The 115,343-nt window shown below is 62.0% G+C and carries 101 protein-coding genes, 1 tRNA gene, 1 pseudogene and 1 riboswitch (2 of these 104 running past the window's edge); of the genes and pseudogenes, 50 read left to right on the top strand and 53 right to left on the bottom strand.

Annotated elements, in window-relative coordinates; all coding sequences use genetic code 11:
* The 3 genes in view from GA829_RS32225 to GA829_RS32215 are tightly spaced (at most 20 nt apart) and all read left to right on the top strand, a layout consistent with a single transcriptional unit that may run on beyond the window.
* Window positions 1–156, top strand: the 3' end of a protein-coding gene (locus tag GA829_RS32225) for a CpaF family protein (protein ID WP_195176548.1). Its footprint begins 1,347 nt before the window's first position; only the last 156 of its 1,503 coding nucleotides appear in the window; its start codon lies beyond the left edge, outside the window; its stop codon occupies window positions 154–156.
* 20 nt (window positions 157–176) lie between these two features.
* Window positions 177–1,190, top strand: a complete 1,014-nt coding sequence (locus tag GA829_RS32220; protein ID WP_195176547.1) for a type II secretion system F family protein — start codon at window positions 177–179, stop codon at window positions 1,188–1,190.
* A 9-nt stretch (window positions 1,191–1,199) separates the two neighbouring features.
* Window positions 1,200–2,219 carry a type II secretion system F family protein gene (locus tag GA829_RS32215; protein WP_195176546.1) on the top strand — a complete coding sequence of 340 codons (1,020 nt, stop codon included), beginning with the start codon at window positions 1,200–1,202 and terminating at the stop codon, window positions 2,217–2,219.
* A 124-nt stretch (window positions 2,220–2,343) separates the two neighbouring features.
* Here the strand turns inward: GA829_RS32215 and GA829_RS32210 are convergent, their stop codons facing one another.
* The gene (locus GA829_RS32210; RefSeq protein ID WP_195179899.1) at window positions 2,344–3,165 is read right to left on the bottom strand and encodes a tetratricopeptide repeat protein; all 822 of its coding nucleotides are present in this window, start codon (window positions 3,163–3,165) and stop codon (window positions 2,344–2,346) included.
* A 129-nt stretch (window positions 3,166–3,294) separates the two neighbouring features.
* Here GA829_RS32210 and GA829_RS32205 point away from each other — a divergent pair, with 129 nt between their 5' ends.
* The 5 genes from GA829_RS32205 to pdeM all read left to right on the top strand — a co-directional run bounded on the left by GA829_RS32205 (window position 3,295) and on the right by pdeM (window position 9,291).
* The gene (locus GA829_RS32205; protein ID WP_195176545.1) at window positions 3,295–4,659 is read left to right on the top strand and encodes a leucyl aminopeptidase family protein; all 1,365 of its coding nucleotides are present in this window, start codon (window positions 3,295–3,297) and stop codon (window positions 4,657–4,659) included.
* Window positions 4,660–4,732: 73 nt separating this feature from the next.
* A complete protein-coding gene (locus tag GA829_RS32200) occupies window positions 4,733–5,083 on the top strand; it encodes a MarR family winged helix-turn-helix transcriptional regulator (protein WP_195176544.1) in 351 nt (116 codons plus the stop codon).
* Between the two features lie 31 nt (window positions 5,084–5,114).
* On the top strand, window positions 5,115–5,975 hold the full coding sequence (locus tag GA829_RS32195; RefSeq protein WP_195176543.1) for a C40 family peptidase: 861 nt from the start codon (window positions 5,115–5,117) through the stop codon (window positions 5,973–5,975).
* Between the two features lie 66 nt (window positions 5,976–6,041).
* Complete coding sequence (locus tag GA829_RS32190; RefSeq protein ID WP_195176542.1) at window positions 6,042–8,561, top strand: ligase-associated DNA damage response DEXH box helicase; 2,520 nt, start codon at window positions 6,042–6,044, stop codon at window positions 8,559–8,561.
* Window positions 8,562–8,574: 13 nt separating this feature from the next.
* The gene (gene pdeM / locus GA829_RS32185) at window positions 8,575–9,291 is read left to right on the top strand and encodes a ligase-associated DNA damage response endonuclease PdeM (protein ID WP_195176541.1); all 717 of its coding nucleotides are present in this window, start codon (window positions 8,575–8,577) and stop codon (window positions 9,289–9,291) included.
* A 2-nt stretch (window positions 9,292–9,293) separates the two neighbouring features.
* Here pdeM and GA829_RS32180 read toward each other — a convergent pair whose 3' ends face one another.
* Genes GA829_RS32180 through GA829_RS32170 form a run of 3 tightly spaced genes read right to left on the bottom strand, consistent with a single transcriptional unit; the run spans window position 9,294 to window position 13,897 of the window.
* Window positions 9,294–10,229 (bottom strand): dimethyl sulfoxide reductase anchor subunit family protein, encoded by a 936-nt coding sequence (locus tag GA829_RS32180; RefSeq protein ID WP_195176540.1) that lies wholly within the window; start codon window positions 10,227–10,229, stop codon window positions 9,294–9,296.
* Between the two features lie 6 nt (window positions 10,230–10,235).
* Window positions 10,236–10,970 carry a 4Fe-4S dicluster domain-containing protein gene (locus GA829_RS32175; RefSeq protein WP_195176539.1) on the bottom strand — a complete coding sequence of 245 codons (735 nt, stop codon included), beginning with the start codon at window positions 10,968–10,970 and terminating at the stop codon, window positions 10,236–10,238.
* Complete coding sequence (locus GA829_RS32170) at window positions 10,967–13,897, bottom strand: molybdopterin oxidoreductase family protein (RefSeq protein WP_195176538.1); 2,931 nt, start codon at window positions 13,895–13,897, stop codon at window positions 10,967–10,969. Before GA829_RS32170 ends, GA829_RS32175 begins: the two co-directional genes overlap by 4 nt.
* Before the next feature lie 278 nt (window positions 13,898–14,175).
* Here GA829_RS32170 and GA829_RS32165 point away from each other — a divergent pair, with 278 nt between their 5' ends.
* Entirely contained in the window at window positions 14,176–15,084 is a 909-nt protein-coding gene (locus GA829_RS32165) for a LysR family transcriptional regulator (RefSeq protein ID WP_195176537.1), read from the top strand.
* 18 nt (window positions 15,085–15,102) lie between these two features.
* Here the strand turns inward: GA829_RS32165 and GA829_RS32160 are convergent, their stop codons facing one another.
* The 4 genes from GA829_RS32160 to GA829_RS32145 all read right to left on the bottom strand — a co-directional run bounded on the left by GA829_RS32160 (window position 15,103) and on the right by GA829_RS32145 (window position 22,471).
* Window positions 15,103–16,359, bottom strand: a complete 1,257-nt coding sequence (locus GA829_RS32160) for an Hsp70 family protein (protein ID WP_195176536.1) — start codon at window positions 16,357–16,359, stop codon at window positions 15,103–15,105.
* Window positions 16,360–16,524: 165 nt separating this feature from the next.
* Complete coding sequence (locus GA829_RS32155) at window positions 16,525–17,316, bottom strand: TIGR02186 family protein (RefSeq protein ID WP_195176535.1); 792 nt, start codon at window positions 17,314–17,316, stop codon at window positions 16,525–16,527.
* Window positions 17,316–18,239, bottom strand: a complete 924-nt coding sequence (locus tag GA829_RS32150; RefSeq protein ID WP_195176534.1) for a sulfite exporter TauE/SafE family protein — start codon at window positions 18,237–18,239, stop codon at window positions 17,316–17,318. Before GA829_RS32150 ends, GA829_RS32155 begins: the two co-directional genes overlap by 1 nt.
* Window positions 18,240–18,430: 191 nt before the next feature.
* Window positions 18,431–22,471 (bottom strand): peptidoglycan-binding protein, encoded by a 4,041-nt coding sequence (locus tag GA829_RS32145; protein ID WP_195176533.1) that lies wholly within the window; start codon window positions 22,469–22,471, stop codon window positions 18,431–18,433.
* A gap of 457 nt (window positions 22,472–22,928) precedes the next feature.
* On the opposite strand from GA829_RS32145, the gene GA829_RS32140 reads away from it, so the two are divergent.
* The 9 genes from GA829_RS32140 to GA829_RS32100 all read left to right on the top strand — a co-directional run bounded on the left by GA829_RS32140 (window position 22,929) and on the right by GA829_RS32100 (window position 32,934).
* Window positions 22,929–23,390, top strand: coding sequence for a MerR family transcriptional regulator (locus GA829_RS32140; protein ID WP_195176532.1), 462 nt, complete (start codon window positions 22,929–22,931; stop codon window positions 23,388–23,390).
* Between the two features lie 234 nt (window positions 23,391–23,624).
* Window positions 23,625–25,415, top strand: a complete 1,791-nt coding sequence (locus tag GA829_RS32135; RefSeq protein ID WP_195176531.1) for an acyl-CoA dehydrogenase — start codon at window positions 23,625–23,627, stop codon at window positions 25,413–25,415.
* A gap of 111 nt (window positions 25,416–25,526) precedes the next feature.
* Entirely contained in the window at window positions 25,527–26,696 is a 1,170-nt protein-coding gene (locus GA829_RS32130) for an acyl-CoA dehydrogenase family protein (protein WP_195176530.1), read from the top strand.
* A 31-nt stretch (window positions 26,697–26,727) separates the two neighbouring features.
* Entirely contained in the window at window positions 26,728–27,936 is a 1,209-nt protein-coding gene (locus tag GA829_RS32125; protein ID WP_195176529.1) for an acetyl-CoA C-acetyltransferase, read from the top strand.
* A 4-nt stretch (window positions 27,937–27,940) separates the two neighbouring features.
* Entirely contained in the window at window positions 27,941–28,516 is a 576-nt protein-coding gene (locus GA829_RS32120; RefSeq protein ID WP_308462313.1) for a cysteine hydrolase family protein, read from the top strand.
* Between the two features lie 10 nt (window positions 28,517–28,526).
* Entirely contained in the window at window positions 28,527–30,746 is a 2,220-nt protein-coding gene (locus tag GA829_RS32115; protein WP_195176528.1) for a 3-hydroxyacyl-CoA dehydrogenase NAD-binding domain-containing protein, read from the top strand.
* A gap of 64 nt (window positions 30,747–30,810) precedes the next feature.
* Complete coding sequence (locus GA829_RS32110; protein ID WP_195176527.1) at window positions 30,811–31,356, top strand: thioesterase family protein; 546 nt, start codon at window positions 30,811–30,813, stop codon at window positions 31,354–31,356.
* Between the two features lie 89 nt (window positions 31,357–31,445).
* Window positions 31,446–32,096: a S24 family peptidase gene (locus tag GA829_RS32105; protein WP_195176526.1), complete on the top strand. Its 651-nt coding sequence runs from the start codon at window positions 31,446–31,448 to the stop codon at window positions 32,094–32,096.
* Window positions 32,097–32,106: 10 nt separating this feature from the next.
* The gene (locus tag GA829_RS32100) at window positions 32,107–32,934 is read left to right on the top strand and encodes a thermonuclease family protein (RefSeq protein WP_195176525.1); all 828 of its coding nucleotides are present in this window, start codon (window positions 32,107–32,109) and stop codon (window positions 32,932–32,934) included.
* Here GA829_RS32100 and GA829_RS32095 read toward each other — a convergent pair.
* Complete coding sequence (locus GA829_RS32095) at window positions 32,900–34,546, bottom strand: lysine--tRNA ligase (RefSeq protein ID WP_195176524.1); 1,647 nt, start codon at window positions 34,544–34,546, stop codon at window positions 32,900–32,902. The two genes, GA829_RS32100 and GA829_RS32095, sit on opposite strands and share 35 nt — an antisense overlap.
* 173 nt (window positions 34,547–34,719) lie before the next feature.
* Here GA829_RS32095 and GA829_RS32090 point away from each other — a divergent pair, with 173 nt between their 5' ends.
* A complete protein-coding gene (locus tag GA829_RS32090) occupies window positions 34,720–35,133 on the top strand; it encodes a tellurite resistance TerB family protein (protein WP_195176523.1) in 414 nt (137 codons plus the stop codon).
* 38 nt (window positions 35,134–35,171) lie between these two features.
* On the opposite strand, the gene GA829_RS32085 is transcribed toward GA829_RS32090, so the two are convergent.
* Window positions 35,172–36,014: a transporter substrate-binding domain-containing protein gene (locus tag GA829_RS32085; RefSeq protein WP_195179897.1), complete on the bottom strand. Its 843-nt coding sequence runs from the start codon at window positions 36,012–36,014 to the stop codon at window positions 35,172–35,174.
* Window positions 36,015–36,283: 269 nt separating this feature from the next.
* Here GA829_RS32085 and GA829_RS32080 point away from each other — a divergent pair, with 269 nt between their 5' ends.
* The 3 genes from GA829_RS32080 to GA829_RS32070 all read left to right on the top strand — a co-directional run bounded on the left by GA829_RS32080 (window position 36,284) and on the right by GA829_RS32070 (window position 38,515).
* On the top strand, window positions 36,284–37,015 hold the full coding sequence (locus GA829_RS32080; RefSeq protein WP_195176522.1) for a helix-turn-helix transcriptional regulator: 732 nt from the start codon (window positions 36,284–36,286) through the stop codon (window positions 37,013–37,015).
* A 97-nt stretch (window positions 37,016–37,112) separates the two neighbouring features.
* Window positions 37,113–37,751 (top strand): acyl-homoserine-lactone synthase, encoded by a 639-nt coding sequence (locus tag GA829_RS32075; RefSeq protein WP_195176521.1) that lies wholly within the window; start codon window positions 37,113–37,115, stop codon window positions 37,749–37,751.
* Window positions 37,752–37,765: 14 nt separating this feature from the next.
* Window positions 37,766–38,515: an enoyl-CoA hydratase-related protein gene (locus GA829_RS32070; protein ID WP_195176520.1), complete on the top strand. Its 750-nt coding sequence runs from the start codon at window positions 37,766–37,768 to the stop codon at window positions 38,513–38,515.
* 52 nt (window positions 38,516–38,567) lie between these two features.
* Here GA829_RS32070 and ppk2 read toward each other — a convergent pair whose 3' ends face one another.
* Window positions 38,568–39,476, bottom strand: coding sequence for a polyphosphate kinase 2 (gene ppk2 / locus GA829_RS32065; RefSeq protein WP_195176519.1), 909 nt, complete (start codon window positions 39,474–39,476; stop codon window positions 38,568–38,570).
* Between the two features lie 101 nt (window positions 39,477–39,577).
* On the opposite strand from ppk2, the gene GA829_RS32060 reads away from it, so the two are divergent.
* The 3 genes from GA829_RS32060 to GA829_RS32050 all read left to right on the top strand — a co-directional run bounded on the left by GA829_RS32060 (window position 39,578) and on the right by GA829_RS32050 (window position 42,778).
* Window positions 39,578–40,843, top strand: a complete 1,266-nt coding sequence (locus GA829_RS32060) for an ATP-binding protein (protein ID WP_195176518.1) — start codon at window positions 39,578–39,580, stop codon at window positions 40,841–40,843.
* A gap of 109 nt (window positions 40,844–40,952) precedes the next feature.
* Window positions 40,953–41,678: a phosphate signaling complex protein PhoU gene (gene phoU, locus GA829_RS32055; protein ID WP_195176517.1), complete on the top strand. Its 726-nt coding sequence runs from the start codon at window positions 40,953–40,955 to the stop codon at window positions 41,676–41,678.
* A gap of 89 nt (window positions 41,679–41,767) precedes the next feature.
* Window positions 41,768–42,778, top strand: a complete 1,011-nt coding sequence (locus tag GA829_RS32050; RefSeq protein ID WP_195176516.1) for a magnesium and cobalt transport protein CorA — start codon at window positions 41,768–41,770, stop codon at window positions 42,776–42,778.
* Between the two features lie 176 nt (window positions 42,779–42,954).
* Here GA829_RS32050 and GA829_RS32045 read toward each other — a convergent pair whose 3' ends face one another.
* Window positions 42,955–43,473, bottom strand: coding sequence for a GcrA family cell cycle regulator (locus tag GA829_RS32045; RefSeq protein WP_195176515.1), 519 nt, complete (start codon window positions 43,471–43,473; stop codon window positions 42,955–42,957).
* A gap of 357 nt (window positions 43,474–43,830) precedes the next feature.
* Between GA829_RS32045 and GA829_RS32040 the strand changes: the two genes are divergently transcribed.
* The 3 genes from GA829_RS32040 to GA829_RS32030 all read left to right on the top strand — a co-directional run bounded on the left by GA829_RS32040 (window position 43,831) and on the right by GA829_RS32030 (window position 47,103).
* A complete protein-coding gene (locus GA829_RS32040; protein ID WP_195176514.1) occupies window positions 43,831–45,030 on the top strand; it encodes an aspartate aminotransferase family protein in 1,200 nt (399 codons plus the stop codon).
* Window positions 45,031–45,045: 15 nt separating this feature from the next.
* Window positions 45,046–45,957, top strand: a complete 912-nt coding sequence (gene argF, locus GA829_RS32035; RefSeq protein WP_195176513.1) for an ornithine carbamoyltransferase — start codon at window positions 45,046–45,048, stop codon at window positions 45,955–45,957.
* 111 nt (window positions 45,958–46,068) lie between these two features.
* Entirely contained in the window at window positions 46,069–47,103 is a 1,035-nt protein-coding gene (locus tag GA829_RS32030; protein ID WP_195176512.1) for an Hsp33 family molecular chaperone, read from the top strand.
* A gap of 61 nt (window positions 47,104–47,164) precedes the next feature.
* Here the strand turns inward: GA829_RS32030 and apaG are convergent, their stop codons facing one another.
* Complete coding sequence (apaG, locus tag GA829_RS32025) at window positions 47,165–47,557, bottom strand: Co2+/Mg2+ efflux protein ApaG (RefSeq protein WP_195176511.1); 393 nt, start codon at window positions 47,555–47,557, stop codon at window positions 47,165–47,167.
* A gap of 219 nt (window positions 47,558–47,776) precedes the next feature.
* On the opposite strand from apaG, the gene GA829_RS32020 reads away from it, so the two are divergent.
* A complete protein-coding gene (locus GA829_RS32020; RefSeq protein WP_195176510.1) occupies window positions 47,777–48,928 on the top strand; it encodes a ceramide glucosyltransferase in 1,152 nt (383 codons plus the stop codon).
* A 5-nt stretch (window positions 48,929–48,933) separates the two neighbouring features.
* Here GA829_RS32020 and GA829_RS32015 read toward each other — a convergent pair whose 3' ends face one another.
* On the bottom strand, window positions 48,934–50,121 hold the full coding sequence (locus GA829_RS32015) for an O-succinylhomoserine sulfhydrylase (protein WP_195176509.1): 1,188 nt from the start codon (window positions 50,119–50,121) through the stop codon (window positions 48,934–48,936).
* A gap of 57 nt (window positions 50,122–50,178) precedes the next feature.
* Window positions 50,179–50,256: riboswitch (SAM riboswitch) on the bottom strand.
* A gap of 118 nt (window positions 50,257–50,374) precedes the next feature.
* On the opposite strand from GA829_RS32015, the gene GA829_RS32010 reads away from it, so the two are divergent.
* Window positions 50,375–51,469 (top strand): 2'-deoxycytidine 5'-triphosphate deaminase, encoded by a 1,095-nt coding sequence (locus tag GA829_RS32010; protein WP_195176508.1) that lies wholly within the window; start codon window positions 50,375–50,377, stop codon window positions 51,467–51,469.
* Between the two features lie 103 nt (window positions 51,470–51,572).
* The gene (locus tag GA829_RS32005) at window positions 51,573–52,340 is read left to right on the top strand and encodes an ABC transporter substrate-binding protein (RefSeq protein ID WP_195176507.1); all 768 of its coding nucleotides are present in this window, start codon (window positions 51,573–51,575) and stop codon (window positions 52,338–52,340) included.
* Window positions 52,341–52,359: 19 nt separating this feature from the next.
* Here the strand turns inward: GA829_RS32005 and GA829_RS32000 are convergent, their stop codons facing one another.
* The 5 genes from GA829_RS32000 to chvE all read right to left on the bottom strand — a co-directional run bounded on the left by GA829_RS32000 (window position 52,360) and on the right by chvE (window position 58,013).
* Complete coding sequence (locus GA829_RS32000) at window positions 52,360–52,812, bottom strand: hypothetical protein (RefSeq protein ID WP_195176506.1); 453 nt, start codon at window positions 52,810–52,812, stop codon at window positions 52,360–52,362.
* 29 nt (window positions 52,813–52,841) lie between these two features.
* The gene (gene araD1 / locus GA829_RS31995) at window positions 52,842–53,834 is read right to left on the bottom strand and encodes an AraD1 family protein (RefSeq protein WP_195176505.1); all 993 of its coding nucleotides are present in this window, start codon (window positions 53,832–53,834) and stop codon (window positions 52,842–52,844) included.
* A gap of 201 nt (window positions 53,835–54,035) precedes the next feature.
* Window positions 54,036–55,322 carry a multiple monosaccharide ABC transporter permease gene (gene mmsB, locus GA829_RS31990; protein WP_195176504.1) on the bottom strand — a complete coding sequence of 429 codons (1,287 nt, stop codon included), beginning with the start codon at window positions 55,320–55,322 and terminating at the stop codon, window positions 54,036–54,038.
* Window positions 55,319–56,851 carry a multiple monosaccharide ABC transporter ATP-binding protein gene (gene mmsA / locus GA829_RS31985; RefSeq protein WP_195179896.1) on the bottom strand — a complete coding sequence of 511 codons (1,533 nt, stop codon included), beginning with the start codon at window positions 56,849–56,851 and terminating at the stop codon, window positions 55,319–55,321. Before mmsA ends, mmsB begins: the two co-directional genes overlap by 4 nt.
* A 91-nt stretch (window positions 56,852–56,942) precedes the next feature.
* Entirely contained in the window at window positions 56,943–58,013 is a 1,071-nt protein-coding gene (gene chvE / locus GA829_RS31980; protein WP_195176503.1) for a multiple monosaccharide ABC transporter substrate-binding protein, read from the bottom strand.
* 310 nt (window positions 58,014–58,323) lie between these two features.
* On the opposite strand from chvE, the gene GA829_RS31975 reads away from it, so the two are divergent.
* A complete protein-coding gene (locus GA829_RS31975; RefSeq protein ID WP_195176502.1) occupies window positions 58,324–59,313 on the top strand; it encodes a LysR family transcriptional regulator in 990 nt (329 codons plus the stop codon).
* An 88-nt stretch (window positions 59,314–59,401) separates the two neighbouring features.
* Here GA829_RS31975 and GA829_RS31970 read toward each other — a convergent pair.
* A tRNA-Gly gene (locus GA829_RS31970) sits at window positions 59,402–59,475 on the bottom strand.
* Window positions 59,476–59,783: 308 nt separating this feature from the next.
* On the opposite strand from GA829_RS31970, the gene GA829_RS31965 reads away from it, so the two are divergent.
* From GA829_RS31965 to GA829_RS31950, 4 genes are read left to right on the top strand one after another with little or no spacing between them, the layout of a single operon-like run.
* A complete protein-coding gene (locus GA829_RS31965; protein WP_195176501.1) occupies window positions 59,784–60,764 on the top strand; it encodes a dipeptidase in 981 nt (326 codons plus the stop codon).
* Window positions 60,765–60,795: 31 nt separating this feature from the next.
* The gene (locus GA829_RS31960; protein WP_195176500.1) at window positions 60,796–61,767 is read left to right on the top strand and encodes an ABC transporter substrate-binding protein; all 972 of its coding nucleotides are present in this window, start codon (window positions 60,796–60,798) and stop codon (window positions 61,765–61,767) included.
* On the top strand, window positions 61,764–62,588 hold the full coding sequence (locus tag GA829_RS31955) for an ABC transporter ATP-binding protein (protein ID WP_374940374.1): 825 nt from the start codon (window positions 61,764–61,766) through the stop codon (window positions 62,586–62,588). Before GA829_RS31960 ends, GA829_RS31955 begins: the two co-directional genes overlap by 4 nt.
* A gap of 3 nt (window positions 62,589–62,591) precedes the next feature.
* The gene (locus GA829_RS31950; protein WP_195176499.1) at window positions 62,592–63,494 is read left to right on the top strand and encodes an ABC transporter permease; all 903 of its coding nucleotides are present in this window, start codon (window positions 62,592–62,594) and stop codon (window positions 63,492–63,494) included.
* A 105-nt stretch (window positions 63,495–63,599) separates the two neighbouring features.
* On the opposite strand, the gene GA829_RS31945 is transcribed toward GA829_RS31950, so the two are convergent.
* The 7 genes from GA829_RS31945 to GA829_RS31915 all read right to left on the bottom strand — a co-directional run bounded on the left by GA829_RS31945 (window position 63,600) and on the right by GA829_RS31915 (window position 70,117).
* Entirely contained in the window at window positions 63,600–65,081 is a 1,482-nt protein-coding gene (locus tag GA829_RS31945; protein ID WP_195176498.1) for a hypothetical protein, read from the bottom strand.
* 29 nt (window positions 65,082–65,110) lie between these two features.
* Window positions 65,111–65,614 (bottom strand): GtrA family protein, encoded by a 504-nt coding sequence (locus tag GA829_RS31940; protein ID WP_258052055.1) that lies wholly within the window; start codon window positions 65,612–65,614, stop codon window positions 65,111–65,113.
* 7 nt (window positions 65,615–65,621) lie between these two features.
* The gene (locus GA829_RS31935) at window positions 65,622–66,647 is read right to left on the bottom strand and encodes a glycosyltransferase family 2 protein (RefSeq protein ID WP_210337725.1); all 1,026 of its coding nucleotides are present in this window, start codon (window positions 66,645–66,647) and stop codon (window positions 65,622–65,624) included.
* A 73-nt stretch (window positions 66,648–66,720) separates the two neighbouring features.
* Window positions 66,721–68,151 carry a sensor histidine kinase gene (locus GA829_RS31930; RefSeq protein WP_195176497.1) on the bottom strand — a complete coding sequence of 477 codons (1,431 nt, stop codon included), beginning with the start codon at window positions 68,149–68,151 and terminating at the stop codon, window positions 66,721–66,723.
* Complete coding sequence (locus GA829_RS31925) at window positions 68,148–68,822, bottom strand: response regulator (protein WP_195176496.1); 675 nt, start codon at window positions 68,820–68,822, stop codon at window positions 68,148–68,150. Before GA829_RS31925 ends, GA829_RS31930 begins: the two co-directional genes overlap by 4 nt.
* A 67-nt stretch (window positions 68,823–68,889) precedes the next feature.
* The gene (locus GA829_RS31920) at window positions 68,890–69,276 is read right to left on the bottom strand and encodes a hypothetical protein (protein ID WP_195176495.1); all 387 of its coding nucleotides are present in this window, start codon (window positions 69,274–69,276) and stop codon (window positions 68,890–68,892) included.
* A 232-nt stretch (window positions 69,277–69,508) separates the two neighbouring features.
* Entirely contained in the window at window positions 69,509–70,117 is a 609-nt protein-coding gene (locus tag GA829_RS31915; protein WP_195179892.1) for an outer membrane protein, read from the bottom strand.
* 442 nt (window positions 70,118–70,559) lie between these two features.
* On the opposite strand from GA829_RS31915, the gene GA829_RS31910 reads away from it, so the two are divergent.
* A complete protein-coding gene (locus GA829_RS31910) occupies window positions 70,560–70,823 on the top strand; it encodes a DUF6460 domain-containing protein (protein WP_195176494.1) in 264 nt (87 codons plus the stop codon).
* Window positions 70,824–70,826: 3 nt separating this feature from the next.
* Here the strand turns inward: GA829_RS31910 and GA829_RS31905 are convergent, their stop codons facing one another.
* Window positions 70,827–71,729: a histone deacetylase family protein gene (locus tag GA829_RS31905; RefSeq protein WP_195176493.1), complete on the bottom strand. Its 903-nt coding sequence runs from the start codon at window positions 71,727–71,729 to the stop codon at window positions 70,827–70,829.
* 121 nt (window positions 71,730–71,850) lie between these two features.
* On the opposite strand from GA829_RS31905, the gene GA829_RS31900 reads away from it, so the two are divergent.
* Window positions 71,851–73,188, top strand: coding sequence for an MATE family efflux transporter (locus GA829_RS31900; protein ID WP_195176492.1), 1,338 nt, complete (start codon window positions 71,851–71,853; stop codon window positions 73,186–73,188).
* Here GA829_RS31900 and GA829_RS31895 read toward each other — a convergent pair.
* Together GA829_RS31895 and GA829_RS31890 are read right to left on the bottom strand one after the other, a co-directional pair.
* Window positions 73,185–74,261, bottom strand: a complete 1,077-nt coding sequence (locus GA829_RS31895; protein WP_195176491.1) for a quinone-dependent dihydroorotate dehydrogenase — start codon at window positions 74,259–74,261, stop codon at window positions 73,185–73,187. The genes GA829_RS31900 and GA829_RS31895 overlap by 4 nt on opposite strands.
* A complete protein-coding gene (locus GA829_RS31890; RefSeq protein ID WP_195176490.1) occupies window positions 74,258–74,608 on the bottom strand; it encodes a DUF952 domain-containing protein in 351 nt (116 codons plus the stop codon). Before GA829_RS31890 ends, GA829_RS31895 begins: the two co-directional genes overlap by 4 nt.
* Window positions 74,609–74,718: 110 nt before the next feature.
* On the opposite strand from GA829_RS31890, the gene GA829_RS31885 reads away from it, so the two are divergent.
* Both GA829_RS31885 and GA829_RS31880 read left to right on the top strand, forming a co-directional pair.
* A complete protein-coding gene (locus tag GA829_RS31885; RefSeq protein WP_195176489.1) occupies window positions 74,719–75,153 on the top strand; it encodes a hypothetical protein in 435 nt (144 codons plus the stop codon).
* A 217-nt stretch (window positions 75,154–75,370) separates the two neighbouring features.
* A complete protein-coding gene (locus tag GA829_RS31880; protein WP_195176488.1) occupies window positions 75,371–76,030 on the top strand; it encodes a response regulator transcription factor in 660 nt (219 codons plus the stop codon).
* A 38-nt stretch (window positions 76,031–76,068) separates the two neighbouring features.
* On the opposite strand, the gene GA829_RS31875 is transcribed toward GA829_RS31880, so the two are convergent.
* Window positions 76,069–77,376: an MFS transporter gene (locus GA829_RS31875; protein WP_195176487.1), complete on the bottom strand. Its 1,308-nt coding sequence runs from the start codon at window positions 77,374–77,376 to the stop codon at window positions 76,069–76,071.
* 112 nt (window positions 77,377–77,488) lie between these two features.
* Entirely contained in the window at window positions 77,489–78,145 is a 657-nt protein-coding gene (locus GA829_RS31870; RefSeq protein ID WP_195176486.1) for an O-methyltransferase, read from the bottom strand.
* A gap of 95 nt (window positions 78,146–78,240) precedes the next feature.
* Between GA829_RS31870 and GA829_RS31865 the strand changes: the two genes are divergently transcribed.
* Window positions 78,241–78,876, top strand: a complete 636-nt coding sequence (locus GA829_RS31865) for a TetR/AcrR family transcriptional regulator (protein ID WP_195176485.1) — start codon at window positions 78,241–78,243, stop codon at window positions 78,874–78,876.
* Between the two features lie 29 nt (window positions 78,877–78,905).
* Here GA829_RS31865 and GA829_RS31860 read toward each other — a convergent pair whose 3' ends face one another.
* Window positions 78,906–82,409 (bottom strand): PAS domain-containing hybrid sensor histidine kinase/response regulator, encoded by a 3,504-nt coding sequence (locus tag GA829_RS31860; protein WP_195176484.1) that lies wholly within the window; start codon window positions 82,407–82,409, stop codon window positions 78,906–78,908.
* A 248-nt stretch (window positions 82,410–82,657) separates the two neighbouring features.
* Between GA829_RS31860 and mscL the strand changes: the two genes are divergently transcribed.
* On the top strand, window positions 82,658–83,080 hold the full coding sequence (mscL, locus tag GA829_RS31855; protein ID WP_195176483.1) for a large conductance mechanosensitive channel protein MscL: 423 nt from the start codon (window positions 82,658–82,660) through the stop codon (window positions 83,078–83,080).
* A 106-nt stretch (window positions 83,081–83,186) separates the two neighbouring features.
* Entirely contained in the window at window positions 83,187–84,353 is a 1,167-nt protein-coding gene (locus GA829_RS31850; protein ID WP_195176482.1) for a pyridoxal phosphate-dependent aminotransferase, read from the top strand.
* A 244-nt stretch (window positions 84,354–84,597) separates the two neighbouring features.
* On the opposite strand, the gene hemA is transcribed toward GA829_RS31850, so the two are convergent.
* Window positions 84,598–85,875 (bottom strand): 5-aminolevulinate synthase, encoded by a 1,278-nt coding sequence (gene hemA, locus GA829_RS31845; protein WP_195176481.1) that lies wholly within the window; start codon window positions 85,873–85,875, stop codon window positions 84,598–84,600.
* A 267-nt stretch (window positions 85,876–86,142) separates the two neighbouring features.
* Between hemA and galE the strand changes: the two genes are divergently transcribed.
* The 3 genes from galE to GA829_RS31830 all read left to right on the top strand — a co-directional run bounded on the left by galE (window position 86,143) and on the right by GA829_RS31830 (window position 90,326).
* On the top strand, window positions 86,143–87,138 hold the full coding sequence (gene galE / locus GA829_RS31840; RefSeq protein WP_195176480.1) for a UDP-glucose 4-epimerase GalE: 996 nt from the start codon (window positions 86,143–86,145) through the stop codon (window positions 87,136–87,138).
* A gap of 108 nt (window positions 87,139–87,246) precedes the next feature.
* On the top strand, window positions 87,247–88,497 hold the full coding sequence (locus GA829_RS31835) for a D-amino acid dehydrogenase (RefSeq protein WP_195176479.1): 1,251 nt from the start codon (window positions 87,247–87,249) through the stop codon (window positions 88,495–88,497).
* 2 nt (window positions 88,498–88,499) lie between these two features.
* The gene (locus GA829_RS31830) at window positions 88,500–90,326 is read left to right on the top strand and encodes an alanine racemase (protein ID WP_195176478.1); all 1,827 of its coding nucleotides are present in this window, start codon (window positions 88,500–88,502) and stop codon (window positions 90,324–90,326) included.
* Here the strand turns inward: GA829_RS31830 and GA829_RS31825 are convergent, their stop codons facing one another.
* The 7 genes from GA829_RS31825 to GA829_RS31795 form a co-directional block, all read right to left on the bottom strand.
* Window positions 90,327–91,703 carry an FGGY-family carbohydrate kinase gene (locus tag GA829_RS31825; RefSeq protein ID WP_195176477.1) on the bottom strand — a complete coding sequence of 459 codons (1,377 nt, stop codon included), beginning with the start codon at window positions 91,701–91,703 and terminating at the stop codon, window positions 90,327–90,329.
* The gene (gene rhaM, locus GA829_RS31820; RefSeq protein ID WP_195176476.1) at window positions 91,700–92,017 is read right to left on the bottom strand and encodes an L-rhamnose mutarotase; all 318 of its coding nucleotides are present in this window, start codon (window positions 92,015–92,017) and stop codon (window positions 91,700–91,702) included. Before rhaM ends, GA829_RS31825 begins: the two co-directional genes overlap by 4 nt.
* Window positions 92,017–93,012, bottom strand: a complete 996-nt coding sequence (locus tag GA829_RS31815) for an ABC transporter permease (protein WP_195176475.1) — start codon at window positions 93,010–93,012, stop codon at window positions 92,017–92,019. The genes rhaM and GA829_RS31815 overlap by 1 nt, the downstream gene beginning before the upstream one ends.
* A complete protein-coding gene (locus GA829_RS31810) occupies window positions 93,009–93,986 on the bottom strand; it encodes an ABC transporter permease (protein ID WP_195176474.1) in 978 nt (325 codons plus the stop codon). Before GA829_RS31810 ends, GA829_RS31815 begins: the two co-directional genes overlap by 4 nt.
* Window positions 93,983–95,518 (bottom strand): sugar ABC transporter ATP-binding protein, encoded by a 1,536-nt coding sequence (locus tag GA829_RS31805; RefSeq protein ID WP_195176473.1) that lies wholly within the window; start codon window positions 95,516–95,518, stop codon window positions 93,983–93,985. Before GA829_RS31805 ends, GA829_RS31810 begins: the two co-directional genes overlap by 4 nt.
* An 83-nt stretch (window positions 95,519–95,601) precedes the next feature.
* Window positions 95,602–96,597, bottom strand: coding sequence for a rhamnose ABC transporter substrate-binding protein (gene rhaS, locus GA829_RS31800; protein WP_195176472.1), 996 nt, complete (start codon window positions 96,595–96,597; stop codon window positions 95,602–95,604).
* 56 nt (window positions 96,598–96,653) lie between these two features.
* The gene (locus GA829_RS31795; RefSeq protein WP_195176471.1) at window positions 96,654–97,457 is read right to left on the bottom strand and encodes a DeoR/GlpR family DNA-binding transcription regulator; all 804 of its coding nucleotides are present in this window, start codon (window positions 97,455–97,457) and stop codon (window positions 96,654–96,656) included.
* 187 nt (window positions 97,458–97,644) lie between these two features.
* Between GA829_RS31795 and GA829_RS31790 the strand changes: the two genes are divergently transcribed.
* From GA829_RS31790 to ggt, 3 genes are all read left to right on the top strand, one after another.
* Window positions 97,645–99,747: a bifunctional rhamnulose-1-phosphate aldolase/short-chain dehydrogenase gene (locus tag GA829_RS31790; RefSeq protein WP_195176470.1), complete on the top strand. Its 2,103-nt coding sequence runs from the start codon at window positions 97,645–97,647 to the stop codon at window positions 99,745–99,747.
* A 93-nt stretch (window positions 99,748–99,840) separates the two neighbouring features.
* The gene (rhaI, locus tag GA829_RS31785) at window positions 99,841–101,133 is read left to right on the top strand and encodes an L-rhamnose catabolism isomerase (protein WP_195176469.1); all 1,293 of its coding nucleotides are present in this window, start codon (window positions 99,841–99,843) and stop codon (window positions 101,131–101,133) included.
* Window positions 101,134–101,506: 373 nt separating this feature from the next.
* The gene (gene ggt / locus GA829_RS31780; protein WP_195176468.1) at window positions 101,507–103,246 is read left to right on the top strand and encodes a gamma-glutamyltransferase; all 1,740 of its coding nucleotides are present in this window, start codon (window positions 101,507–101,509) and stop codon (window positions 103,244–103,246) included.
* 86 nt (window positions 103,247–103,332) lie between these two features.
* Here ggt and GA829_RS31775 read toward each other — a convergent pair whose 3' ends face one another.
* The 9 genes from GA829_RS31775 to GA829_RS31740 form a co-directional block, all read right to left on the bottom strand.
* On the bottom strand, window positions 103,333–103,680 hold the full coding sequence (locus GA829_RS31775) for a hypothetical protein (protein ID WP_258052054.1): 348 nt from the start codon (window positions 103,678–103,680) through the stop codon (window positions 103,333–103,335).
* Window positions 103,681–104,081: 401 nt separating this feature from the next.
* Window positions 104,082–104,297 (bottom strand): helix-turn-helix transcriptional regulator, encoded by a 216-nt coding sequence (locus GA829_RS31770; RefSeq protein ID WP_195176467.1) that lies wholly within the window; start codon window positions 104,295–104,297, stop codon window positions 104,082–104,084.
* 131 nt (window positions 104,298–104,428) lie between these two features.
* The gene (locus tag GA829_RS37805) at window positions 104,429–104,584 is read right to left on the bottom strand and encodes a hypothetical protein (protein ID WP_463671732.1); all 156 of its coding nucleotides are present in this window, start codon (window positions 104,582–104,584) and stop codon (window positions 104,429–104,431) included.
* A 180-nt stretch (window positions 104,585–104,764) separates the two neighbouring features.
* Window positions 104,765–105,058: a hypothetical protein gene (locus tag GA829_RS37800; protein ID WP_463671731.1), complete on the bottom strand. Its 294-nt coding sequence runs from the start codon at window positions 105,056–105,058 to the stop codon at window positions 104,765–104,767.
* Window positions 105,059–105,100: 42 nt separating this feature from the next.
* Window positions 105,101–105,673, bottom strand: a complete 573-nt coding sequence (locus tag GA829_RS31760) for an NADPH-dependent FMN reductase (protein WP_195176466.1) — start codon at window positions 105,671–105,673, stop codon at window positions 105,101–105,103.
* Between the two features lie 295 nt (window positions 105,674–105,968).
* Entirely contained in the window at window positions 105,969–107,225 is a 1,257-nt protein-coding gene (locus tag GA829_RS31755; RefSeq protein ID WP_258052053.1) for a c-type cytochrome, read from the bottom strand.
* Between the two features lie 143 nt (window positions 107,226–107,368).
* Window positions 107,369–109,003, bottom strand: a complete 1,635-nt coding sequence (locus GA829_RS31750; protein WP_195176465.1) for a GMC family oxidoreductase — start codon at window positions 109,001–109,003, stop codon at window positions 107,369–107,371.
* 9 nt (window positions 109,004–109,012) lie between these two features.
* Window positions 109,013–109,522: a sugar dehydrogenase complex small subunit gene (locus GA829_RS31745; RefSeq protein ID WP_210337724.1), complete on the bottom strand. Its 510-nt coding sequence runs from the start codon at window positions 109,520–109,522 to the stop codon at window positions 109,013–109,015.
* Between the two features lie 59 nt (window positions 109,523–109,581).
* Entirely contained in the window at window positions 109,582–109,995 is a 414-nt protein-coding gene (locus GA829_RS31740) for a DoxX family protein (RefSeq protein ID WP_195176464.1), read from the bottom strand.
* A gap of 517 nt (window positions 109,996–110,512) precedes the next feature.
* On the opposite strand from GA829_RS31740, the gene GA829_RS31735 reads away from it, so the two are divergent.
* Window positions 110,513–112,390: an FUSC family protein gene (locus GA829_RS31735; RefSeq protein WP_195176463.1), complete on the top strand. Its 1,878-nt coding sequence runs from the start codon at window positions 110,513–110,515 to the stop codon at window positions 112,388–112,390.
* 745 nt (window positions 112,391–113,135) lie between these two features.
* Here GA829_RS31735 and GA829_RS31730 read toward each other — a convergent pair.
* From GA829_RS31730 to GA829_RS31720, 3 genes and pseudogenes are all read right to left on the bottom strand, one after another.
* Window positions 113,136–113,398 (bottom strand): annotated as a pseudogene (locus GA829_RS31730) (Ros/MucR family transcriptional regulator); the annotation flags it as partial.
* Between the two features lie 123 nt (window positions 113,399–113,521).
* On the bottom strand, window positions 113,522–113,923 hold the full coding sequence (locus GA829_RS31725) for a nuclear transport factor 2 family protein (RefSeq protein ID WP_374940373.1): 402 nt from the start codon (window positions 113,921–113,923) through the stop codon (window positions 113,522–113,524).
* A gap of 454 nt (window positions 113,924–114,377) precedes the next feature.
* Window positions 114,378–115,343 (bottom strand): IS3 family transposase gene (locus GA829_RS31720; RefSeq protein ID WP_195176347.1) (it continues 386 nt past the right edge of the window). Within the gene, window positions 114,378–115,343 belong to an annotated coding region that runs on past the window's edge; the region does not span the whole gene.

Here is a 115,343-nt window from a genome sequence, read left to right as displayed (position 1 = left end):
TACAACATCAAGGGTGAGGACGCGAATGGCAGGCTGTTGGGCGAGCATGTGTCGACCGGCATTGGCCGCCCGCATTTCTGGGAGCGGGCTCGCTACTATGGTGAGGAACAGCGCCTCGCCACGGCGCTTGAGTCGATGGAGAAACGCGCTGACTGACGCATCTGGGGTCCTGGTCAATGTTTGGAATTGACGGAACGGTATTGGCGTTTGTCGTACTCGCCGGCTTCAGTGCCGGCGCGGTCGCCTATGCATTCCTGGTCAAACAAATCAGCAACGAGAAGCAGGTCGGGAAGCGGCTCGAGACGATCAAGTCGGCCGAAACCGATCGTACCGTCGTCAAGGCCTCGCGGGACCGCGTTGCGGAAGCCGCCAAGCGACGCAAGTCGGTTCAGGATTCGTTGAACGATCTCGAATCAAAGCAGAAGTCCAAGGACAGTCTTATCAAAAAGCCCCCGCTGAAGCATCAGCTCAAGCAGGCTGGCATGAAGGCTTCCCCGGAAACCTTCTATGTCTATTCCGCCGTTTGCGGTGTTGTACTCACAATCATCGCCTATTTCGCCGGCGCACCGCTGATTGTCTTGCCAGGTGTGCTTCTGGCAGCGGGCCTCGGGCTGCCGCGTTGGTTCGTCTCATTCCGCCGCACCCGTCGGGTCAAGGCATTTCTCAACGAATTTCCAAACGCGCTCGATATCATCGTGCGGGCGGTCAAATCCGGCCTGCCACTGAACGATGCGGTGCGTCTGATCGCCAATGAATCTCCGGAGCCCGTCAAGGCTGAATTCCGCCGTATCGTCGATTCACAACAAATGGGTCTGTCGATACCCGACGCGGCTTTGCGCATGTCCGAAACCATGCCTTGCACGGAGGCCAGCTTCTTCGGCATCGTCATCCAGATTCAATCCCAGGCCGGCGGCAATCTTTCCGAGGCACTAGGCAATCTTTCGCGCGTGCTTCGCGACCGCAAGAAAATGAAAGCCAAGGTCCAGGCCTTGTCGATGGAGGCCAAGGCATCCGCCGCCATTATCGGCGCGCTGCCTTTCATTGTTTCTTTCCTCGTTTACCTTTCAAGCCCGGGCTACCTGTTGCCGCTGTTCAACACCAGCGTCGGGAACCTCATCCTTGGCTGCGCCGCCGTCTGGATGTCTATCGGCATCCTGGTCATGCGCAAAATGATGAACTTCGATGTCTAGGATCCTCGCATGACCAACCAAGTCATCAAATCCCTTACGGATCCGGCCTTCCTGATCGCGCTGCTGGTCGCGGTGGCGGTGTTTGCGACTGTCTTTACGTTGTTGCCCGCGTTCGGCGGAAACCAGCTCAAGACACGCATGAAATCCGTCGCGTTGGAACGCGACGAGTTGCGCGCGAAGCAACGCGCGCGGCTGGCCGCGGACGCCGATCGCCGCCGCAAAGGCCTGCGCGAAGAACAGTCTGTCGGCATGCGCAGCATTGTCGATCGACTGGATCTGAAGCGTGCGCTCGCTGATGAGGGTACATTGCAGAAGCTCAAGGTGGCCGGCTTTCGCGGGCAGAATCCGCTGACACGGTTTCTCTTTTTCCGCCTGGTTCTGCCCTTCGTTGGTTTCGCACTGGCAATTGTCTATCTGTTCGTGCTCGGCGGGTTGGCCGAAAAGCCGCTTGTCGTAAAGTTGTTCGTCTGCATCCTCGTTGCCTACGGCGGTTTCTATATGCCGGTTCTCTATGTCAACAACCGCGCCACCAAGCGAAAGCAGTCCATCCAGGCAGCGTGGCCCGATGCACTCGACCTGATGCTGATCTGCGTCGAATCCGGCATGTCGGTGGAGGCGGCCCTTCGCAAGGTCGCGGATGAGATCGGTGCGCAATCGGTGGCGCTGGCGGAAGAGTTTATCCTGACCAATGCGGAGCTTTCCTATCTGCAGGAGCGCAAGCAGGCCTACGAGAACCTTGCCAGCCGTACTGGCCTGGAATCGGTCCGGTCAGTGTCGCAAGCGCTCGTCCAGGCTGAACGTTACGGCACGCCGGTGGCGCATGCCCTGCGCGTGCTGGCCAGCGAAAGCCGTGACATGCGCATGAACGCCGCCGAGAAGAAGGCGGCAGCCTTGCCGCCGAAACTCACCGTGCCGATGATCCTGTTCTTCCTGCCGGTGCTTTTCGCGATCATTCTCGGGCCTGCCGGTATCCAGGTCAGCCAGCGCGGTGGTATATTCGGCGATCACCCGTCGGCTGCCAGCAAGTAGGCCGGTAGCAGCGCACCAAGATACCCATGCAAGAAAGGCCGCGCTGATCGTAGCGCGGCCTTTCTCATTCTTGCAACTATATCAAGCGGTGACGGATCGATCCGTCACCGCGGACGGCACGGCGTCAATTGGTCGCCGGCTTTGTCTTGTCCTGATCCTTGAGCTGGCTCCAGGCATTCTGCTGGGCAAGCATCTGGCGCAGATAGGTAACATTGGCCTGCGCCTGTTCGGGCGAGAGTTCCTGCGAAGCGATCTTCTCGGCCTCGTCGAAACGGCCCTGCAGGCCGACAACAAGTGCCAGGTTCTGGCGCACGCGGCTGTCGGCATTCGGCTGTTGCGCGGCCGAGCGCATATAGGTTTCGGCCGTGCGCAGGTCGCCTTCCAGCACATAGGACATGCCGAGATTGGAAAGCACCGAGGGCTCGTTCGGCTTGAGTTCAAGCGCCTTGCGATAGTCCTGGCGGGCTTCATCCTTCTGGCCGAGCTGGTCGAGAATGGCGGCTTCCGCCGACACCAGCTTCCAATCCGGATATTCCGGTGTCTGCGCGCGGCGCACGGCATCGAGCGCGGCTTCGAATTGGCCGTTGGCGGCCAGCGCCTTGCCATAGGCGGCGAGCACGTCGCGGTCTTTCGGCAAAGCGATCGCCAGTTTGCGCATCACCGCCAGCGACTGGTCGGCGTCGCCATCCATCTGCAATGCCGCCGCGAAATTCGTGGCGATGCGCTTGTCGTTCGGGTTCCTGGCATAGGACTGGCCGAGTGCGGCCGTCGCATTGTGCAGCTCTCCCGCCGACATGGTCTCAAGCGGCTTGCCGCTGGTACGCCCGATCGAGCCGGTGGTGAATTTGCTGGTTCCGCAGCCGGCGACACCCGCCGCGAGCGCCAGCACGAACGCCGTTGTCAGCAGCCGTTTTCCCTTGGCGTCTATCCTGCGGTCGGTCGGCATCGGCACCAAAGCCTCCATTCATGCGCGTGGTCATTGCGTGACCATCTTCCCTCCCGCAGAAATATTCTGTTAACCCTAACGGAGGGTTAAGAAACACCGACTCAAGGATCGTCGGCTGGAGAACATCGTATGCCTGTCGAACTCGTCGAAACAGAATTGAAGAGCGCGTTGCCGATCTATCTGGTCACCAGGGACGGCCTGGACGCGGCAGGCCTGACGCCATCCGCCGCAGCCTGGGCCAAGGCCAATGGTTTTTCAGGCGAAGCCGGCAGGACGCTGATCGTACCGGGCGAAAACGGGGCGCTTGCCGGCGCCTTGTTCGGCGCTGGCGACGGCGAGAGCGCACTTGCCGTCGGCGCGCTGGCGCGAGCCCTGCCGGAAGGCGACTGGCATTTCGCCAACGCACCGGCAAATCCGGAACTCGCGGCGACCGCGCTGCTGCTCGGCGGCTATGTCTTCACCCGCTATGGCAAGAAGTCAGGCAAAACGCTGCGTTTCGCATTGCCGTCAGGGGTCGACGCCGCTCGTGTTCGCCGGGTGGCCGACAGCGTGTTCCTGACCCGCGATCTGGTCAACACGCCAACCAGCGACATGGGCCCCGGAGATCTGGAAAAGGCGGTGCGGACCCTTGCGATGGCCCACAAGGCCGAGGTGTCGGTGATCAAGGGCGATGACCTTCTCAAGCAGAATTTCCCGATGATCCACGCTGTCGGCCGTGCTTCGGTCGATGCACCGCGGCTGATCGACATGACATGGGGGGCACCGAGCGCACCGAAGGTGACGCTGGTCGGCAAGGGTGTCTGTTTCGACACCGGCGGCCTCGACATCAAGCCGTCATCGGGCATGCTGTTGATGAAGAAGGATATGGGTGGCGCCGCCAATGTCCTGGGCCTCGCTTCGATGATCATGGCCGCAGGGCTGAAAGTGCGGCTGCGCGTGCTGATCCCCGCGGTCGAAAACTCTATTGCCGGCAATGCCTTCCGCCCCGGCGACGTGCTGGCCAGCCGCATGGGCATATCGGTCGAGATCGGCAACACCGATGCCGAAGGCCGCCTTGTGCTGGCCGATGCCTTGACGCTGGCCGACGATGATCAACCGCAATTGCTGATCGACATGGCAACGCTGACCGGGGCGGCCCGCGTCGCGCTTGGCCCAGACCTGCCGCCGTTCTACACCGACGATGACACACTGGCGTCCGAACTGGCTGCCGCGTCGGTGACAGCGGAGGATCCGCTGTGGCGCATGCCGTTGTGGCGGCCCTATGATGCCAAACTGTCGTCGAAGATCGCCGACATCAACAACGTCACCACGGACGGTTTTGCCGGCTCCATCACAGCGGCACTGTTCCTGAAGCGTTTCGTCGAAAAGACCTCCGCCTGGGCGCATTTCGATATCTTCGCCTGGAACCCGTCGGACCGGCCGCATGGTCCCGCCGGTGGCGAGGCGCAAGGCATCCGGGCCTTGGAACAGGTGATCTCGAAACGCTACGGCTGACCATTTCCGATCTCGGCCAGGAAGAGCCTGGGACTGAAACGGAACCGAAACAATTTGCGGTCATGCTGGCCGGATGTCTATTTCCATGCGTCCAAGCCAGGCGATGCGTTTGTGGCAGCAGGTGATGCTGGCGCAGGTGCGCGACGACGCGCCCGATCTCACCATGCGCCAGACGGCGATCCTGTTCACCATCTACCTCGACCCGCCGCCGCATACGGTGCGCGGGCTTGCAGCCCGGCTCAACGTCACCAAACCGGTCATCACCCGCGCGCTCGACACGATGGGGTCGCTGAAGCTGGTGTCGCGCCATCGCGATGAACTCGACAAGCGCAATGTACTGGTCAAGCGCACGGTCGAAGGGGCGCTCTTTGTCGAGCGCTTCGGCGATGGTATCATTGCCAAAGCCCATGAATTGCCTATCTGAAACCAACCACTGACTTGACCGGATTGCCGCTTTGACCACTCGTGACGCCCGTCTGCATGCCTTTCGCTCCGACCTTGCCGATGCGAGATTGAGTGGCGACGTTTCCGCCGACCGTTTTGTCGCTGGACGTCCGGCACGGGTCACGGCCCCGGTGGCCGATGTGCGCAAGGCGCCACGTCCGGATGCTGGAATCAACACCCAGTTTCTGCTTGGTGATGATGTCCTCGTCTTCGAGGATGTCGAGGGCTGGGCCTGGGCCCAGGCCGAGCGTGACGGCTATGTCGGCTATGTCGCCGACACGATGCTGGCCACCAGGGAACAACCGCCCACCCACATTGTCACGGTCCAGCGCACCTTCCTCTACCCGGGGCCGGATCTCCGGTTTCCGCGCAGCGGCCTGCTGTCGATGGGATCGACGGTGACAGTAACCGCTACAGCTGAAACGCGCGGCACGCAATATGCCGTTCTGCCCTCCGGCGAGGCGATCATTGCAGGCCATTTGCGGCCTGTCGGCGAAGTCTCCGCCGACTATGTCGCGGTCGCCGAGATGTTCATCGGTACGCCCTATCTGTGGGGTGGCGCCTCCGGTTTCGGCATTGACTGTTCCGGTCTCGTGCAACTGGCAATGCGTATGAACGGCAAGGACGTGCTGCGCGATTCCGACATGCAGGCGGCAACCATCGGCGAACCATTCGAACCAGGGCCCGACTTTTCCGGCCTGCGGCGTGGCGACCTCGTGTTCTGGAAAGGCCATGTCGCCGTCATGACCGACGCGAATGACATGATCCATGCCAACGGCCACACCATGCTGGTGTCGCGCGAGGGGCTGAAAGACGCCATCACCCGCATCGGCTATCTCTATGGCGGCCCGACCGGGTTTCGGCGCCCCTAGTCTTTCTGATCCCTTTTTGTTCCGAATCTTCTTGGCGATCGCGCGCTGTCGCGCTACCTCTGGCGGGTGACAGAGCAGCCGCGCCTTGCCGACCGAAATGCCGCCATAGCCCTGCCTGAACCATTCATACGATGGTTCGGCGAAAAGGGCTGGTCGCCGCGCGCCCATCAGATCGAACTTCTGGCCAAGGCTCAGGCCGGCCAATCGGTGCTGCTGATCGCGCCGACTGGCGCAGGCAAGACACTGGCCGGCTTCCTGCCGTCGTTGACAGAACTGGCCGGCAGGGCGAAGCGAAAACCCGGCCAGGCGCATCGCGGCATCCATACGCTCTACATCTCACCGCTCAAGGCGCTGGCTGTCGACATCGAGCGCAATCTCGGCAAGCCCGTCGAAGAGATCGGCCTCCCGATCAGCATCGAGACGCGCACCGGCGACACACCATCGCACAAGCGCCAGCGGCAGAAACTGGTTCCGCCGGACATCCTCCTGACCACGCCCGAGCAGTTGGCGCTGCTGATCGCCGCCCCCGACGCCCGGCGATTCTTCGAGGATTTGCGCTATGTCGTGCTGGACGAATTGCATTCGCTGGTGACATCGAAGCGCGGCCATCTTCTGGCGCTCGGGCTGGCGCGGCTGCGCAACTATGTGCCCCAATTGCAGACGATCGGCCTGTCGGCGACCGTGGCGGAACCCGACGAATTGCGGCGCTGGCTCGTCGGCCAGAATCCGCCCGGCGAGATGGCTGGGCTGATCACCGTGGCGGGTGGCGCCAAGCCCGATATTTCCATCCTCGATTCGCGAGAACGTGTGCCCTGGTCCGGCCATTCGGCCCGCTACGCCATTCCTGAAATCTACGAGGCAATCAAGCACCACAAAACGACGCTGCTGTTCGTCAACACCCGCAGCCAGGCGGAGCTTTTGTTCCAGGAGCTCTGGCGGGCGAACGAGGACACGCTGCCGATCGCCTTACACCATGGTTCGCTCGATGTTGGCCAGCGCCGCCGGGTCGAGAAGGCAATGGGTGAGAACGCCCTGCGCGCCATTGTCGCCACGTCGACGCTCGATCTCGGCATCGATTGGGGCGATGTCGACCTGGTGGTGCATGTCGGCGCGCCGAAGGGCGCCAGCCGTCTGGCGCAGCGCATCGGCCGCGCCAATCACCGCATGGATGAACCGTCGAAGGCAATCCTCATCCCGGCCAACCGTTTCGAGGTGCTGGAATGCCGGGCCGCGCTCGACGCCAATTATCTCGGTGCGCAGGACACGCCGCCGCTGGTCAGCGGTGCGCTCGACGTGCTGTCGCAGCATGTGCTGGGCGTTGCCTGCGGCGCGCCCTTCGATGCCGACCAGCTGTTCGAGGAGGTGCGCGGTGCGTCGCCCTATGCCGGGCTGGAACGCGAGACCTTTGACCGAGTGGTGGATTTCGTCGCCACTGGCGGTTATGCGCTGAAAAACTACGAGCGCTACGCCCGCATCCGCAAAACCAAGGATGGGCTGTGGCGCGTCTCGCATCCGCGCATAGCTCAGCAATACCGCCTGAATGTCGGCACCATCGTCGAGATGCCGGAGCTCAATGTCCGCTATGTCAGGCAGGGCCGGGGCATGGTCGGGCGCGGGGGCTCGGTGCTGGGCAAGATCGAGGAGTATTTCGCCGAGACACTGAGGCCGGGCGACACTTTCCTGTTTGCCGGCAAGGTGCTGCGCTTCGAGGGCATCCGCGAGAATGAATGCGTCGTCTCCAATGGCGCCGGCGCCAACATCATCGTGCCATCCTATGCCGGCGGTAAGTTTCCTCTGTCGACCTATCTCGCTGACCAGGTGCGCGGCATGCTGGCTGACAGCGATCGCTGGCAGGCCTTGCCGGAGCAGGTCGCCGACTGGCTGCGCTTGCAGAAGGAAAAGTCGGTGCTGCCGAAGCGCGGCGACCTCCTGGTCGAGACCTTTCCGCGTGGCAACCGTCACTACATGGTCGCTTATCCGTTCGAGGGCAGGCTGGCGCATCAGACGCTCGGCATGCTGTTGACGCGGCGGCTGGAGCGGGCCAACGCCCGGCCACTCGGCTTCGTCGCCACCGACTATTCTCTCGCCGTCTGGGCGCTGGACGACATGGCCGCGCTGTTCAAGGCCAAGAAGCCGTCCCTGGCCGCTCTCTTCGACGAAGACATGCTGGGCGACGATCTCGAGGCCTGGCTGAACGACAGCTGGATGCTGAAGCGCACCTTCCGCACTTGCGCGGTCATCGCCGGGCTGATCGAGAAGCGCTTTCCCGGTCAGGAGAAGAGCGGCCGCCAGGTGACAGTCTCAGCCGATCTGATCTACGACGTGCTGCGCAGCCACGAGCCGGACCATATCCTGCTGCAAGCGACGCGCACCGATGCATCGGCCGGCTTGCTTGATGTCAGCAGACTTGCCGAGATGCTCTCGCGCGTACGTGGTCGAATCATGCATAAGCATCTCGACCAGATTTCGCCGCTGGCGGTGCCGATCATGCTGGAAATCGGCAAGGAATCGGTCAATGGCGGCGCCAATGAGTCACTGCTCATGGAAGCCGCCGATCTGGTCGAGGAGGCGATGGGTCAAAGATGAGCATGTTTCCGGGATGAATTTTTCGCTGGCGCGCACATCGCTGATTGCCGAGGCTGACCTTGTCGGCATCGCCGGCGAACGCGCCGTCTGCGACCCGCGCGGCGTGCTCTACTTTCCTGAACTCAAGCTTCTTGCGGTGTCGGACCTGCACCTGGAAAAAGGCTCGTCGCTGGCACGGCGCGGCACGCTGATCCCGCCCTACGACACCGGGGCGACCTTGCTCAGGCTGCAGGCGGTGATATCAGACTACCAACCGTCGATCGTCATCAGCCTGGGCGACAGTTTTCATGACGGCGGCGGTGCCGAGCGCATGCATGCGAGTTTTCGCGAACGGCTGGAAGCGCTGATGGCTGGCCGCCAGTGGTTCTGGGTCGCCGGCAACCATGACCCGGAAGCACCCGCCGACCTGCCCGGCGAAACCGTTCTTGAGCTGGCGATAGGCTCGCTGCTGTTCCGGCACGAGCCGTCGAAGGTGCGCGTCGAGGGCGAAATATCGGGCCACCTGCATCCCTGCGCGCGCATCGTCCAGCGCGGACGTTCCGTCCGCCGCCGCTGCTTTGCTGGTGACGGCGGCCGCATGATCATGCCGGCCTTTGGCGCCTATACAGGCTCGCTCAATGTACTAGATCGGGCCTATGCCGGGTTGTTCCGCCTGGAAACGCTGATGGCCTATATGCTCGGCACCGAGCGCATTTTCGCCATCTCACGCTCGATGCTGCGGCCGGGCTAACCCTACCGTCCATAGTAGAGCGTGACGGTGTGCTTCGCTTCGGCGAAGAACAGCCAGCGCTCGACCAGCATTCCGGCAAACTGCGCAACAGCGGCAAGCGCCGACAGCAAGGCCGCGAAAGGCCATGGCAAAGCGAAGGCGGCAATCAGCAACACGACCGGCGCGGCGAAGGCGAGAACCTGTGTGATCAAGCGCAGCTTGGCGCTGTGCTTGCGCGCGATGCGAAAGCCCATTTCCTTGAGCAGATAGTTCTCCTCGGTGTGCGGCCATTCCAGCGACCGCACCGTGCCGCCGGCAAGACCCGTCGCGGTGTTGGCATTGGTCGGGATTTCCAGCCGGTCGTTGTAGCGCCAGGTCGCCAGTTTCCAACCCCAGCCAAGCAAGGTCAGCAGCACAGTGCATGCCAGAAGGGTCTTCGTGCCGATGGCAAAGCCTTGCAGCAACCCGTTCACAAGCAGGCTGCCGCTCATCGCCGAGAAGATGAGATAGCCGGGCAAGGTGTAGGGACTGTGCCACTGTGCGATTGGTTTCAACGAGGCATAGATCATGCCGGTCATGCAGACGGTGACGATGGCGCCGATGGCCGCCAGAAATCCCGCGAAGGCAACCCAGCTATTGGTGTGGCCGAAGAAGACCCAGCCGATGCCGAACAGTCCAGCCGGGATGAACGTAGCGACAGAGGCGACACCTTCGCGCGACAGCCATGAGCTGCGCCACTGCGAGAAGGCACGCCAGGCGCGTTCCGGCCGCCCGAGGTGCCCGGTTGAGGACAGCAGGCCGGCGGAAATTAGGCCGAGCGCCAGGCCGAGGCCGATGAGGCCGAGCCAGAAATCGGCGGGGATGAAGTCGAGGCCGCCGAGGACACCGAGTAGCGCCAGCAAGCCGTAACCCGCGCCGGTGGCGGTGGTGAAAAAGACGACGGAAAAGGCTGGATGCATGAGCGGTCAGTTCGAAAGCATGCGGTCGACCCAGCCGAGGAAACCGCCTTCGGCCCGCACCGCTTCGAGTGCCGGCGCGGCCACCGATGCAGCGCGCTTGCTGTGGGCGCGCGGCGGCAGGTATTTGTTGGTCGGGTTATAGCCGAGTTCCGGCATCAGGTCGACGCCGCCACGCTCCGCCACCAGCAGCGACACCGCCGAGGCCGGGTCGCCGAGATCGCCAAAATGCCGTGCACTGGTCGGGCAAGCGGCGACACAGGCCGGCACGCGGTCCTCCTCGGCCAGATTGTCGTTGTAGATGCGGTCGACGCACAGCGTGCACTTCTTCATCACACCGACTTCGGTGTCGAATTCGCGCGCGCCATAAGGACAGGCCCAACTGCACAATTTGCAGCCGATGCACTTGTCTTCGTCGATCAGCACGATGCCGTCCGAGGCGCGCTTGTAGGAGGCGCCGGTCGGGCAAACAGTGACGCAGGCCGGCGTTTCGCAATGCAGGCAGGAGCGCGGGAAATTGACCGTGCGGCCGCCCATCTCGGTGGTGTGTTCGTAGCTGTGCACGCGGTTGAACCAGACGCCGTCGACATGACCGCCATAGGGATCGATGTCGGTCAGCGGCGCCATATGGCCGCCGGTGTTCCACTCCTTGCAGGCGGTGACGCAGGCCTGGCAGCCGACGCAGGTGTCGAGGTCGATGACGAGGCCGAGCTTCTTGTCGGTATGGGCGGGCAGACAGGTCATTTCGTGGCCTCTCGTTTCCGGCGGAACTCGGCACCGAAGCTCAGCGTGTCGGGCGCGGGCTCGAAATGCGGCGGCTGCTGGAAGCGCTCGAACTGAGGTTCGGTAAAGCCCGCTTCATCAGCCGCGCATTTGACAATGCGCACGCGCAGGTCGAACCATGCCGCCTGGCCGGTGACCGGATCGGAATTCGAATAGCGCTTGCCGTTCCTGTCGGCCGATGTCTGGTCGCCAATGACATGGTTGAGCAGGAAGCCGCGGTTGGATTCAGCCGCGTCGTCCTTCAGCCCCCAACTGCCGCGCCGCTTGCCAATGGCATTCCAGGTCCAGACCGTGTCGGCATTGACGCCGTCGATCAGCTTGATCTGCCCCTTCACCTTGCCGTTGATGCTCTCGATCCAGACCCAGTCATCATCGGCAAGACCGAGGCTGGTCGCGGTCTTATGATGTACGAACAGCCTGTTCTGGCTGGTGATCTGCCTGAGCCACGCATTTTGCGATCCCCAGGAATGGTACATGTGCATCGGCCGCTGTGTCAGCGCGTGCAGCGGATATGTCTTGAGATCGACGGCGGCTTCCTCGAAGGGCGTGTACCAGAACGGCAGCGGGTCCATGTAGGTCTCGATGCGGCTGCGCTCTGTCTCGGGCGGCTGCACCTTGCCATGACCGCGCGCGGCAAGGCGAAAGCGTTGCATAGGCTCGGAATAGAGCTGGAAGACGATCGGCTCGGCCTTGGGGATGAAACCCATCTGCACCGCGAAGTCGAGATAGGAGCGGTTGGCCATCTTGTAGTAGCGCTGGTCGTCCGCGAAATCTTGATGCCAGAAGCCGCCATTGTCGATGTAGCGCTGCAACTGGTCGGGGTTGACCTCGCCCTTGCCGATGGCGGTACCATCCTTGCCGCGCCAGCCGGCAAGCGGGCCGATGCCCGGCGTGCGCTCATGGTTGACGATGTAGTCGGCATAGTCGCGGTATTTGGCCGAGCCATCGTCATTGACGAAGCCGGGCAGGCCGAGCCGCGCACCAAGCTCGATCAGCACCGACTGGAATGGCCTGACGTCGCGGTCGGGCTCGACCACCGGATGGCGGATGGCGTCGCCCGGTCCATCGGCGTGGCTGATCGGCCGGTCGAGCAGGCTGATACAGTCGTGCCTTTCGAGGTAGGTGGTGTCCGGCAGCACGAGATCGGCGTACGGCACCGTCTCGGAATAGTAGGCATCGGAATAGATGATGAAGGGGATCTTGTAGCGGCCTTCTTCGTCGCTGTCGGTCAGCATGGCGATGGTCTCGACGGTGTTCATCGAGGAATTCCAGGCCATGTTCGACATGTACATCATCAGGGTGTCGATCTTGTAGGGATCGCCCGCCCAGGCGTTGCGGATGACGGTGTGCATCAGGCCGTGCGCGGCGAGCGGCGCGTCCCAGGAATAGGCCTTGTCGATGCGCAGCGGCACGCCGGCATCGTCGACCAGAAGGTCGTCAGGCCCGCAGACGAAGCCAAGCGGCATGCCGTCCAGCGGCGTCATCGGCTTCACGTGCTTGCCGCAAGGCTTCGGCCCCGGTGGCGCCGACCTCGGGTAGGGTGGCTTGAAGCGGAAACCGCCGGGAACATCGATGGTGCCCAGCAACACCTGCAGCAGATGGATGGCGCGGCAGGTGTGAAAACCGTTGGAGTGGGCCGAGATGCCGCGCATCGCGTGCATGGCGACGGGCCGTCCCTTGATGGTCTCATGCCGTCGCCCGGCCCAGTCGGTCCATGCCACCGGCAGTTCGATCTCCTGCTCGAAAGCTACATGGGCAAGTTCGGCGGCAATCCTTCGGATCGTATCGGCCGGAATGCCGCAGCGTTCCGCGACAGCGTCGGGTGCAAAACTCTCATCGAGATAGCGTTCCGCAATGAGCTGGAACACCGGCACGCATCGGCGGCCCTCGACTGTCAAGCTGCCAGTCAGCGCCGGCTTGGCATTCGCATCGGCGGCGCAGACCGGTGTCTTCGCCACCCTGTCCCAGGCCAGCAGATTGCCTTCGGCGTCACGGACAAACAGCCCATCATCAGCCGCACCCGGCTCCTGGATGACGAGCGTATGGGCATTGGTGTAGCGCAGCAGATAGTCGAGATCGACGCGGCCGGCCTTCAGCAATTCGTGGATCAGCGCGAAGACGAACAGCCCATCGGTGCCGGGACGGATGCCGATCCAGTCATCGGCAATGGCGTTGTAGCCGGTACGGCAAGGATTGATCGAAACCACCTTGGCGCCGCGCGCCTTGAGTTTGCCGAGGCCGATCTTGATCGGGTTGGAATCATGGTCCTCGGCGACGCCGAACAGCATGAAGTATTTCGTGTTGTCCCAGTCGGGCTCACCGAACTCCCAGAACGATCCGCCGATCGTATAGAGGCCGCCTGCCGCCATGTTGACCGAGCAGAAGCCGCCATGAGCGGCGAAATTGGGCGTGCCGAAACGGCTCGCCCACCAGCCGGTCAAGGATTGCGACTGGTCGCGCCCGGTGAAGAAGGCGAGTTTTTTCGGGTCGGTCCGACGGATGGTGGAAAGCCGCCCGGCCGCGATCGAAAAAGCCTCTTCCCACTCGATCTCGCGGAATTCGCCCGAGCCGCGCGGGCCGGTGCGCAACAGCGGTTTCTTCAGCCGCGCCGGGCTGTAGTGCTGCATGATGCCGGAACTGCCCTTGCCGCAGATCACGCCGCGATTGACCGGATGGTCCTTGTTGCCGTTGATGTAGCGGACCTTGCCGTCCTTGATGTGTACGTCGATGCCGCAGCGACAGGCGCACATGTAGCAGGTCGTCTTGGCGATGCTGTCGGAGATGCTGGGCGAGGTGTCTACCCCGTCGCCCTCATCGGGCGCGCGGCTGTCAGCCAGCGGCCTTTGCGACGGAGCCGAATTCGCGCCGCGCGGTGAGCCCTGGGTCATCGCTTGAGGGTGCTTGCGCTGCCGGAAGACTTGGCTTTCGTCTTCGGCCCGGGCCCGCGCATATAGTGCTCTTCCGGATGATAGCGGTCGCCAGCCAGTTGCCGCCGCAGACTGCGGGTCCAATGCGCAAACAACGATTTGAACCGCCCGATCATGTCGTCCCTTGCGATCCGATGGCGAATTTTTTCTAACTTCAATCAAAAACTTAGAATAAAGCTATCGATGCGTCTAATCAGTTGTTCTTGTAAATTCAATCGATATTGGTTCTTAATACGCTTATGACTCTCGACCAATTGCGAATTTTCGTCGCTGTCGCCGAGCGCGGCCACATGACCAAGGCGGCGGAGCTGCTGGGCATTTCGCAGTCGGCCGCATCGGCCGCCATTCGTTCGCTCGAACAGCAGCATGGCGTGCATCTGTTCAACCGGGTTGGCCGCAACATCGAGCTTGCCCAGACCGGGCACCGGTTCCTGCCCGAGGCCAAGGCCGTGCTTGAGCGGGCAGCTGCCGCCCGCAATGTGCTGGAGCATGTCTCGCAGACGGTCACCGGCAGTCTCTCGATCGCCGCCAGCCAGACCATCGCCAGCTATTGGCTGCCGCGCCGGCTGGCCTCCTTCCACGAAGCCTATCCAGCCGTCAGGCTGAGTGTCACCATCGGCAACACCAGGCAGGTCGAGGCCAATGTTCTTGATGGCGCGGCGGATCTCGGCCTGGTCGAGGGGCGCACCGAATCCGATATTCTGCGCCGTGCCAAGGTTGATTTGGACCGCCTGATGCTGGTCGTGGCCAGTTCGCATCCGGAGATCGCCGAACCGTCACCCGGCCGTCCCGACATCAAGGGGTTGCGCTGGATCATCCGCGAAGGCGGTTCCGGCACGCGCGAAGTGCTGGAGGACTTGGCGCGCGGCGAGGGGATTTCACTCGCCGATCTACAGATTTTCCTGGTGCTGCCAAGCAATGAAGCGGTTCGCCAGGCAGTCGAGGCGGGCGCTGGCGCCACCATCATCTCGGAACTTGTCGTGGCGCGCGCCGTCGCCGAGGGCAGCTTGCGGTCGGTGCCGATCGACCTGCCCAAACGCGACTTCGCCATGATCACCCATCGTGACCGCCAGGCGAGCCTGGCTCAGATGGCACTCAAGGCCCATCTCGGCGCCAGCATGGATGAAACGGTGGCCGCTCTTGTTTGAGCCAGCCACGAAGCGATATCAACCGAACTTCCGCTGCGCGTCGAGTGCCAGGCCAAGCCCGACCGAGCCGAACATGTCGCCCTCGATGACGGATGCCTGCGGCACCAGCGACAGGATCTGCTGCCGTGCCAAGGGGATCGCGGTGGAGCCGCCGGTCAGGAACACCGCCGTGATGTCGGATGGTTTCAACTGAGCATCGCGGATGGTCTGCCCGACTGTCGCCGTGACCTTCTCGATGTCCCTGGCGATCGTGGCATCGAGCCCGCCGCGTGATATCTCGGCCGCGAACCGGGCCTCCGGCAACGCCACCGCGACTTGCGCCGACAAGGCGTCCGTCAGTTCGATCTTGGCCTTTTCGACAAGCGCGGCCAGCGCATGTCCGTAGCGGTGCTCGACGATATGGATGAACCGGTCGACGAGGTCCGCGCGCACAGCCTCGTAGCGGATCTGGCGCAGGTGCGTCATCGCCTTGGCGGTGTAAACCAGATTGATGCGCTGCCATGTCGCGAGATCGATGAAATAGCTGGCCGGCAGGTTGCGTTTGCCGTCCTTGGTCGGGGTCAGGTAGCCGAGCAGCGGCATCACATGGGCAATGCTCAGCAACCGGTCGAAGTCGGTGCCGCCGATATGGATGCCGCGGCTGGCCAGGATATCATCCTTGCGGTCGAGCGACTGGGCGCGCTGCGGCGAAACGCGGACGATCGAGAAGTCAGAAGTACCGCCGCCCATATCGATGATCAGCGCCAGTTCTTCGCGCGTCACCCTCTGCTCATAGTCGAGCGCGGCGGCAATCGGCTCGAACTGGAAGGCGATATGCTTGAACCCTTGCGCACGCGCCGCCTTCTCAAGCTCGCCCTGGGCATTCGCGTCGGCCTCCGCATCGTCATCGACGAACTGCACCGGGCGGCCGAGCACCACGGTCTCGACGGTGTCGCCGGCATCTTCCTCCAGCTTTTTCTTGAGATGGCCAAGGAACAGGCCGACGATCTCCATGAAGCCGATCGAGCGCGCCTTGATGCGCGTCTTCTCGTGGGCGAGCGAACTGCCGAGCACGCTTTTCAGCGAGCGCATCAGCCGGCCTTCGACGCTGTCCGTATAGTTGGCGATGGCGCGGCGCCCGAAATACGTATGGTTGTCCTCGAAATTGAAGAACACCGCGCTTGGCAGCGTGACATGGTTCTCTTCCAGCGCGACAAGGTGCGGCTTGCCATTCCTGACCACGCCAACGGTGGAGTTCGAAGTGCCGAAGTCGATGCCGGCGAAGGCTGGTCGCATGACTGAATCCTGTAGATGTCTTGGCGGCCGGGCTGGCGCCGCGCGGCGGCGTATCGCTATCCGGCGGACCGGATCGCTCTGCCGAACGAAGTGTTTGTTCTGCTGACTGGGGAGCGCGGTCTACCGCATGCTCCCGCAAAGGGAAACCACTTTTCGGGAAAAGTTCTAATCCCTGCGGAAGATCAGCCTTCCGAGCCAGCCGGTCACCATGGCCAGCGATATGGCAAAGACGCCGTAGAGGAAGGAATAGTCGTGGGCGACACGGAAGATCGATTGCTCGAAACCGGACTTGCGGATTTCCAGCTGGGCCGAGCTCTCTTTGATGAACAGACCGCTCTTGAACAGGAAGGCGCGTGCCTTGTGGGTGCCGACCGGGACATTCGGCGCCAGCCTGACCGTGGCGCGAAACAGGTTCTGCGACAGGAACTGCACGCCGCCGACGTTCTCGCTGTAGAGGCCGGTCCCGGCCTTGCGCTCACGCAATGCCGCCGTGAATTCCTCGATCGTCGCCGGGCTGTCGCCGGCATCGGCGGGCTGCATATAGAGGTTGGAGGCGCCAAGCGACAGTTGCTTGTAGCTGTTTGGTTCGGTGATGTCCTGTAGCGGCCGCGTTGTCGCCACCGAATAGGAGACCGGCACGTTCTCGAAGGTCTCCGATTCCAGATTGACCCAGACGCCAAGTACCCTGTCCTTGCGGCGCACCACCACCGGCTTCGGCGGACCCTCGAGCACGACGATGACATCGTAGCGCCCCTGGCGTGCGACAAGCGGGTCGGGGTTTTCCAGTGAGCCGAAGATGGTGAGATCGGCGCCGGAAAAACCGGCTGTGATCGAGACATTGTCGGTGGAAAGGCCGATCTGGATGCCTTCCGTTGGCGGCGTCTGTGCCTTTGCCGGTGCGGCGGCCACAATCAGCGAAAGGAGTATTGCGGCCTTGAGCGCGCTCAAGCCAGACATCAGTTCAGGCCCGCGCCGGACAGCGAATATAGATTGGGCGGCGTGACGAACAGGTCGATGGCAAGCCTGATCGCCACAGCCAGCACCAGCAGCGCCAGCAGCGCCCGAAGCTGCTCGCCGCGCAGTTTCTGGCCGGCCTTGGCGCCATATTGCGCGCCGGCGACGCCACCGGCCATCAGCAGGAAGGCCAGCATGACGTCGACCGTCTGGTTGGTGGTTGCGTGGACCAGCGTCGTATAGGCCGAGGTGAAGATGATCTGGAACAGCGATGTGCCGATGACGACGTTGGTCGGCACTTTCAGCAGGTAGATCAGCGCCGGCACCATGATGAAGCCGCCGCCGACGCCCATGATCGACGACAGGAAGCCGATCGCCGCGCCCAGGCCAAGCACCGGGATGACGCTGACGAACAGTTTCGAGGCGCGGAACCGCATCTTCAGCGGCAAGCGGTGGATCCAGTTGTGCTGGCCGGATTTCTTCAGCACCGGTGCGGCGCCGCTGCGGGTGGCGCGCAAGGCGTTGACGCTTTCAACCAGCATCAGCCCGCCGACGGTGCCGAGCAGCACGACGTAGAGCAGCGAGATGAACAGATCGAGCTGGCCGAGCCGCCTCAGGAAGCCGAACACGAATATGCCGCCCGTGGAGCCGACAATGCCGCCAGCCAGAAGCACCCCGCCGAGCTTGAAGTCGAGTGTACCGCGCTTCATGTGCGACAGCGCACCGGAGAAGGACGAGGCGATGACCTGGTTGGCGCCGGTGGCGACGGCGATTGCCGGCGGTATGTTGTAGAAGATCAGCAGCGGTGTGATGAGGAAGCCGCCGCCGACGCCGAACATGCCCGACAGGAAGCCCACCGCCGCGCCCATGGCCAGCAGCACGAAGACGTTGACGGAAATTTCCGCAATCGGGAGATAGATGCCCACCCGTCAGTCTCGACCAGTTTGCCCCTCGACGAATGCAACCGTTGCGGCCATTTCACGCCGAAAAGCTATCACGTTCTTGCGCCGGCGGAACGGCGAAGTCAAACCGCGCCGCGCCGCCGAAACAAAAAACATCTCAATCAGTTAACAGGCAAATGTGTGGCAAGGGCGTCGTGGAAACGACGCATCCGCCGTTATTTGCGCGCCAGCAGTGCCTTGATCAGTTTTTCGTCGACCGTACCGGTCGCCGGCAGCTTGTTGTCGGTCTGAAATGCCATGATCGCCGTCTTGGTTTTCTGGCCCATCATGCCGTCGGCGCCACCAGCGTCGTAACCGTTCTTGTTGAGAATGCGCTGGATGTTCTGGACGGCCTTTTTCATGTCGACGCTGGCGGTCGTCTGCGGTTGGCCTTCCTGCCAGGATTCGGGAATATCGGCGGAGTTGGAGGCGGCATCGAGTGGCTTGGCCTTCCACAGCTCGGTGGCGGCACGGGCGCGCTCAAGCTGTTCGGGGCGCAGCGCATTGGCGATCTCGTCGCGCTTGGCCGCCGCATCCTTGTCGCCGGTCTTGGCGACGAGCGCGAACCATTTGTAGGATTCCTCGAGATTCTGCTTCATGCCGACACCCTTGGCAGCCAGGATGCCGAGATTGAACTGGCTGTCCTTGACGCCGAGATCCGCGGCGGCCTGGAACCAGTGCGCGGCCGATTCATTGTCGGTCACGCCGTCGGCGGCCATCGCGAACAGCACGGCCAGATTGTGCATGGCGCTGGCATTGCCCTGCTCGGCGGCGAGCTGGTACCAGGTCTTCGCCTTCTTGACGTCGCGGGCGACGCCAATGCCCTTCTCGTAGAAATTGCCGATGCGGTATTCGGCTGGCGCGAAGCCGAGCTCGGCTGCCTTCTCATACCATTTGGCCGCCGCCGCCAAGTCTTCCTTGACCCCGCGCGACTCTGCGTAGCGGGAACCGACCTCGAACAGCGCCTTGGCGTCGCCGCCCGCGGCTGCGTCGCGCAAGGCGACCGGGCCGGCATCGGCCGGGATATCGATCTTGGCCGTGGCGCCCGCCGTCGAGGCAGCAGCCGGCGGGACAGCCCCGGTGGTGTCCTTGGACATGGCTGGAATTGGCTGCGAGTCAGCATTGGTATCCGCCGCCTCCGCCGCGATTGGAGCAGCAGGAGCCGGTACAATCGAAGCCTGGGACGTGGATGCCGGAGGCTCCGAGATGGTTGCTACAGGCGTTGCGGCAAGCGGGTCGACCGGCACGGCCGATACCAGCGGAGCCGGCGCGGGCCCGGCATCCATTGAAGCTTCGGTGTCGGTTGGCATGGCCGGTTGCGCCGCCATGTCGTCCTTGACTGGTTCGGAAGACGCGGCCTGCCTGACGGAGCGGGCGGGCGCTTCTTCCGTTGCCACGGGCTGGGCGTCCATCTTCGGCTGGCTGGGGGCGGCGTCGACAGAGGTGGTCTTGACTGGCTGCGCGGCGACGATAGGTGCCGCGTCATTGCTTGCCACTTCGACGGGATCGACGAAAAACGCCTTGCCCAGCTGCATGCCGACCAGCGCCAGAATGATTGCCGTCGACGCCATCAGGATCGGCTTGCGCCGCGCCTTCAGCAGGTCGCCGATCCGCAGCGCCTTGACCGGGCCGCTCATCGTCGACTGGCGCTTGAGCGCGTCGGCCTCGGCGGCGGCAGCCTGCGCCGCACGCCTGGCAGCAGCGATGAAGTCCGATTTCGCGGCATCGGTGTCGCTGGCTGGGGCAGGCTGGCCACGCTCGTCACGCACCCGCTTCATGATGGCGTTGAGGTCGGGCGCGCCGGAGCCGGGCTCAAGCGGCCGGTTGGCCATCTTCGGGTCCAGCGGCTCATCGAGATCGACGCTTGGCATGTCGACGCTCGGCGTCGAGCCGGCTAGCGGCGGCATTGCTTCTTTCTTGCTGCCCCTGAAGGCGCGTGCCAGGCCGCCGAACATTGATTTCCGGCCGCCTGCCTGTTCGCCTTTCTCGGCGATCGTGTCCGAACCAAGGGCTGCCATGGCGGCGGCGGCAGCGGCTTCCGCAGGCGTACGCGTCACCGGGTCAATACGCGTACGCAGGTCGCCGCGCATGGCCGGTTCGTTGCGCATGATTGCGGCGGCGCGGCCGTCAAGGTCGGCCATGTCGCCTGTCAGCGGCGTTGGCTCGTCGATATCCAGGGACGGTGCGTCCTGGACCGCGATCTTTGCGGACCGCAAACGCTGTTTGCTCCTCGGCTCGTCTGTTCGCGTGTCCACCAATTCGCTCACCGCCTCCACGGGCTCGCTGGTTTCCAGCGAACCCAGGCGGTCGACGATCTTGAGCAATGTGTCGTGGATGGCCTCGAAGGTTCTCGAATTGCGCTCGTCCGAGCGGCGTGTCAGCGTCTCGAGCGTCTTCAGGTCCTGGGCAAGGCCCGAAACGGCGGCCGTGTTGGCGGTGGAGCCGGCCATCGAGCGCACGGCGTTCTCTGCCGCTTCGCGCGCCGCGCCGACGATCGAATCGCGGGTACCGGCCAGCGACTTTTCGATTTCGTTGAGGCGTGGGCTGATATCCTCGAATTCCGGCAACGGTGCGCCAGGCTTGGACAGATGGTCGGACAGGCCGGCGACCTGTGCCTCCAGGCTGCGGATCAGCGCCGGGTCGATGCCGGCAACCTGCGCCGCCGACGTATCCAGGCGGTTTGAAATGTCTTCGAGCCGGCTTTCGAGGCCACGGATCGCCGCCTCACCGGCGGGGTCGGGAACGCGCGTTTCCATGCGCTTGGCGAGTGCCGTGAAGCGGGCGTCGATGGCTTCCATGATGCCTGCGCTGTCGACCTGCGGCGTGCTGCGCTGGTCGAGCCTGTCGGCCACTTCGTCCAGCCGGCGCTCCAGATCACGAAACAGCATGTTGCCCTGTTCCATGGCATCGCCCTGGCGGCGTTCCATCATGCCGGACAGCACGTCGAAGCGCTGCTCCAGCCCCTGGAAGATGTATTCGGGGTCGGGCATGGCAGGCGACTGATCGATCTTGTCGGCAATCAACGCGATCTGCCTGGCCAGGCGTTCCATCGCCTGCTCGGGCAGATTGGCGCGGCCGGCGAGTTCGTCGACGCGGCTCGACATGATGTTCAACCGGTCGATGACCTCGTTGCTCGGGCGATCATGCGCCACTTCCTCGATCTGCTGGGCAAGCGAATCGATACGCTTCTCGATTCGCTCGAAGGCTTCGTGGTCAAACGAATTGGCTTGCGCCGCGACAGTCGAGGCGACGATGGCGCGCGAAATCTCGTCCAGCCGCTCATCGATCATACCGAGTGTGTCGCTGCCGCGATTGTCCTGCTGGCTGGCGAAATGATCGACAGCGCCGGCAAGCGTACGCACCTTTTCCTCAAGCGAGCGCAGCGACAACGATTCCGGCAGGTTGTTGACGGCATTGCTGATCTGCTCCAGCCGGTCGGTCAGCATTGCCAGGCCGGGGTCGTCCGAGCGCTTGCGGTGGTCGGCATCGACGCGATCCTCGAAAGCCGTCCAGCGGCGGTCGAAATCATCCCAGCGGCGATCGACCTTCTGCACGCTCTCCTCGCGCGCCAATGTGTCGAGCGCGGCTTTGACCTGCTCGAGTTCAAGCCGCAGCATGTTGACGCTTCTGTCGTCGCTCTTTTCGGACAGCGTCTGGATGGCGCCGGAAAGCCGCTCGAATTCAAGGCCGAGTTCAGCGCTGCCCTTACCCGAAGCCTGGCCGCCCGATCTGGCGCTCGACTGGAAGGCGCGGTCGATATCGACGCGCAGTGCATCGAATTCGCGCTGCAGGCCGGCGGTCATCTGCTGGCGCAGTTCCTCGCGCATGCCGCGCAATTCAACGGCGATCTTGCCGACCATGGCGACGCCGTCTTCCTGGCCGCGTACGCGGTCGATGTCGCGGGCGATGGCCTGGTAATTCTGGTCGAACGCGGCCGGGGCCGGCGTCGGGCTTTTCGGGCGCTGCGCGGACTGCGGATCCTCATACCAGCGCTGCTGGTTCTGGGGCTGGGCGCCGGGATAACGCGGTTCCGCGCCGGGATAGCGTGGTTCAGCACCATATTGGCGCGGCTCAGGGCGCGCCGCCATATCCTCGCGTGTCCGTCCCAGCCGCTGCTCCAGCGTCTCCAGGGAGCGGTTGAGCTGCTCAAGCGTGGTTTGCGGCTTGCGCTGCCTGCCGGCATTGAGTGTGTCGAGGTAGGACCGCTTGCTGTTCATCGGTGCGTCCGTTTTTCACAATGACTGGCTTGCGGCCAGTTCCCCAAGTCCCTGCCGGAACGAAGGCGACCGGTGGCTTTTGCCGCGGTGGAAGGCGTGCTTCCCAGGCTCTCGCCCGCGCTCCGAAAAACCGTGAAAAATTCGATACAGGATAAACACGGGTAACCGACATGCGCACATTTCGCCCAACGTGGTAAACAACGCGTTAACCAAACTTAAGAAGTTGCGACGATCTTTAGAAACCGCTTAACGATGCGGCAAAAAGGTCCGCCCGCAGAACGCCCTTGCGTCATGATGCGGCTATCGGTATAGAATTGACGTAAACGTAAAAGGCGTGCCGGGCATGCCGTTTGCGATTTGTTTGTTGAAACCACGACTGGAAGCAAGCCCCCCGCTTCCACTCAGGCGACGCAAGGTCCGAGACCGCGATGCCACCAGACGGGGAAAGTCAGTGACCATGAAGCTTATTTCGGCCGGCGAGACCGCGGCCAACACCAACAATGTACCTGTCGAAACCGGCGAAGACCTCGTCCGCATCGGCGAGATGGCGAAGAAATATGGAGTGACGCTGCGCACGCTGCGTTTCTATGAGGACAAGGGCCTGCTCAACCCGCAGCGCGACGGCTCCACCCGTCTTTACACGCGCCGCGACAAGGCCCGGCTGAAGCTGATCCTGCTTGGCCGCAAGGTCGGGTTCTCGCTGCGCGACGTCAAGCAGATGATGGATCTCTATGATCCGACCGGCTCCAACACCAAGCAGCTCAAGCTCGCTCTGGACAAGTCGGAGAAGCAGCTGGCCCGCCTCCAGAAGCAGCGGGCGCTGATCGACGACGCCATCAACGAGTTGAGCGGCTCGATGTCGGCGGTGCGTCAGATGCTGACCGAACGCGCCGCGCCGCAAGCCAGCGTCGCCGGCTAAGACAACTTCCACTCCTGGGTTGATTTGAGAGCCGCGTGGCCTTTGCCACGCGGCTCTTTGTCGTTTGCGGATGTCGTGCAACGATGCCCGCCACGGCCTTTCTGGTAAAAATTCGCCGCGCCAAAAGAATTGACGTTTACGCAAACGTCAATATTTGCTATTCCAGCTTCAACATTGGCCCGCCTGCCTCCCACGGCTTGGTTCGGGGCCAAATCCGCATGGTGGAGGAAAAGCATGCCGATCTACAGGGCTCCGGTCCAGGACACGCTGTTCGTGCTCAATGAAGTGCTGGGCTATCAGCGCTATTCGAACCTTCCCGGATTTTCCGACGCCACGCCCGATGTGCTGGAGGCGATCCTCGCTGAAGGTGCCAAGCTCGCCGAAAACGTCATGCATCCGTTGAATCGCGTCGGCGACATGGAAGGCTGCGTCCGTCATGACGACGGCTCGGTGACGACACCGAAAGGCTTCAAGGAGGCTTTCGACCAGTACCGTGAAGGCGGCTGGATGGGACTGGCCGCGCCGGTCGAATTTGGCGGCCAGGGCCTGCCTTATGCAGTCCACACCGCGGTCGCCGAATACATGGTCTCGGCCAACATGTCGTTGATGATGTATCCCGGCCTGACGCAAGGCGCGATCGCGGCGATCATCACCCACGGCACCGACGAGCAGAAGGCGACCTGGTTGCCCAGGATGATCGAAGGCGCCTGGACCGGCACCATGAACCTGACCGAGCCGCATTGCGGCACCGATCTCGGCCTGCTGCGCAGCAAGGCTGTCCCCAACGGCGACGGTACCTACAAGATATCGGGCCAGAAGATTTTCATCTCGGCCGGCGAGCACGACATGTCGGACAATATCGTCCATCTCGTGCTGGCCCGCATCGAGGGTGCGCCGGAAGGCGTCAAGGGCATCTCGCTGTTCATCGTGCCGAAGCTGAAGCTCGATGCTTCGGGCAACCCCGGCGACAGGAACCCCGTCTCCTGCGGCTCGATCGAGGAGAAGATGGGCATCCACGGCAACTCGACCTGCGTCATGAACTATGACGAGGCCGAGGGCACGCTGCTCGGTGAAGCCAATGGCGGCCTGAAAGCTATGTTCACGATGATGAACGAAGCGCGCCTCGGCGTCGGCCTGCAGGGTCTGTCGCTGTCCGAGATCGCCTACCAGAACGCGGTTGCCTACGCCAAGGACCGCCTGCAGGGCCGCTCGCTGTCGGGCGCCAAGGCACCGGACAAGAAGGCCGATCCGATCATCGTCCATCCAGACATCCGCCGAGGCCTGATGACCATGCGGGCCTTCAACGAAGCCGGCCGCGCGCTGGCGCTGTGGACGGCGATCAAGTCGGACATCGCCCACCGCTCCGAGGATGAGAAGGACCGTCAGGTCGCCGACGACTACACTGGCCTGATGACGCCGGTGGTCAAGGGCGTGCTCACCGACAAGGGTTTCGATCACGCCGTCATGGCGCAGCAGGTGTTCGGCGGCCACGGCTATATCGAAGAACATGGCATGAGCCAGTTCGTGCGCGATGCCCGCATCGCCATGATCTATGAAGGCGCCAATGGCATCCAGGCGCTTGACCTTGTCGGCCGCAAGCTCGGCTTGAATGGCGGCCGCGCCATACAGGCCTTCTTCAAGGAAGTCGGAGAGTTCTGCGAGGAGAACCGCTCGGATGAGAAGATGGCGCCGTTCACCAAGGCACTGAAGAAGGGCCTCAACGACCTGCAGGCGGCGACCATGTGGCTGCTGCAGAACGGCATGGCCAAGCCGGACAATGCCGGCGCTGCCTCGACCGATTTCATGCATCTCTTCGGTCTCGTTGCGCTGGGTTACATGTGGGCGCAGATGGCCAAGGCGGCACATGGCAAGGTCGGCGCCAACGGCGCCTCGTCGTTCTATGACAACAAGCTGGTCACGGGCCGCTTCTTCATGGAGCGGATCATGCCGGAAACCTCGGCTCATCTCGCCCGCATTTCCAGCGGCGCCGACACGATGATGGCACTGCCGGCGGAAGCGTTCTAAATATGGCTTAGCCCTCCCCCTCGAGGGGAGGGTGGCCCGATGGGCCGCGAGGAGGCACGCGTGAGCGCCAGCCCCCGATTCCGCTGATGTGCCTGGGAGGACGATCATCGCATGACCAACCCTGCCGAAATCCTTGGTCTCCCCAAGCCTGCCTGGGCGGCGGACGAGGTCGGCATGCTCTACGACATGGCGACCCGCTTCATGTCGGAGGAGATCGCGCCGCGCTACGACGAGTTCGAGAAGAACGAAATGGTCGACCGCGAAAGCTGGCTGAAGGCAGGTGCCGCCGGTCTGCTCTGCGCGTCGATGCCGGAGGAATATGGCGGCTCGGGCGGTACTTTCGCGCATGAGAGCGCCATCATCGAGGCGATCGGCCATGTCGGCGTCGATGGCTTCGGTATTGGCCTGCACAATTCGATCGTCGCTCCTTACATCCTCCACTACGGCTCGGAAGAGCAAAAGAAGAAGTGGCTGCCCAGGCTTGCCACCGGCGAACTGATCGGTGCCATCGCCATGACCGAGCCTGGCGCCGGCTCCGACCTGCAAGGCGTCAAGACGCGGGCCGAAAAGGATGGCAACCAGTACAAGATCAACGGGTCGAAGACCTTCATCACCAATGGCCAGCTGGCGAATTTCGTCATCGTCGTCACCAAGACCGATCCGGAGAAGGGCGCCAAAGGCACCTCGCTGATCGTCGTCGAGACCGACGAGGTCGAAGGCTTCCAGCGTGGCCGCAACCTCGACAAGATCGGCCTGAAGGCCAACGACACCTCGGAGCTGTTCTTCAACGACATGCGCGTGCCGACTTCCAACCTGCTCGGCCACGAGGAGGGACAGGGCTTCGTCCAGTTGATGCAGCAACTGCCGCAGGAGCGGCTGCAGATCGGCACGGGCGCGATCGCCATGATCGAGCGGGCGCTGGCGCTGACCATCGACTACGTCAAGGAACGCAAGGCCTTCGGCAAGGCGATCATCGATTTCCAGAACACCCAGTTCAAGCTGGCCGAACTGAAGACCGAGGCCACAATCGGCCGCGTGTTCTACAATGACTGTGTCACGCGCCACATCAATGGTGGGCTCGACCCGGTGACCGCGTCGATGGCCAAATACTGGCTCAGCGACCTGCAGGGAAAAGTGGTCGACGAGTGCCTTCAATTGCATGGCGGCTATGGCTACATGAATGAATATCCGATCGCCCGCATGTTCCGCGACGCTCGCGTCCAGCGCATCTACGGCGGCACCAACGAGATCATGAAATTGCTGATCGGACGCTCGCTCTGAGCTGCGTTCGATAAAACCAAGGAGCAAGAAAATGACGGAAGCCTATGTCTATGACGCCGTGCGCACGCCGCGCGGCAAGGGCAAGAAGGATGGCTCGCTGCACGAAGTGCCCGCCGTGCGGCTCGCCGCCAAGACGCTTGAGGCACTGCGCGACCGCAACGGGCTGGACACCGGCACCGTCGACGACATCATCTTCGGTTGCGTCGATCCGGTAGGTGAAGCCGGCTCCGTCATTCCGCGCGCTGCCGCCTTCGAGGCCGGCTACGACACCAAGGCGCCCGGCATGCAGATTTCGCGCTTCTGCGCATCGGGCCTTGACGCCATCAATTTTGGCGCCGCCAAGATCGCGCAAGGCGCGGACGAGATCGTTATCGCTGGCGGTGTCGAGTCGATGTCGCGTGTCGGCATGGGCGCTTCCGGCGGCGCCTGGTTCATGGACCCTTCGGTCGGTCTGCCCGGCTGGTTCGTGCCGCAAGGCATCTCCGCCGATCTGATCGCCACCAAGTATGGCTTCTCGCGCGACGACGTCGACGCCTATGCGGTCGAGAGCCAGAAGCGTGCCGCCAAGTCCTGGGCCGATGGCCGCTTCAAGAATTCCGTCATTCCGATCAAAGACCAGAACGGCCTGACCATCCTCGACCATGACGAGCATATGCGCCCGTCGACCGACATGCAGTCGCTGGCTTCGCTCAATCCTGCCTTCATCATGCCAGGCGAGATGGGCGGCTTCGACGCCGTCGCGGTGCAGAAGCACCCCGAGATCGAAGAGGTCAACCATGTCCACCACGCCGGCAATTCGTCCGGCATTGTCGATGGCGCCGCCGCCGTTTTGCTCGGCTCGAAGAAGGCCGGCAAGGCGATGGGCCTGAAGCCGCGCGCCCGCATCCGCACCTTCGCCAACATCGGCTCGGAGCCGGTGTTGATGCTGACCGGCCCGGTTGATGTGACCGAAAAGCTGCTGAAGCGCGCCAAGATGAAACTCTCGGACATCGATCTGTTCGAGCTCAACGAAGCCTTCGCCTCGGTGGTGCTGCGCTACATGCAGGCGTTCGACATTTCGCACGACAAGATCAACGTCAATGGCGGCGCGATCGCCATGGGTCACCCGCTCGGTGCCACCGGCGCGATGATCTTCGGCACGGTGCTGGACGAGCTTGAGCGGCGCGACCTCAACACCGCGCTGGTGACGCTCTGCATCGGCGCCGGCATGGGCACCGCCACGATCATCGAGCGGGTGTAGCGCCGTGCAAACCAAACCCGCCCTGATCCTGATCGACGTGCAGATGGCTTTCGTCGAATTTGAACGCGCCGGCCTGCGGCGAAACAATCCCGAGGCGGTCGAAAACATCGCCCGTCTGCTGCAGGCATTTCGCCGTGAAGGTCTAGCGATATTCCATATCCGCCACGCTTCGGTCGAGAAGGACTCAGCCCTGCGGCCCGAACGCAGCGGATATCAGCCGATCTCGCAGGCGCGTGAACAGGCTGGCGAGCCGGTGATCGTCAAACATGTCAACTCCGCTTTCATAGGCACCGACCTGGAAAAGCGTTTGCGTGATGCCGGCCACCAGACATTGGTGATTGCAGGCATCACCACCAACCACTGTGTCGAGACGACCACGCGCATGGCCGGAAACATGGGCTTCGAGGCGCAATTGGTTCAGGACGCCTGCTACACGTTCGACCGTGTTGGTTTTGACGGCCGATCGGAAAGCGCCGAGGCCATCCACCAGATGACCTTGTCCAATCTCAATGGCGAATTTGCTTCCATTGTAACAACCGACGCCGTGGTCGCGGCTGTCGCTGAAAATATCGCGGCCTAAGGAGGTTTAGATGACCTACACAAATTTCACGCTCGACATCGACGCCGACGGCATTGCGCTGGTCACCTGGGACATGCCGGGCCGCTCGATGAATGTTTTCACCGAAGAGGCGATGCGTGAGCTCGACGCCATCGTCGACAAGGTGGCGGCGGACGCCGCCATCAAGGGCGCGGTCATCACCTCCGGCAAGGACACGTTCTCCGGCGGCGCCGACATCACCATGCTGCAGAAGATGTTGAAGACCTTCGCATCTGAAAAGGGCAAGGACGCCGTCAAGGCAACCAAGGCCCTGTTCGACAATGCCGGCGCCATGACTGGCCTGTTCCGTAAGCTGGAAACCTGCGGCAAGCCATGGGTGTCCGCCATCAACGGCACCTGCATGGGTGGGGCCTTCGAAATGTCGCTAGCGTGTCATGGCCGGGTCGCGGCCGATTCCGACAAGGTCAAGATGGCGCTTCCCGAAGTGAAGATCGGCATCTTTCCAGGCGCCGGCGGCACGCAGCGCGTGCCGCGCCTGACCGACCAGCAGCAGGCGCTGCAGATGCTGACGTCGGGCCAGACGCTGTCGCCGCAAAAGGCCAAGGCGATGGGCCTCATTCATGAGATATCGGAACCAGCCAAGCTGGTCGAGACCGCCAAGGCGATGATCAGGAACGGCCTGAAGCCGGTGGCGCCCTGGGACGAGAAGGGTTTCAAGCTGCCCGGCGGCCAGATCTATTCGCCCGCCGGCTTCAATCTTTGGCCACCGGGGATCGCCATCCTGCGCCGTGAAACCTATGGCAATTATCCCGCGGCGGCCGCGATCCTGAAATGCGTCTATGAAGGCCTGCTGGTGCCGTTCGACACCGCGCTCAGGATCGAGCAGCGGTATTTCACCGAGATCATGCAGACCAGGGAAGCAGCGGCGATGATCCGCTCGCTGTTCGTTTCCCTGCAGGAACTGAACAAGGGCGCGCGCCGCCCTGCCGGCGTACCGGAAACCAAATTCAAGAAGATCGGCATCCTCGGCGCCGGCTTCATGGGCGCCGGCATCGCCTATGTCACGGCCAAGGCCGGCATTCCGGTGGTGCTGCTCGACCGCGACGTGGAATCGGCCGCCAAGGGCAAGGCGCATTCGGAAAGCCTGATCGCGGATCTGGTCAAGAAAGGCCGCGCCAAGCCCGAGGAGAAGGACAAGCTGCTGTCGCTGATCACACCGACGGCGGACTATGCTGACCTCGCCGGCTGCGACCTTGTGGTCGAGGCCGTGTTCGAGGATTCGGCGGTCAAGAAAAGCGCCACCGAGCAGGCGGAAGCGGCGTTGAAGCCGTCGGCGATCTTCGCGTCGAACACCTCGACCATTCCGATCTCGGCGCTGGCCAAGAATTCGGCGCGGCCGAAGAATTTTATCGGCATCCACTTCTTCTCGCCGGTCGACAAGATGCTGCTGGTTGAGATCATTCTGGGCAAGAAGACCGGCGACAAGGCGCTGGCCACCGCGATCGATTTCGTCCGCGCCATCAAGAAGACGCCGATCGTCGTCAACGACACGCGTGGCTTCTACGTCAACCGTTGCGTGCTGCGCTACATGTCGGAAGCCTACAAGATGCTGATCGAGGGTGTGCCTGCGCCAATGATCGAGAATGCGGCGAAGGCCGCCGGCATGCCGGTCGGCCCGCTGGCTCTCACGGATGAGACGGCGATCGACCTCGCCCAGAAGATCATGAAGCAGACCATCAAGGATCTCGGCGACAAGGCGGTTGACCCCAAGCAGATGGCGTTGATCAACACCATGGCCGACACCCACGGCCGCTTTGGCCGCAAGAACGGCAAGGGCTTCTATGATTATCCAGCCAAGCCGGCCAAGAAGAAGCTCTGGCCTGGCCTGAAAGACCTCTATCCGCAACTTCCGGCGGAGAAGGTCGACTATGAAGAGCTGCAACAGCGGCTGCTGGTCACCATCGCGCTGGAAGCGGCGCGGGTCATGGAAGAAGGCATTGTCACCGATCCACGCGAGGCCGATGTCGGTTCGATCCTCGCCTTCGGCTTCGCGCCTTATACCGGCGGCGCGCTGTCCTATATCGATGGCATTGGAGTGAAAGAGTTCGTCAAGATCGCCAAGGGTCTGCAGAAGAAGTACGGCGCCGAGTTCAAGGCGCCCAAGCTGCTGCTCGACATGGCCGAAAAGGGCGAGACCTTCTACCAGCGCTTCGACCCCTATGCGAAGGACGAGACCAAGCAGGCGGCGTAAGCATGGGTAAAATCAAGAGCCTTGCAGCGTCCTTTGCGCGTCCAAAAGGACGCGCGGCGCTGTAATGTATGTCTGGGCGCGGATGGCGCGCATGATCGCCACGGCGTCCAGCCGTGGCCCTTATGTGATGGGTGGCGAAAGCCGGCTGGCGTTTCGCTGCCTCCCCACTGACATCGACTACAACGTTCATCTCAACAATGCGCGCTACATGATGCTGGCCGATCTCGGCCGCATCGATATTTTCCTGCGGTCAGGCCTGCTCAGGCTGGCCAGGAAAAAGGCCTGGGCGCCGATGATGGGCGGGCTTCAATCGGTCTATGTGCGCGAGATCAGATTGTGGCGCTGCTTCGAAGTGGTCTCGTCCATCGAAAGCTGGGAAGGCACGCAAGTCATCGGCAAGCATCGCTTTGTCCTCGACAGCGGCGAGACGGCCGCCTTGATCATGACCAACGCGGGCATCTACGACCGGGCCAATCGCCGCTTTGTCGACATGGGCGAGGTGGTCGCGGCGCTTGAAACCAGTGTTCAGCCACGCCCGCTCACCGAGCCGGAACGGTTGTTCATGACCTCGCATCGGCGGTTGCGTGATCTGGCCAAGGCTGGGGATTGACCAACCTTCTCCCGGCCAACCGGTAGACAAACGTGGTTCTGACGGCTACGAACGGGAAGGTATTTTTTCCTGTCGAGAGGGAGAGCGAAGTGCTCTCGCATGACCGCGTATGGGCCGCTATCGACGCTCTGGCCGAGCGCTACTCGCTCTCGGCCTCGGGTCTGGCAAAGCGGGCAGGCCTTGATTCCACGGCCTTCAACAAGTCGAAGCGTCTGTCTTCCGATGGCCGTCCGCGCTGGCCCTCGACCGAATCGCTGGCCAAGATCATCGAGGCGACCGGCGCATCGCTGGATGAGTTCACCGGGCTGATCGAGGGCAGGGGCGAATTGGGCCGTGGTGCGCTGCCGATACAGAGATCCTCAGTGCCTCTGCTCGGCTTCGCGCAGGCCGGTGCCGGCGGCTTCTTCGACGATGCGGGGTTCCCGGCGGGGCAAGGCTGGGATCTGGTTGAACTGCCCGCTCAATCGACAGAGAGCTCTTATGCGCTGAAGGTGCAGGGCGATTCCATGTTGCCGCTCTACCGCAATGGTGACGTGCTCATCGTCGAGCCGGGCGCCGTGACCCGCAAGGGGGATCGCGTCGTCGTCAAGACCATATCAGGTGAGGTGATGGCCAAGGTGCTCGACCGCCAGACCATCAAGTCGATCATGCTGGTCTCGCTCAATCCCGATCATCCGGACCGTGACATCGCCATGCGCGATGTCGAATGGGTGGCGCGGATTGTCTGGGCAAGTCAGTAAGGCCGCCGCGATGCGATTGTTTCATCTGGCCGTCGCGGTTCTGGCAATCGTGATGATGGCGGCGTTGGTTGTCGCCGGCGGCCGGGTCGTTCTGCCAGACGGCGATACCATGCCTGTCGATGAAATCCAGGCCGGTGCAGAAACACAGGCCGAAGCGCCGGTTACCGCTGCTATCCCGCAACCCGAGCCGACAAAACCCGTGGTGTATTCCAGGGCCATCGACCCGGAGCTTGTCGCACCGCCGCCGCTTCCCGCAGAGGAGCTCGAACGCGTTGAGCCGCGCGCGCCCCTGAGCAAGCTGGCGCTGGCCATGCCGCCGAAACCGAAAATGCCCGACGACTGGAATGGCACCAAGCTGTTCCAGCCCGTCGCCTCCGCCGCCGGCTTGATCGAGGCGAAGGGATATTCCGTCGCGGTCTCCGGCATCGATGTCGTCAAGCCGGATGAGACATGCAGCGACGAGGGCAAATCCTGGGCCTGCGGCGTCCGGGCGCGAACCGCGTTCAGATCCTTCCTGCGGGGTCGCGCCGTGGTCTGCACGGTGCCGCCGGAAGGCGGACGCGACCTGATTGCCGCGCAATGCCGCGTCGGCAAGCAGGATGTCGGCCAATGGCTGGTCGAAAACGGCTGGGCCCGCGCCGCCAAGGGCGGAGCCTATGTCGAAGCCGCTGACAAGGCGCGCGCGGCCAGGAAGGGAATCTACGGTTCGGCGCCGAATCTTTCCGGCCTGCCGGCGATGCCGGCGGAAACGAGCCCGGCGCCTGAGGCGCCGAGTTCGATCCTTGAAGAGACAGGTGGCGTTCTCAGGCCAGCTGACCAGCCAGCGCCCGCGCAATGAGCGCCCGTGTCTCGGCGATGCCGTAAAGCGCGGCGAACGAACCAAAGCGCGGTCCGCGCTCCTGGCCGATCAGCACCTGATAGATCATCTGGAAGAAGGCGCCCGACACACCGGGCCCGCCCTCCGGGCTTTGCTTGGAATGATCCTGGTAACGCTCGATCCTGCGTGCCACGTTGAGCGAGGTGTTCTGGATCGCTTCGCCGTTGGCGCCAGCCGGGAGCTCGCCGAGCGCCTTTTCGAGCGCATCCAGCGCCTCGCGCTCGACATCGTCGGCCGGCCGGAAGGTTTTCGCCGGCTTCACGAAATCGTCGAAGTAGCGGATTGCGTGGCCGACCAACTGGTCGAGCTCGGGATGCGTCTTTGGCGTCACTCCAGGCGCATGGCGCGAGATGAAGCCCCACAGCACATCCTTGTTCTGCGCGTTGGACGCACTGACCAGATTGAGCAGAAGCGAGAACGGCACCGGCATATCGACCACGGGCGGGTTGCCGTCATGCATGTGCCAGACCGGGTTGCCCAGCCGCTCCTTCCAGTCTTGCCTGACATAGGCCGCGAGAAAGGTGTAATACTCGTCCACTGCTCTCGGAATGACATCGAAATAGAGCTTCTTGGCCTGCCGTGGCCGCTGGTACATGTAGAGCCCAAGGCTTTCGGTCGGCGCATAGGTCAGCCATTGGTCGATGGTCAGGCCATTGCCTTTCGACTTCGAGATCTTCTGGCCGTTCTCGTCCAGGAACAGCTCATAGACGAAATGCTCCGGCGCCCGCCCGCCCAGAATGTTGCAGATGCGGTCGTAGACCACCGCATTGGTCTGGTGGTCCTTGCCGAACATTTCGAAATCGACGCCGAGCGCTGCCCAGCGCATGCCAAAATCCGGCTTCCACTGCAGCTTCACCTTGCCGCCCGTCACGGACAGCGTGGTTTCCGTACCCTCATCGTCGAAGGTGATGGTGCCGGCCTTGGCGTCGACATGCTTCATCGGGACGTAGAGCACGCGGCCGCTCTTTGGCGAAATCGGCAGGAACGGGCTGTAGGTCGCCTGGCGCTCCGGGCCGAGCGTCGGCAGCATCACCGCCATGATCTGATCGAAGCGTTCGGCGGTGCGCAGCAGCATCGCGTCGAAACGGCCCGCCTTGTAATACTGCGTCGCGCTGGCGAACTCGTAGTCGAAGCCGAACGTGTCAAGGAAGCGGCAAAGCATCGCGTTGTTGTGGTCCCCGAAGCTCGCATAGTCGCCGCCAAAGGGATTAGGCACCGCCGACAGCGGCTTGTGCAGATAGGGCTCGAGTGCCGCGCGATCCGGAACATTGTCGGGAATCTTGCGCATGCCGTCCATGTCGTCGGAGAAGCACAGCAGCTTGGTCTTGACCTTGTCGCCGGTCAGCACGCGGAAAGCATGGCGCACCATCGTGGTGCGCGCCACCTCGCCAAATGTGCCGATATGCGGCAAGCCGGACGGACCGTATCCGGTCTCGAACAATACGGTCTCGGGAAAGTCCGTGCCTTTGTAGCGCTCGATGATCTTTTTGGCTTCCTCGAACGGCCACGCCTTGCTTTCGGTCGCGGCCGCCAGCAGCTCGGGATTGAGATCGATGATGTTTGATCCCGCCATGTCTTGTTTTCCAAATTATTCGCCGGCCAAGATCGTTCGCCGGACAGCCGCAAGTGTGGATTTTCAACCGGTCTCTATGCGCGCCTGACCGGAGCGTCAACGAGCGCGGCGCTTTTTCCTTGCGGCTCCGATGGCGTCTTCCTAGCTTTAGAGCCTAGCCCAAGGAGTTTTGAATGCCTTTGCCGACGCCGCACGAAGCGCTGATCCACCTGATGGTCATCACCTCGGCCTCCGATCGTGACATGACCGATGTCGAACTGGCGCGGATTGGCGACGTCGTCCGTTCCTGGCCTGTGTTCGAGGACTTCAATCAGGGCCGCCTGATTGCCGTCGCGCAGACCTGTCAGAAGATGCTGCATGAAAAGGATGGTCTGGAAGGTGTGCTGGCGAGCGTCGCCGAGGCATTGCCGGAACGCCTGCGCGACACCGCCTATGCCGCCGCCTTCGAGGTCGCGGCCGTCGATCTCGAAATGCGCATGGAAGAGGTGCGGGTGCTGCAGCTCATCCGCCGCCAGCTCGACCTTGATACGCTGACTGTCGCCGCCATCGGTCGCGCGGCGAAGGCGCGCCTGCGCACGCTCACTTAACTGCTGTTTCCGGATCAGAAGAAACTGACCGGGCCGGATCAGAAAAAACTGACCGGGAAATAGCGCAGGTAGAACTCGGCGAACGTGCCTTTCACGGAAATTTCCTGCAGCGCGTAATCGAAGGCCGCAGCCAGCGCCGGATCGTCCGCCTTGGTGGCGATCGTCATGCCTGAACCCAGATATTCCGGCGCCAGATAGGGGCCGCCGGCAAAGCGGCAACAGCCCGCCGCGTCCGAGCCGCCCAGCCAGAAGGCGAAGCGCATGCCGTCACCGAAGGCAGCGTCGATCTTGCCGGTCTTGAGGTCGGCATAGAGGTCTTCCGGCCTGTCAAAGGGCACGACCTGAACGGCGTCGAAATAGTCACGCAACATCCGCTCATGCGATGAGTTGGCGATCACGCCGACCCGTTTGCTGCGCAGCTTGTCGATGATCGGCTCGGCAAGAGCCTTGGTCTTCGGCATGATGAAGCGTGCCGGAAACTGCAGATAGGCGCGTGAGAAGGCGTATTTCGATCGCGTCTCGGGCGTTGCGGCAATGCCGGCGATGATCGCCTCGCCTTCACCCTTCTGCAGCGCGCTGTCCAATTCGCCCCAGGGCAGCGCCTGAATCTGGCATTTGTCGACAATGCCAAGTTCGGCGCAGATGGCACGGGCGAGATCGATGTGGAAACCGGACAACCGCCCCGAGTTGTCGAGGAAATTGAAGGGCGGAAAGTCGGTGGTGGTCAGGAATCTCAACCGTGGCAGCGCGGAGAGATCCGGCTTCGGCAGCCGCTCCTTGGCATCCCACAGGATCGGAACCTGCGGTTCCGCCGCGCGCGCAAAACCGCTGATTGCGTGCAATCCGAACAGCGCCGAAAGCAATGCGATCGATATTCGCAGAAACACCACGCTCAAGCTCCGCCCGACCCTGACAGCAAAGAGGGTTCTCGTACGAAAATGGCACAGGCACAACGCTTTTTGATTTCAACGCGCTGATTTCAAGATATGCTTTAGCGAGTTTGCAAATGGCGGTGGTTGCTTTGATGGGGGTCAAAGTCGAGCATCACAACTGGAGGAGAGCAGTTTGCAATCCGCGGTTGGTGGCAAAGTGCGGATCGGCACGGGCCATTGATTGCAACGCTGGGAGGCAACATGGGGTTGATGTTGCGATGGGTCAGTTTGATCGTACGCTTGAATACATAGATCAGCTGCAGCATGCCGACACGGCGGCGGCGGTCTGCGCGAAGTTGCTTGGCATTACTTCCGGTTTCGGGCTGACAGCGCTGATGGCGGGTACCGTTCCGCAGCCAGGCACGCCAACCGGCCTCCAGAAGCAGCACGTGCTGCTCTGCGACTGGCCAGGTGAATGGCTGGAGCGCTATGTCGCGCGCAACTACGTCGATCACGACCCTGTCGTAAGCCATATGAAGCAGTTGCAGGCACCGTTCCAGTGGCGCGAAGCTGCCCAGGGCGTGCGCGTCAACAAGAGCAGCGGCGAAGTGATGGGCGACGCTGGCGAATTCAAGCTGCGCGACGGGCTGGCGTTTCCATTGATCACGCTCGACGGACAGATCGTCATGGTGTCGCTTGGCGGCGAGGCGGTTGAATTGTCCGCGGCTGAGTTCGGCCTGGTCTCGCTTGTCTCGACCTATGCGGTCGGACGCGCCATGCAACTCCACACGATGGCAAACAAGACCATCGATCATGTCGAATTGACGCCGCGCGAGCGCGAATGCCTGCAATGGGCGGCTGTCGGCAAGTCCGAATGGGAGATTTCTCAGATTCTCGGCATTTCGGAACACACCTCCGAGAAACACCTTCTTAACGCAAAGAGCAAACTTGGTGCCGTCAACCGGGTTCAGGCGGTCGCGGAAGCGATAAGGCGCGGCTACATTAGTTAGGTCGGCCGCGCCGGCCTAGAATTTTTTGCCTACGTGATCGCGTAATTTCCTAGCAAAAGCCCGGCCGTATCTTCCTCTTGAATGCAGGAGATGACGGATGCTTTTTGCCCTTACAACCCAGGAATTGATGGAACGTCCCGACCTTTGGGAGGCCGTCCATCGGCTGCGCTACAAGATATTTGTCGAGGAAATGGGATGGGAGGACCTTCGGCGCCCCGACGGGCTCGAGGTCGACCAGTTCGACCACGATGAGGCGGTGCATCAGATCGTCATCAGGGGCAACGAGGTTGCGGGTTACCAGCGGATGCTGCCGACCACGCGGCCACATCTACTGACCGAGGTGTTGACCGACCTTTCCGAAGGAACGCCACCATCCGGCCCGAGCATCTATGAACTGACCCGTTACGCGGTGGCTCCCGGTTTTCGCGATGGCCGTCGCGGCGTCTCGACCGTCGGCACCGAACTGATTGCCGGCTTCGTCGAGTGGGGGCTGAAGCGCGGCGTCGACAAGGTGATCATTGAGTTCGAGCCAATGTGGGTGTTGCGCGCCCTGCAGCTGCATTTCCTGGCAACGCCGCTGGGCTATCAGCGCACCTATGGCAATCAGCAGGTCGTCGCGACACTCCTCACCTTCAACGAGCACACGCTGGACGTGGTGCGTTCGCGCCGTAATCATTTTGCGCCCGTTCTGGCCAGAGGATATCCCGATATGCTCGGACAAAGGCGGGCATCGTGAGATCGGAGACGGTCATGAGCACACAGCCGAGAAGTGAATTCCGCAACCACACGCTGATCGTCACGGTGTCGTCGGATGATGGTCGCCCGGTGCTCGACAGGCGGGCCTATGAAAGCCTGGCCAAGACGTTTCATGCCGCGGCCATCGACGATGACGTGCGCGTCGTCGTGCTGCGTGGCCTGGCTGGATGCTTCTGCCTTGGCGGCGACTTCTCCGAATTCCTCGACCCCGCCAAGCATCAGCGGCTGATCGCCGCCGTCACCGATATGTTCCGCATGCTGGCGACGTTTCCAAAGCCAATCCTTGCCTGCGTCGACGGCGATGCGGTCGGTGTTGGCTGCACCATCCTGTTTCATTGCGACATGGTAATTGCGTCGAGCGAAAGCACGTTCCGGGTGCCGTTCGTCGATTTTGGCCTGGTGCCGGACGCGGCGACCAGCATCCTGGCGCCACGCAAACTCGGCTACGCCGGCGCTTTTCGCTTCTTCTGCCTGGGCGACACGCTCGGTGCCGAAGACGCCCGCGCGCTTGGCCTCGTCGGCGAGATCGTGGCGGAGGGCAGTGTCGAGGACGCCGCGCTTGCCAGGGCCAGGCAACTTGCCAAGAAGCCGGTCGCGGCCCTTCGGCAGACACGCAGGCTGCTCAAGGGAGATACCGGCGAGCTATGCGATCGCATCGACCAGGAGATTTCGCTGTTCCAACAGGCGTTGCAGGACGACACGACACTGCGCCGTTTGCAGCGGATTGCCCGACTGGCGGCTTGAGAAAATCTGGCGGAAGCGCCGCGCGACCTCTGACCGTGCGGCGCGAAAACCGTCAGCCCTGTTTGCCCAGGAAAGAGGGCCCTTCGCCGATGATCTTCTTGTCTTCCTTGCCGATGACGTCGAGATCGCGGCCATCATAGGGCAGAGACAGGAGGATGCGCCGCATCACGGCCAGCCGCGACCGTCGCTTGTCATTGGCCCGCACGATGATCCATGGCGCGAACTCCTTGTGCGTGCGCTCGAACATGACATCGCGGACCTTGGTATAATCGTCCCACTTGGTGATGCCGGCGATGTCGATCGGCGAGAACTTCCAGCTTTTCAGCGGGCTGTAGCGGCGATCGTGAAACCGTTCGAGCTGCGTTTCCTGGCCGATGTTCAGCCAGAATTTGAAGAAGTGGATGCCCTCGTTGGAGATCATCCGTTCGAAATGCGGGGTCTCATCCAGAAACTGCTCATGCTGCTCGGGCGTGCAGAAACCCATAACCGGCTCGACGCCGGCGCGGTTGTACCAGGAGCGGTCGAAGGTGACGAACTCGCCCGCCGTCGGAAACTGCGCCACATAGCGCTGGAAATACCATTGCCCAACCTCGGTCGGCGTTGGCTTGGTCAGCGCCACGTTGCGTGCGGTACGAGGATTCAGATATTGGCGCAGCACGAAGATCGTGCCGCCCTTGCCAGCGGCGTCGCGGCCCTCGAACAGCGCCACCACCCGCTTGCCGGTCGATTGCAGCCATGCCTGTGCCTTGACCAGTTCGATCTGCAACCGCTCGAGCATCTCGTCATACTCGTCGCTCTTCATTTTCTTGTCGTAGGGATAGTCGCCTGATGTCAGCTTGTGCTCCTCGACCCAGTCCGGCAGCGTCGGGTTCTCGATATCGAACTCCCGCTCCTTGCCGTCGATCCTGATCTTGAGCGGACCCGAAGTCGGCGCGGCGGGAGTTTCCTTGGTTTTTTTCATCGAGACGAACCCTTTCCAGCTTCCGGACTCATGCTATTGGGAGCCTCTATACCGGTCTAGTGGGAAGTTTCTCATACGAGGCGCGAGGAAGCAGGGCGCGAATGGCGGACGGGAGCTCGGATGAGAAGGGCATGGCGCAAACCATTGCCGCCCGACTGTGGAACGGCCGCTGGCTGCTTGCGGCCGGCGTCGCCGCCGTTCTCATCACCTATGTCTTTGCCGGTATCTCCGCCTATGCCCTCTTGCCGGCGCTGGTCGTTCTGGCTGTGGCGGCGATACTACCGGTCGGGACAGAGCGCAACGCCTCAGAGAATCCGTCGACAATCGAGGCCATTGGTTTGCAGCGGCTCTCCGGTGAATATCTTGCGGCGGCCGTTGCCGATCCGCTGATCATCTTCGACCGCACCGGCACCATTATTCATGCCAATGCCGCCGCCTTCGCCGCTTTTGGCGGCATCGCCCCCGGTCTGTCATTGTCGCTGAAATTCCGGGCGCCGGAGATGCAGGCGCTGCTGGACGGCGTCCTGTCCGGCAACGTCGCCTCGGATGTTGCCGACTACATGGAAAAACTGCCGGTCGAGCGGGCCTATCGGGTCAGTGCCTCGTCGGTCGGCCATGGCACCGATCTCTATGTGCTGGTGTTCAAGGACCAAAGCGAGGCGCGTCGCATCGACCGCATGCGCGCGGACTTTATCGCCAACGCCAGCCACGAATTGCGCACGCCGCTCGCCTCGATATCGGGCTTCATCGAAACGCTGCGCGGGCCTGCCCGCAACGATCCAGCTGCCCGCGAGCAATTCCTGCAGATCATGCAAAGCCAGACCGGGCGTATGGCACGCCTGATCGACGATCTCCTGTCCTTGTCGCGGCTGGAGATGAAGCCTTATCTTAAGCCGGGTACGGAGGTTGATCTTCGCCAGACCGTGGACAGTGTCATCGATTCACTGGGACCGCTGGCTAGAGAGAACAGCATCGTCATCGAACGTGATTTCGCCGCTGGCCCGCTCGATGTTCCGGGCGACCGGGACGAGCTCTTTCAGGTCTTCGAAAACCTCCTGGAGAATGCCTGCAAATACGGCCAGTCGGGCGGCCGCGTCGTGGTGTCGATCGCGCATGGCGATGCGGAATCCGAGCCGGCCATCGATGTCACCATCAGGGATTTCGGTCCCGGCATTCCCGAAGAGCATATCCCGCGCATTACCGAGCGCTTCTATCGCGTCGATGTCGAGACCAGCAGGATCCAGAAGGGCACGGGCCTTGGCCTGTCGATCGTCAAGCATATCCTGACGCGCCACAATGCCCGGCTGTCGATCAAGTCGGAGGTTGGCAAGGGCGCTGCCTTTTCGGTTCATTTGCCGGCTCTGTGACGCGGCCCTATATTTCGAAGGGTAATTTCTTTTTTCTGTCATCCGGCTAGCGTATCAGCGGGGATTCGAGGAAACGACTCAACACAAGAACCGGGAAGGCATTTCGTCCATGCAGTCCGTGCATATCATGAGCGCCTATGACGAAGAGCTGAAATACCTGTCGAAGCGAATTGCTGCGATGGGCGGCCATGCAGAACGCATGGTGGAGCAGGCGATCGCCGCTCTCGTCAACGCCGATCCTGGCCTCGCCCAGAAAGTCATCCGCGACGACGTCGTCCTTGATGAAGGGCAGCGCGAGATCGACGACAAGGCGATCATCATCATTGCCAGGCGCCAGCCGATGGCGACGGACCTGCGCGAGATCGTCGGTGCCATCCGCATCTCGGCTGACCTTGAGCGTGTCGGCGACCTCGGCAAGAACGTTGCCAAGCGGGTGGTGGCTGTGACGGACGGACGTCAACCGACCAGTCTTTTCAGGGGCCTTGAGGCACTGGCCGACCTGGCCCTGACCCAACTCAAGGAAGTGCTCGACGTCTACGCATCGCGCTCGGTGGAGAAGATCGGCTTCGTGCGCGACCGCGACGATCAGATCGACGCCATGTATACGTCGCTGTTTCGCGAACTGCTGACCTACATGATGGAAGATCCGCGCAACATCACGCCATGCACGCATCTGCTGTTCTGCGCCAAGAACATCGAGCGGATCGGCGACCACGCCACCAACATTGCCGAGACGATCTATTACATTGTTACCGGCGAGCAGATGCCGGCGGAGCGGCCGAAGGGCGACAAGACCGACAAGATCAGCCTTTCCGAACCGCTGCCGGTGAAGTGAACGGCCGCCTCTCGAACCCTGGCGTGATATAAGCTAAGCTTTCCTGGCTCCGGACCCTGATCCAAGGCCGTGCCTTCGGGAGGTCGCTTGTGGAAAACGTTCGCAACCTAGTGCCGGCACCGCCCGCGGCATCCGGCATCATCGCGTCCAGTGTCTATACCGGCGGGCGGCGCATAGCCGATATCCCGATCGAGGAAGCCGGTGAGTGGGCGAAGAAGCCGGGCCATGTCGTCTGGATCGGCCTCCTGGAGCCCGACCGCAACCTGCTGCTGCGCGTCCAGGCGCAGTTCCATCTGCATGATCTGGCCATCGAGGATGCGGAGCATCCGCACCAGAGGCCGAAGATCGAGCAATATGGCGATGCCCTGCTCGTGGTTGCCCGCACCGCGCAACTGGTCGAGGGCCGCGTCACATTCGGCGAGACGCATCTGTTTGTCGGCGCCGGCTATATCGTCAGCGTCCGTCACGGTCCCTCCACCTCATATGCGGCTGTCCGCCAGCATTGGGAGACCTGCCCCCATTCCCTGGCCAAGGGCGAGGATTTCGTCCTCTATGCCATTCTCGATTTCATCGTCGACAACTATATGCCCGTGCTTGAGCAGATCGAGGACGAGGTCGAGGCGATCGAGGACAAGGTGCTGCTGAAGCCGATGACCGGCCCTGACATCGAACGGCTCTACATGCTACGCCGCGATCTCTTGCGGCTGCGCAATGCGGCTTTGCCGCTTGTGGAGGTCTGCCGCCGACTGACCAGTGCCGACCTGCCGCAGATCCATGCGGCGATGCACCCGCTGTTTCGCGACGTGACCGATCATATCCGTACGGTTCAGGAAAAGATCGACAGCCTGCGCGAGGTTCTGGCTTTCGCCTTTGAAGCGAGCCTGCTGGTCGGCCAGAGCCAGGAAACGGCGATTTCCAAGAAGCTCGCTTCATGGGCCGCCATCCTGGCGGTGCCGACGGCTTTTGCCGGCATCTACGGCATGAATTTCAGCGATATGCCGGAACTGAAGATGGAATACGGCTACCCGATGGTGCTGACCACGATCGCGCTGATCTGCAGTTTTCTCTACTGGCGCTTCCGCAAGAACGGCTGGCTGTGAAGTAAGGCAGGCAGTAGGCAGTAGGCAGTAGGCAGTAGGCAGTAGGCAGTAGGCAGTAGGCAGTAGGCAGTAGGCAGTAGGCAGTAGGCAGTAGGCAGTAGGCAGTAGGCAGTAGGCAGTAGGCTAAGATGTGCCTCAGGGGTCTACTGCCCAGTCCCCACTGCCTAATCCCTAAACTACCGGCTCCGCCGGCGTTCCGAGGCCGGCTGGAACGCGATGCGGGCGTGGTACTTGCAGTAGGGGCCGGTCTCGGCGGCTTCGTTGCCGCAGAAATGGAAATCCTCCGACAAGGGATCGCCGTTCGGCCACTTGCAGGTGCGTTCAGTCAGCTCGGTAAGCTGCAGATGCCGCGAGATCGGCAGGACGACATTTTCGACCGGGCGGATGTAGTGACGCACCACCGGTTCGGCGTCGAACTGGGTCTGCAACGCTGTCGCGCCGATCGATGTCGTGACGTGGCGCGCCGCTGTCGCGGCGCGCGACACCGACTTCTGTACGGTCGATCCCTGCACCGTCTTCTTCTGGCGTGCCGGCGTCGCCGTCGCGCGTCCGCGGCCCGACAATTTCAGCCGATGCACCTTGCCGATGACCGCATTGCGGCTGACCCCTCCAAGCTGGGCCGCGATCTGGCTTGCGCTCAGACCCTCCGACCACAGTTTCCTGAGAAGTTCTACCCGCTCGTCAGTCCAGTTCATGAGACCGCGCTCCTGCTAAGCGTGCGGCAATCGGAATCCATTCCCGACCCGGCAATCCTTGCCGGGGCAGACACCACATATATCTGGTGATTAGGTCCGCCGCACGAAATCTAGTTATTTCTCGACTACAATTACCTTATGCGCTGACTCGGTGACAAGAGTCCCAAGTGCAACACGAATCGGTTTTTTCGGTTTTCCCCAACTTGCCCGGTCGCTTATGAGCCGGCGTCTCGCTGGAGGGCTTGTGCCGCGGCACTACGCGACGTTTTCGTTGACTTCATGGCCGAAAAACACGATAAGCCGCAAAGGCCGCCGCTTGGGCGGCTTTTTTGATTTCCGGTACCGGAGACGCATATAATGAGCGGTTCGGCGCTTTTCGAGACCTTTGCTCGCGCACCCTTGGCTTTTGACCACGGGGAGGGCAGCTGGCTGGTTACCGACAAGGGCGAGCGATACCTCGATTTCGCTGGCGGCATCGCCGTGAACTCGCTGGGCCACGGCCATCCGCACCTTGTTGCCGCGCTCACCGAACAGGCGGCCAAGCTTTGGCACGTTTCCAACCTTTATGAGATCCCCGGGCAGAGCCGGTTGGGCGAACGGTTGGCCGACGCCACCTTCGCCGACAAGGTGTTCTTCACCAATTCCGGCGCCGAGGCTCTGGAGTGCGCCATCAAGACGGCGCGGCGCTACCAGTTCGTCAACGGACATCCCGAGCGCTTCCGTGTCATCACGTTCGAAGGCGCCTTCCACGGCCGTACGCTGGCGACCATCGCGGCCGGCGGTCAGTATAAATATCTCGAAGGGTTCGGCCCCAAGGTCGAAGGCTTCGACCAGGTCGGCTTCGACGATATCGACGCCGCCGAAAAGGCAATCACGCCGGAGACGGCGGCGATCCTGATAGAGCCGGTGCAGGGCGAGGGCGGTATCCGTCCAGTTCCGACGCAGTCGCTGAAGCGGCTCAGGCAGCTGTGCGAACAGCATGGCCTGCTGTTGATCTTCGACGAGGTCCAGTGCGGCATTGGCCGTACCGGCAAGCTGTTCGCGCATGAATGGGCTGGCGTGACGCCAGACATCATGGCCATCGCCAAGGGTATCGGCGGCGGCTTCCCCATGGGCGCCTGTCTTGCTACCGACGAAGCCGTTGTCGGCATGACCGCCGGTGTCCATGGCACCACCTTTGGCGGCAATCCACTGGCCATGGCGGTCGGCAACGCCGTGCTCGATGTGGTGCTGGAAGATGGTTTCCTCGAAGACGTGCAGCGCAAGGCCTTGCTGATGAAGCAGGGGCTGGCCGCCGTCGCCGACGAATTCCCCGAGGTTATCGAAGACATCAGGGGCACGGGCCTGATGCTCGGCCTCAAATGCGCGATGCCCAACACCAAGGTGAACATGGCCTTGCGCGACCAGCACCTGCTGGCCGTTCCCGCCGGCGATAACGTCATTCGCCTGCTGCCGCCGCTGACCGTCACCGACGCCGATATCCACGAGGCGCTGGAGCGCATCCGCGCCGGCGCCAGGGGCCTGTCCGAGGCCATCGCCGCGGCCGCCGCGAAGTAAATTCGAAAGAGCCTGATGAGCCCTCGTCATTTTACCGACCTTTCCACCGTTTCCGAAGGCGACCTGCGCTTCATGCTGACCGACGCGATGGCGCGCAAGGCGCGCCTCAAGGCGGGCGAGCGCTCCAAGCCGCTCGAAGGCAAGGTGCTGGCGATGATCTTCGACAAGCCGTCGACGCGCACGCGCGTGTCCTTCGATGTCGGCATGCGCCAGCTCGGCGGCGAGACCATCATGCTGACCGGCACCGAGATGCAGCTCGGCCGCTCCGAGACCATCGCCGATACCGCCAAGGTTCTGTCGCGTTACGTCGATGCGATCATGATCCGTACCACCTCGCATGAGCGTCTGCTGGAGCTGACCGAGAATGCCACCGTTCCGGTTATCAACGGCCTGACCGACGATACCCACCCTTGCCAGCTGATGGCCGACATCATGACTTTCGAGGAACATCGCGGTCCGGTTGCAGGCAAGACCATCGCCTGGACCGGTGACGGCAACAACGTGCTGCATTCGCTGCTCGAAGCCTCGGCCCGGTTTCGCTTCAACCTCAATGTCGCCGTACCCGAAGGCAGCGAGCCGGCGCGGAAGCATATCGACTGGTCGAAGGCGAATGGTGGCAAGCTTCTCCTCACGCGCTCGCCGGAGGAAGCCGTCGACCAGGCCGATTGCATCGTCACCGACTGCTGGGTGTCGATGGGGCAGGAACATCGGGCGCGTGGTCACAATGTGTTCTCGCCCTACCAGGTCAATGCGGCGTTGATGGCGAAAGCCAAGCCGGATGCCCTGTTCATGCACTGCCTGCCGGCGCATCGCGGTGAGGAAGTGACCGACGAGGTGATCGACGGGCCGCATTCGGTGGTGTTTGACGAGGCTGAGAACCGGCTCCACGCCCAGAAGGCGGTGCTTGCCTGGTGTCTTGGTGCGTAAGTGTCTTGGTGCGTGAGGGGCCTCGGCGCTTGATCCGGAGGCGCGTGATGCCTATTTGCGGCGCATCACGCAAATTGAGCGCGTTTGGACGCATGCGCCCCGGAGGGCGGCATGGCCGCGCCCCGGAGCTTTGTCATGTTGGAAACTCATCAAGTGTCTGAACAGCACCCTAAACTCGGCGAATTCGGCTACGCCGGCGACGATCACGTCGTGCCTTTCGAGGTCGGCCCGCTCGATGTGCGCGGCCGCACGGTCCAGCTTGGGCCGATGCTCGACGCCATCCTCAGCCGTCACGACTATCCGGAGCCGGTCGCTCGCCTGCTGGCGGAAGCCTGTGTGCTGACGGTGCTGCTCGGCACCTCGCTCAAATTCGAAGGAAAGTTCATCCTGCAGACCCGCACCGATGGGCCGGTTGACATGCTGGTGGCGGATTTTTCCACGCCCTCGGCATTGCGGGCCTATGCGCGCTTTGACGCCGACCGGCTAGAGGCCTTGGTCGCGGCCGGCGAGAGCTCGCCGCAGACGCTGCTCGGCAGTGGCGTGCTGGCGCTGACCATCGACCAGGGCGCACACACGCAGCGTTACCAGGGCATCGTCCAGCTTGACGGCGAAACCCTGGAAGAGGCCGCGCGCACCTATTTCCGTCAGTCAGAGCAGATCCCGACAGATCTCAGGCTCTCGGTGGCCAAGCTGTTGACGCCTGGTGTCGGCGGTGCCCGCCAGCAATGGCGCGCCGGTGGCATCCTGGCGCAGTTCCTGCCGCAATCGCCTGAGCGCATGCGCGTTCCGGATCTGCCGGGCGGCGACGGCGATCCGCGCGAGGACATCTCGGATCCGATCGACAATTCCTGGCAGGAATTGCTGGCCTTGCTCGGCACTATCGAACCGACCGAACTGATCGACCCGACGATCGGCGCCGAACGGTTGCTCTACCGTCTGTTCCATGAGCATGGCGTGCGCGTCTTTGGCGGCGTCCCGGTTGCCGACGAGTGCTCCTGCTCGCAAGACAAGATCCGTGGCATCCTCGAGGGTTTCTCGGCGCAGGAGATCAAGGACAGCACCGAGGATGGCGGCATCCATGTCGCCTGCGAATTCTGCTCGAAGCAGTATGACTTCGACCCGGCGGAATTCGGCTCGGCCCAGTAGGAACCTGGTCCCTCATCGCTAAGCCAGGCGGCGAGGGGCGAACTTCAGAGAAATCGAAAAGTCAGTTCACCGTCCGCCGGGTGCCCGGCAGGTCGAGTGAAAACGCGGGAATGGCGATGTCGAATGTCTCGCCCCGCTTGGTGCGCATCGTGTAGTGCCCGACCATGATGCCGGACGGCGTCGAAAGCGGACAGCCGGATGTGTATTGATAGCTGTCGCCTGGATTGAGTTCGGGCTGATCGCCGACAACGCCGGCGCCGCGCACCTCTTCGACCCGGCCGGTGCCATCCGTAATGTGCCAATAGCGCGACAACAATTGCACGAACTCGTCCGACTGGTTGTCGATGGTTATCTGATAACCCCAGACATAGCGGTTCTCGGAGGGGTCGGAACGATCCTCCAGGTAGAACGGCCGAACCTGCACTTCGATGTTGCGCGTGACGGCGCTGTACATAAGCTGCTCCAAAACATTTCAGGCTGAACTGTCGGCGCTCCGTGAGAGCAGGTCAACGGTGGGCGCGTCTTGTCACGCCTGACCCGCAAGGCAGGTGCCGGCAAAGAATGTCATTTAAGTGACACATGATAATGATGGTGTGCGGTGGGCGGGCGACTCAGCGCTCTGTCGAAAACGGTCACCTTTCGGGCCGTGTCTTTTCTGGAGTGCCAGATCTCCATGGAACTCGCTCTCATAGCTGGCTCGCTTTCGGCCGCGCTTGTTGCCTCAAATATCGCCAGCATTCTCCTCGCCTCGTCGAAGCTGAGGCGTAGAAGCCATGTTCCTCCGCCTGCCGACAACCCGCTGCCTGTGTCGATCATCGTGCCGGCGCGCGGGGTCGAGCCTTTCACGCAGGAGACGCTCGAGCGGGCCTTCTCGCTCGACTGGCCGGATTACGAGCTCATCTTCTGTGTCGCCAATGCCGACGATCCCGTGGTCAGGCTGATCCGCTCGGCGATTGCGCGCTTTCCCGTCGTGCATGCCCGGCTCCTCATCGGCGAAGACCGGGTCAGCGCCAATCCCAAGCTCAACAATTGCATCAAGGGCTGGGAGGCGGCACGCCACGACTGGGTCATCATCGCCGATTCCAACGTGTTGATGCCGGGGGACTATGTCCAGCACCTGATGTCGGCCTGGCGGCACGACACCGGCCTGGTCTGCTCGACACCAATAGGCTCGCGGCCTGACGGATTCTGGGCCGAGGTCGAGTGCGCCTTCCTCAACACGCTGCAGGCGCGCTGGCAATATGCCGGCGATGCGCTTGGCCTTGGCTTCGCCCAGGGCAAGAGCATGTTGTTGAACAAGCCGCTGCTGGACGCCAATGGCGGCATCCGCGCCCTGGCCGCCGAGAGCGCCGAGGATGCCGCCGCCACCAAGCTGGTTGACGGGCTTGGCCTGCGCGTCAATCTCGTTGCCGCGCCTTTCGAGCAACCGCTTGGCCGCCGCACACTTGACCAGGTCTGGTCGCGGCAGGCGCGGTGGTCGCGCCTGCGCCGCGTCACTTTCCCGTTGTTTTTCACACCGGAGATCCTGATCGGCGCGGCGGTGCCGCTGGTTCTTGCGCTGATCGCGGCTGCAAACGCCGGCTTCAGCCTGCGATTGACCGTTATAGCCGTGCTGGTGGCGACCTATCTTCCCGAGTGGGTCCTTGCCTTGGCCAAAGGCTGGCACCTGTCGCCACGCACGATCCCGGCGATGATGGCGCGCGACCTGATCCTGCCCGCGATATGGGTGCGCGGCTGGCTCGGCGGTGCCGTCGATTGGCGCGGCAACGAGATGATCATCCGCACCAAAGCGGCGGAGCTGGACGAGACGCCATCGAGGGCGTGAAGGCCTTACCTGGCCTTCAGCGCCTGTGCGATGTCCTCGAGCAGGTCGTCGGTGTCTTCGAGGCCGACGGACAGCCGGAGTGTCCCCGGTCCAATCCCAAGCTCCGCACGCGCCTCATCGCTCAGGTTCTTGTGCGTCGTTGTCGCCGGATGAGTGATCAGGCTCTTGGAATCGCCGAGATTGTTCGAGATCAGCACGATGTCGAGCGCGTTCTGGAGGGCGAAGGCGGCCTGCTTGCCGCCTTTGACGTCCATGCAGATCAGCGTCGAGCCGCCCGACATCTGCTTCTTGACGATCGCTGCCTGCGGATGGTCAGCGCGGCCGGGGTAGATGACGCGGGCAATTTCCGGACGTTCGGCGAGGAAATCGGCGATCTTGCCGGCGCTTTCCGTCTGCTGGCGCACGCGCAAAGGCAGCGTCTCGAGGCCCTTCAGCAACGTCCAGGCGTTGAACGGCGACAGGCTGGGGCCGGTGTGGCGGAAATAGTCGTGCAGGTTCTCGTCGATCCACTTCTTGTCGGACAGGATGACGCCGCCGAGACAGCGGCCCTGGCCGTCAATGTGTTTGGTCGCCGAATAGACGACGATATGCGCGCCAAGCTGCAGTGGCTTCTGCTGCAAGGGCGTGGCGAAGACATTGTCGACGATCAGGCGTGCACCGATCGAATTGGCCAGCGAGGCGACGGCTGATATGTCGACCACTTCCAGCGTGGGATTGGTCGGGCTTTCCAGGAAGAACAGCTTTGTGTTCGGCTTGACCGCCTTCTCCCAGTTGGCGATGTCGGTTCCGTCGACCAGCGTCGCCTCGATGCCGTATTTCGGCGCCAGCGTCTCGACCACCCAGCGGCAGGAACCGAACAGCGCGCGTGCCGCCACGATATGATCGCCAGCCTTGGCGCTGCACAGAAGGGCGGCGGTCACCGCCGCCATGCCCGACGCCGTCGCACGAGCATCCTCGGCGCCTTCCAGCGCGCACATGCGCTTCTCGAACATGTCGACTGTGGGGTTGGCGTAGCGTGAATAGATGAAACCGGGCTCTTCGCCCTTGAAACGGGCTTCCGCAGCCTGCGCGGTCTCGTAGACATAGCCCTGGGTGAGATAGATCGCCTCGGAGGTCTCGCCGAAGCCGGAACGCAATGTCCCGGCATGCACGAGTGCGGTCTGAGGCTTCCAGTTATGCTTCTTGGTGCTCATCGCTTTTGTTCCAGACACAAAAAAACCGGCCGCGAAAGTCGCAACCGGTCCATATGGCCTTGCGGCCCGACGGTCCTTTAGCGACTTGTTTAACGTGGCTGCAAGCCGACCGGCCAAATCACCACGGGATAACGACCCTTTAGACCCGCGCCACGCTTGCGTCAATTGCCGGCTTCATTAAGAGCTTTGTACCACGCAGGCTCCGCAAAAGCCTGCCTGCGAAAAAAGAGACCCGTCTTGGAGCGAGCCAGCTTTGCGGCAGACAGGCATTCTTCCCGATCAGGACATCGCGGCGCTGTTCCAGTCCGGCGCGCTGAAATCACAGCGCGCGCTTGATGCCGACCAGATACAGCCGGCCAGCCTCGATCTCAGGCTCGGCGGCAAGGCCTGGCGGGTGCGGGCCTCTTTCCTGCCCGGTCCCAATCACAAGGTCAGCGAGAAACTCGATCGGCTGAAGCTGCACGAGATCGATCTGGCCGAAGGCGCGGTGCTGGAAACCGGCTGCGTCTACATCGTGCCATTGCTTGAGAGCCTGGCATTGCCGGCGGACGTCTCGGCCTCGGCCAATCCGAAAAGTTCGACCGGGCGGCTCGATATCTTCACCCGCGTGATGACCGATCGCGGCCACGAGTTCGATAAGATCGCCGCCGGCTACAACGGCCCGCTCTATCTGGAAGTCAGCCCGCGCACATTCCCGATCGTCGTGCGCACCGGCTCACGCCTGTCGCAGATCCGCTTCCGTACCGGCAATGCACTGCTCTCGGAAGCCGAATTGCATGAATTGCACCGCGCCGAGATGCTGGTCGCCACCGAACCGCCGAACATTTCCGGTGGTGGCATCGCGCTGTCGATCGACCTCAACGGCGACCAGGATGGGCTGGTCGGCTATCGCGGCAAGCACCACACCGGCTTGGTCGATGTCGACAAGCGCGCCGCCCAAAATGTCGTCGACTTCTGGGAACCGATCCACAAGAGCGGCGCTGGCGAACTGGTGCTTGATCCCGACGAATTCTACATCCTGGTCAGCCAGGAAGCGGTGCACGTGCCGCCGCTCTATGCGGCCGAAATGACGCCTTTCGACCCGCTCGTCGGCGAATTCCGCGTCCACTATGCCGGCTTCTTCGATCCGGGCTTCGGCCATTCGGCGGCCGGCGGCACCGGCAGCCGGGCGGTGCTGGAAGTGCGCAGCCACGAAGTGCCGTTTATCCTCGACCACGGCCAGATCGTCGGCCGGCTGGTCTACGAGCACATGCTGAAGCGGCCGCAGGCACTTTATGGCACCGATCTCGGCTCCAACTACCAGGCGCAGGGCCTGAAACTGTCCAAGCATTTCCGCGCCGCGCGCTGAAGTTTCCACCACTGTCTGGCAACAGGCTTGCCTGCGCCAACGCGTCATGATTGGCTGCCCTTGCCGACTGTCAGAATGACAGCGCTCAAGGGGAAGCAGGAAAATGCGGATTTCGAGATGGATCGCGTCAGCGGCAACAGCCGCCATGTTGGTGCTCGGTGCCAGTTCGGCCCAGGCGGCGGATAAAATCAAGATTGGCACCGAGGGGGCCTACCCTCCGTTCAACACAATCACTCCCGACGGCAAGGTCGAGGGCTTCGACATCGACATCACCAATGCGCTGTGTGCCCAGATGAAAGTCGAGTGCGAGATCGTCACCCAGGATTGGGACGGCATCATTCCCGCGCTGCAGGCCAAGAAGTTCGATGCCATTATTGCCTCGATGAGCATCACCGAGGAGCGCAAGAAACAGGTCTTGTTTACAAACAAATATTACACGACGCCGCTTTCGGTCGTCGCCCTGAAGGACAGCGATCTCACCTCGACCGAACCGGCGGCAATGGCCGGCAAGACGGTGGGCGCCCAGGCCTCGACCACCCAGGCCACCTATGCCCAGGACGTCTATGGCAAGGCCGGCGCCGAAGCGAAGCTCTATCCAACCCAGGAAGAGGCGATCACCGACCTGACCAATGGCCGGCTTGATGCGGTGATCTCAGACAAGTTCGTGCTGGTCGACTGGATGAAGAAGTCGAGCGGCGATTGCTGCAAGATGATCGGCGACGTCAAGGGCACCGAAACACAGGCCGGCATCGCCGTGCGCCTGGAAGACACCGCCTTGCGCGACAAGCTCAACGCGGCGATCGACGCGATCGTGGCCGACGGCACCTACAAGAAGATCCAGGCAAAATATTTCGACTTCGATATTTATTGAGGCTGGCTATTCGCTTGGGTCAGCCGCGAAACAGATACTCTTTCGCGGCGCCCAGGCAACCATGAAACTGCCCGATAAAGAGCAGCTCGCGCACAGATAGGCGCTTCCTGCCCCAAAATCCTCGGGTCTGCTTTTCCTCATTGAGCGAGGCGCTTGAACCTGACCGCAAAGGGAAAAGCTGCTTGTCGAGACAGCCGAGGACATGGGCTCGAGCCGAGTCGATGCCGCAACGTTGGCCACTGTCGTTCAGCTTATCGCCGCGGAGGGCGGATGTCATACGATCCGCATTGCGCATCAGAAAACCCACTTGTGCTTTCGAATAGCCGGTTGCCAGAAGCCGGCTTGTCATAGCCGACCGGGCTTCGCGGTAGGATTTTTCGCTGCATTGACCAGCGCCATAGGCGATGGATGACGGCTGAGCGAGGAACAGAGCTAGGCCTGCGAATGCGATGCAAAACTTTATCTTGTTCATTTCCTCGCCATCCAACTTGTGGCGCTTACTTACAATGCCTTCACTGATACCTTCACCGGCTTCTCGATCTCAAGCGGATTGCGCAGCGGCAGGCCAAAATCCCCAGCTTCGATCTCGAACACATCGCCGGCTTCTGTCTTGATGCCGTCGGCGAAGGAGAGGGTGGCCGTACCGAACATATGCACATGCACATCACCCGGCTGGCGGAAGGCTGAATATTTGAAATGGTGATGTTCGAGGTTGGAGATGGTGTGCGACATGTTCGCCTCGCCCGACAGGAACGGCTTTTCCCACAGCACCTCGTTGGCGCGGACAATGCGCGAGGCGCCCCTGATATCCGACGGCAGGTCGCCGATCAGGATCTCCGGTCCAAAGGAGGCGTTGCGGAGCTTGGAATGGGCAAGGAACAGATAATTCACACGCTCGGTGACATGGTCGGAGAACTCGTTTGACAGTGTGAAGCCGACGCGGAAGGGCGCGCCGTCGTCGCCGATGACATAGATGCCGGCAACCTCGGGCTCTTCACCGGCGTCCTTGGCAAAAGCGGGCGACACAAGCGGCGCACCCGGCGCCACCGCCATCGTGCCGTTGCCCTTGTAGAACCATTCCGGCTGCACGCCGATCTGGCCTTTTGCCGGCTTGCCGCCTTCCAGGCCCATGCGGAACATCTTCATGGAATCGGTGAGTTGTTCCTCGCCGTCGGTGCTGAGCTTCTTGTGCATGGAATCGCGCGTCGCGGCGGAGCCGAGATGCGTCAGGCCGGTGCCGGTGAGATGAAGATGCGCCGGGTCGGGATGGTTGATCGGCGACAGCAGCCGACCCTTCTTGTAAGCGGCGTCGAGATCAACCGCCTCGCCGAGCCCTTTGCGATCGATGAGAGCGATGAGGCCGACACCCGTGCGCGCGGCCTCCATCGCCAGCGAATAGACACTGCGGGCGCCGTTGATAATGCGTGTCTTGCCGCCGTTGCGGGCAACGACGCGAATGGTCTCGGCGTCGTCGAGGATCTGGGAGATCAGCATGATGTACCCTCTCTCAATTGCCTGGCCCGGTTGCCTCATGGCAAACCTCAACCAGCGCGGCCCGGACCTCGTCCGCGCCACGGATAAAATTTCTCGTCCGGATTGCGCTCGCGGGCTCCCTCGGGGACTTCTTGACGCCGGCGCGAGCCGGCGTCATCGCGATCTGGACCCGTATGTCTTCCTTGTTGCCTCGCCGGCCTGCTAGGCCTTGTTCTTGTTGTAAACGTCGAAGATCACGGCGCCGAGCAGCACCAGGCCCTTGACCACCTGCTGCCAGTCGACATTGACGCCCATGATCGACATGCCGTTGTTCATCACGCCCATGATGAAGCCGCCGACGACCGCGCCGATGACCTGGCCGACGCCGCCCATCGCCGATGCGCCACCGATGAAGACGGCGGCGATGACGTCAAGCTCCGAGCCGAGACCCGCCGCCGGCACGGCCTGGCCGAGGCGCGCCGCGATGATCAGGCCGCCGAGCGCAGACAACACGCCCATGTTGATGAACACCATCAGCGTCAGCCGCTCGGTGTTGATGCCCGACAGTTGCGCCGCCTTGGGATTGCCGCCCATCGCATAGATGCGGCGGCCGATGGTCATGCGCTTGGTGACGAACACGAACAGTGAGATCAGCACGCCCATGACCAGCAGCACCACCGGCAGGCCCCTGTAGCTGGCGAACTCATAGACCAGGAACAGCGCCAGCGCGCTGGCAACCAGCGTCTTGATAACGAACAGGGTGAAGGGCTCGGCTTCATAGCCATGGCGCTCGCGCTTGCGCCGGGTGCGGAGCCCGAAATAGGCATAGGAGAGCACGGCGATCAGGCCGAGTACGACCGTCGTCATGTGCAGTGTCAGGCCGCTGCCCAGAATGGTCTTGCCAGCCGCGTTCACCGTTGGCGGGATCAGCGTCAGCGGGCCGATCACATCTGGGATAAAGCCGGAACTGAGCGCCTTGAAGCCGTCCGGAAGCGGTCCCACCGAGGATCCGCCACCCAGCAGTGCCTGGCAGATGCCACGGAAGATCAGCATGCCCGCCAGCGTCACGATGAAGCTTGGTATTCGGTGATAGGCGATCCAGTAGCCTTGCGCCGCGCCGATCAGGCCGCCGACGACCAGGCACACGATCGAAACCACCAGCGGATTGCTGAGCGGTCCGAGCTGCCAGATGACCATCATGTTCGCCGCCAGCGCGCCGATGAAACCGGCGACAGACCCGACGCTGAGGTCGATATAGCCCGATACGATCACCAGCAGCATGCCCAGCGCCATCACGATGATGAAGGAATTCTGCTGCACCAGATTGCTGAGGTTGACCGGCTTGAACAGCGTTCCGGACGTGGTGAACTGGAAGAACAGCATGATGACGATCAGCGCGATAATCAGACCGTATTCGCGCAAGTTCGTCGTCAGCGCCGAGACGGCGATGCGTGGACGCTGTTCTTCGACGACATTGCCCTGCGGGGCGGGGGCGCTTTCGGTGCTCATGCTGCTTTTCCTTCTCCCCGAACGATGGCGCGCATTATTTTTTCCTGGCTCGCGTCCGCCGCGGGCATTTCGCCCACGATGCGCCCTTCATTCATGACGTAGATGCGGTCGGTGATGCCGAGCAGCTCTGGCATTTCCGACGAGATGACCACGATCGCCTTACCTTCGGCGGCGAGACGCGCGATGATCGTATAGATTTCATACTTGGCGCCGACATCAATGCCGCGCGTCGGCTCGTCGAGGATCAGCACTTCGGGGTCGGCGAACAGCCATTTCGACAGCACCACCTTCTGCTGGTTGCCGCCGGAGAGATTGCCAGTCATCTGATAGACGCTGGAAGCGCGGATGTTGGTCTTCTTGCGATAGTCATTGGCAACGGCGAGTTCGCGCATGTCGTCGATCACGCTGTGGCGCGACACGCCGCCGAGATTGGCCAACGTGATGTTGTGCTTGATATGGTCGATGAGGTTGAGGCCATAGGTCTTGCGGTCCTCGGTCACGTAGGCAATGCCGTGTTGAACCGCTTTGCTCACCGAGGAGACATCGACCGGCTTTCCCTTGAGCAGCACCTCGCCGGTGATGCGGCGGCCATAGGAGCGGCCGAACAGGCTCATGGCGAATTCGGTGCGGCCGGCGCCCATCAGCCCGGCAATGCCGACCACTTCGCCCTTGCGTACGTTGATGTCGATGCCCTTGATCACCTGCCGCTCGATGTGGAGCGGGTGATAGACCGACCAGTTCTTCACTTCGAACACGACCTCGCCGATGTCAGGCTCACGCGACGGATAGCGGTCGTCGAGCGAGCGTCCGACCATCGATGTGATGATGCGATCTTCCGAGATGTCCTTCTTGGCCAGCGTCTCGATGGTACGGCCGTCGCGGATGACGGTCACCTTGTCGGCCACCCGGTTGATCTCGTTCAGCTTGTGCGAGATCAGGATCGAGGTCATGCCTTGCCGCTTGAATTCGAGCAGGAGGTCCAGCAGCGCCTGGCTGTCTTTCTCGCTGAGCGACGCCGTCGGCTCGTCGAGGATCAAAAGCTTGACGTCCTTGCTCAGTGCCTTGGCGATCTCGACCAGTTGCTGCTTGCCAACCCCGATATTGGTGATCAGCGTCTTGGGGTCTTCCTTGAGGCCGACCTTCTTGAGCAGCGCGCTGGTGCGTGCCTCGTTGGCGTCCCAGTCGATGACGCCGAATTTGGCGCGTTCGTTCCCGAGGAAGATGTTTTCGGCGATCGACAGCATCGGCACCAGCGCAAGCTCCTGGTGGATGATGACGATGCCCTTGTGTTCGCTGTCATGGATGCCCTTGAATTGGCATTCCTGGCCTTGAAAGATGATCTGGCCGTCATAGGTGCCCGAGGGATAGACGCCTGACAGCACCTTCATCAGCGTCGATTTGCCGGCGCCGTTTTCGCCGACCACGGCATGGATCTCGCCTTCCTCGACGCTGAGATTGACGTTCGACAGCGCCTTCACGCCGGGGAACGTCTTGGTGATGTCGCGCATCTCCAAAATCGTCGTCATCAGGGCAAGCTCCTCCGAGGCCGGTAGAAACAATACCGGGGTCGCTTGTGAACGGAAAGGGGCCCTGCGTTGCGCAGGACCCCTGTAACCGAGACTATTTCAGATCACCGGCCTTGATGTAGCCGGAGTCGACGACCAGCGCCTGGTAGTTCGACTTGTCGACTTCATGCGGCGTCAGCAGGATCGAGGGGACGACCTTGACGTCGTTGTTGTAGGTCTTGACATCGAGGCCATCAGGCTTGCCGCCCGAGAGCACCTTGTCGACCAACTGGACAGTAGCCTTGGCGAGGTCGCGGGTGTCCTTGAACACGGTCGAGTACTGCTCGCCCGTGATGATCAGCTTGACCGAGGCGGTCTCGGCGTCCTGACCGGTCACGATCGGCCAAGGCTGAGCGTCGGTGCCGTAGCCGACAGCGCGCAGCGAGGCGGTGATGCCGCGCGACAGGCCGTCATAAGGCGACAGGACGCCATCGACGCGGCTGCCGTCCGAGTAGTTGGCGGAGAGCAGGTTGTCCATGCGCGCCTGGGCGGTGGCGGCGAGCCAGCGCAGCGTGCCGACCTTGTCCATGCCGGTCTGGCCAGACTTGATCTTGATCGAGCCGTCATCGATCAGCGGCTGCAGCACGGAAATCGCACCGTTGTAGAAGAAGAAAGCGTTGTTGTCGTCGGGCGAGCCGCCGAACAGTTCGACGTTCCACGGCTTGGTGCTCGGGAAACGTTCCTTGAGGCCCTTGACCAGGGAATTCGCCTGGATCACGCCGACGCCGAAATTGTCGAACGTTGTGTAGTAGTCGACATTCTTGGTCTTCTTGATCAGGCGGTCATAGGCGACGACGACGACGCCCGCGTCAGCGGCCTTCTGCAGCGCGTCCGACAAGGTAGTGCCGTCGATCGAAGCGATGATCAGCGCCTTCGGGCCTTTGGTGATTTCGTTTTCCAGCTGGCTGAGCTGGTTCGGGATGTCATCCTGCGCGTATTGCAGGTCGACCGTGTAGCCCAGAGCCTCGAGCTGGGACTTGACGGCGTCGCCGTCATTGATCCAGCGCTGCGAGGTCTTGGTGGGCATCAGCACGCCGACAAGACCCTTGTCGGCTGCGTGCGCCGAGTAGGTCATGGCAGCGATGCCAAGCGCCGCGACTGCGGCCAGTGTCTTGATGATTTTCACATAACTCTCCCTGGTTGATGGACGCGGCACCCCGGGGGTCGCGGGCCGCGCAATCGTGCAGAAGCGCCAAGGCACCACTGCCGTCATATCGATCTCCGGTATCCTCCCATGGTCCCGAAACGTTGATTTAAATCGATACGATTTTTGTCGCCAACGATTACCACGTCTCGGAACGCGCGAAGGTTGTGGCTCTTTGCCATAACTGTCAAATGCGATCTTTGATGGTTGCTATACCGAAGCTGGTATATATTAGGTGTCAGATCGGCTGGCGGCATTGATGGCGACCAGGAAGCGGCGCGGGAGGAAATCCATGGCGGCATTGCGGAATACGGGTGGAGTTTCATCAGGTTACGGCGGAATGCCTGGCGATGGTGAAACCTTGCTGCGCAGTGGCCTCAGCCTGCGCCACATGCGCATGATCGTCGCGCTCGACGACCATGGCCGGGTCAGTGCCGCCGCCCAGGTCATGAACATTTCGCAGCCGGCAGCCTCGCGCATGATCGGCGAGATGGAAGCGGTGCTCGACGTGCAGCTGTGCGAAAGGCTGCCGCGCGGCATCACGCTGACGCCCTACGGCAAGGCACTGGCCAGGCGCGCACGTTCAATTCTGCTCGAAATGCGAGAAGTCGACCGCGAGATATCGGAACTCAAGTCGGGCAAGGGCGGCTCGGTATTCCTCGGCGCGGTGACCGCGCCGGCGATCGAGCTGGCGGTGCCGGCGATCCGCGAAATCAGGCGCATATACCCACGCATCGAGATCACCATGCAGGTCGAAACGTCGAATGTGCTGGCGCGCGAGCTGATTTCCACGCGCCATGATTTCATCATTGCCCGCATCCCCGACGATCTCAACCCGCGCCTGTTTGAATCGCGCGTCATTGGTGTCGAGAAGGCTTGCCTGATCGTGCGGCGTGGCCATCCTCTCAGCAAAGGCGGAGTGGTGCGGCTGGAGGACACCGCTGCCTATGACTGGGTCTTCCAGTCGGGCGGCTCGCCGCTGCGCCAGGCCATGGAAAGCAATTTCCTCAACCGCAACATCACGCTGCCCGACCGCATCCTCAACACCAGTTCGCTGCTGCTCACGCTGGTCATGGTCGCGCAGTCCGACGCTATCGCGCCGGTGTCGATCCAGGTGGCGAAATTCATCCAGAACCCCGAGGGCCTGGCCGGCGCCATCGATGTGGTTCAAACCGAATTCGACATCGAGGTCCGGCCCTACAGCCTGATTACGGTGAAGAACCGCGTGCTCTCGCCAGCAGCCAAGATGCTGCACGATTTCATCCTGCGGGAAGTGGGATGATGCGTCATCTGATTTGGGCGGAATGGACGACGTAAAACCGCCGAAGTCGGCAGCGTGCCAACCAGCCTCAATGCCTTGTAGGGCAAGCTGGAGCGGGTAGAGGGAATCGAACCCTCGCGTTCAGCTTGGGAAGCTGACAAGCTACCATTACATCATACCCGCGCGTGCTCTCGTTACCATGGCGATCGTCCCTCGGGCAATCGCAAAACGGGGATCTGACTGGCGCTGCAAAATCAAATGCCAGGCACAAGGACCGCCGCGCGGGCGTTGGACATGCCGGCTTGCCGCAAGCTGTTGAAAGACCGTTGCGGTCTTTGCCACTGGCTCTTGCCAAGGGCGGGGTCATCATGCACTTATCTTCTTTTAGGCTTAAAATAATGCATGCCCATTGATGACCGAGAACACGGCGAAATGCTCAGTCTTTGCGTAAATCTCCATTGCTTCCTCCCATTTCAATTGTTGACAAAGTCATGACCTCATCGGCGATCATTCGCGAAAGCGTTGTCTGGGAAAGTGCGGTGGGCTGGACGCCGGAATGCCTTGATGAAGGCCCGGCCATGCTGGCGCGTTTCGGCGACGCCGGCTTTTCATTCCTGTCGCTGACTATCGGTGCCGATTGGGATCGGCCGGAGCCGACGCTCAGACATTTTGCGCAGCAGCGCCGCTGGTTCGAGAACCGGCCGGATACCTACCGCATGATCGAGACCGTGGCCGATATCCGCAAGGCCAAGGCCGATGGCAAAGTGGCGATCGGCTTTCATTTTCAGGGCGCCGGACCGCTTGGGTATGATCCAGCGCTTGTCAGTCTCTACTACAAGCTCGGCATCCGCTGGATGATCCTGGCCTACAACACGCGCAATCCGCTGGGTGACGGCTGTCATGAGCCGGAGAATGCCGGCCTGTCGCTGCTCGGGCGGGCTTTTGTCAAGGAAATGAACCGTGCCGGGATGATGGTCGATGCAAGCCATGCCGGAATACGAACATCTCTCGACATCATCGAATTCTCGGAAAAGCCGGTCGTGTTCTCGCACTCCAATGCAAGGGCGATAAAAAACCACGAACGCAACATCACCGACGAGCAGATTCTCGCGGCGGCGAAACGGGGCGGCGTTATCGGCATCAATTCGATCGGCGCTTTCGTCAACGATGACAACAGCGCCGATGTGGCGGGCCTGCTGCGCCACATCGACCACATCGTGCAGATGGCTGGCCCAAACCACGTCGGGCTCGGTCTCGATGTGGTTTTCTATCAGGATTTCATGACCAAGCTCTACGATGCGGGACCGATGATGGCGCAACGGGGCTATCCCCGCCCGCCATGGGCCGATCTGAAACCCGAACTTCTGCCAGACCTCGTTCAGGGCATGATCGGGCTCGGCTATGGCGAGGCCGCCATCAAGGGCGTGCTTGGGGAGAATTTCCTGCGGGTCGCCGCGGAAAACTGGATCTGACAGAAACCACTGACATCTAAGGGGGAACGAAATGAAAATTGGAAAGACACTGATCGCGCTGGCAGCGCTCATGGCTACAACAATTGTCGCGCACGCCGCGCCGAAACTCATCGCGATCGCGAATTTCGGCGACCACCCGGCATTGCAGGCAACCGTGGACGGCTTCAAGGCGCGAATGACCGCGCTTGGTTATGTCGACGGCAAGGACGTGGTCTACGATTATCAACATGTGAATTTCGATCGCTCGCTGATCCCACAATTGATGCAGCAGACCGAAGCCAAGAATCCGGCGCTGATCTTTTCGATCACCACCGGTGTCACTCAGGCGACCGTTCGCGGCATCACCAACAAATCCATTCCGGTCGTTTTCGGTGCGGTCGTCGACCCTGTCGTTGCCGGCATTGTGCCGGACTGGCAGCATGGTTCCGAAAACCATGCCGGCGCCTCGATGCTACCTGACTTCGACGCCTCGCTGGCCTTTCTCAAACAGGTTATGCCGGGCGTTAAGCGTGTCGGCACGCTGTTCAACCCGGGCGAGGACAACGACACCACCAACATCAACCTGATCAACAAGGCAGCCGCCAAGGCTGGTCTCGAAATCGTCGCGGTGCCGGTCGACAATGCCAATGACCTGCCGCAGCGCGTGCAAAGCTTTTCGGGCAAGGTCGACGCGATTTTCCTCATTCAGTCGAATATCGTGCAGACCGCTGTGCCGGTGGTGGCGCAAGTTGCGCAGCGCATCAAATTGCCGCTCTTCAACTCGATCTATTCGGAGGAGCTGAAGGACCAGCTCGCCGGCTTCCATGCCATCAGCTACTCCAAGAACGGCGAACAAGCGGCCAACATCGCCGATCGCATTCTGAAGGGCGAGAAGCTGGCCAACATCGCAACTTATGTACCACAGCCGGAAGATTTCGATTCCCTGGTCAGCCCCAAGGGCCTTGCTGCCGTGGGCCTCTCCGTCCCGGAGGCGCTGAAGGACAGCCCCTGGATCATCAAATGAGCACGGAAGCCAGCAACCGGAGCGCGCGGGCCGCCGCGCCTCTTCTCGAATGCCGTGGCATTGGCAAAACCTTCAACCCGCGCATGCCCGAGGCACGCCCGGCGCTGGATGGACTTGATCTGAGTTTGGCCGCTGGCGATTTCGTTGTTGTCATCGGCAGCAATGGCGCGGGAAAATCGACGCTTCTCAATGCCATCGCTGGCATGATCATTCTCGACCGAGGCACGATCGCATTAAATGGCCGTGACATCACCGGGCTGGCGCCGCACAAGCGCGCCGGTTCCATCACCCGTGTCTTCCAGGACCCGTTGCTCGGCACCGCCGCCGCCATGACCATCGAGGAGAACCTCGCCTTGGCCGAGCGGCGCGGCAAGATCCACGGTTTCGCCCCCAACCTGTCGGCGGCGCGCCGCGTGCGCTACAAAGCCATGCTGGAGCCACTCGGCCTCGGGTTGGAGACACGCCTGACCACGTCAGTCGCCTTGCTCTCGGGCGGCCAGCGCCAGGCGCTGTCTCTCATCATGTCGGTGATATCGGATCCGCAACTTCTGCTTCTCGACGAGCACACCGCCGCGCTTGACCCGCGCACCGCCGAACTGGTGATGAACGCCACCCTTGCGGCGGTGAACACGCGCGGCCTGACGGCGCTGATGGTGACCCACAACATGCGGCAGGCGATCGAGATCGGAAACCGGCTGATCATGATGGACGCGGGCCGGGTCAAGCTCGATATCTCCGGCGCGGAGAAGTCGCGGCTGACGACCGGTGACCTCGTCGAGAAGTTCAAGCTGGACAATGACCGTATGCTTTTGGCGAGCTGACCCATGGACATCCTGAATGCCTACATCAATCTCGTCCCCGTCACCTTTTCCCAGAGCCTGATCTACTCACTGCTGGTGCTGGGCATCATGATGCCGTTCCGGCTGCTCGGTTTTCCTGATCTGACCAGCGAAGGTTCCTTCCCGCTCGGCGGCTGCCTGTGCGCCGCGCTGCTGCTGGCTGGCGTCCATCCCGTGCCGGCAACGTTGATTGCCATGGCGGCGGGCGGTCTCGCGGGCGCGACCACGGCATTGGTGCATCTGAAGCTGCGCATCAACTCGCTCCTGGCGGGCATATTGGTGTTCACCGGCCTCTACAGCATCAATCTGCGTATTCTCGGCAAATCCAACGCCGCGATGTTCAATATCGACAGCATCTTTTCGATCATCAACCCGGCGATCCTGACATCGGTCTGGCTGCAGATCGCCTGCTTCGGCGGCCTGATCGCCGTCGTGCTTCTTGCGTTGCGATTGTTCCTGGCGACCGAAGCCGGCGCGGCGCTGCGGGTTGTCGGCGTCAATCCGGATCTGGCGCCGTCGCTGGGTATCAACCTATGGGCGTTCACCATCGCCGGACTGGCCATTGCCAACAGCCTCACGGCCTTGGGAGGCGCGCTCATCGTACAGTTGCAGGGCTATGTCGATATCGGCATGGGGCTCGGCATATTGATCAATGGCCTTGCCTCGCTGGTCATCGGCGAGACGATACTGGGCAAGGACACGGTTACGAAGCAATTGCTGGCGCCGGTTCTCGGCGCCTTCGTCTACTACCAACTGGTCTCCTTCGGCCTCTCCCTCGGTTTGCATCCGAGCGACCTGAAGCTGGCGACAGCAATCTTCGTGCTGATTACGCTTGGGCTACCGGCATTTCGGTCACGTGGTACCGGGCGAGAGGCCATGCGGGTCTGACGCGAAGCCAATGACTGCCTGTGCTGGTCGAGGTGACCAGCTCCCGCCGGTGCCTTGCATCAGACGTTGGGCAATCGCCCAGCGGCACTTGCAGGCGTAGCAAAATCACACGCCGGGCACGTAGATCACGGCATACTCGTCCGAATAGGCCCGCTTCCAGCCCAGATCATTGAAGAAGGGAATGCGGTCGTCTTTCGCCGACAGGAGCGCCCAGCTTATCGCGTATTTCTTGAGCTGAGCTTCGAGCAACGGCTTTCCAGCGCTGGTGCCCATGTCATCGTCGGATTTCGTAAACCCGCTCAGAAACAGCTGGTCCGTGCGTCCGTCGATGTAGGTCTTGATGCCGTGGAAAATCAGCGTTCCGCCGAAATTGTAGGAATTGAGCACATTGCCTGACAGGTGATGGCTTTCAGCGAATGCGAGCGCGTCTTTCGCGGACGTGTCCTGGCGTGGCTCGACTTGGTATGCGTTGCCGAGCACCGTGACCGCCGCGATCAGCACTACGGCGATCACGCCGCAGATCGGGTAGAACCTCCTTGCGAAAAACTGCTCCACTCGGTCCCGCTTTTCGGCCATCCATGTCGCCGAAGAAAGCGACGGATACTGTTGTCCTACCTCGACAGCAAGCACGACCGGAACCAGCAGGAAGAACAGATAGATGAAGCGCATATGCGTTAAAAACATATGCATGGTGAAGATGATAAAAAGGGCCTTGACCCAGCCAACTTGCAGCCGCGAGACCAGCAAGCCAAAAAGGAACATTAGCAGCGCCACCTCCTGGAGGACGTGCTCTTGCGCATTGAACGGGCGCCATTCCGTGATCAAAGGCACCGCTTCATTGCCGTAAGCCACGGTGAGGGTGGCCAGGATGGCCTGAAGGCCGTAGGGATGAAGCAGGCTGACCACTGGGCAGAGCAGCCCGAATGCGATCCACTTTACCAGAAGCCCGGGCTTCGAGACGCCGGTGCGCGTCAGGAAATCCAGACCGGCGAAAGCTGCGATGATGTAGGCCAGGGTGAATGTGGCATGGAGATTTGCCCACAACACAAGCAGCGGAAATAGCCACAGGGATGGTGCCTGCTCTTCCCGCGCCGCGCGAAACAGCCAAGCCGTCCAGACGACGATAATGGGCAAGGTGAAGATATGGGGGCGCGCCGTATAGATCGGGCTGATCAACACCGCCACGACGAAGGCCAACCCGATTGCCAATGTCGGCTTCAACCAGTCGCTAAAAAACCAAGCCATCAGAAACACGGTCAATGACAAGGACGCGATTATCAGCGCGACCACGCCGTTCCAGCCTCCTGCACGATAGGCCAGCGCCATCAGCACCTGTCCCAGCCACTCCTTGGCAATCCATGGATGGCCGGCAAAGGTATAGGAATAGGTGTCGACAGTTGGGAACGTCCGGTTTGCCAGGAAGTCCAGCCCCACCCTCACGTGCCACCAACTATCAGGGTCCTGCAAGGTCTGTCGGGCCAAGGCTGTGAGCATCACGGCGGTGATAAGAGTCACGAACAGGCATAACATGAGCCTGACCCGCCGGGCGTCTTCCCATGGCACGGTGTTCGCGGCTGCCGTGCTCATATCGTTTCTCCAGGTGGTTTCACGGACACTCAAGGGGTACGGCTCGTCGACGCGCGCTGAGGTCTGTCCTGGATCAGAACAGCGGCGGCATTATCGCCTCTGGCTGGGTTGCTTTCGCGTTCCACGAAAACAAAATGGGCAGAGCCGAGATAGAAAATCACAGAATAGAGACAATTTCCTGCCAGATGGACATACGGATTTTCGAGGATGCCAGCCGAGACGGCCCCGATCACGATCGTCAGATTGGCACCATAGGCTACAGCGAAAGTCATTGCGTATCGCGCCAGGATCCCGGACCGGAAGCCATCGGCTCTAGCGAAAGTCCATTGGCGGTTGAGGAAGAAACCGAGCGTCAGGCCGGCGGCATAGCCTGTCGCATTGGCAACGATGTCGCCAAGGCCCAGCTTAAGTCCAACCAGGATGGTCGCGTACCCCACCGCGGTATTCAGGAGTCCAACGACGCCAAATCGCAACATCCTGAAAAGATCGAACGACCGCATGTTGTTCACGCTGCTCTTGCGCCCGCCGGTCATGCTCGCCTCAAGCGCGCGCGGCCCGTTTTGCCATCTCCTGGAGGCGATGGACAGGCAGGTCCTGCTCCTCGGCGGCGGCACTCCGTGCGACAATTTCATTGACGAAATACAGCGGCCGCCGCTTCGTCTCCATGTACATCCGTCCGAGATATTCGCCGAAGATGCCAAGAACCAGAAGCTGGACACTGCCGAGTATCAGCATGATCGCCGCGAGGCTCGTCCAGCCGGGCAGTACCTTCCCGACCGACCATTCGAACAAGGTATAGCCAAGTACGACCAGTCCAAGCAGCCCGAACATCATGCCAAGATGTGACGCAAAGCGCAGCGGCGCGATGGAAAAGCTCGTCATCGCATCGACAGCCAGAAGCACCATTTTCTTCAACGGATAGTGCGTGGTGCCGGCGAAACGCCGCTGCCGTTCGTAGGGAAATGCCACCTGCTTCAGGCCGATCCAGCTCACCATGCCGCGGATGAAGCGATAGCGCTCCGGCATGGCGTTGAGATGGTCGAGCGCGCGGCGGCTCATCAGGCGGAAGTCGCCGGAATCCGCGGCTATCTCGACATCGACCATCTTGCGCAACAGGCGGTAGAAGACGGAGGCCGAGGCCAGCTTGAACCAGCTTTCGCCATCGCGCTTCAGTCTCTGGCCGTAGACGACATCGAAACCGTCGTCCATCTTCGCCATCATCGCGCCAAGCAGTTCGGGCGGGTCCTGAAGGTCGGCGTCGAGAATGAGGATGCGCTGGCCGCTGCAGAACTCCAGCCCGGCGCTAAGCGCGATCTGATGGCCATAGTTGCGGGCGAGGTCGATGGCAACGATGTGGTCGTCCTGTTCGGCCAGCGCGAAGATGGCTTCGCGCGTACCGTCGGTCGCACCATCGATGACGAGAACGATTTCGTAGGACGGACCATATGCAAGGCAGGCGGCGGTGACGCGGCGATGAAGTTCAGCCACGCCATCCAGCTCGTTGTAGCACGGAACGACAACCGACAGCATGACGGCGCGTCGCGTGGTGATTTTGCCTGTCTCCACCAATGGCCTGGCTCCCGCGTTTCGAATGGGAATAGAGCGAATTGGTTAGAAAACAGATAAGTTGCAAGGTCCGTTACGAACGAACCGGCAGCTGTATGCGGATGCGGGCGCCTTGCCACGAGCCTTTCAGGATCCGGATCGTACCGTCATGAAGCAGCGCGATCTGCCGGGCGAGGTTGAGCCCCAGTCCGGCCCCACGTGATTGTGGCTGCAAGCGGTAGAAGGGTTCGAAAACATTCTCGTGCTCTTCCGTGGGAATGCCCGGACCCTCGTCGCGGACTTCGATGCCGCCCGTTTCATCGATCGCCACCGTGATCGTGCCGGCAGCACCGCCATGGTCGATCGCGTTGCGGATGATGTTGGCCAGCGCGCGTTCTATCTGCAGCACATTCACGTCGACATGAACCACTGTGGGCGAAGGCTCGAAAGCAAGATCGTAGCCTGCCTCGATGGCGAGCGGGGCAAAATCGGCGGCGACCCGGCTGACAAGATCGGCGAGATCGATGACCTGCCGCTGGCTGGCGGGACGGTCGAGCAATTGATGGTCGAGCAACTGCTGCGCCAGATGCGACAGGCGCTCGATGTCTTGCAGCAGGCGCGTGCTCTGCGGCTCTTGTTTCAACAGCTCGGCGCGCGTCCTCAGGATGGCGATGGGCGTGCGCAATTCATGCGCGGCATCGGTGAGGAAGCGATTGTGCCGGTCATAGCCCTGGGCCAGGCGGGCAAGCGCCTGGTTGAAGGCATGCACCAGCGGCGCGATTTCCTGCGGCACGTGCTTGACCGGAAGCTGCATCGCACGGGTGCCGATATCGATGCGGGCGGCCTGATGTACGGTATCGACCAAGCCGGCAAAGGAGCGCCGTACGACCGCGGGCGTCGTCACCAGGGTCGTGGTGCCCATGACGAGAACGATCGGCAAGAGCAGGATGACGATGATGAGCGCGAGCGCCGGAAGCGCCCGTTCCCAGTTCCTGCTACCATCCGGATTCCGCACGACGTCGATTGTCGCGGAAATATTGACTTCGAGACCGTCTGTCTCGCCGCGTGATGACCGTGTCGCGGCGATGATCTGCACCATGCCGGCCTTGGTCGAGGCCTTTTCAAGATAGGCTTCCGGCCGCAGGTCATCTTCCGAAAATCCAATGGTTGCGTGGTCGGCCGCGCCCAGCAGATCGCCAAAATCCCTGCTGTAGACGTCGGGTATGTTGCCGAAGCGGATGCTCTGGCCGGTGCTGTCGCGAACGATGTACCAGACATTGGGAAATTCCGCGTGAAAGGCGGCAAGTCCCTCGGTGTCGTGGACGACCAGCTTGCCGTCCTTGTCGCGGTCGACGGCCTCCTTGACGGTGGCCACGGCGGCTTCATTGTCGATCAGGAACCGTGGATTGGCGATCCAAAGTGCTGCCGCCGACAACACGATGAAGATGAGAAGCGTCGCTGCCTGCAGCAGGATCAGCCGCCGCACCAGCACCCATTGCAGCGAGCGCGTGCGCGGTTTTTTCACGAGGCGGCCCGCAAGAGGTACCCGAGATTGCGGATCGCGCGGATTTCAATACCGGCGGCTGCTTCCTCAAGTTTGCGCCGCAGGCGCGATATATGCGCATCCAATGCATTGGAGCCGATTTCATCATCCAGGGTGTAGACCGCCTCTTCCAGGGTGCCGCGCATGATCGTGCGGCCCGGCCGGCGGATGAGCGTTTCGAGCACCAGGCGCTCACGCCGCGGCAATTCCAGCGCCTGATCCTCGACCAGCGCTTCGCGATGGCGGAAATCATAGGTCAGGCGTCCCACCACCGTCTGGTTGGTGCGCGACGTGAATGAACGCCTGTGCAAGGCATGCAGCCGCGCCACCAGCTCGACCGTGGCAAAGGGCTTGACCATATAGTCGTCGGCGCCGGCATCGAGCCCCGCGACCCGGTCATCAAGACCGCTTAGCGCCGTCAGTGCGATCACCGGAACGTCCAGATGCAAGGCGCGCAGACGCGGGATCAGGCTGAGGCCATCGCCGTCAGGCAGGCGCCGATCCAGAACCACGGCATCATGGTATCCAAGCCGGGCCATGGCCTCCGCGTCCGCCAATGTCGCGGCGTGATCGACGATGATGTCCTGACGCTCAAGCGCCGTTCTCAGCACGGAAGCCATTTCCGCTTCATCCTCGATCAAAAGGACGCGCATGCGCATTCTCCTCGGGTGAGGGTTGGCAGGAATCTTCGGGTTGGCAAGAATCTCCGGCTAGCGCAATTCATTCGCATTCCAGCTTCGGTTGGCGGAAATTGGTGATGAACCAGCGGCCATCGGACGAGCGGGCGTAGAACGTATAGAAGCATTCCTGGCGCTCGACATAGCCGGGGGTCTCGGTCTCCTGGTAAACCGTGCCGTGTTTTGTCTGGCGAACCTCGCCACTCGATGTGCCCGACACCGCATTGGTGGATATCTTGCGCCATTGATAGGCGTGCTCGTCCCGGCCGAGATCGATTACAGCGGTTGGCGGGCCGTAGTCCAGAATGACCGATTCAACCGGCTGCCCGATATAGTTCTTCATGATGTCGGAGGCACATCCCGTCAACATGAGCACGATTGCCAGGAAGAGCGCTTTGGGCGCCTGCGCAAGGCTATCTTTGTTGTGCATGGACATATCTGATTCCCGTCGTGAAACTCACGCGCGGCACCTAGGTTGTGAAGATTGCATCGACATTACGACCGGAGGTCGAAAGGAATCAGCGCTACCCGCGGCCGGCCACTGGGCGGCGGAGACGTGGAGATGCGCAAGTGCCGGCACGAAGGGGCAAAAAAGGTGCGCGGTACCCATTCATCACGGGTACCGCGCGCAGCAAGGCGGGGTTGGGCGGGGGCCTTGCTGATTAGAACCGGTAGTTGATGCCTGCCTTCAACTCATGGCTGCCGATCGTCGTCTTGGATTTGCCAAGGACGGATGTCGTTTCCACGCCGGGGGTGCGGACATAGTCATATTCGACCTTGGCGGAGAGACCGCCGGCAAAGGCCTGCTCGATGCCGCCGCCAACGAGATAGCCGACCTTCCAGCCGTCGCTGCTGCTGATGTTGTCGCTCTTGTCGAACTTGGTGAGCGCCACGCCGCCGGTTCCAAAGAGCAGGGTCTGGTCGAAGCTCAAGCCAGCCTTGGCCTTGAGGGCGCCACGCCATTTCTCCTTGATCTTGCCGCCCCGCACTTCGTGTTCGGCGCCGCCCAGATAGGAACCTTCGATTTCAGCACCGACAACGCCCGGGCCCACCTGCATGTTGTAGCCGGCCTGAACGCCGCCGCTGAGGCCGTTCCGGTCGGCAAACGGGTTTGGCATCCTTGTAAATGCCGTGCCGCCATGAACGCCGACATAGGCGCCGCTCCATTCAAAGGCCGGCGGATCGTTGTAAGCGGGTATGGCATCGGCGGCCACCGCCGGCCCATTCAGATAGACGCCAAGCGAAAGGGCGCATGCCGCGAGGGCAACCATTCTTTGAGAGGACACTGCACTACTCCATACATGTGCGCATCACCCGTGTGGCGATCGATACGCAGGTTGATCTCCGAGGAGCCTGACCGTTGGGGCGGCCGTTCTCCGGTTTGGATGTCTCTCGCCGGGAACGGCCGCGCGGGTCACCGAAACTGCCGCAAGGGCAGTGTGGTGTGACCTGATCTTCCGCGCGGCCCGTTGCCTGAAAGACGTGGATTATTTCGCAGGCGAAAATTGCAGGCACATTGCGCGGATTCGAAAAATGAAGATTTTTCGATTTGTTTTCAATAATTTATAGTGATCTTGTTTACTGATATTTAACGGATCGGTGCTGTTCCAACGGTTTGGTCCTGCAGCAAGGCCCGGCTTGAAGCAGGACGGGCAAGTGCGTATTTCTGAACCATCAGCCCGAATCGGGTTGGCAAAAAGCCGGAGACAAGTCTTGTCCGCATTGACGCGCTTTCTCGGCGATACGCCGCTCAAGGTCATCGTGAAGTTGTTGGTGGTCTCGTTCCTCGTCGGCCTGGTGATGAACGCTTTCGGCTGGTCGCCAATGGACGTGCTCTACGGCATCCAGAAGTTCTTCCTCGATCTCTGGAATCTGGGCTTCCATGCCATCGACCGCTTCCTCGGCTATATCCTGCTGGGCGCGGCGATCGTCGTTCCGGTCTTCATCCTGCTCAGGATTGCCAACTACCGGAAGTAGCGGTCAGGCGTGGCGCGAAGCCACCTCGAACAGGATGGCGTGACGTGCGGCCAGTGCCGCCACATCAGTCGAATAGCCGCCGCCGATGACGCCGCAGACGGGAATGCCTTGGGCTCGGAAATGACGGATCACCGTTTCATCGCGAGCTTGCAGGCCATCATTTGAGAGTGACAGCCTGCCAAGCCGGTCCTCGGCATGCACGTCGACGCCGGCATTGTAGAAAACCATGTCCCAATGGGCCCGCCCGCTGAGCTGTGGCAGGATCTCTTCCAGCCTTTCGAGATACGCGGCGTCGCCTGTGCCGTCAGGCAAGGCAATGTCGAGGTCGGAGGCTATCTTGCGTACGGGATAGTTGCGGTCGCCATGCATGGAAAAGGTGAAGACATGCGGATTGGGTCTGAGGATGTCCGCTGTGCCGTCGCCCTGGTGCACGTCGAGATCAACGACCAGGATGTTGGCAGCAGCGCCTTCGGCCAGCAGCACCAGTGAGGCTACAGCAACATCGTTGAAGGTGCAGAAGCCAGCGCCTTGCTCATGCCGCGCATGGTGGCTGCCGCCGGCTGTATTGCAGGCAATACCATGTTGAAATGCCAGCCGCGCCGCCAGGATCGTGCCGCCGGTAGCAAGCTGCGCGCGCAGTGAAACGCGCGGACCAACCGGAAAGCCGATTTCGCGCTCGATCTTTTCCGGCACCGTGCAGGCGATGACCTGATCGACATAGTCGGCCGCATGCCCAAGTTTCAACCATGATGCCGGCGCAGGGGCGGGCGTGTGGAGCGCGGCGGGGGCAGCCAGGCCGCGTGCGCGCAAGGCTTCCATTAGCAGCTTGTACTTGCTCATAGGGAAGCGGTGGTTGACGGCAAAGCCGGCGTCATAATCGGGATGATGGACGATCTGCAAAGGCATGAGGGCTCGCGCCAGGGACGGGAATTCGATTGGCCGTTGTGGGATAAGTGATTGCGCGGTGTGCGGAAAATGGGGCACATCGGCGGCTCGATCAAGCAGCAATCAGCAAGGCAGCAATCCTTTGAACAAGGGTGCGACCCCAGCCGACGCCAGGTCTTTTGTCGTCACCAATCGCTCTGTACTCGCCATCGCGGTACCGATGACGCTCGCCTATCTGACGACACCGCTGCTCGGCCTGGTCGACACGGCGGTGGTCGGTCAGTTCGGCGATGCGGCCTTGCTCGGGGGCCTGGCGGCAGGCGCGCTTATCTTTGACGTCGTCTTCACCAGCTTCAACTTCCTGCGTTCCGGCACCACCGGCCTCGTCGCCCAGGCCTTTGGGCGCGACGATGCCCTGGAGGAACAGGCGGTGTTCTGGCGCGCCGTGCTGATCGCGGTCGTTGCCGGCATTGTGCTGGCCGCACTGTCCCCGATGATTGCTGTCGGCGGCCAATGGTTCATCGATGGCGGTCCGCGCGTCAGCGAGGCGATGGACACCTATATCCGCATCAGGTTGCTGGCCGCACCTTTCTCGCTGATCAACTATGCCGTCCTCGGCTATGTCCTCGGTCGCGGCGAAGGCGGCCTCGGGCTGATGCTGCAATTGGTGCTGAATGGCATCAACATCGCGCTCTGCTTCCTGCTTGGGCTGAGGTTTGGCTGGGGCGTTGCCGGTGTCGCATGGGCAACGGTTGCCGGTGAGTTCCTCGCCATGCTGCTCGGCCTTGCGATCGTCGTCAGGCGCTTCCGGCGGGCACCGCATCTGCCGCGTTATCGCTTGCTCGACACCAAGGCCTTCCTGCGCATGCTGTCGCTCAACCGCGACATCATGATCCGCTCGTTCTCGCTGCTTGCCGCCTTTGCCTTGTTCACGCGCCAGGGCGCGCAGTTCGGCACGGTGACGCTGGCCGCCAATGCGGTGCTGATGAACTTCTTCCTCGTTGCCGGCTATTTCCTCGATGGCTTTGCCACCGCCGCCGAGCAGCTAGCGGGGCGTGCCATCGGCGCCCGCGCGAGCGAGCCGTTCCGGCAGGCCGTGCGGCTGACCCTGTTCTGGGGCTTCGGCCTGGCGGGGGGCGCGACCCTGGTCCTGTTGCTCGGCGGGGCCAACCTGGTTGCCGTGATCACAACCTCGCTGGACGTCCGCGCCGTCGCTGACGTCTATCTGCCCTGGGCGGCTTTCACGGCATTGAGCGGCGTGCTGGCCTTCCAGATGGACGGCGTGTTCATCGGCGCAACATGGTCGCGCGACATGCGCAACATGATGCTGCTGTCGTTTCTTGCCTTCGTGGCTGCATTGCTGACCCTGGCACCGGTCTTCGGCAACAACGGCCTGTGGGCAGCACTGCACGTCTTCCTGCTGGTGCGTGGCTTGAGCTTGCTCGCCATCCTGCGGTTGCGGGTACGGGCGGCGTTCTAGAGTCCCTTGCCTGCCCAATGATCGAGGCGGCTGTCGCGCAATTCCCGGATGGATTTGAGCCGCTGTCTTTCGGCAAAGTCGATCATGCCGGACAGGATACGGCCGGGCAGCGCGGGCCCGGCATAGATCATGCCGGTGTAGAGCTGGACGAGGTCGGCGCCGGCGCGGATCTTCTCCAGCGCTGTTTCGGCGGAATCGACACCGCCGACGCCGATGATGGCGCGGTTCGGCCCAAGCAGTTTCCGCATCTTGGCCAAAACGATGGTCGATCGCTCGAACAGCGGCTTGCCTGACAGCCCACCCGTCTCGCCGGCAGTATCGGTGCTGCGCAGCGGGGGGCGCGAGATGGTGGTGTTGGAGACGATGATGCCGTCAATCGCCTTCTCTGTGACCTCGGCGGCGATGTCTTCCAGCTCCGCTTCGGCCAGGTCCGGCGCGATCTTGAGAAAGACGGGTGGCTGTGCCGCCGCCGAGGCACGGGCGGCCATGACCAGCGCCAAAAGCTCGCCGAGCTGTTCGCGCGCCTGCATGTTGCGCAGGCCTGGCGTGTTGGGCGACGAGATGTTGACCGTGAGATAGCTGGCGTAGGGCGCGAAGCGAGCGACACCCAGTTCGTAGTCGCCGATGCGGTCGGCACTGTCCTTGTTGGCGCCGATGTTGACGCCGACAATACCGGTTCGGCCTTTGCGGGCGACAAGCCGACGCTCGGCGGCTTCATGGCCTTCATTGTTGAAGCCCAGCCGGTTGATCACCGCGTCGTCGCGGGTCAGCCGGAAAATACGCGGCTTCGGGTTGCCGGATTGCGGCAGCGGCGTGATGGTGCCGACCTCGGCAAAGCCGAAGCCGAGCCCAAGCAATGCATCCGGCACCTCGGCGTTCTTGTCGTAGCCGGCAGCCATGCCAAGTGGATTGGGGAAATCGATGCCACAGGCGCGGACGTTCAGCCTTTTGTCACGCGCTGGTTTTCCGGTGACCGGCAGGCCGCATCTCAACGCGGCGATCGACAGGCCATGGGCTGTTTCCGGATCGAAAGTGAACAGGACCTTCTGGCCAAGGCGGTCGAGCAGGCTCATTCGGCCTCCAGCGCCGGAAACTGGTGGGTGCCGTCGCTGCCAATTGGAAGTGGCCTGACCCACAGGACGGCCTTCAGGTCCAACGGGCCATAGAGATGCGGGAACAGGGCGCCGCCGCGCGAGACCTCGTATTTCAGCGCGGTTCCCAGGCGCTGCGCGTCGATGGCAATCAACAAGAGCCCGTTCTGGCCGGTGAAATGCCTGGCTGCGGTCTCCGGCGCCTGGGCGGCGGTGGAGAAGTGGATGAAACCGTCGGCGACATCGATTGGCGCACCGGTGAAGCTGCCGCTCGTTTCGGCCTCGCGCCACAGCGCTTCAGGAGCTATCTTGTAGATAATCTGAGACATAGCTGCGCTATAGTCTGAACGAACCAAGCAGGGAAGACCAAGCCAGGGCGCCTTCCCCATTTCAGGCACAAACGTGCGCTACTTTTTGCCACTGGCCCCAGGAGGACAATATGCGTCTGCAACACATCTTGATCCCCGCCGCACTTGTTTCGCTTGTCGCGGCATCAGCTTATTCAGAAGAGACAGACCACTACCGGCTGGAGAAGTCGGCCAACGGCTATGTACGCATGGACACGCAGACCGGCGCGATGTCGATTTGCGAAGAGCGTTCCGGCCAGCTTGTCTGCAAGATGGCGGCCGATGAGCGGGCTGCTTTCCAGGATGAGGTCGACCGTCTCCAGACCTCGATGAAGACGATGGATGAACGCGTCACAAAGTTGGAGAGTTCGCTGTCAACCCGCCTTGAATCGAAGTTGCCCAGCGAAGAGGATTTCAACAAGACGATGGGCTATATGGAACGTTTCATGCGCGGCTTCATGGGCATCGTCAAGGATATGGACAAGGACAGCGGCGACGGCGCCAAGCTGAATTCGCAGAAGACCTGATCACTTCAACAGGGAAAACGCGGCGCGCTGGCTTTGCCGCTTGAAAACAGCGCGCAGCACCGCATAATCGCCTGACTCGACCCAAAAGAACTTGAAAATCATCGATAGGGACTACCGCGTGCCGCCCAAAAGTGGATTCGGCTTTTGGGAAAGCGGCATGCCTAAAAACAAAAGATCTAAAGCGCGGCGTGTTTGACGCGCTTTCGGGGAGGGACATTTGCCGTCAGGCTACACTTTCGTCATCGCCGACGATCATCCGCTGTTTCGCGGTGCCTTGCGGGAGGCACTGGCCGGCATCGGCAACGTCGCCGCCATTCACGAGGCCGGTGATTTCGACACGGCCAAGGCGCTGGTCGTGGCCAATGAGGATGTCGACCTGGTGCTGCTCGATCTCTCGATGCCCGGCGCCAGTGGCCTCTCCGGCCTGATCTCGTTGCGCGGCATCCACCCTGCGGTGCCGATGGTGGTGGTCTCTGCGCATGACGACCCGGTGACGATCCGGCGCGCGCTCGATCTCGGCGCCTCCGGCTTCATCTCCAAATCGGCAAGCATGGAGGAAATCCGCCGCGCCGTTCAGTCGGTGCTGGCCGGCGACATCGCCGCACCCGTCGGGATCGACCTCGGCGTCGAGCGCGACCCCGAAATATCGGACCTGATCAAGCGGCTCCAGGCGCTGACGCCTCAGCAGACGCGCGTCTTGGGCATGCTGGCCGAAGGGCTGCTCAACAAGCAGATCGCCTACGAACTCAGCGTTTCCGAAGCAACCATCAAGGCGCATGTCTCGGCCATCCTGCAGAAACTTGGCGTCGACAGCCGCACCCAGGCGGTGATCCAGCTGTCCAAGATCGGCGGCGATCCGCTGCAAGCGGTGAGTTAAGCGCCAGGCTGCCTCCCGCCGGAAGGCGGGGTCAGGGCTCAGCGATAGTTTTCAACGACCGCGCCGTCCGGTATCGATGGTTCTTCCAGCGTAGCGCCTGTCCCGGTTTTGTCCTGGCCCGAAGCGGACGAACCTGCAGCCGGTCGCGCTCGGCCGATCGCCGCGCCAAGGCCGAGCGATGCGATCACCACAAGCGGAATGCCGGCGATCCAGGGCAGGCGCGGCGCGATGGCGTAAAGCGCGGTGCCGAGGGACGGGCCTAGCGAGTCCTTGAGGTCGACGGCCACCGACGAGGCCGCCATGTAGGAGGCGCGGCGCGCCGGCGGGGCAAGCGCATTGACAGCGGTCGGCACCAGCGGCCCGACCAGCATCTGGGCCATCGCGCACAGGCTGACGGCGGCGATCAGCGACAGCATCGCCGGAGAGGCCGCCAGCAGCGCGAAGGCGGCACTGGTCGTGACGCCGGCGGCGACCGTCAGCCACAGCGCCGATCGCGTTTCGGCAAAACGGCTCACCAGCATCTGCAGGCCGACGGTCAAGGCTGCCGCAAAGGCAAACAGCGTGCCGATGCCGGACGGCGTCAGGGTCCCGGCATCTCGCGCATAGAGCGGGATGACGGCCTCGATCCAGTTGGCGGATATTTCGAACAGCACAACCCAGCCGAGCAGCCTGGCGAGGCGGCTGTCGCGAAAGGCCGGCAGCAATGCCGACAGGCCTTCCTCCTCTTCCGCGCCGTCATCGTCGTCGTCGGTGCCACGCCCGGCGCCGATCGTCTCCGCCAGCGCGAACAGCATCACCAGGCTGCCCAGCAACAGAACTGTGCCGGAGGCCAGGAAGACGCTGCGCAGCGACATGAGTGCGAGCACCGCGCCACTGGCCGGGCCAAGGATCTGCCCCGCGCTTGAACTCACATGCGCCAGGCTGAACCATCTGGAATGTGTCGATGGCGGCGTGACATCGGCGATCACGGTCATGATGGTCGGATGAAGCACCGATTCACAAATGCCGGTCGCAATCAGCACCACAGCGGCGGCAACGACGCCGTGCACGAAGAACAGCGCCGTGAAGCCGCATCCGACACCAAGCGAGGCAAGGATCAGCACTGGCCGTCGGCCGACGCGGTCGGCAATGCCGCCGATCAGCGGCGCCGCCAAAAGCTCGCCGCCGGCATAGCAGCCGAAAAGCAGGCCGATCGCGCCGATGGGAATGCCCGCTTCGCTGCTGGCCCACAGCGGAAAGAAGGGCACAAGCGCTCCATCGGCGAAACCGGCGCAGAAGAACAACAGAAGACCTAGAAGGGCCGGGCGCGGCGTCTCGCGCCAGAAGGATAGGAATGTCTTGATCATGACGTCACCTTGCGCATGGGAGAGACCCAGCGGGTCCCTGGAGTGCGCGTTGGCTGACGTGAACGCTTACGGCATCGAAGTGGCATCGGTTGAGTTTGCGCGATGAGGCGCGTCAGCCGAGCCGCACCGACAGTTCGACGTCGTCGCCGAAAGGCGTCGACATGTATCCCCCGTCTGGCGAACGCACGCGCTCCAGATATTCGGGAGAGAAATCGGCGTTGTCGGCGATGACCAGCGCGCCCGGCCGCAGCCGGCTTTCGACCAGGCTCAGAATCTCCGGGTAAAGTGCCTTGGCGCCGTCGAGCAGCAAAAGGTCGATAGTCTCGGGAAGGTCGGCGCTCAGCGTCTGTAGCGCGTCGCCCTCGCGGATTTCGACGAGGTCGATCAGGCCGCCTTCCCGAAGATTGGCCTTGGCGCGCATCACCTTGGACGGCTCGAACTCGGTGGTGATCAGGCGGCCGCCGCCATTGTCCCTGAGCGCTGCGGCAAGATAGAGGGTCGAGATGCCGAACGAGGTGCCGAATTCGATGACGACACGCGCACCCGTGCTTCGCGCCAGCATGTAGAGCAGCGTGCCTGTCTCCGGCGAAACCGCCAGCCAGAGATCCTTCAGGTTGCCGTAGAAATCGAGATACTCGGTCTTGCTGCGCACCATGCGTGCCCGGTCGTCACTTGAATACATGGCCGCTGCAGGGCTCGTCGCGGCCTCGGCTTCCTTGAACAGGCGGGTGAGCAATGGTGCAAGCGGGGCGTTGGTCAAAGTCGTCATGGCTATCTCCGGTCCGGAAAGTGAGTGCGTTCTTGTGTTGGCCAGAAAATACGAATAATCCTTCAGGTTTCCAATTCGCATAACCGGACCGAGCCATGGCCGAACACGCAAGCCATTCGATTTCCTCAAGAAAACAGCCCAAGCAGGCTCGCGCGACGGAGCTCGTGGCGGCGATCCTGGAGGCAGCTGTTCAGGTTTTGGCGACGGAAGGCGCGCAGCGTTTCACCACCACGCGCGTCGCCGAGAGGGCCGGTGTCAGCGTCGGTTCGCTCTATCAGTATTTCCCCAACAAGGCGGCGCTTCTGTTCCGGCTGCAGAGCGACGAATGGCGGCGGACGGGCGACCTGCTGCACGACATCCTGCAGCAGACCGGGAAGCCGCCGCTCGAAAGGCTGCGTATCCTCGTTCATGCCTTCATCCACTCTGAATGCGAGGAGGCGGCGGTGCGCGGTGCACTCAACGATGCAGCCCCTCTCTACCGCGATGCGCCCGAAGCACACGCGGCGAGGGCCTCGGGAGAACGTACAGTCCAGGCATTCATGCGCGAGGCCTTGCCCGACGCTCCTGATGCTGTCCGTGCCCTCGCATGCGATTTGATCATGACGACGCTCAGCGCCGTGGGTAAGGATTTTTCCGGAAGCCCCCAGACACCGGCCGAGATCGACACCTATGCGGGCGCGGTGGCCGACATGTTCTGTGCCTACCTCATAAGCCTCGGCCACAAGGGGTAAGGTGGGCGCACGCCTTGGCGGCCCGGAAATTACTCGGCTGCCGAGGCCAGTGGCCTGACCCTGGCCATCATCGACCGCAGAACGGCTGGTTTCAGCGGTTTGTTGATCACCGGCACATCGAGTTCACCGGCGGCGGCGCGAACCTCGCTGGAGCGGTCGGCTGTGACCAGCACGGCCGGCAGATCGCGGCCATGAATGTCACGCAGGCCCGCGATCACATCAAGGCCGGTCTCGCCGTCGAGGTGATAGTCGGCAAGCACGATATCGGGACGGCGCGTGGCAGAAACGACCTTGGAGCCGGCAATGGTTTCGACATTGCAGCCCCAGCCTTCCAGCAAAAGCCGCATGCCTTCCAGGATACGGGCGTCATTGTCGATGCACAGCACGTTGAGCCCGGCCAGCGAGGCCGTGCTGCGGGCCGAGGGTCTCGGCTCGGCCTCCTTGCGGGGCGCCGGCGTTTCAGCCACCGGCAAGAGGATGGAAAAGCGCGTGCCCTTGCCGGGGTTTGAGAAAATCCGGATTTCGAGGCGCAGCACACGGGCGATACGGTCGACGATGGAAAGTCCGAGACCGAGCCCTTCGGCCTCACGCGCGCCTTCGTCCAGCCTGGTGAACTCGTTGAAGACCGTGTTCAGCTTGTCGCCGGCAATGCCGATGCCGGTGTCGATCACCTGGATCTCTGCCAGTTCGCCGCGCCTGCGTACGCCGACCAGGATACGGCCATGGCGCGTGTATTTGATGGCGTTGGAGACGAGATTCTGGATCAGGCGGCGAAGCAGATTGCGGTCCGTCATCACCGTGAGCGAGGATGGCATGATGCCAAGAACAAGCTTCTTCTCGGCGGCAAGCGGCTCGAAGTCGTTGCAGATCTGGCGCAGCAGGCCGTCCAGCCTGAAGGCGGTGTTGTCCGGCTTCATCGCGCCAGCGTCCAGGCGCGATATGTCGAGTACCGCGCCAAGTATGGTCTCAACCGATTCCAGTGAAGACTCGATGTTGACCGCTGCCTTGCCTGCGGGCCCCTTGCCGGCCTTCTCGATCAGCGACGAGCAGTAAAGCCGGGCGGCGTTCAACGGCTGCAGGATGTCGTGGCCGGCGGCGGCGAGGAAGCGTGTCTTGCCGAGATTGGCCTCCTCGGCCAGCATCTGCGCTTGCGCCAGTTCCTCGTTGACCCGGGTCAACTCCTCGTTGACCCTAGTCAGCTCGATGGTGCGGGTCTTCACCCGCTGTTCCAGCGATTCATTGGCGCGCTTCAGCGCCAGGTCCTGTTCGACGCGGCCGGAAATGTCGGCATAGGTGGCGACGATGCCGCCATCCGGCATCGGGTTGGAGCGCAGTTCGATGATGCGGCCGCTGGTCTTCAGCTCCATCTGCCACGGGCTGACAAAACTGGTCAGCCGGTTGAGCATCGCCACGCGCTGGTCCGCCGGAATGTCGCCGCGCTCGGCCAGATGGCGCAGGATCCGATCGAGTGAGACGCCGACCTGGCCCATCTCGTCGGGCAGGCTGAACAGGGCGCGATACTGGCGGTTCCAGCAGATCAGCCGGAAATCGCGGTCGAAGACCGTGATGCCTTGCTCCATCTGGTCAAGTGCAATCTGCAGCAGGTCGCGGTTGTGCTGCAGCGCCTCGGTGGCGTCGTCGAGCAGGCGGAAGGCATCCCTGGATTCGCGGTCGTTGCGGCGAAACAGCAGCGACAGGATCAATCGTGCCGAGGAGGACCCGACGGCGCTGGCCAGCAGTTGCTCGGAAAAGCGGATGACATCCATGCTGGCTTGTTCTTTGCCGTGCAGGGAGGTGCTGCTGCTCTTCTCGAAGGACTGGAACGAGCGTTCAGTGCGCTCCACGCCGAGATAGCGCGCGATCGTGTCCTTGAGGTCGTTGACGGTGATGGCGGTGCGGAAGCGGCGCAGGCTGGGCATCGGGCCGGCCTCGCGCGGCACGAAGATTGATGCCTGGATGCGCTCCAGCGGCACTGAAGCACGCGACAACGAGCCAAACACGAAGAACAGCGAATTGATAGACAGGCTCCACAGCACGCCGTGGTTCAGCGGCTCGGCAGCGGTGCCGAACAGCGCCTGCGGGCGCAGCGCTTCGAAGCCGAACAGGCCGTGGATCAGGATGTCGGTGTCGGGCGCCGCGAGCGAGGGCAGCAGCAGCGTGTAGCCCCACACAAGGATGCCGGCGACCATGCCGAGCGCGGCACCACGGCCATTGGCGCCGCGCCAGATCAGCCCGCCGATCAGTGCCGGCGCGAACTGGGCGATGGCCGCGAAGGACATCAGGCCGATCGACGACAGCCGCGCGCTGTTGGTGCTCTCGCGGTAGTAGAGGAAGGCGATGAACAGCATGATGAAGATCGATGCCCGCCGCACATTGAGGATAAGCGTCGACCAGTCCTCGTTCTCCGAGGTCGTGGTCTTGAGCAGGCGGCGTACGAACAGCGGGATGATGAGGTCGTTGGAGATCATGATCGACAGCGCGACGCTTTCAACGATGACCATCGCGGTCGCCGCCGAAAGGCCACCGACGAAGGCGGCCATGGCCAGCACATCGTGGCCGCCGAACAGAGGCAGCGCCAGCACATAGAGATCGCTGCTGGTCCTGGTACCGACCAGTGTGAGTCCGGCAAACGCTATCGGCAGGACGAACAGGTTGATCGCCACCAGATAGAGCGGAAACACCCACGTCGCCGTGCGCAGTTCGGCCTCGCTGCGGTTCTCGACGATGGTGACGTAGAACTGGCGCGGCAGCATGATGATGGCGAAGCCGCTGAGGCAGGTCAGCACCAGCCAGGTTGCCAGCGAGGTCGAGTAGCCCATCGCCTGGCGCACCTGCGTGTTTTCGGCGAGCTTGTCGAACATGTCGCCGGGGCCGCCGAAGATCAGAAAAGTCACCATCAGGCCGATGGCGAGGAAGGCGGCGAGCTTGACCACGGTCTCGACCGCGACCGCCAGGACCAGCCCATCCTGATGCTCGGTGGCATCGGCGTGGCGCGTGCCGAACAGCACCGCGAACAGCGCCAGAAGCATGGCGACGACCAGGGAGATGTCGCTGACGAACGGATCGAAGGAGGGCGGCGATCCCGTATAGTGCTCGACCATCAGGCTGACCGAGCCGGAGATCGCCTTCAATTGCAGCGCGATATAGGGCACCGCGCCAATGGTGGCGATCAGCGTGGCGATCGCCGCAACGGTGAAGCTTTTGCCGTAGCGCGCACCGAGAAAGTCGGCAACCGAGGTGATCTTCTCGGTCTTGGCCAGCTTGACGATGCGGTTGAGCAGTGGAAAGCCGAAGACGAACACCAGCACCGGACCGGTGTAGATGCCGAGAAACTCAAGGCCGCGCTCGGAGGACAGTCCGACGGAACCAAAGAAGGTCCACGAGGTGCAATAGATGGCGAGGCTGAGAGCATAGATGAAAGGCCGGGCGCGGCTGAGCCCTGAGATCGTCGAGCGCCGGTCGCCCAGGCTGGCGATGGCAAACAGCAACGTCACATAGGCGATCGCGATGATGACGACGAACAAGCCCTGCACGTCCGCAAATTCCTCCCATGCCGAGGTTCAACCCGGCTCACCAGACGCAATCACAGCTTGAGTTCCGAGTCCATCGCGGCTTTGGGCGCATGAAGCGGCGATTTCGGCTGGATGACGTAAGGTCAGGAGAAACCGGTTGTTTTCTCCTTTTTGCCCATGTTGCAACCGCAGGTTTTTGTTATGTTGTGTTCGGGTCGATGCCGGAAGGTGGGAACGGCAGCGCGGCCGGTCATGACAAGGAGGGTCGAATGCTGAAAGAATTCCAGGAATTCATTTCCAAGGGTAATGTGATGGACCTCGCGGTCGGCGTCATCATCGGCGCTGCCTTCGGCAAGATCGTCGATTCCCTTGTCAACGACATCATCATGCCGATCGTCGGAGCGATTTTCGGCGGGCTGGATTTCAACAACTATTTCGTGGGGCTCTCGTCGGCCGTCAACGCGACCTCGCTGGTCGAAGCCAAAAAGCAGGGCGCCGTTTTTGCCTATGGCAGCTTCATTACGGTGGCGCTGAACTTCATCATCCTCGCCTTTATCATTTTCCTCATGGTCAAGGCCGTGAACAATATGCGCAAGCGGTTGGAACGCGAGAAGCCGGCAGCCCCTGCCGCGCCGCCGCCAGCCGACGTCGCCTTGCTCACAGAAATTCGCGACTTGCTCGCGAAGCGCTAAATCCGGCAACGTTGCTGGACCAAAACCCCGGTCGTTCGCGGCCGGGGTTTTCTGTTTTCGCTTCTGATAAGCAGCGGTAACGCCCGACACCAAAACGGACCTGTCCATGACCTTGATCGAGACCTTGCGTTCCGAGGCACGCGCCGCGCCGGAAAGCGGCATTGTCGCCGTCGTCAACCACGGCCGCCTGCGCGAAGGCCTGATCCCGCTCTGGGCCGGCGAGGGTGACCTGCCAACGCCAGCCTTCATCAGCGACGCGGCCGCGCGCGGGCTGGCCGATGGCGAGACATTCTACACCTGGCAGCGAGGCATTCCCGACCTCAGGCAGGCACTCTCCCGCTACTACGCCAGGCATTTCGCCAAGACCTTCCCGCAGGAAGAGTTCATCGTCACCGGGTCCGGCATGCATGCCATCCAGCTGGCGCTCGACGCCGTTGCCGGCGCCGGCGACGAGGTGATTTATCTGTCGCCGGCCTGGCCGAATTTCGCCGCGGCCGCCGGTGTGGCGGGCGCCGTTCCAGTGCCGGTCACGCTCGACCAATCCGGCAATGGCTGGTCCTGCGATGTCGAGAAGATCGCGGCGGCGATTACGCCGCGCACCAAGGTGCTGTTCATCAACACGCCGTCCAACCCGACTGGCTGGACCGCCGACCGCGAGACCTTGCAGGCGATCCTCGACCTCGCCCGCGCCAAAAACCTTTGGCTCATCGCCGACGAGATCTACTCGTTGTTCCACTACGGTCACGGCCGCGCACCGTCCTTCCTCGACATCGCGGCTCCGGAGGATCGCATTCTCTTCGTCAACAGCTTCTCCAAGAATTGGGCCATGACCGGCTGGCGTGTCGGCTGGATCAAGACCCATCCGGCCTTGCAGCAGGTGTTTGAAAATCTGATCCAGTATTCGAATTCCGGCGTCGCCCAGTTCATGCAGCGCGGCGCTGTCGCGGCCCTCGATGGGGGTGATGCGTTTATCGCCGAGCAGGTCGAGAGGGCGCGTGCGGCGCGTGATCTGGTCTGCGGCATCCTCGGCGCCACTGGCCGCGCCCGGTTCACCGTGCCGCAGGGCGCGTTCTATCTGTTCTTCACGGTCGACGGCATCACCGATTCCCGCACCGCCGCTTTCGACATCGTCGACAATGCCAATGTCGGGCTGGCGCCGGGAACCGCTTTCGGCCCGGGCGGGGAAGCGTTCCTGCGCCTATGCTTCCACCGCCGCCTCGACAAGATCGAGGAAGCAGCGCACCGGTTGGCGAAGTGGATGAAGACTGTTTGAGGTCTGTTTTGCCTTCAGTAGGTTAGCGCCGCCCCTCATCCCCCTGCCGGGACCTTCTCCCCGTGGGAAACGGGGAGAAGGGGCGGATTGCAATCTCGGCGCTTGTCCTGCTGCGTCTGTAGTTCGCGAAACCGTCGGCGACAGCATCTTTCTCCCCGTCACTATACGGGGAGAAATGTCCGGCAGGACAATGAGGGGCGGCGCTACGGTTCGAGTAAATCTGCGACAAGCACCAAAGCAGCCTTCAGCCGCCTGACTTGGGCACCAGCAGAGGAATGATCCGGTCGCTCTTGGCGACAGCGGGCCGTCCTGACGAACCGTAGGGAATACCAAGCGCATCCCAGGTCTCGACCAGCGCGTCCTGCAGCGCCGCGATGAGCACGTCGGAATGGAACGGCGTCGGCGTGATGCGTAGCCGCTCCGTGCCGCGCGGCACGGTCGGATAGTTGATCGGCTGGATATAGATGCCGTGCACGCCGAGCAGGCGGTCGCTGGCCATCTTGCAGAGTTCGGGGTCGCCAACCAGAAGCGGCACGATATGGGTCGGCGATTCCATCACCGGCAAGCCGGCAGCGGAAAGAATGTGCTTGGTCCGCGTCGCCTGCTGTTGCTGGGCGTCACGCTCGGCCTGCGAACGCTTGAGATGGCGGATCGAGATGGTGGTGGCAGCGGCGATGGCCGGCGGCAGCGCCGTGGTGAAGATGAATCCAGGTGCGTAGGAGCGCACAGCATCGATGACCGCACTGGTACCGGTGATGTAGCCGCCGAGCGTACCAAATGCCTTGGCCAGCGTGCCCTGGATGATGTCGATGCGGTCGGCCAGTCCTTCCCGTTCGGTGATGCCACCACCGCGCGGTCCGTACATGCCGACGGCATGGACCTCGTCGATATAGGTCATGGCATTGTAGCGTTCGGCGAGCTCGACGATCTCTCTGATCGGCGCGATATCGCCATCCATCGAATAGACGCTCTCGAAAACGATCAGCTTGGCGCGCTCACGGCCCGCCGCCTGCAGCAGGCTTTCCAGATGCGCGACGTCATTGTGGCGGAAAATCTTCTTCTCGGCACCCGAGCGCCGCACGCCTTCGATCATCGAGGCATGGTTCAACTCGTCCGAGATGATCAGGCAATTGGGCAAAAGCCGGGCGATGGTCGAGATCGACGCCTCGTTGGAGACGAAGCCCGAGGTGAAGACCAGTGCCGCTTCCTTGTCGTGCAGGTCGGCAAGCTCAACCTCAAGCTCGACCAGCGGATTGCTGGTGCCCGAAATGTTGCGGGTGCCGCCGGCGCCGGAGCCCATCTTGCCAGCCGCGTTCTGGAACGCCGCGATGACATCGGGATGCTGGCCCATGCCGAGATAATCGTTCGAGCACCAGACGGTGATTTCCTCGGCACGGCCGTTGGCGCGCCAGATGGCGCGCGGAAACTTGCCGGCGATACGTTCCAGGTCGGCGAAGACACGGTAGCGACGCTCGGCATGGAGCTGGTCGATCGCTTCTTCGAAGAACCGCTGATAGTTCATGTCGGTTTCCCAATTTTGCGCGGGATAATAATCATTGCCCTATTCGGCGTCCACCGGGCCGTTTTGGTCAAAATGCCACGCCCCGAACCTGTTCCTAACGATCGCGGATCGTGGCCTATTCCATTGCTGTGGGTCACTTTTGTTTCAGCACGATGCCACACGCCAACCATGCTGGTTACCTTGGGTTTTAATGGCCATGCGGCAGGCTTTCCAGTAAGGCGGTTGTTGAGACAGTTTCCGATAAATCTTGAGGTAGCGAGGACGCGGATGACGGTTTTGGTGACAGGTGGCGCCGGCTATATCGGCAGCCATATGGTCTGGGAGCTGCTGGATGCGGGTGAGAGCGTCGTTGTTCTCGACCGGCTTTCGACTGGTTTTGAATGGGCCGTGGCGCCGGAGGCAAAGCTGGTCGTTGGCGATGTCGCCGACAAGGAACTGGTCGGCTCGATCATCAGGGACAACAAGGTCGACGCGATCATCCATTTCGCCGGCTCGATCGTCGTCCCCGAATCGGTCGCCGATCCGCTCGCCTATTACGAGAACAACACCAGCAAGACGCGCACGCTGATCGAGACCGCGGTGCGTGAGGGCGTGCCCAATTTCATCTTTTCCTCGACCGCCGCCGTCTATGGCGGCGCGGGGCTGGAGCCGGTGCGCGAGGACGCCCGCCTGGCACCGGAATCGCCTTACGGCCTGTCCAAGCTGATGAGCGAATGGATGCTGCGCGACGCCGGGATCGCGCATGGCTTGCGTTACACGGCGCTGCGTTATTTCAACGTTGCCGGTGCTGATCCCAAGGGCCGCACCGGTCAGTCGACGCCGGGCGCCACGCATCTGATCAAGGTCGCCTGCGAAACCGCGCTCGGCAAGCGCCCGTTCATGCAGGTGTTCGGCAACGACTATCCGACGCCCGACGGCACCTGCATGCGCGATTATATCCATGTCAGCGATCTGGCCGCGGCGCACCGCCTGGCCCTGCAGCGGCTGCGTGCGGGTGGCACCAGCCTCATCGCCAATTGCGGCTACAGCCACGGTTATTCAGTGCTTGAAGTCATCGACAGCGTGCGGCGCGCCTTTGGCCATGATTTTGAGGTCAGTATGGGCGAGCGCCGTCCAGGCGACGCGGCGGCGGTGGTTGCCAACTCGGATCTTGCCCGCGGCGAGCTTGGCTGGACTCCGCAACGCGACGATCTCGATCAGATCGTTGCCGATGCGCTTGCCTGGGAGCGCATCCTGACCAGCAAGAACTCCGCGCGCGGCTGAACCAGCCGGTCTTCTGCCTGGGGCTCGTATCGCGGGCAGGGAAGCGCTATGGAATGCTGGCCGAGCGTGGAGGCGCCTGGCCAGCTTTTTTCGTTTCGGGGGCATGGCATGAAAATATCGGTGCTTGGGGCCGGCGTCGTCGGCACGGCGGCCGCTTATTATCTGGCCAGGGATGGCCACGAGGTCACCGTGATCGAGCGCCACCCGATGGCAGCGCGGGGCACCAGTTATTCCAATGCCGGGCTGGTATCGCCCGGTGATGCCACCGCTTGGGCCTCGCCGGCGGCGCTGAAGACCTTCCTGCGCGCGCTTTACAACCATGATCTCGGCATCAAGGTGCGGCTGCGCTTCGATCCCTATTTTCTCGCTTGGAGCATGCGCTTCCTGCGCCAGTGCACAAGGGAGCGCCTGCGCGCCAACAGCCAGGTCAAGCTGCGCCTGGCGCTCTATTCGCGCGACTGCATCAACGGCATCTCGGACGATACCGGCATTGGCTATGACGAGCGCCGCAAGGGCATCCTCTATTTCTTCCGTTCGCAGCAGAGCCTCGATGCCGGCACCGACAATTATCGCTACCTGGCCGAACACGGGCTGCCGATCGAGATCGTTGGCCGTGACCGGCTGATCGAACTGGAGCCCGGCCTTGCCGGGGCGAAGGACAAGATCGCCGGCGGCGTCTATTCGCCGATCGACCAGACCGGGGACTCCCGGCAGTTCGTGGAAAAGCTCGCCGCCTACGCCGCTGAAAAGCTTGGCGTTGTCTTTCGCTATGGCACCAAGGTCGAAGGCCTCGACATAGAGGGCGACCGGGTGCGCGCGGTGATGAGTTCGGCTGGTCCGGTGACCAGCGATGCCGTGGTCATCTCCATGGGGCCGGAGAGCGGCCTGCTCGGCCGCCGCTACGGCATCGACCTGCCGGTCTATCCGGTGAAGGGTTACACCGCGACGATCCCGCTGGACGATGAGAGCAAGGGCCCGACGATGGGTGGCGCCGACGAGGATCAGCTGATGGCCTATTCCAGGCTGGGCAACCGGCTGCGGCTTGCCTCCACCGCCGAGTTCACCGGCTTCGACCGAACGTTCCAGCCGCGGGATTTCGCCACCATGTTCAGGACCGGCAAGGAACTCTTCCCCGGCGCCTTCGACGAGAAAAAGGCCGAGCTGTGGGCAGGCCTGCGGCCGATGATGCCGAATTCAGTGCCGGTGATCGGCCAGGCGCGCTACCAGAATCTCTATCTCGACACCGGCCATGGCCATGTCGGCTGGACCATGGCCTGCGGCTCGGGAAAATTCCTCGCTGATCTGGTCGCCGGCCGCAAACCGGAGATTGACCCGCAAGGACTGGTCTACAAGGGATAGGGATGTCGGGACCGCAAGTCGCCATCGACCTTGGCCGTATCGAGCGCAACGCCCGCACGATCACCGAGCGTTGCACGCTCTCGGGCATCAAGGTTTTTGGCGTCACCAAGGGCACCTGCGGCATGCCGCAGGTGGCGCGTGCCATGCTGCGCGGCGGTGTTGCCGGCATCGCTGAATCCCGTTTTGAAAACATTCGCCGGCTGCGCGACAGCGGCATTAACGCGCCGATCATGCTGCTGCGCAGTCCGCCAATGGCGCGTGTCGAGGAGGTGATCCGCACCGTCGACATCAGCCTGCAGTCGGAACTCACCATCATCCGCGAGCTGTCGCGGATTGCCGAGCGCATGGGCCGCCTCCACGATATCATGCTGATGATCGACCTTGGCGATCTCCGCGAAGGCATCTGGCCGAGCGACCTCATCGCGACCGTCGAGCAGATACTCACCCTGAAGGGCGTACGCATCGCGGGCATCGGCACGAATCTCGGCTGTTTCGGCGCCATCATGCCGACCGAGGAAAATCTCGGCCAGCTCGTCGCTCACGCCTACAAGACCGAGCGTCTCTCAGGCAAAAGTCTCGACCTGATTTCCGGAGGCGCGTCGTCGTCGCTGCCGTTGCTGCTTGCGGGCAAGTTGCCCGCTGGCATCAACAACCTGCGGGTCGGCGAAGCAATCCTGCAAGGCGGCATCGAGACCTTCCGCGATGTGCCGTGGGCCGAACTCGAGCCCGATGCGTGCCGCCTGACCAGCGATATTATCGAGGTCAAGCTGAAGCCGTCGCGGCCGATCGGCGAGTCCGGTTACGATGCTTTCGGCAACCAGCCGGTCTTTCCCGACGAGGGCGACCGGCTGCGCGCCATTGCCAACATCGGCCGTGAGGATGTGCTGGTCGAGGGGCTGACGCCGATCGCCAAGGGAATACGCGTGCTCGGCGCCTCGAGCGACCATCTGCTTTTGGATGTGGCCGATGCCGATCCGCCGCCGGCCGTCGGCGATCGCGTCGCCTTCCGCATGAGCTATGGCGCCATGCTGATGGCGATGACTTCGGAATATGTCGAAAAGGCCCCGATCCACGATGTCGAGGATTTTTCCGGCCGCAAGATGGTGCAGATCACCGCCGAGCATGAAGCAGCAGTCATGCTTGCCCGGGAAGGAACCGGCGCGCGGCTCGAAACGATGAATTTCGATGTCGTCGAACTGGCCGATGTCGAGCGACCACCCTCAGGGTTGATCCGGCTGACCGCCGGCACCGACCGGCGTATCGCGCACAAGGCGCTGACGGCGACGGCACGGGCGACACATTCCTTCGGCCTGATCTGGATCGATTCCATCGCGGCACTCATGCCGGAGGACGAAGACGGTATAGACCTGCCTGAAGCATCGGTACTCGCCCGTGCGCTTGGCCTCGACCACAAGGCAGGTGCATTGCAGCCGCAACTGTCGCCGGAAAATGTCGTCGTCATCGGCTTGCGTCATGCCGACCCGGCGGAAGCACGAGTGCTGAAGGATTCTCGGGTCTCCGCCTTCACCATGACCGACATCGACGCCATGGGCATGCGCGACCTGATGCATGAGGCGATCCGCATTGCCTCATCAGGCACGCGCGGTTTCCATGTCAGCTATTCGCCCACGGTCACCGAATTCGCAGGCTGGCCGGCTGGGTCCGGCGGCCTCACGGTGCGCGAGACGCATCAGGCCATGGAAGCGATCGCTCTGTCTGGCGGCCTGTTGTCGATGGATCTCTCTGGCCTGACCACCGATCTCGAATCCCGGATAGGTAGCGACGTGGTCAATTTCGTCATGTCGGCCTTCGGCAAGCGTATCCTGTAGTCAGTTGCTGTTGCCGACCGCGGCGCGCCACGCGTCGATGTAATCGGCCCAGGCCGGGTCGGTTGGCGGTTGCGTTGTCTCGCCCTTGACGTAAGCCGGCCTGCGGTCGGTTGCCAGCAACGCGGCGCCGATGCTGGTTCCGGTCGCGGCTTCCGAGGCGATGACGGCTCGGTCGGTGGCTGCCGCCAGCATACGCGTGAAGAGCCGGTTGCGGGCGAAGGGGCCCTCGACGATGGTCGGGCCATCGCCGCCGATCAGATCCAGGCATGTCGTGGTCATCAGCGCGAGATAGAACGAGATGACGGCAAAGCGCTGGTCAAGGGTGATGTCGCCGGCATCGATCCATTCCGCAGCGTGCTGCGGAAATGGGCCGGAGCCTTGCTGGGTCGAAGGCAGCAGTAATGTCTTCCTTGCCAGCATTGCAGCGATATCGCTGTCGCTGCAGGCCTGAGGCTTGTTGGCGGTCAGCATCGAAAACTCGCGGCCACCCATGAAACGCGCCGAGGGCACCGGGTTGCCGAGCGCATTGACATTGACCAGCGTGTCGCGTGCCAGGTCGAGCGCGACCTGCTTGCCGCCAACCGCCATCGACACCACCCAGGTGCCGGTCGAGACCACGCAGAAAGGCGGCGTGTCGGAAAGAAGATGCGGCAGCAGCGAGGCATTGGAATCGTGCAGGCCGCAAAAAACCGGCGTCTGTGGATCAAGGCCGGTGCGCGCGGCAAGCGCCGGCAGGATGGGGCCTAGCCGGTCCCTGGCTGGCCTCACCGGCGCCATGATACCGCGCCAGTCCAGGCGGTCGACCAGCGATGAAAACTCGGCGGCCCACGGGTTCCACAGATCGGTGTGGCAGCCGAGCGAGGTGACCTCGTTGGCCGCGACGCCGGTCAGGCGCAAGGCCCAATATTGCGGGTACATCAGCATCGCCGCGGCCTTGGCGAAGTCCGAGGGAAAGCGCGTCTTCTGCCAGAAGAACTGCGCGCCGAGATTGAGGCCGAGCGGCAGGCGCGGGGTGCCAGTCTCCGCGAAGGGGGGACGGAGCGCGTCATAATCCTCGGCAAGCCTGTCGGGGCCATCGAATTCATAGTCGAGGACAGGCAGCGCCAGTTCGCCCGAGGCATCGACCAGCGCGCCTGTCGCGCCATGGGTGGTGATCGAGATGGCGTCGATGCGCCGCGCGCGGTTGAGGTCGGCAAGGCTGTTAAGGATGAAGGTCCACAGCGCCTCGATGTCGTGATGCGGATAGGGCGGCCGCCGCAGCGGCGCGTTCGCCATGCGGTGCAACGCGCCCTCGGTCAGTGTCGTGAGATCGACCAGCGCAACCTTCGCGTTGGTCTTGCCGATATCGATGACGGCGATATGGCGGAGCGTGCTCATTCCATATGGAACACTGTTTCCAGCGATACGGCCAGCGGCTCGTTGTCCGGCTTCGTCTCCATGATGTCGGCCATATGGCCCCACCAGCGCTGCATCACTGGATGGTTCGGAAGGTCGTCCATGCCGTGGCTGTTGTTGCGCCACAGCACGCCGAACAGGATGTTGGTCTCTTCATCGAGATGGATCGAATAGTCGGACACGCCGGCCTGTTTCAGCAGCGCGACCAGTGACGGCCAGATCTCATCATGACGCTTCTTGTACACGGCCTTCATGCCGGGCTTGAGCTGCATCTTGAACGCGTATTTCTCGGCCATCAGCTGTTACCACGCAGCCTGCGCCAGACGATTGGCAGTGCGATGACGATGATCAACAGCAGGCCGATGAAGATCGACATCACGATCCCAGGCACGTTGAGCAGGCCAAGGCCGAAGGTGACCAACCCCATGATGAAGGCGGCAAGCACGACGCCGACGATGCTGCCGGCGCCGCCAAGAATGCTGACGCCGCCAAGCACCACCATGGTGATGACTTCGAGTTCATAGCCCTGTGCGATCGAAGGCCGGGTCGAGCCGAGCCGAGAGGTGATCAGCACCGAGGCGATGCCCGCCATCAGGCCGGTCAGGCAAAACAGGATGAACTTGATGCGGCCGACGCGCACGCCGGAAAACTGTGCCGCGACAGGGTTGTTGCCGATGGCGAAGACGCGGCGGCCAAAGCTCGTTCGGTGCAACACGACCCGGTAGATGACCGCCGCGATCAGAAACAGCACCAGCTCGAACGACACGACCCACCAGACATAGCCCTGGCCGAAGAAGGCAAAGCTCTCAGGATAGCCCTTGTAGGCCTGGTCGCCGAGGATGATGAAGGCAATGCCGCGAAACAGGCTCATCGTGCCGATGGTGACGACGATGGACGGCAGGCCGAGCCGCGTCACCAAAAGACCGTTGAAGGCGCCGCAGCCGAGGCCGACGACAATGCCGATCAGCACCAGCACGGGCGTGCCAGCGCCAGCCTGCACGGCCATGCCCATCATGGTCGAGGCGAGCGCGATGATGGCGGCCACTGACAGGTCAATCTCACCGGAGATGATCAGCAGCGCCATGGCGAAGGCAATCAGGCCCTTCTCCGTGAAGTTGAAGGTGAGATCCGACAGCGAATAGGGGTCGAGGAAGTAAGGCGAGGCGAAGCTGTTGATGGCGAAGATGGCAACCGCCACGACGACCAGCAGCGCTTCCCAGGAAAAGATTGCCGAGCTCAGCGCCCTGTCGAGCCGGTCCGGGATGTGGCGCGGGGCAGGGGCGTCGGTCATGCCGCTTCCACCTTTCTCAGAATGATGCGGCCCTGCCGGCGTTCGCCGCGCGCGTTGAGCACGACGGCGAGGATGATGGCGCTGCCCGAAATCGCCATCTGCCAGAACGGCGAGATGTTGATGACCGGCAATGCGTTGGAGATGATGCCGAGAAACAGCGCGCCGAGCACCGCGCCGCCAACCGAACCGATGCCGCCGGCAATCGAGATGCCGCCGATCACGCAGGCGGCGATGATGTTCAGCTCATAGCCGTTGGCGACCTCGACCGAGGCGATCACATAGCGCGAGATCCAGAGATAGCCGGCAAGGCCGCCGACCATGCCGGAGATGCAGAAGACGATGAATTTCGTGCGGCCGACATCGATGCCGGCATAGACCGACGCTGTCGGATTGACGCCGATTGCGTAGATCGAGCGGCCAAGCGCGGTCCGCGTCATCAAGAGGAAGAACAGCGCTATCACCAGGATGGCGATCCACGACAGGACCGGAATGCCGAGAAGTGCCGCGCGCTGAAAGCCGATGAACTCAGGGCTCATCTTGTCGGCATTGACCCAGGCGCCGCCGGAGATGACGAACGTGGCGCCGCGATAGATGGTCAGCGTGCCCAAGGTCACGACGATCGAGGGAATGTTGAGCCGCCACACCAGCAAGCCATTGATGGCGCCGAGCACCAGCCCGACGGCCAGTGCGATGACGATCAGCAGCGGGATCGGGATCGCCGGATGCGCGGCGTTCAGCATCGCCACGACCATCCCGGTGAAGCACAGGTTCGAGGCCATCGACAGATCGATCGACCGCGTCAGGATCACCACCATCTGGCCCAGCGCCAGGATCATCAGGATCGAGGTGTCGTTGAACACCTGGCGCAGATTGTCTGGATCGGCAAACGCCGGAAAGCGTGTCGAAATCAGCCCGATCAGCACGATGATGGCGGCAAGCAGCCAGATCTCGCGGTATTTGAACAGAAGCTTCATGCCGCGATCCCCGCTGCCGTCTTGACCAGCGTTTCGGCGTCTAGGCCCTTGTTGTCGTAGACCGCCGCGATCAATCCCTCGCGCATGACCACGACGCGATCGGACATGCCGAGGATTTCAGGCAGTTCGGACGACACCATGATCACCGACAGGCCCTGCGCCACGAGCTCAGCCATGAAGCCGTGCACGGCTGCCTTGGAGCCGATGTCGATGCCTTTTGTCGGCTCGTCGAGGATAATCACCTTGGGCGTTGTCGCCAGCCATTTGGCAATGACGATCTTCTGCTGGTTGCCGCCCGACAGCGTGCCGACATCCTGGCTGAGCGACGATGCCCGGAGGTCCAGCCGCTCGGTGTAGGAGCGGGCCAGCGTGAATTCTTCCGCCAGCCGCAGCATGCCGGATTTGGACGTGTGCTTGAGCGAAGGCAGCGAGACATTCTGGAAGATCGGCAGGCCGATGACCACGCCCTGCTTGCCGCGCTCTTCAGGCACATAGACAATGCCGGCATCGATCGAATCCGCTGCCGATTTCGGCGCGATCGCCTTGCCTTCCAGTGTGATCGTGCCGCTTTTGGTGCGGGTGATCCCAGATATCGCCTGCATCACCTCGCTGCGTCCGGCGCCGACAAGGCCGTAGAAGCCTAGAATTTCGCCCTTGTGCAGTTCAAAGCCGATGTCGTTGAACTCGGTCGGATGCGACAGACCGGCGACCGACAGAACCGGCGCGCCGATCTCGGCCTTGCGCTGCGGAAAAATATGGTCGACCGACCGGCCCACCATCATGCGCACGATCTGGCTCTGGCCGGCATCCTTGATCAGCCCTTCGCCAACCATCTCGCCATCGCGGAACACCGTGTAGCGGTCGGCGATGCGGTAGATTTCGTCGAACTTGTGGCTGATGAACAGGATCGCCTTGCCTTCGCTTTTAAGGAATTCGATCAGGAGGAAGAGCTCTTCGATTTCCTTCATCGACAGTGCCGCGGTCGGCTCGTCCATGATGACGATTTGTGCGTCGATCGACATGGCGCGCGCGACCGCAACCAGGTGCTTGTTGGCGATGCCGAGGTCCTTCAGCCGCGCATCGGCGTCGATATGGCCGGCATGCATCGTGTCGAGCACCTCGCGCGCATTCTTGCGCATGGTGCGCCAGTCGATGGTGCCGAAGCGCGAGCGTGGCGCATGGCCGAGAAATATGTTTTCGGCAACGGTCAGGTCGTCGAACAGCACGGTTTCCTGATGGATGGCCGTGACACCGTGGCCGAACGCGGCATGCGCGCTGCGCAAGGCAACGGGCTGGCCGTCTATGCTGATCGTGCCGGCATCAGGCTGGTAGATGCCGGTCATGATCTTGACCAGCGTCGACTTGCCAGCGCCGTTCTCGCCGATCAGAGCGGTCACTTCGCCCGGATAGAGCGACAGGCTGACATCATGCAGCGCGCGCACGCCGGGGAAAGTTTTCGAGATCCCGGACAGCGTCAGGCGCGGGGCCGGAGGCCGCTCCTGTATCGCGTTGGGTTGGGCTGTCGTGTCCATATCCGTATCAAGCCCTGAAACAAGGTCCGTTTAAAGCCGCGGCGGGATCTGGTCCCGCCGCGCCAGGTCGAAGGACGCCAGGATCAATAGATCTTGGAGAACTTTTCGATGTTGCTCTTGTCGAACTGGAAGGGCGGAGCCATCGCAGCCGAGTTGCTGTCGTCGAGCGTGACCTTGCCGACGCGGCCGATCGACAGCGTTGCGCCCGGCTTGGCTTCTTCCTTCTTCACCGCCAGATCATGGGCGAGGTAGACGGCGGAGTAGCCGAGGTCGATCGGGTTCCACAGGGCAACCGCCTGGCTGGAGCCGTTGTCGATGAACTTCTTGAACTCGGACGGCAGTGCGAGGCCGGTGACATTGACCTTGCCGATCAGCTTCTCGTCGGTCACCACCTGGGCGGCGGCAACGACACCGACGGTGGTCGGCGCGATGATCGCCTTGAGGTTCGGATAGGACTTCAGCAGGCCCTTGGCCTCGTCCGTGCTCTTGGCCGAGTCGTCATCGCCATAGACGGTGGCGACGAGTTTGATCTTGGGGAACTTCTCCGGCAGGATTTTCTTGGCCGCGTCGATCCAGGCGTTCTGGTTGGTCGCGGTCGAGGAGGCCGACAGGATGGCGACTTCGCCGCCTTCCGGCAGGTAGTCGGCGGCAAGCTTGATGATGGTCTCGCCGATCAGGCCGGTGTCGGACGGGTTGAGGTGAAGCTGGCGGCCTTCCTTGGCGACGCCCGAATCCCATGAGATGACGGTGATGCCGCGCTCCATGGCCTTCTTCAGCACCGGAACCAGCGCGTCGGCGTCATTGGCCGAGATGGCAATCGCGTTGACCTTCTGGGCGATCAGTGAATTGACCACTTCGATCTGGGCTTCGGCGGTAGCCTTGGTCGGGCCGGTGTAGATGATATCGACGTCGCCGAGTTCCTTGGCCGCTTCTTCGGCGCCCTTGTTGGCGGCATCGAAGAAGCCGTTGCCGAGCGACTTCACCACCAGCGCGATCTTGACGTTCTCTGCATAGGCGGCATTCACGAACATGGCGGCCGAGAATGCCGCCGTCACCATCAGTTTCTTCAAAAAGCTCATCGTATATCCTCCCTTGAGCGTTGCAATTCCATCGCCGCCACGGGCGTGAGGTGATCTCAGGCCTGCAGTGAAGATTCTTCCTTTGCCGATTTGCGGGCGACGATCAGCGTCACGCCTGCGGTTTCGAGCATTTTGGCTTCGCGATCCTCGATGCCATCGTCGGTGATGACGGTGGCGATGCGCGACAGGCCGCACAGGATCAGGCTGGAGCGCTTGCGGAACTTCGAGGAGTCCACCAGCACCACCAGTTCGTCGGCCTGATCGATCAGTTTCTGTTCGGCCTGGATCAGCAGCGGATCGCCTTCCATCAGCCCGAGGGGCCCGAGCCCCTGGGCGCCCATGAACATCCGGCGCGCATAGAAATTGCGCGTCACGTCATTGTCGAAGGGCGACAGGATGATGTTCTGCTCGCGGTAGATGGTGCCGCCCGACAGCATCACCGTGTTCTTGGAATGCTTGAGCAGGTGTTCGGCGATCGGGAACGAATTGGTGAAGATCGGCATGCGGCGGCCGGTCAGGAAATGCACCATCTGGAACGTGGTGGTGCCGCCATTGATGATGATCGGCTCGCCATCCGCGCACAACTCCACGGCTTCCCGTGCGATGGCCCGCTTCTGCGACGCGTTCAGTGTTTCGTTGACGGAGAAGGGCCGGCCAGCGAGGCCGATGAACTGCGGCGGGGAGATCGCTTCGGCGCCGCCGCGCACCCGGCGCAGGCGCTTCTGAACATGCAGCGCCGCGATGTCGCGGCGGATCGTCGCCTCGGACGAGTCCGTCAGGTCGACCATCTCCTGCACCGTCACCACAGGCTTTTCCTGGACGGCGGACAGAATGATCCTGTGGCGCTCTTTCTCGTGCATGGTTCCTCCCTTGCCCTGCCATCTAGGCATCCAAAACGCGCAGTGTCAATCATTTCCAATCATATAATTTCATTGTGCAGTGCAATATGATCGATTTTGATCGTTTGTGATTGACAAGATCGGCGCTTCCGTGGAAATTTGAACCAAATGGCCGCACCGATTGCGAGCCCTTCGGGAGGATTTATCTATGCTCGACAAGCGCAGCGGCACGCGCCTCGCCAATTTGTGGGATGATGCCAAGGCGGCCTCGATGGGCGAGCCGGAGCGCCTCGTCTATCGCTCGAACACGCTGGGATCCGACAAGCGCGTCACCAATTATGGCGGCGGCAACACCTCGTCCAAGATCTGGCAGAAAGATCCGCTCACTGGCCAGGATGTCGAGGTCCTGTGGGTGAAGGGCTCGGGCGGCGACAGCGCGTCGATCAAGCTCGACGGCTTCGCCACACTCTACATGGACAAGTTGCGCGCGCTGAAGGCGCTCTATCGCGGCGTCGAGCATGAGGACGAGATGGTGGGCTATCTGCCCCACTGCACCTTCAACCTCAATCCCCGCGCGGCCTCGATCGACACCCCACTGCATGCCTTCGTGCCAAAGCCTTATGTCGACCACATGCATCCCGATGCGATCATCGCCGTCGCAGCGGCGAAGGATTCCAAGGCGCTGACCAAGGAGATTTTCGGTGACGCCATCGGCTGGCTGCCCTGGAAACGTCCCGGCTTCGAGCTCGGCCTGTGGCTCGAAAAATTCTGCGTCGAGCATCCCCAGGCCAAGGGTGTCATTCTCGAAAGCCATGGCCTGTTCAGCTGGGGCGATACGCCGAAGGAATGCTATGAGACGACGATCTCGGTGATCAACCAGGCGATGGAATGGTTCGAGCGCCGCTCCGAAGGTGTGGCGATCTTCGGCGGCGAAGTGGTCAAGTCGCTCGACGCGCCGGCACGCCGCGCGATTGCCGCCAAGCTGATGCCAAGGATACGCGGCCTGATTTCCGAAAAGAGCCACAAGCTTGGCCATTTCGACGACTCGCCCGCCGTGCTCGAATTCGTCAATTCCAGGGATATGCGTCCGTTGGCGGCACTAGGCACCTCTTGCCCCGATCATTTCCTGCGCACCAAGATCAGGCCGCTGGTGATCGAGTTCGACCCCGCCAACCCTGACGTCGAGGCGGTCATCGCGCGCTTGGCCGATGACGTGGCCGCCTATCGCGCCGGCTACCAGGCCTACTACGACAGCTGCAAGCATGCCGACTCGCCCGCCATCCGTGATCCCAATGCGGTGGTCTATCTGATGCCCGGCGTCGGCATGTTCACCTTCGCCGGCGACAAGGCGACCGCGCGCATCTCGGGCGAATTCTACGTCAACGCCATCAACGTCATGCGCGGCGCCTCGACTGTGTCGTCCTATGTCGGCCTGCCGGAGCAGGAAGCCTTCAACATCGAGTATTGGCTGCTTGAGGATTTGAAGTTGCAGCGCATGCCGAAGCCGAAGTCGCTCGCCGGCCAGATCGCGCTGGTCACCGGCGGCGCCGGCGGCATTGGCCGGGCAACGGCCAACCGGTTGCTGCGGGAGGGCGCCTGCGTTGTGCTCGCCGACATCGACGAGAAGGCGCTTGCCGGCGCCAATGACGAGCTGGCCAAGGCCTATGGCAAGGATTTCGTGCGGCCGGTGCTCATCAACGTCACGTCGGAAGATCAGGTCATCTCGGGGTTCGCCGAAACGTCGGTTGAGTTCGGCGGCATCGACATCCTGGTGTCCAATGCCGGCCTTGCCTCCTCGGCGCCGATCGAGGAGACGTCGCTGGCGCTGTGGAACAAGAACATGGACATCCTGTCGACCGGTTATTTCCTGGTTTCACGGGAGGCATTCCGGCTGTTCCGGGTACAGAAGATCGGCGGCAATGTCGTCTTTGTCGCCTCAAAGAACGGTCTTGCCGCTTCGCCCAACGCGGCTGCCTATTGCACGGCCAAGGCCGCCGAGATTCACCTCGCGCGCTGTCTGGCGCTGGAAGGCGCTGAAGCGCAGATCCGCGTCAATGTCGTCAATCCGGATGCCGTCCTGCGCGGTTCGAAAATCTGGACCGGCGAGTGGAAGGAGCAGCGCGCCGCCGCCTACAAGATGTCGACCGACGATCTTGAGGAGCATTACCGCTCGCGCTCGATGCTGAAGCGTTCGGTCTTCCCGGAGGATATTGCCGAAGCGATCTATTTCTTCGCCTCCGACATGTCGGCCAAATCGACCGGCAACATCATCAACGTCGACGCGGGTAACGCACAGAGCTTTACGCGCTAGGAGCTTCCTTCTCCCCGTCACTACGGGGAGAAGGTGCCGGCAGGCGGATGAGGGGCATCGCCAGCCGAACGAATTTTGGGGAGGAAATAGCAGTTGTCTGAAACCATCATCTCCGCCAGCGTCGTCGAGAAGGACAATGCGGCCCGCAAGACAGCGCTTGAACGCGACTACGCCTCGCTGGGCGAGCGGCTCGACCGTCGCGGCATCGCCATCGACGCAATCCGCGACAAGGTCGAAAAATTCGCGGTGGCAATTCCTTCCTGGGGCGTTGGCACCGGTGGCACGCGCTTCGCCCGCTTTCCTGGTGCTGGCGAACCGCGCGATATCTTCGACAAGATCGAGGACTGTGCCGTCATCCAGCAATTGACCCGGGCGACGCCGACCGTGTCGCTGCATATACCGTGGGACAAGGCCGATCCGAACCGGTTGAAGCAGGCCGCTTCGCGTTTCGGTCTGGGCTTCGATGCGATGAATTCGAACACGTTTTCCGATGCCAAGGGCCAGAAACTGTCCTACAAATTCGGCTCGTTGTCGCATGCCGATGCCGGTACGCGCCGGCAAGCTGTCGAACACAATCTCGAATGTATCGAAATCGGCAAGACGCTGGGCTCCAAGGCGCTGACCGTGTGGATCGGCGACGGTTCCAACTTCCCCGGCCAGGTCAATTTCGCCAAGGCGTTCGAGCGCTATCTCGATGCCATGAAGGCTGTCTATGCCGAGCTGCCGGAAGATTGGAAACTCTTCACCGAGCACAAGATGTATGAACCGGCCTTCTATTCCACGGTCGTGCAGGATTGGGGCACCAACTACATGATATCAAAGGAGCTGGGCGACAAGGCTTTCTGCCTGGTCGACCTTGGCCACCATGCGCCCAACGTCAACATCGAGATGATCGTGTCGCGGCTGATCCAGTTCAAGAAGCTCGGCGGCTTCCACTTCAACGATTCGAAATATGGCGACGACGATCTCGATGCCGGCTCGATCGATCCCTACCGCCTGTTCCTGGTCTTCAACGAACTGGTCGACGCCGAACTCTCGGGCGCGGAGGGCTTTGACCCAGCCCATATGCTGGACCAGAGCCACAACGTCACGGACCCGATCGAAAGCCTGATGCTATCGGCGGTCGAGGTGCAACGCGCCTACGCCCAGGCCTTGCTGGTCGATCGCAAGGCGCTGGAAGGCTACCAGGACGCCAATGATGCGCTGATGGCCACGCAGACGCTGAAAGCCGCCTATCGCACCGATGTCGAGCCGATCCTGGCGATGGCACGGCAGCAGACCGGCGGCGCCATCGATCCGGTCGCGGCTTACCGAGCGGCGGGCTACCGGGCGAAGGTTGCGGCGGAACGGCCAGCTGTTGCCGGCGGTTCCGGCGGAATTGTTTGAGATTGGCTGATCTCCCCCTTGTGGGCGGGCAATCGCATATGGCTGACGCAGGGCGGTGCTCTACGAATACCCCACCCTTAATCCCTCCCCACAAGGGGGAGGGAGACCCGGTCGGCACTGAAACTTAGCAGAATTGCCGAGGTTCAGTGCAATGACATGGATCAATGAGGTGCGCGGCAGCGTTCCCTCCCCCTTGTGGGGAGGGTTAGGGTGGGGGCCTTCTTCGAAAAAACTTATATGTGATCGCCCTGCCCACGAGAGGGAGACCGGCTGGCTTCGGCTGACCGAACACCAATTTGTGTACGCCCATATTGATGATGGACTCGGGCGCCCCAAGTAGCTTTTCTAAGCACACCGCACCTGGAGCACCGCCATGCCCTTGACCCGCCGGACGCTGATTGGCGTCACCCTTTCGCTTGCATTCGCCTTCACGCCATCCGCTGCCGTCTTCGCCGCATCTCCAGCACCGGCCAAGGGCGAGAACGGCATGGTCGTCACGGCCCAGCACCTGGCTTCGGAAGTCGGCGTCGAAGTGCTGAAGAAGGGCGGCAACGCCGTCGACGCGGCGGTTGCCGTCGGCTATGCGCTCGCCGTCGTCTACCCCAATGCCGGCAACATCGGTGGCGGCGGCTTCATGACCATCCGCTTCAAGGATGGCACATCGACTTTCCTTGATTTCCGAGAGCGCGCGCCGTTGGCCGCCACCAAGACAATGTATCTCGACAAGGACGGCAACCCGGTAAAGGGCGCCAGTCTCGACGGCTATCTAGCGGTTGGCGTGCCCGGCTCCGTCGCAGGCTTCGAGATGGCACGCGAGAAATACGGCACGCTGACCCGGCAGGACTTGATGGCGCCGGCCATACGCTACGCCAAGGATGGCTTCGCGCTTGTCCAGGGCGATGTCGCCTCGCTCGACGGCAGTGCCGCAAGGCTGGCCAAGGATCCAGCCGCTGCCGCGATCTTCCTCAAGCCGGACGGCAAGACCTACGTGATCGGCGAAAAGCTGTTTCAGCCCGACCTTGCCGCATCGCTATCAGCCATTTCCGACAAAGGCCCGGACGCCTTCTACAAAGGGGCGATTGCCGATGCCATCGTCAAGGCAAGCGGTGCCAAGGGCGGCATTCTGGCCAAGCAGGATTTCGAACAATACGCGGTGCGTGAGCTGAAGCCGGTGACCTGCAATTACCGTGGTTACGAGATCACGTCCTCGCCGCCGCCGAGTTCGGGCGGTGTCATCATCTGCGAAATCCTCAACGTGTTGGAGGGCTATCCGCTGTCTTATCTCGGTGCCGGTTCGGCCGAGACCGTTCATGTCATGGTCGAAGCCATGCGCCATGCCTATGTCGACCGCAACTCGGCGCTGGGCGATCCGGATTTCGTCGACAATCCGGTCTCGAAACTGCTCGATAAGGCCTACGCCAAGGACATCAGAAGCAAGATCGACCCGTTCCGGGCAGGCGTTTCGGTGGACTTGATGCCGAAGGGTTTTGGCGAGTCGAAGGAGACGACGCATTATTCCATCATCGACAAGGACGGCAACGCGGTCGCGGTCACCTATACTTTGAACGGCTCGTTCGGCGCCGGCGTCGTCGCCGACGGCACCGGCATCCTGCTCAACAACGAGATGGACGATTTCACCCAGAAGCCGGGCGTGCCCAACCTCTATGGCCTGGTCCAGGGCGAGGCGAATGCCATCCAGCCGAAGAAGACGCCATTGTCTTCGATGAGCCCGACCATCGTCGCCAAGGATGGCAAGCCGTTCATGGTCATCGGCAGCCCAGGCGGCTCACGCATCATCACCATCACGCTGGAGGCGATCGTCAACGTCATCGACCACGGCATGAACATCCAGGAAGCAATCGACGCGCCGCGCATCCATCACCAGTGGCTGCCCGACACGGTCTATATCGAGCCGTTCGGCCTGTCGCCGGACACCGAAAAGCTGCTGGCCGGCATGGGCTATCACCTCGACCTCGCCGACCAGACCTGGGGGCAGGCGGCCGGTATCCTGGTCGGCGGCAAGAGCCTGGCGGAAATCGAGAAGGGCGGCGGAGCGCGCTACAACGGCGCTATCGACAGCCGTGCCGCATCGGGCGAAGCGTTGGGCTATTAGGGTGCTGTGCGTTCTGAGAGCGCAAAGCCTGACCTTTTTGAACCAAGCATCGGCCTGGAAGGCCGGTGCTCAGGTTTCAGTCAGGATCAGATAACCAGCGTGATGGTGGACGCAACCAGCATCAGCGCCGCGATGCCGACAAAGAGCGCGTAGATGCGCGGCCTGTCGAGCAAAAGCGCATTGCCGGAAATCCACGCCGCCGTGGCGGCGCCGAGCGCATAGAGAAAACCGTTGCGATGTCCGAAGACCATTGAGGCGGCCATCAAGCCGCCAATGATCAGCGCGCCGAAGACGATGATCACCGCAACCGCGTATTTTTCGAAGTCGTTTCCGCCTCCGATAGCCGGGCCGATCGCATTCAACGTCGAAAGGTCGTCCGGATCAAAGGGGTTCGCCGACCCGTATTCATCCTGACCGAGAGGCTCTCGCATCATTCGTTCTCCCTAAAATGGCAACAAATCATCAAGCCATGCCGAGCGCAACCCGATCACACTGGCCTCAGTGCATCCGGCACCGTCTTCAACATTTTCTGGCGCGGCTTGCCACCGTTTTTTTGCTCGACGCGTCGTTCGTTCCACTGCATTGCACAGCGGATACGACAGCGGCCTTCCGGCGGCACCATGAAATAGATTCGTGAAAGAAAGATGGTGCCAGACGCGGATTCACACTAGCAGTCTATATATTTGATTTTATTGCTTAATCTTCCATGTAGGCAACGGCCATTACCCGCAGAATTACCCAATTTTAAACTTCACCCATGGTTCGATTCCATTTTTCCACAGAAAATTGCATCGCAAAGATGCACGCTATCATTTTCCATAGTTCGCATTCGGATTTATCGGATTTTATCACCTTCTCGCCTCGGCCTCCAATATGCGGGATTTTCTACCCACATATTAACATCGGATTCGCGCCAGCCAGCACCATTGACGCTGATCTGGATCTGAGCGGGGAACGTGCCTTCGGCGATCTTGCGATAGATAGTCGAGCGGGACAGGCCGGTCCGGGCAAGGACGGTTTTCAGGCGTATAATACGATCCGGCTCGGACATGGCTCCCCTGCTTCTCAGTGGTTGTTGCTGATATCTGCTGGCACAGACAGGACGAACTGATGCTGGGCGCAATCAGGTTAGTCGTATCAGATGACTGAAGCGTATGAACGGCGGCGGATAGGCCGAGGGTGTCACAGGCCAATGTCCCTTCCCACGCTGATGCCGTGGTTGAACGCGAGTTCCACGCCCAGACGCCGGCCGGATTCAACCTGGATGCCAAGCGCCTTATTATTGATTGGCAAGGATCGATTGCGGATCGCGTTCGAGGCTTTGGTAATGTCGGACATGGCCGACCGCGTTGACTTGTACGCGGGCATGTCGCCGGCCTGGTATTGACGCTGGATCGTGCGGTCGAGTTTCTGCCAGCGTTCGACGAAACGGTCTGCTTAGCGGCCCGGACCGATGTCCAGCCCGGTGCGGATTTCCGTTTCAAGCTGGAGAGCAAGCACGATGCGATTGAGCATCCGTCAATTCACGCACCTGCTCGGGACTGCGCTGTCTGTCCACCGTTCCGCTGCGCAAGATCGCGTCGAGAGCGCGCGCACGGCGTCGTTTGTGTGGGTGAGAATGATCCGGCTTGCCCGTGGCTGCGAACGCTTGTCGCGATCCCAGCGCTCGACCAGATTGCTGCGCGCTTCGTCGCGCGCCGCAGCCTTGTGCACCATGCCTTGCGCGTCATAGGCCTCGATCGGAGCACCGATCGTGCCAGTCGCCAGATCGCGCGTGGCGTCACGCTGCCAGTCCTCGCGCTGCCGGCGCACCTAGCCGATTTCGACGCCGCCGTGGCGCTTCCATGTCAGCGTCTAAGCATCCTTGGGAAGCACCGAACGGACCCTTGCGATGAAAGTGTGGAATTCGGCCATGTAGTTGCTGAGGAACTCGGCGGTGCCGTCATTGGTGACCTCGCCGTCATCGGTGATCAGCCCCGGCGTGAACTGGATATAAGCTTCGGGGGCATTCATCTGCGGAGAATTGCAGAAGCTGAGCACGCTGCGCAGACTCTGCTGGGCGACGGCGGTGCCGATAGCGCCTGGCGAGGTGCCGATGACCGCCGAAGGCTTGCGGGTGAAGGAATTGGTGCCATAGGGCCTACTCGCCCAGTCGATCGCGTTTTTTAGCCCTCCGGGTATGGAGCGGTTATATTCCGGAGTGACGAAGAGCACGGCATCTACTGCCGCGATCGCGGCCTTGAACGACTTGGCAACAGGCGGATAATCAACATCATAATCGTAGCTGTATAGCGGCAGGTCCTTGAACAATATCTCCGACATTACGAGTTCCGGCGGCGCCAGCCGCACTAAAGCGCTGGCAAGCTTACGGTTGATCGATCGCTTGGCAAGGCTTCCGATAAAATAGCCTACCCTGTGCGTGGTCATGGGGCTCTCCTTTCGGTGATGTTGTGGGTCGACGTAAAATCACTCCGCGCCTTTGTTATTGTTCGCGTTTTGAGCCTGATTGTCAGCTTGTTTGTACGGCGTCGATGCATGATACCACTATCAGTTGATCTCACGCATCGCTCTTGCGGCCCTTGCGAATGGTCAACAGCAAGCAGAACCTAAGCCCGCGTTTGTCCACAGCGATATAGATTCCTCTACAAGAACATCCATTCGCGTGATCAAGCGCGGCGAGAGGCAACATAAGCAGTTCAAAACCTCCTGCCGAGGCATGCGCTCAATGCGGGATCGCGACGGTTCTTCTACGTCGGCGAAAGAACCACAGCCCGATAAGCCCGAGCATGACGATGATCCCGAGCGCCACGGCTGCTTGGGCGATCGTGACCAAAATTGTGGAGACGGCGCCGGCGCGGAGTTTAGCGACTTGCGCGACGTCCACCTTCGCGGCCGGGTTGCCGAAATGCTGGATCAGGTAGGTGCCTAGAGTCGCAACCTGTGTATCCGAAAGCTCCTTGGCAAAGCCCGGCATCAGGATGTCCGGTTGGTGATGCAGTCCTTCCAGCATCACCATCACCAGATTGTTGGTGTTTTCCCGGCCGAGCGCGGTGTTGTGCAGCAGCGGCGGCAGGCCGCCTTCGAAACTGCCCTGCCCATCGGCCTGATGGCAGGTCGCGCAATAGGCGTCATAGAGCTGGGGCCCGGTCATGGCGCCCAGATTTTGCGGCAGCGCCACGCCGCGTATGCTCGCCAGATCGTTCGACGGATTGCCCCAGGCAAAGACGGGCTGCGTGTCGGCAGCGTCTTGAACCGCCGGAATGGATTTCACGTAGACCGCGATTGCCTTCAGATCTTCGGGCGTCAGGAGACGTAGGCTGTTGTCGACGGCTTCCGCCATCGGGCCTGCCGCTTGGCTCTTGCCCGCCGCGTGACCGTCGCGCATATAGGCGACCAGTTCGTCGACGGTCCAGCCGCCGACGCCGCTATTGGCGTCGGACGTGATGTTGGGCGCATGCCAGAAGCCGACATCGCCGCCGGCCATTTCTGCGGATGTCTTTTCCGCCATGAACAGATTGCGGGGTGTGTGGCAGGTGCCGCAATGCGCCGGTCCCTGCGCCAGATAGGCGCCACGGTTCCATTCGGCGTCATGCGCGGGGTCGGGCTGGTAGGGACCTTTGTCGAGGAACAGCAGGTTCCACGCCGCCATCGAGAGGCGGATGTTGAACGGGAACGGCAGCTTAGTTTCGGCGGGGCGGGTTTCGACTGGTATCACGCCGTTCATGAAATAGGCATAGAGCGCGGCGACGTCGTCGTCGGAAAGCAGCGCATAGGACGTGTAGGGCATGGCCGGATAGAGATGCTTACCGTCGGCGCGCACGCCCTTGCGCAAAGCGGCGTCGAACTGCTCCAGCGTATAGTTGCCGATGCCGTCTTCTTTCGACGGCGTGATGTTGGTGGCGACGATCGTGCCGATCGGCGTAGCGATGGACAAGCCGCCGGCCATGGCCGCGCCGCCGGGTGCGGTGTGGCATGCCACGCAATCTGACGCCGTGGCAATATATTTGCCACGGGCAATCTGATCCGCATCCGCGCTGAAGGTAGGGCTTGCGAATACCCATGTCGCGAACAACAACGTCAAAGCGGCACCCAGGCAACGATACAGGCGGGGCATGGCGCGGCTCATGACTTTGCCTCCCCGGCAGCGCCGCCAGCCGCGGTCCCCTGCTGCCCCAGAAGATGCGAGACAGAGCGCAGCGCCACCGCCAGGCCATTTTCCGTCGAATTGCAGGTCGCCGATGTCGGCAGCACGCCGGTACTCGCGAGAAACAGGTTCTCATGGTCGTGCGCGCGACCGTACCCATCGCAGACTGAGGTCTTGGGGTCGCTGCCCATGCTCAGCGTGCCGCAGATATGCTGGTTGTTGGCGAAGTCGCCTTCCTTGCTGAAGCGTAGATTGGTACCGCCCATCAGCTCAGCGATGCGCTTAAAATCCTGCTGGGATCGCTCGTGGCCGCGTACGGTATAATCGACTATTGCATAATGCGCCTCGGGCTTGGGGATGCCCATCGCATCCTTTTCCGAGCTTAGCGTGATCCGGTGCGCGGGGTCAGGCAGTACCTCCAGCACGTTCTTCACGTTCACCTCGCGCGCAGCACTGTAGCGCAGGCGCTTTTCGAGTTCGCTGCCGTAGACGCCCGCCGCGATCAGGCTCTTCGTCGCACCATCGACACGCGAGATGTTGGTGAAATCGAGTCGGTAGGGCGCATGTTCGGAGCGGAACGCGCCGTCGCGCATCGTATTGATGGAGCTCGGGCTCTGCGGCCCGCGCCCCAGCCACACCTCCTCGTCTGCGTCGAAGGTAAGCGAGGTGCTGGGGTGATCCATCAGGTTGCGGCCGACCATGTCGGAACTGTTGGCAAGTCCGGTCGGAAATTTGGAGCTGGCCGACAGCAGCAGCAGGCGAGGGCTTTCAATGCCATTGGCGGCGACGAAGAAGGTCTTAGCCGTCACCCGGTGCGAGATCTTGTCGGGATCGTAATAGAGGGCGACCGCGATATGGCCCTTCTCGTCATGTTCGAGCCTGTAGACATTGGCGTTTGGAACCAACCTTGCCCCGGCCGCCTCGGCGTACTGCGCGGCAAGCCCGCCATGGAACTGGGCATCGATGGGGCAGATCGGCTGGCAGGAGTTGTTGCCGCAACAGGCTGGCCGCCCGTGATAGGGGCGGCTATTGCGCGCCGTGGTGTTGGTCACGACCTGATAGTCAGAGGCAAGCCGCTCGCGCAGGCGCGCCATGGCATAAGGCTCGGCCACGGGCTCCATCGGAAAGGGCTTTGTGCGCGGGGAACCCGTGTTGGGTGCGCCGGAGACGCCCATGATCTCCTCGGCTTCCTGATAGAAGGGTTCGAGATCCTCATAGGTCATCGGCCAGTCGGCACCGACGCCGTAGAGGCTCTTGATCCTAAAATCGTTGGGAACGTTGCGCCAGGCATGCGCCGCCCAGTGCCACGTCGTCCCACCGACCTGACGGATATATTCGGCGGGGTAAGGATACGGCCCAGCCTGCACGAGATAGTTGTTCGACTCGGGCTGGTAGACGGGGTGCGGCGCCCATGCGGCAGGCGGATAGGGCGACATCCAGTCGCTGCGACGGGTCGAGTTGCGGAAGCGCGCCACCAGTTCGCCGCGCGTAACACGCGGCCCTGCTTCCAGGATTATCACCGACGCGCCGGCAAGCGCGAGCTTACGCGCCACCAGCGAACCAATGATTCCCGAACCGACGACAACGAAATCCGCGGACAGGGCATCGGCCATGATATTTCCTCAGGTTGGTTTTCTGGCCCAACTGCCATAAGCGCCATAGGCGTAGGTCGGCGGTTTCAACACATCGGCGACCGTCTCGGCATTGAGGGCCGTCTCGAAGGCCAGACAACGTGCTTTGGCGCCGTCGCCGACGATGCCCATGTACCATGCCGTCACGATCCGCCTCGGCAGAGCGCCGAGCAGCGACTTTTCGTCGTCCAGTATTTTCTGCAACCGCATAGGATCGATCTTGCGCTGTTCGATCGTGTGGAGCAGCGACTTCGCCGCCGCCGGGAACCCTGGATCATCCAAGACAAGTGCTGCATACAGCCGCTGAGCCTGCGCCTGGTCGAGTGACTGGCGGCCAGCCAGGATCGCCGACAGCGCGAGGAATGCGCCATTGTCCGGGTCCGTCGCCTCCTGGGCCAGAGCCCATGGAATTATGGCGGCGGTGTAGGCAGAAACCAGCCCGAACAGCAGCAGCCGGCGTGAAGTGTCGGGAACACCCGGATGCTGGCTCATGGCTTGCATGATGGACACGACTCCTTTTGCTCGTGGCGGATGCCGCTACTTTCCCGACCCTGTAATCTTCAGTAGCCGAAAAGGGCAGGCGAAGCGGCAAGCGTGCCAACACCATCGCCGAGCAGGAACACCGCCAGAAGTGCCGCCGCCCAGAATGCCGGATACTCCCAGCCGCCGTCGGTATTGCTGAACAGCCATCCCTTCTTGCCATGCACGGTGACGATAGTGCCAAGGATGAGCGGTACCAGAAGCAGTGCGACATAGCGCGGATAGATACCAAGGATGAGAAAGGCCGCGCCGCCCAGTTCGGCCGCGATCGTCACATAGGCAAGCCAGCCGGGCAGCCCGAGCGATTTGAAGAAGGCAATCGTGCCGGGGATGGTGAATACACGGACTTTAAGCATCGCGTGGGCGATAAACATTGCGCCGAGGCAAAGCCTCATAAGAAGGATGCCGTACGGCCCGGCCACCTGATCGATCATCTTGCTCGCCCTCTGCCTGGCGCCGTGCAGTCAAGTGGCCCAGACGCTGGGCTGCCTGCAAGCGCACGGCTGCTTTTTACCAGTGTCAACTTCCAAGAAAACAAGCCTTCCTGGCCACCCAACGTTATCACGGATGGCCCGCATCGGCGATGTCACCTTAACGTGAGTTTGGCGACCGGCTTTGTCACCATCGCCAACCCTTGCCGGGGCATGGTGTTGGCGCTCGAATGCGCACTCGTCGATGACGGTCACCAACCCTCGAAGCCGATCGGCCGCCAGACGACCCCGCTTTCGTCTGCCGTAGCGGCGGTACTTGAGTGAAACTCAAGAGAATCGCGCGGTCCAGGATCGCCCCATTCCCTTTCGGCCTGATGCTACGGGAGCTTCCACCATGCTGGCACGCCTACGCCACGTAGGACTAGCGCTTAGTGCATGATTTCGAACAGCTCTTGCTCCAACCCATCGCAGGCTAGTGTGCGGGACGTGATGTGCCTATACTGGCAAATCGGCCGAGTTAATGGCGACTGGACGTAATCTGGCGGCGCTCAGTGCTCAATCAAAAATGCAGAGCGTCCTTGGTTCTGCCAATTGGACGCTGGGCGCTCTAGTGAGTGCCGATTGGTGGAGGCGGCTAATCGACGCGAAACTGCGCGAGTTTTTCCGCCTGAAACCAGCCTCCACGGGCCGGTTGGATACGCTTCGCGTAACGGCGCCCGTATTCCTGGCATTGATCGGCTTTTCCGTTGCGGGGAAGTTCCCTGAGGGCCTGATTGTCGCCCTTGGCGCCTATATCGTGCTGTTCGGCGTCGGCCAACCGGCTCAGCGAAGGCTCATCACATTCGTCTGGGCCGCGGGACTGATGCTCGGTGCGATCAGCCTGGGTGCGCTTGTCGCCTCGTCATTCTGGCTGCAGCTGCTTGCTTATGTCGGTGTGGCACTACTTGCGGCGATCGGCTCAGTCGCTCTCGATCTCGGGCCGCCCGGTCCCTACTTCTTCGTTCTCATGGTCGGAGGAGGGACGCTGCTGGGGGCCGGCGGGGTGCCGCTGACCGACCTCCTGCCTTATCTGGCTCTTGGCAATGTTCTGGCTGCCGTCTTTGGCATGGCCGACCTCGCATTCGACCGTTACCGCCCGGAGCGCGAAGCCATCGCCGCAGCAAGTGCGGCTGTTGCTGGGCTACGGGCGGAAGTCCAGGCGACGCCCCCGAAGTCCCCTGCGCAAGAACTGCGCGCGGGGCTCGACCAGCGCCTCTGCACGACTGCGGCGGCAATCACCAAAGCATGGGATACTGCATTAAGCGGACTTTCCGACGCCACGGGCGAAGCCGCCGCCATACTCCAGGCCAGCCTTCTGCAGATCCACCGGGAGTATCAGCAACTCTTCCTGCATGCGGTTGGCTTGAAACAGCCTCCGGGCAGCGGGGGGGGTGGCGATGGCGCGTTCGCCTATTCGAGGATCGAATTACCTGCCTCGTTAAGCGAGGCGCGTCGTGCCGCGTTCGGCGCGCCCTCGCTCGGCTACAGAATGGCCCAGGGTATAACATGGCCGTCCGTGACGCTCATTGCCTTCGCCCGCGTTGCGCTGGCCCTGGTTCTGGCAAACCTTGCGGTTCACTTTGCCGGCTCCCGCCATCCGTTCTGGGCCGTTCTCGTCGTTGTGCTCATTCTGTCCTTCCCCGGCGATCAATCACAGTTGCGCCAGCGCAGCGTGCAACGCTTCGTCGGAACGGCTATCGGCATCGCGGTGTTCCTGCCGCTGGCACAATTTCATCTCGCAGAAACCGCTTCGGTCGCAGTGCTCTGCGCGCTCTTTTGGGGTATTTCCCGGCTCTCGACACGCAACTACATGGTCGGCAGCGTGCTGATCACGGCTTTCGCGCTGGTGCTGACAGTGCCGCTCAGCCCCGCCGAAACACCTGGACAGCTTGCTTTCAGCCGGATCACCGACACGCTCTTCGCGGTTGTCGCTGCGGTCTTTGCGATCCAGATGATCGGGTCGAGCTTCGCCGATGCTCTGTCGCTTCAAAGCGCTAGGCGAATCGCCAAGGCCGCACAGGCGGTTCTCGATCATGTCGAGCGGGGTGACGATTTCCTGCGGCCGGCATTTGTCGAGCAGAGGCGACGGCTCCAATGGAGCCTCTTCCGAGTGGGATCAGCGCTAAAGGTCGCAGACCCCGCCGCCACAGAAAGAACCAGCTCCTTCGACGCTCTGGAACGGGCTTGCGGCTCAAGCGGCCTGTGGGTCCTCGGAGTAGCCTGGACCGCCCCGGGCGTCGTCGATAAACCCGCCTTGGGAGCCATGCGCAATCGGCTCGCAAGGGTCGCCCCGATCACCTTAGATGCACCTCAGGAGGCACGTACGCTCAGCGAAGCCCTCGTCGTCGCAAGTCAATAACCCCGTTGCACGGTCAGGCCGGCTTGTGTCTGTTTGCATTGAGTACTAGCACCAGCATTGTCACTCGGGATCTTTGCTCTTTGGTTGGAAACCTAAGAACGGTTGCCCCTATCTCATCGACGGCGGGGCCACGGAGCCTCGTGCGATGATCGCGGTCGGCAGAATGAGCCTCTCGGGGGGGCACCTCACCTTTCAACCGGCGAATGAGCAGGTCCGCGACGCTTTTGCCAAGCGCATAGATGGGCTGATCTTGTGACGCTCGTCCAGTCCGCATCATGGAAGGTGATCAGCGAAATGTCCTCTGGGAAGCCTGAGGTCACGCTGACGGAAGACTTTGAAGATCTCCAGCGCGATGAGGCCGTCGGAGGCAGGATCGCCGTTGGCAGGCCAGGCCGGACAGCAGTTCGTCGGCGAGCCTGCGCGTTTCTTCGGGGCTTCCCGCCCAATATTCCTGGATAGAAATCGGATCAACTGCCAACAAAATGTGCAAGGTCGGTCGACCCGCGCCGGTCGGAAAATGAGGAGGGTGGTTTCCGGCACCATCGCCTCGACGCGTTCGTGCTTGGGTTGACGCGGGAGTCGACGAATTGGAAATGAGGCGATCGAAATTTAAGGCTTTTCCAGACGAAAAATGACCGGCGCCCTCGCTGGGAGGTTGCCCGAATGGTGCCGGCCAGACGGTCCTTTCAGGTCCGCCGCTCGCCAGATATGGCTGAGTCTTTCCGTCGCGTCAGGTGATCACGGACTAAGCGCTGGCTTTCCGGTTTACAGATGCCTTCTCGGCTGATGCGAGGGGTTCTGCCTTGCGGCCAAGCCCGATGACTTCGCCAGTTGGGAGCGCTGGGCGGCGTAATTCGGAGTTGTCATCGGGTAATCGTGCGGCAAGTTCCATTTGGCGCGATAGGTGTCCGGCGTCAGGCCGAAGTCCGTGCTTAGATGCCGCTTCACGGATTTGAACTTCTTGCCGTCTTCGAGGCAGATAATGAAGTCCGGCGTCAGCTTCCGCTGAGCAGTGCGATGCGTTCAGCCGTCAGGTGCATCGCATTCCCCGGATCTCGATATCAGCCGCCAGGATGTTGATCGCGTTGCAGCTGCCGCTCATCGCAGCAATTATCGCAGATAGGGACCATCCTACGTGTGAAGGTGATAGAGCTTGCTGACGATCTTCCACTCTCCTGCGATCTTGAGCAGCGAAAGGTAGTCGGTGAACTTCATGCTTCCGAACTCGTCCTCAACCTTCACCGTGGCTGCATCGACCGTGATGTCGAGCAACGAGACTTTCCAGTTGGGGCTGCTGTTCGGTGCTAAGCCCGCGCCCATCACCTCGCCGACATAGGCATCGACGCTCAGCCATTCGACCGCGCCTTGGTAGTTGCCGATGATTGATGCTGATGCGTGAAACGCCGCTCGCAGCTTTTGCGCGTCGGCAGCGGACATGGCCAGGACGTAGGCATCAACCACAGCATTGATTTGGCTTTCGTCGGTTCGCGACATCGAGTATATCCCCGAGCTTTCGCCGAAATCATAGCCCAACAAAGGAGCATCCGCCACTCCGCCGCACCGTCAGGCGGCACCATCGCTCGCGCTTCTCAAAAACTTGGTAGTGGCATTTGAAAGCCTCCTCCTTCATGGCTCGCTTTGCGGAAAACCCGCAACGTCCGCGAAGACTCATCGCACGCTAGAGTCGTAACAGGCATCTATCCAGCGCAAGATTGTCGCAAAAAGCGGAAGAGTGTACTTTATCCGGCTCGTGAGGATCTGCTAATGTTTCAGCGAGGAGCATTCGCAGGAGAGCATGTGAACCGACGGCAGTTGCGGACCGACATTGAGGCGGACAGCAAAAACACTCTGGCAACGTCAGTGTATGGCCAGCTTCGTCATGACCTCCTGAATGGCCTCTTTGAACCTGAAAGTGTCCGTCGTCAGAACATTCGGCTCAGTTTGCGGCGTAGCTTAGCGGAGTGTCGGCCTCATCTTGGGGTTGATGTTATGCGGCGATCTTGCGGTGCTGCAAGCGCCGATGTTGGATGGTTTGCCGTTTGATCCTTTCGCGCTGTTTGATGATGGTCTGGGCCCTGCCGAAGTAGGCGTCGGCTGGGGTCACGTTGTCGAGGCTCTCGTGGTAGCGCCGATGGTTGTAATGCTCGATGAAGGCTGCGATCTGGGCTTCGAGGTCGCCGGGCAGGAAGTAGTTTTCCAGCAGGATCCGGTTCTTGAGGGTCTGGTGCCAGCGCTCGATCTTGCCCTGGGTTTGGGGATGCATCGGGGCGCCCCGAACATGGCTCATGCGTTGGGCCTCGATATAATCGGCCAGTTCGCCGGCGATATAGCTGGGGCCATTGTCGCTCAACAGACGTGGCTTGTGGCGGACATGGGCCTGATCGCAGCCTGAGGCGGCCAACGCCAGATCCAGCGTGTCGGTGACGTCCTGCGCCCGCATGGTGCTGCACAGCTTCCAGGCGATGATGTAGCGGGAGTAATCGTCGAGCACGGTTGACAGATACATCCAGCCCCAACCGATGATCTTGAAGTAGGTAAAATCGGTCTGCCACATCTCGTTGGGCCGAGTGGTTTTGGTGTGGAACTCGTTCGCCGCCTTGATCACCACATAGGCCGGGCTGGTGATCAGATCGTAGGCCTTGAGCAGCCGGTAAACACTGGCTTCCGACACGAAGTAGCGCTTCTCGTCGGTGAACCGCACCGCCAGTTCGCGCGGGCTGAGCTCGGACTGCTCCAGCGCCAGTTCGATGATCTGGTCATGGATGGCAGGCGGGATGCGGTTCCACACGCGGCTCGGCGCCGATGGTCGATCTTCCAGCGCCTCAGGGCCGCCACCGAGATAGCGGTCATACCAGCGATAGAAGGTCCGTCGTGGGACCCCCAGCCGGTCCAGCGTTTTGCGGGTGGGCAGGTGCGACTGCTCGACGAGCCTGATGATCTCGAGCTTTTCGAA

The sequence above is a fragment of the Mesorhizobium sp. INR15 genome (genome assembly GCF_015500075.1).
In the GTDB taxonomy this organism is placed as follows: Bacteria; Pseudomonadota; Alphaproteobacteria; order Rhizobiales; family Rhizobiaceae; genus Mesorhizobium.
Note: the sequence above shows the minus strand (reverse complement) of the source record. Positions and strands in the feature narration are given on the sequence as shown.

Coding starts and splice junctions, on each gene's coding strand:
- GA829_RS31760 (WP_195176466.1), bottom strand. CDS start 105,673: ATGACCACGCACAGGGTAGGCTATTTTATCGGAAGCCTTGCCAAGCGA.
- GA829_RS32110 (WP_195176527.1), top strand. CDS start 30,811: ATGTATGTCTGGGCGCGGATGGCGCGCATGATCGCCACGGCGTCCAGC.
- GA829_RS31850 (WP_195176482.1), top strand. CDS start 83,187: ATGACCTTGATCGAGACCTTGCGTTCCGAGGCACGCGCCGCGCCGGAA.
- GA829_RS31975 (WP_195176502.1), top strand. CDS start 58,324: ATGGCGGCATTGCGGAATACGGGTGGAGTTTCATCAGGTTACGGCGGA.
- GA829_RS37805 (WP_463671732.1), bottom strand. CDS start 104,584: ATGTCCGACATTACCAAAGCCTCGAACGCGATCCGCAATCGATCCTTG.
- GA829_RS32060 (WP_195176518.1), top strand. CDS start 39,578: ATGGCGGACGGGAGCTCGGATGAGAAGGGCATGGCGCAAACCATTGCC.
- GA829_RS31885 (WP_195176489.1), top strand. CDS start 74,719: ATGCGTCTGCAACACATCTTGATCCCCGCCGCACTTGTTTCGCTTGTC.
- GA829_RS31740 (WP_195176464.1), bottom strand. CDS start 109,995: ATGATCGATCAGGTGGCCGGGCCGTACGGCATCCTTCTTATGAGGCTT.
- GA829_RS31965 (WP_195176501.1), top strand. CDS start 59,784: ATGACCTCATCGGCGATCATTCGCGAAAGCGTTGTCTGGGAAAGTGCG.
- GA829_RS31890 (WP_195176490.1), bottom strand. CDS start 74,608: ATGTCTCAGATTATCTACAAGATAGCTCCTGAAGCGCTGTGGCGCGAG.
- GA829_RS32005 (WP_195176507.1), top strand. CDS start 51,573: ATGCGGATTTCGAGATGGATCGCGTCAGCGGCAACAGCCGCCATGTTG.
- GA829_RS32220 (WP_195176547.1), top strand. CDS start 177: ATGTTTGGAATTGACGGAACGGTATTGGCGTTTGTCGTACTCGCCGGC.
- GA829_RS31775 (WP_258052054.1), bottom strand. CDS start 103,680: ATGATGCGAGAGCCTCTCGGTCAGGATGAATACGGGTCGGCGAACCCC.
- GA829_RS32145 (WP_195176533.1), bottom strand. CDS start 22,471: ATGAACAGCAAGCGGTCCTACCTCGACACACTCAATGCCGGCAGGCAG.
- GA829_RS31815 (WP_195176475.1), bottom strand. CDS start 93,012: ATGACCGACGCCCCTGCCCCGCGCCACATCCCGGACCGGCTCGACAGG.
- GA829_RS31810 (WP_195176474.1), bottom strand. CDS start 93,986: ATGAAGCTTCTGTTCAAATACCGCGAGATCTGGCTGCTTGCCGCCATC.
- GA829_RS31875 (WP_195176487.1), bottom strand. CDS start 77,376: ATGATCAAGACATTCCTATCCTTCTGGCGCGAGACGCCGCGCCCGGCC.
- GA829_RS32165 (WP_195176537.1), top strand. CDS start 14,176: ATGACTCTCGACCAATTGCGAATTTTCGTCGCTGTCGCCGAGCGCGGC.
- ggt (WP_195176468.1), top strand. CDS start 101,507: ATGCCCTTGACCCGCCGGACGCTGATTGGCGTCACCCTTTCGCTTGCA.
- GA829_RS32095 (WP_195176524.1), bottom strand. CDS start 34,546: ATGGCGGGATCAAACATCATCGATCTCAATCCCGAGCTGCTGGCGGCC.
- GA829_RS32100 (WP_195176525.1), top strand. CDS start 32,107: ATGCGATTGTTTCATCTGGCCGTCGCGGTTCTGGCAATCGTGATGATG.
- GA829_RS32070 (WP_195176520.1), top strand. CDS start 37,766: ATGAGCACACAGCCGAGAAGTGAATTCCGCAACCACACGCTGATCGTC.
- GA829_RS32210 (WP_195179899.1), bottom strand. CDS start 3,165: ATGCCGACCGACCGCAGGATAGACGCCAAGGGAAAACGGCTGCTGACA.
- GA829_RS31925 (WP_195176496.1), bottom strand. CDS start 68,822: ATGCGCGTCCTTTTGATCGAGGATGAAGCGGAAATGGCTTCCGTGCTG.
- GA829_RS31750 (WP_195176465.1), bottom strand. CDS start 109,003: ATGGCCGATGCCCTGTCCGCGGATTTCGTTGTCGTCGGTTCGGGAATC.
- GA829_RS32090 (WP_195176523.1), top strand. CDS start 34,720: ATGCCTTTGCCGACGCCGCACGAAGCGCTGATCCACCTGATGGTCATC.
- GA829_RS32175 (WP_195176539.1), bottom strand. CDS start 10,970: ATGACCTGTCTGCCCGCCCATACCGACAAGAAGCTCGGCCTCGTCATC.
- GA829_RS31920 (WP_195176495.1), bottom strand. CDS start 69,276: ATGCACAACAAAGATAGCCTTGCGCAGGCGCCCAAAGCGCTCTTCCTG.
- GA829_RS32215 (WP_195176546.1), top strand. CDS start 1,200: ATGACCAACCAAGTCATCAAATCCCTTACGGATCCGGCCTTCCTGATC.
- GA829_RS32170 (WP_195176538.1), bottom strand. CDS start 13,897: ATGACCCAGGGCTCACCGCGCGGCGCGAATTCGGCTCCGTCGCAAAGG.
- GA829_RS32040 (WP_195176514.1), top strand. CDS start 43,831: ATGAGCGGTTCGGCGCTTTTCGAGACCTTTGCTCGCGCACCCTTGGCT.
- GA829_RS32205 (WP_195176545.1), top strand. CDS start 3,295: ATGCCTGTCGAACTCGTCGAAACAGAATTGAAGAGCGCGTTGCCGATC.
- hemA (WP_195176481.1), bottom strand. CDS start 85,875: ATGAACTATCAGCGGTTCTTCGAAGAAGCGATCGACCAGCTCCATGCC.
- GA829_RS32000 (WP_195176506.1), bottom strand. CDS start 52,812: ATGAACAAGATAAAGTTTTGCATCGCATTCGCAGGCCTAGCTCTGTTC.
- GA829_RS32155 (WP_195176535.1), bottom strand. CDS start 17,316: ATGTCTGGCTTGAGCGCGCTCAAGGCCGCAATACTCCTTTCGCTGATT.
- GA829_RS31945 (WP_195176498.1), bottom strand. CDS start 65,081: ATGAGCACGGCAGCCGCGAACACCGTGCCATGGGAAGACGCCCGGCGG.
- GA829_RS31940 (WP_258052055.1), bottom strand. CDS start 65,614: ATGACCGGCGGGCGCAAGAGCAGCGTGAACAACATGCGGTCGTTCGAT.
- apaG (WP_195176511.1), bottom strand. CDS start 47,557: ATGTACAGCGCCGTCACGCGCAACATCGAAGTGCAGGTTCGGCCGTTC.
- GA829_RS31870 (WP_195176486.1), bottom strand. CDS start 78,145: ATGACGACTTTGACCAACGCCCCGCTTGCACCATTGCTCACCCGCCTG.
- GA829_RS31805 (WP_195176473.1), bottom strand. CDS start 95,518: ATGGACACGACAGCCCAACCCAACGCGATACAGGAGCGGCCTCCGGCC.
- ppk2 (WP_195176519.1), bottom strand. CDS start 39,476: ATGAAAAAAACCAAGGAAACTCCCGCCGCGCCGACTTCGGGTCCGCTC.
- GA829_RS32160 (WP_195176536.1), bottom strand. CDS start 16,359: ATGCGACCAGCCTTCGCCGGCATCGACTTCGGCACTTCGAACTCCACC.
- GA829_RS31795 (WP_195176471.1), bottom strand. CDS start 97,457: ATGCACGAGAAAGAGCGCCACAGGATCATTCTGTCCGCCGTCCAGGAA.
- GA829_RS31905 (WP_195176493.1), bottom strand. CDS start 71,729: ATGCCTTTGCAGATCGTCCATCATCCCGATTATGACGCCGGCTTTGCC.
- mmsB (WP_195176504.1), bottom strand. CDS start 55,322: ATGAGCACCGAAAGCGCCCCCGCCCCGCAGGGCAATGTCGTCGAAGAA.
- GA829_RS32115 (WP_195176528.1), top strand. CDS start 28,527: ATGACCTACACAAATTTCACGCTCGACATCGACGCCGACGGCATTGCG.
- GA829_RS32015 (WP_195176509.1), bottom strand. CDS start 50,121: ATGAGCACCAAGAAGCATAACTGGAAGCCTCAGACCGCACTCGTGCAT.
- pdeM (WP_195176541.1), top strand. CDS start 8,575: ATGAATTTTTCGCTGGCGCGCACATCGCTGATTGCCGAGGCTGACCTT.
- GA829_RS32200 (WP_195176544.1), top strand. CDS start 4,733: ATGTCTATTTCCATGCGTCCAAGCCAGGCGATGCGTTTGTGGCAGCAG.
- rhaM (WP_195176476.1), bottom strand. CDS start 92,017: ATGGCCGAGAAATACGCGTTCAAGATGCAGCTCAAGCCCGGCATGAAG.
- GA829_RS32130 (WP_195176530.1), top strand. CDS start 25,527: ATGACCAACCCTGCCGAAATCCTTGGTCTCCCCAAGCCTGCCTGGGCG.
- GA829_RS32180 (WP_195176540.1), bottom strand. CDS start 10,229: ATGCATCCAGCCTTTTCCGTCGTCTTTTTCACCACCGCCACCGGCGCG.
- GA829_RS32140 (WP_195176532.1), top strand. CDS start 22,929: ATGAAGCTTATTTCGGCCGGCGAGACCGCGGCCAACACCAACAATGTA.
- GA829_RS31865 (WP_195176485.1), top strand. CDS start 78,241: ATGGCCGAACACGCAAGCCATTCGATTTCCTCAAGAAAACAGCCCAAG.
- GA829_RS32020 (WP_195176510.1), top strand. CDS start 47,777: ATGGAACTCGCTCTCATAGCTGGCTCGCTTTCGGCCGCGCTTGTTGCC.
- GA829_RS32075 (WP_195176521.1), top strand. CDS start 37,113: ATGCTTTTTGCCCTTACAACCCAGGAATTGATGGAACGTCCCGACCTT.
- GA829_RS32030 (WP_195176512.1), top strand. CDS start 46,069: ATGGCCGCGCCCCGGAGCTTTGTCATGTTGGAAACTCATCAAGTGTCT.
- galE (WP_195176480.1), top strand. CDS start 86,143: ATGACGGTTTTGGTGACAGGTGGCGCCGGCTATATCGGCAGCCATATG.
- rhaS (WP_195176472.1), bottom strand. CDS start 96,597: ATGAGCTTTTTGAAGAAACTGATGGTGACGGCGGCATTCTCGGCCGCC.
- GA829_RS31950 (WP_195176499.1), top strand. CDS start 62,592: ATGGACATCCTGAATGCCTACATCAATCTCGTCCCCGTCACCTTTTCC.
- argF (WP_195176513.1), top strand. CDS start 45,046: ATGAGCCCTCGTCATTTTACCGACCTTTCCACCGTTTCCGAAGGCGAC.
- GA829_RS31770 (WP_195176467.1), bottom strand. CDS start 104,297: ATGTCCGAGCCGGATCGTATTATACGCCTGAAAACCGTCCTTGCCCGG.
- GA829_RS32045 (WP_195176515.1), bottom strand. CDS start 43,473: ATGAACTGGACTGACGAGCGGGTAGAACTTCTCAGGAAACTGTGGTCG.
- GA829_RS31835 (WP_195176479.1), top strand. CDS start 87,247: ATGAAAATATCGGTGCTTGGGGCCGGCGTCGTCGGCACGGCGGCCGCT.
- GA829_RS31790 (WP_195176470.1), top strand. CDS start 97,645: ATGCTCGACAAGCGCAGCGGCACGCGCCTCGCCAATTTGTGGGATGAT.
- GA829_RS31735 (WP_195176463.1), top strand. CDS start 110,513: ATGGCGACTGGACGTAATCTGGCGGCGCTCAGTGCTCAATCAAAAATG.
- GA829_RS32080 (WP_195176522.1), top strand. CDS start 36,284: ATGGGTCAGTTTGATCGTACGCTTGAATACATAGATCAGCTGCAGCAT.
- GA829_RS31895 (WP_195176491.1), bottom strand. CDS start 74,261: ATGAGCCTGCTCGACCGCCTTGGCCAGAAGGTCCTGTTCACTTTCGAT.
- GA829_RS31830 (WP_195176478.1), top strand. CDS start 88,500: ATGTCGGGACCGCAAGTCGCCATCGACCTTGGCCGTATCGAGCGCAAC.
- GA829_RS32125 (WP_195176529.1), top strand. CDS start 26,728: ATGACGGAAGCCTATGTCTATGACGCCGTGCGCACGCCGCGCGGCAAG.
- GA829_RS31825 (WP_195176477.1), bottom strand. CDS start 91,703: ATGAGCACGCTCCGCCATATCGCCGTCATCGATATCGGCAAGACCAAC.
- GA829_RS31915 (WP_195179892.1), bottom strand. CDS start 70,117: ATGGTTGCCCTCGCGGCATGCGCCCTTTCGCTTGGCGTCTATCTGAAT.
- phoU (WP_195176517.1), top strand. CDS start 40,953: ATGCAGTCCGTGCATATCATGAGCGCCTATGACGAAGAGCTGAAATAC.
- araD1 (WP_195176505.1), bottom strand. CDS start 53,834: ATGCTGATCTCCCAGATCCTCGACGACGCCGAGACCATTCGCGTCGTT.
- GA829_RS31955 (WP_374940374.1), top strand. CDS start 61,764: ATGAGCACGGAAGCCAGCAACCGGAGCGCGCGGGCCGCCGCGCCTCTT.
- GA829_RS31960 (WP_195176500.1), top strand. CDS start 60,796: ATGAAAATTGGAAAGACACTGATCGCGCTGGCAGCGCTCATGGCTACA.
- GA829_RS31745 (WP_210337724.1), bottom strand. CDS start 109,522: ATGCAAGCCATGAGCCAGCATCCGGGTGTTCCCGACACTTCACGCCGG.
- GA829_RS32135 (WP_195176531.1), top strand. CDS start 23,625: ATGCCGATCTACAGGGCTCCGGTCCAGGACACGCTGTTCGTGCTCAAT.
- mscL (WP_195176483.1), top strand. CDS start 82,658: ATGCTGAAAGAATTCCAGGAATTCATTTCCAAGGGTAATGTGATGGAC.